This is a genomic window from Acetobacteroides hydrogenigenes, assembly GCF_004340205.1.
Classification (GTDB): Bacteria; Bacteroidota; Bacteroidia; order Bacteroidales; family ZOR0009; genus Acetobacteroides; species Acetobacteroides hydrogenigenes.
In genome coordinates, this window is sequence record NZ_SLWB01000003.1 from 115,344 (window position 1) to 229,441 (window position 114,098).

At 44.4% G+C, this 114,098-nt stretch carries 110 protein-coding genes and 4 tRNA genes (1 of these 114 only partly in view); 53 read left to right on the top strand and 61 right to left on the bottom strand.

Going from position 1 to position 114,098, the window contains the following annotated elements; all coding sequences use genetic code 11:
• Positions 1-415: 415 nt before the first annotated feature.
• From CLV25_RS04530 to CLV25_RS04545, 4 genes are all read right to left on the bottom strand, one after another.
• Entirely contained in the window at positions 416-2,158 is a 1,743-nt protein-coding gene (locus tag CLV25_RS04530; protein WP_131838447.1) for a phospho-sugar mutase, read from the bottom strand.
• 2 nt (positions 2,159-2,160) lie between these two features.
• Entirely contained in the window at positions 2,161-3,036 is an 876-nt protein-coding gene (rfbD, locus tag CLV25_RS04535; RefSeq protein WP_131838448.1) for a dTDP-4-dehydrorhamnose reductase, read from the bottom strand.
• A 63-nt stretch (positions 3,037-3,099) separates the two neighbouring features.
• On the bottom strand, positions 3,100-4,041 hold the full coding sequence (locus tag CLV25_RS04540) for a UDP-glucuronic acid decarboxylase family protein (RefSeq protein WP_131838449.1): 942 nt from the start codon (positions 4,039-4,041) through the stop codon (positions 3,100-3,102).
• A gap of 6 nt (positions 4,042-4,047) precedes the next feature.
• Positions 4,048-5,373 carry a UDP-glucose dehydrogenase family protein gene (locus CLV25_RS04545; protein WP_131838450.1) on the bottom strand — a complete coding sequence of 442 codons (1,326 nt, stop codon included), beginning with the start codon at positions 5,371-5,373 and terminating at the stop codon, positions 4,048-4,050.
• Between the two features lie 384 nt (positions 5,374-5,757).
• On the opposite strand from CLV25_RS04545, the gene rpsA reads away from it, so the two are divergent.
• From rpsA to CLV25_RS04570, 5 genes are all read left to right on the top strand, one after another.
• A complete protein-coding gene (gene rpsA / locus CLV25_RS04550; protein ID WP_131838451.1) occupies positions 5,758-7,599 on the top strand; it encodes a 30S ribosomal protein S1 in 1,842 nt (613 codons plus the stop codon).
• A gap of 18 nt (positions 7,600-7,617) precedes the next feature.
• On the top strand, positions 7,618-7,968 hold the full coding sequence (locus CLV25_RS04555) for an STAS domain-containing protein (RefSeq protein ID WP_131838452.1): 351 nt from the start codon (positions 7,618-7,620) through the stop codon (positions 7,966-7,968).
• On the top strand, positions 7,968-8,900 hold the full coding sequence (locus CLV25_RS04560) for a ribonuclease Z (RefSeq protein ID WP_131838453.1): 933 nt from the start codon (positions 7,968-7,970) through the stop codon (positions 8,898-8,900). The genes CLV25_RS04555 and CLV25_RS04560 overlap by 1 nt, the downstream gene beginning before the upstream one ends.
• Positions 8,901-8,914: 14 nt before the next feature.
• Positions 8,915-10,444, top strand: a complete 1,530-nt coding sequence (gene guaA, locus CLV25_RS04565; protein ID WP_131838454.1) for a glutamine-hydrolyzing GMP synthase — start codon at positions 8,915-8,917, stop codon at positions 10,442-10,444.
• Positions 10,445-10,751: 307 nt separating this feature from the next.
• Complete coding sequence (locus CLV25_RS04570) at positions 10,752-12,167, top strand: inorganic phosphate transporter (protein ID WP_131838455.1); 1,416 nt, start codon at positions 10,752-10,754, stop codon at positions 12,165-12,167.
• 282 nt (positions 12,168-12,449) lie between these two features.
• Here the strand turns inward: CLV25_RS04570 and CLV25_RS04575 are convergent, their stop codons facing one another.
• Positions 12,450-12,890: an OsmC family protein gene (locus CLV25_RS04575; RefSeq protein ID WP_131838456.1), complete on the bottom strand. Its 441-nt coding sequence runs from the start codon at positions 12,888-12,890 to the stop codon at positions 12,450-12,452.
• A 142-nt stretch (positions 12,891-13,032) separates the two neighbouring features.
• On the opposite strand from CLV25_RS04575, the gene CLV25_RS04580 reads away from it, so the two are divergent.
• The 8 genes from CLV25_RS04580 (at position 13,033) to CLV25_RS04615 (ending at position 21,736) form a co-directional block, all read left to right on the top strand.
• Positions 13,033-13,698 carry a Crp/Fnr family transcriptional regulator gene (locus CLV25_RS04580; RefSeq protein WP_131838457.1) on the top strand — a complete coding sequence of 222 codons (666 nt, stop codon included), beginning with the start codon at positions 13,033-13,035 and terminating at the stop codon, positions 13,696-13,698.
• An 811-nt stretch (positions 13,699-14,509) separates the two neighbouring features.
• Positions 14,510-15,199 carry an aquaporin Z gene (aqpZ, locus tag CLV25_RS04585; RefSeq protein ID WP_262709459.1) on the top strand — a complete coding sequence of 230 codons (690 nt, stop codon included), beginning with the start codon at positions 14,510-14,512 and terminating at the stop codon, positions 15,197-15,199.
• Between the two features lie 159 nt (positions 15,200-15,358).
• Positions 15,359-16,030: a YggS family pyridoxal phosphate-dependent enzyme gene (locus CLV25_RS04590; protein WP_131838459.1), complete on the top strand. Its 672-nt coding sequence runs from the start codon at positions 15,359-15,361 to the stop codon at positions 16,028-16,030.
• A gap of 536 nt (positions 16,031-16,566) precedes the next feature.
• Positions 16,567-17,544, top strand: a complete 978-nt coding sequence (locus tag CLV25_RS04595; RefSeq protein ID WP_131838460.1) for a dihydroorotate dehydrogenase-like protein — start codon at positions 16,567-16,569, stop codon at positions 17,542-17,544.
• 424 nt (positions 17,545-17,968) lie between these two features.
• Positions 17,969-18,412, top strand: coding sequence for a hypothetical protein (locus CLV25_RS04600; protein WP_131838461.1), 444 nt, complete (start codon positions 17,969-17,971; stop codon positions 18,410-18,412).
• A 14-nt stretch (positions 18,413-18,426) separates the two neighbouring features.
• The gene (gene proC, locus CLV25_RS04605; RefSeq protein ID WP_131838462.1) at positions 18,427-19,227 is read left to right on the top strand and encodes a pyrroline-5-carboxylate reductase; all 801 of its coding nucleotides are present in this window, start codon (positions 18,427-18,429) and stop codon (positions 19,225-19,227) included.
• Position 19,228: 1 nt separating this feature from the next.
• The gene (gene proB / locus CLV25_RS04610; protein ID WP_131838463.1) at positions 19,229-20,317 is read left to right on the top strand and encodes a glutamate 5-kinase; all 1,089 of its coding nucleotides are present in this window, start codon (positions 19,229-19,231) and stop codon (positions 20,315-20,317) included.
• A 168-nt stretch (positions 20,318-20,485) separates the two neighbouring features.
• The gene (locus CLV25_RS04615; protein WP_131838464.1) at positions 20,486-21,736 is read left to right on the top strand and encodes a glutamate-5-semialdehyde dehydrogenase; all 1,251 of its coding nucleotides are present in this window, start codon (positions 20,486-20,488) and stop codon (positions 21,734-21,736) included.
• Positions 21,737-21,811: 75 nt separating this feature from the next.
• Here CLV25_RS04615 and CLV25_RS04620 read toward each other — a convergent pair whose 3' ends face one another.
• Both CLV25_RS04620 and CLV25_RS04625 read right to left on the bottom strand, forming a co-directional pair.
• Positions 21,812-22,288 (bottom strand): DUF6252 family protein, encoded by a 477-nt coding sequence (locus CLV25_RS04620; protein ID WP_131838465.1) that lies wholly within the window; start codon positions 22,286-22,288, stop codon positions 21,812-21,814.
• Between the two features lie 419 nt (positions 22,289-22,707).
• Positions 22,708-23,445 (bottom strand): hypothetical protein, encoded by a 738-nt coding sequence (locus tag CLV25_RS04625; RefSeq protein ID WP_131838466.1) that lies wholly within the window; start codon positions 23,443-23,445, stop codon positions 22,708-22,710.
• A 178-nt stretch (positions 23,446-23,623) separates the two neighbouring features.
• Here CLV25_RS04625 and CLV25_RS04630 point away from each other — a divergent pair, with 178 nt between their 5' ends.
• The 6 genes from CLV25_RS04630 (at position 23,624) to CLV25_RS04655 (ending at position 27,387) form a co-directional block, all read left to right on the top strand.
• Positions 23,624-23,848, top strand: a complete 225-nt coding sequence (locus tag CLV25_RS04630) for a YtxH domain-containing protein (protein WP_131838467.1) — start codon at positions 23,624-23,626, stop codon at positions 23,846-23,848.
• Between the two features lie 85 nt (positions 23,849-23,933).
• Positions 23,934-24,287 carry a phage holin family protein gene (locus CLV25_RS04635; RefSeq protein ID WP_131838468.1) on the top strand — a complete coding sequence of 118 codons (354 nt, stop codon included), beginning with the start codon at positions 23,934-23,936 and terminating at the stop codon, positions 24,285-24,287.
• Positions 24,284-24,709 (top strand): hypothetical protein, encoded by a 426-nt coding sequence (locus CLV25_RS04640; protein ID WP_131838469.1) that lies wholly within the window; start codon positions 24,284-24,286, stop codon positions 24,707-24,709. The genes CLV25_RS04635 and CLV25_RS04640 overlap by 4 nt, the downstream gene beginning before the upstream one ends.
• Before the next feature lie 42 nt (positions 24,710-24,751).
• Positions 24,752-25,546, top strand: coding sequence for a hypothetical protein (locus tag CLV25_RS04645; protein WP_131838470.1), 795 nt, complete (start codon positions 24,752-24,754; stop codon positions 25,544-25,546).
• A 593-nt stretch (positions 25,547-26,139) separates the two neighbouring features.
• On the top strand, positions 26,140-26,499 hold the full coding sequence (locus CLV25_RS04650; protein ID WP_131838471.1) for a VOC family protein: 360 nt from the start codon (positions 26,140-26,142) through the stop codon (positions 26,497-26,499).
• Between the two features lie 78 nt (positions 26,500-26,577).
• Positions 26,578-27,387, top strand: a complete 810-nt coding sequence (locus CLV25_RS04655) for an AraC family transcriptional regulator (RefSeq protein WP_131838472.1) — start codon at positions 26,578-26,580, stop codon at positions 27,385-27,387.
• Positions 27,388-27,396: 9 nt separating this feature from the next.
• Here CLV25_RS04655 and CLV25_RS04660 read toward each other — a convergent pair whose 3' ends face one another.
• The 3 genes from CLV25_RS04660 to msrA form a co-directional block, all read right to left on the bottom strand.
• Positions 27,397-28,083 carry a 7-carboxy-7-deazaguanine synthase QueE gene (locus CLV25_RS04660; RefSeq protein ID WP_131838473.1) on the bottom strand — a complete coding sequence of 229 codons (687 nt, stop codon included), beginning with the start codon at positions 28,081-28,083 and terminating at the stop codon, positions 27,397-27,399.
• Positions 28,067-28,507 (bottom strand): 6-pyruvoyl trahydropterin synthase family protein, encoded by a 441-nt coding sequence (locus CLV25_RS04665; protein ID WP_131838474.1) that lies wholly within the window; start codon positions 28,505-28,507, stop codon positions 28,067-28,069. Before CLV25_RS04665 ends, CLV25_RS04660 begins: the two co-directional genes overlap by 17 nt.
• Before the next feature lie 166 nt (positions 28,508-28,673).
• A complete protein-coding gene (gene msrA / locus CLV25_RS04670; protein WP_207895587.1) occupies positions 28,674-29,228 on the bottom strand; it encodes a peptide-methionine (S)-S-oxide reductase MsrA in 555 nt (184 codons plus the stop codon).
• Positions 29,229-29,463: 235 nt separating this feature from the next.
• On the opposite strand from msrA, the gene feoB reads away from it, so the two are divergent.
• Both feoB and CLV25_RS04680 read left to right on the top strand, forming a co-directional pair.
• Complete coding sequence (feoB, locus tag CLV25_RS04675; protein WP_131838476.1) at positions 29,464-31,983, top strand: ferrous iron transport protein B; 2,520 nt, start codon at positions 29,464-29,466, stop codon at positions 31,981-31,983.
• A 63-nt stretch (positions 31,984-32,046) separates the two neighbouring features.
• Positions 32,047-32,238 carry a hypothetical protein gene (locus CLV25_RS04680; RefSeq protein WP_131838477.1) on the top strand — a complete coding sequence of 64 codons (192 nt, stop codon included), beginning with the start codon at positions 32,047-32,049 and terminating at the stop codon, positions 32,236-32,238.
• Between the two features lie 84 nt (positions 32,239-32,322).
• Here the strand turns inward: CLV25_RS04680 and CLV25_RS04685 are convergent, their stop codons facing one another.
• The 3 genes from CLV25_RS04685 to CLV25_RS04695 all read right to left on the bottom strand — a co-directional run bounded on the left by CLV25_RS04685 (position 32,323) and on the right by CLV25_RS04695 (position 34,444).
• Positions 32,323-33,108 (bottom strand): tetratricopeptide repeat protein, encoded by a 786-nt coding sequence (locus CLV25_RS04685; RefSeq protein ID WP_131838478.1) that lies wholly within the window; start codon positions 33,106-33,108, stop codon positions 32,323-32,325.
• Between the two features lie 13 nt (positions 33,109-33,121).
• Positions 33,122-33,772: a carotenoid biosynthesis protein gene (locus CLV25_RS04690; RefSeq protein WP_131838479.1), complete on the bottom strand. Its 651-nt coding sequence runs from the start codon at positions 33,770-33,772 to the stop codon at positions 33,122-33,124.
• 111 nt (positions 33,773-33,883) lie between these two features.
• A complete protein-coding gene (locus tag CLV25_RS04695) occupies positions 33,884-34,444 on the bottom strand; it encodes a hypothetical protein (protein ID WP_131838480.1) in 561 nt (186 codons plus the stop codon).
• A gap of 277 nt (positions 34,445-34,721) precedes the next feature.
• Here CLV25_RS04695 and CLV25_RS04700 point away from each other — a divergent pair, with 277 nt between their 5' ends.
• Positions 34,722-36,785 carry a S9 family peptidase gene (locus tag CLV25_RS04700; RefSeq protein WP_131838481.1) on the top strand — a complete coding sequence of 688 codons (2,064 nt, stop codon included), beginning with the start codon at positions 34,722-34,724 and terminating at the stop codon, positions 36,783-36,785.
• A gap of 88 nt (positions 36,786-36,873) precedes the next feature.
• Here the strand turns inward: CLV25_RS04700 and CLV25_RS04705 are convergent, their stop codons facing one another.
• The 5 genes from CLV25_RS04705 to CLV25_RS04725 all read right to left on the bottom strand — a co-directional run bounded on the left by CLV25_RS04705 (position 36,874) and on the right by CLV25_RS04725 (position 41,793).
• Complete coding sequence (locus CLV25_RS04705) at positions 36,874-37,269, bottom strand: hypothetical protein (RefSeq protein WP_131838482.1); 396 nt, start codon at positions 37,267-37,269, stop codon at positions 36,874-36,876.
• Positions 37,270-37,430: 161 nt separating this feature from the next.
• Complete coding sequence (locus tag CLV25_RS04710) at positions 37,431-39,146, bottom strand: PNGase F N-terminal domain-containing protein (protein ID WP_131838483.1); 1,716 nt, start codon at positions 39,144-39,146, stop codon at positions 37,431-37,433.
• A gap of 459 nt (positions 39,147-39,605) precedes the next feature.
• Entirely contained in the window at positions 39,606-40,652 is a 1,047-nt protein-coding gene (locus tag CLV25_RS04715; RefSeq protein ID WP_131838484.1) for a nucleoid-associated protein, read from the bottom strand.
• 51 nt (positions 40,653-40,703) lie between these two features.
• Complete coding sequence (locus CLV25_RS04720; RefSeq protein WP_131838485.1) at positions 40,704-41,186, bottom strand: hypothetical protein; 483 nt, start codon at positions 41,184-41,186, stop codon at positions 40,704-40,706.
• On the bottom strand, positions 41,176-41,793 hold the full coding sequence (locus CLV25_RS04725; protein WP_131838486.1) for an RNA polymerase sigma factor: 618 nt from the start codon (positions 41,791-41,793) through the stop codon (positions 41,176-41,178). Before CLV25_RS04725 ends, CLV25_RS04720 begins: the two co-directional genes overlap by 11 nt.
• Before the next feature lie 129 nt (positions 41,794-41,922).
• On the opposite strand from CLV25_RS04725, the gene CLV25_RS04730 reads away from it, so the two are divergent.
• Complete coding sequence (locus CLV25_RS04730; protein ID WP_131838487.1) at positions 41,923-42,618, top strand: energy transducer TonB; 696 nt, start codon at positions 41,923-41,925, stop codon at positions 42,616-42,618.
• A 279-nt stretch (positions 42,619-42,897) separates the two neighbouring features.
• Here CLV25_RS04730 and CLV25_RS04735 read toward each other — a convergent pair whose 3' ends face one another.
• On the bottom strand, positions 42,898-43,869 hold the full coding sequence (locus CLV25_RS04735; RefSeq protein ID WP_131838488.1) for a hypothetical protein: 972 nt from the start codon (positions 43,867-43,869) through the stop codon (positions 42,898-42,900).
• Positions 43,870-44,067: 198 nt separating this feature from the next.
• Here CLV25_RS04735 and clpB point away from each other — a divergent pair, with 198 nt between their 5' ends.
• Positions 44,068-46,665: an ATP-dependent chaperone ClpB gene (gene clpB, locus CLV25_RS04740; RefSeq protein ID WP_131838489.1), complete on the top strand. Its 2,598-nt coding sequence runs from the start codon at positions 44,068-44,070 to the stop codon at positions 46,663-46,665.
• A gap of 322 nt (positions 46,666-46,987) precedes the next feature.
• Here the strand turns inward: clpB and CLV25_RS04745 are convergent, their stop codons facing one another.
• The 6 genes from CLV25_RS04745 to gcvT form a co-directional block, all read right to left on the bottom strand.
• Positions 46,988-48,229: a DUF1015 domain-containing protein gene (locus CLV25_RS04745; protein ID WP_131838490.1), complete on the bottom strand. Its 1,242-nt coding sequence runs from the start codon at positions 48,227-48,229 to the stop codon at positions 46,988-46,990.
• 58 nt (positions 48,230-48,287) lie between these two features.
• Positions 48,288-49,211, bottom strand: a complete 924-nt coding sequence (locus tag CLV25_RS04750; protein WP_131838491.1) for a 3-phosphoglycerate dehydrogenase — start codon at positions 49,209-49,211, stop codon at positions 48,288-48,290.
• Between the two features lie 79 nt (positions 49,212-49,290).
• A complete protein-coding gene (gene serC, locus CLV25_RS04755) occupies positions 49,291-50,361 on the bottom strand; it encodes a 3-phosphoserine/phosphohydroxythreonine transaminase (protein ID WP_131838492.1) in 1,071 nt (356 codons plus the stop codon).
• A 162-nt stretch (positions 50,362-50,523) separates the two neighbouring features.
• Complete coding sequence (locus CLV25_RS04760; RefSeq protein WP_131838493.1) at positions 50,524-51,240, bottom strand: 2-phosphosulfolactate phosphatase; 717 nt, start codon at positions 51,238-51,240, stop codon at positions 50,524-50,526.
• 4 nt (positions 51,241-51,244) lie between these two features.
• Positions 51,245-52,018, bottom strand: coding sequence for an MBL fold metallo-hydrolase (locus CLV25_RS04765; RefSeq protein ID WP_131838494.1), 774 nt, complete (start codon positions 52,016-52,018; stop codon positions 51,245-51,247).
• 87 nt (positions 52,019-52,105) lie between these two features.
• On the bottom strand, positions 52,106-53,209 hold the full coding sequence (gcvT, locus tag CLV25_RS04770) for a glycine cleavage system aminomethyltransferase GcvT (protein ID WP_131838495.1): 1,104 nt from the start codon (positions 53,207-53,209) through the stop codon (positions 52,106-52,108).
• A 240-nt stretch (positions 53,210-53,449) separates the two neighbouring features.
• On the opposite strand from gcvT, the gene CLV25_RS04775 reads away from it, so the two are divergent.
• On the top strand, positions 53,450-55,015 hold the full coding sequence (locus tag CLV25_RS04775; RefSeq protein WP_131838496.1) for a fused response regulator/phosphatase: 1,566 nt from the start codon (positions 53,450-53,452) through the stop codon (positions 55,013-55,015).
• A 754-nt stretch (positions 55,016-55,769) separates the two neighbouring features.
• Here the strand turns inward: CLV25_RS04775 and phoU are convergent.
• From phoU to CLV25_RS04830, 11 genes are all read right to left on the bottom strand, one after another.
• Positions 55,770-56,432 (bottom strand): phosphate signaling complex protein PhoU, encoded by a 663-nt coding sequence (gene phoU, locus CLV25_RS04780; protein WP_131838497.1) that lies wholly within the window; start codon positions 56,430-56,432, stop codon positions 55,770-55,772.
• Positions 56,433-56,628: 196 nt separating this feature from the next.
• Positions 56,629-57,381 (bottom strand): phosphate ABC transporter ATP-binding protein PstB, encoded by a 753-nt coding sequence (gene pstB / locus CLV25_RS04785; RefSeq protein WP_131838498.1) that lies wholly within the window; start codon positions 57,379-57,381, stop codon positions 56,629-56,631.
• A gap of 1 nt (position 57,382) precedes the next feature.
• A complete protein-coding gene (pstA, locus tag CLV25_RS04790) occupies positions 57,383-58,261 on the bottom strand; it encodes a phosphate ABC transporter permease PstA (protein ID WP_131838499.1) in 879 nt (292 codons plus the stop codon).
• Positions 58,262-58,273: 12 nt separating this feature from the next.
• On the bottom strand, positions 58,274-59,482 hold the full coding sequence (gene pstC / locus CLV25_RS04795; RefSeq protein ID WP_243649597.1) for a phosphate ABC transporter permease subunit PstC: 1,209 nt from the start codon (positions 59,480-59,482) through the stop codon (positions 58,274-58,276).
• A gap of 59 nt (positions 59,483-59,541) precedes the next feature.
• Complete coding sequence (locus CLV25_RS04800; protein ID WP_131838500.1) at positions 59,542-60,360, bottom strand: phosphate ABC transporter substrate-binding protein; 819 nt, start codon at positions 60,358-60,360, stop codon at positions 59,542-59,544.
• A 425-nt stretch (positions 60,361-60,785) separates the two neighbouring features.
• Positions 60,786-61,406 carry a TetR/AcrR family transcriptional regulator gene (locus CLV25_RS04805; RefSeq protein WP_207895588.1) on the bottom strand — a complete coding sequence of 207 codons (621 nt, stop codon included), beginning with the start codon at positions 61,404-61,406 and terminating at the stop codon, positions 60,786-60,788.
• Positions 61,407-61,593: 187 nt separating this feature from the next.
• The gene (locus CLV25_RS04810; protein WP_131838502.1) at positions 61,594-64,734 is read right to left on the bottom strand and encodes an efflux RND transporter permease subunit; all 3,141 of its coding nucleotides are present in this window, start codon (positions 64,732-64,734) and stop codon (positions 61,594-61,596) included.
• Positions 64,735-64,758: 24 nt separating this feature from the next.
• Positions 64,759-65,823 carry an efflux RND transporter periplasmic adaptor subunit gene (locus tag CLV25_RS04815; protein WP_131838503.1) on the bottom strand — a complete coding sequence of 355 codons (1,065 nt, stop codon included), beginning with the start codon at positions 65,821-65,823 and terminating at the stop codon, positions 64,759-64,761.
• 19 nt (positions 65,824-65,842) lie between these two features.
• Positions 65,843-67,192: a TolC family protein gene (locus CLV25_RS04820; protein ID WP_165876985.1), complete on the bottom strand. Its 1,350-nt coding sequence runs from the start codon at positions 67,190-67,192 to the stop codon at positions 65,843-65,845.
• Positions 67,193-67,255: 63 nt separating this feature from the next.
• The gene (locus CLV25_RS04825; protein WP_131838505.1) at positions 67,256-67,843 is read right to left on the bottom strand and encodes a TetR/AcrR family transcriptional regulator; all 588 of its coding nucleotides are present in this window, start codon (positions 67,841-67,843) and stop codon (positions 67,256-67,258) included.
• Positions 67,844-68,082: 239 nt separating this feature from the next.
• Positions 68,083-68,156, bottom strand: a tRNA-Pro gene (locus CLV25_RS04830).
• 173 nt (positions 68,157-68,329) lie between these two features.
• Here CLV25_RS04830 and trxB point away from each other — a divergent pair.
• Positions 68,330-69,277 (top strand): thioredoxin-disulfide reductase, encoded by a 948-nt coding sequence (gene trxB, locus CLV25_RS04835; RefSeq protein WP_131838506.1) that lies wholly within the window; start codon positions 68,330-68,332, stop codon positions 69,275-69,277.
• Between the two features lie 72 nt (positions 69,278-69,349).
• Here the strand turns inward: trxB and CLV25_RS04840 are convergent, their stop codons facing one another.
• Entirely contained in the window at positions 69,350-70,573 is a 1,224-nt protein-coding gene (locus CLV25_RS04840) for a BT_3928 family protein (protein ID WP_131838507.1), read from the bottom strand.
• 3 nt (positions 70,574-70,576) lie between these two features.
• Positions 70,577-71,257 carry a dTMP kinase gene (gene tmk / locus CLV25_RS04845; RefSeq protein WP_131838508.1) on the bottom strand — a complete coding sequence of 227 codons (681 nt, stop codon included), beginning with the start codon at positions 71,255-71,257 and terminating at the stop codon, positions 70,577-70,579.
• Between the two features lie 97 nt (positions 71,258-71,354).
• Between tmk and folP the strand changes: the two genes are divergently transcribed.
• The 5 genes from folP to CLV25_RS04870 all read left to right on the top strand — a co-directional run bounded on the left by folP (position 71,355) and on the right by CLV25_RS04870 (position 75,120).
• Positions 71,355-72,227, top strand: a complete 873-nt coding sequence (gene folP, locus CLV25_RS04850) for a dihydropteroate synthase (RefSeq protein WP_131838509.1) — start codon at positions 71,355-71,357, stop codon at positions 72,225-72,227.
• 6 nt (positions 72,228-72,233) lie between these two features.
• Positions 72,234-73,013 (top strand): diadenylate cyclase CdaA, encoded by a 780-nt coding sequence (gene cdaA, locus CLV25_RS04855; protein WP_131838510.1) that lies wholly within the window; start codon positions 72,234-72,236, stop codon positions 73,011-73,013.
• A 149-nt stretch (positions 73,014-73,162) separates the two neighbouring features.
• Positions 73,163-73,606, top strand: a complete 444-nt coding sequence (locus CLV25_RS04860) for a hypothetical protein (RefSeq protein WP_131838511.1) — start codon at positions 73,163-73,165, stop codon at positions 73,604-73,606.
• A 64-nt stretch (positions 73,607-73,670) separates the two neighbouring features.
• Positions 73,671-74,399, top strand: a complete 729-nt coding sequence (locus CLV25_RS04865) for a pirin family protein (protein ID WP_131838512.1) — start codon at positions 73,671-73,673, stop codon at positions 74,397-74,399.
• 127 nt (positions 74,400-74,526) lie between these two features.
• On the top strand, positions 74,527-75,120 hold the full coding sequence (locus CLV25_RS04870; protein WP_131838513.1) for a YqgE/AlgH family protein: 594 nt from the start codon (positions 74,527-74,529) through the stop codon (positions 75,118-75,120).
• A gap of 23 nt (positions 75,121-75,143) precedes the next feature.
• Here the strand turns inward: CLV25_RS04870 and CLV25_RS04875 are convergent, their stop codons facing one another.
• From CLV25_RS04875 to CLV25_RS04890, 4 genes are read right to left on the bottom strand one after another with little or no spacing between them, the layout of a single operon-like run.
• Positions 75,144-75,989 (bottom strand): aminotransferase class IV, encoded by an 846-nt coding sequence (locus CLV25_RS04875; RefSeq protein ID WP_131838514.1) that lies wholly within the window; start codon positions 75,987-75,989, stop codon positions 75,144-75,146.
• Positions 75,990-76,002: 13 nt separating this feature from the next.
• Positions 76,003-76,629 (bottom strand): rhomboid family intramembrane serine protease, encoded by a 627-nt coding sequence (locus CLV25_RS04880; protein WP_131838515.1) that lies wholly within the window; start codon positions 76,627-76,629, stop codon positions 76,003-76,005.
• 10 nt (positions 76,630-76,639) lie between these two features.
• On the bottom strand, positions 76,640-77,704 hold the full coding sequence (holA, locus tag CLV25_RS04885) for a DNA polymerase III subunit delta (protein WP_131838516.1): 1,065 nt from the start codon (positions 77,702-77,704) through the stop codon (positions 76,640-76,642).
• A 1-nt stretch (position 77,705) separates the two neighbouring features.
• Complete coding sequence (locus CLV25_RS04890; RefSeq protein ID WP_131838517.1) at positions 77,706-78,476, bottom strand: AMP nucleosidase; 771 nt, start codon at positions 78,474-78,476, stop codon at positions 77,706-77,708.
• Between the two features lie 151 nt (positions 78,477-78,627).
• Between CLV25_RS04890 and CLV25_RS04895 the strand changes: the two genes are divergently transcribed.
• Positions 78,628-79,077 carry a type I restriction enzyme HsdR N-terminal domain-containing protein gene (locus tag CLV25_RS04895; protein WP_131838518.1) on the top strand — a complete coding sequence of 150 codons (450 nt, stop codon included), beginning with the start codon at positions 78,628-78,630 and terminating at the stop codon, positions 79,075-79,077.
• On the opposite strand, the gene CLV25_RS04900 is transcribed toward CLV25_RS04895, so the two are convergent.
• From CLV25_RS04900 to CLV25_RS04920, 5 genes are all read right to left on the bottom strand, one after another.
• Positions 79,074-79,634, bottom strand: a complete 561-nt coding sequence (locus tag CLV25_RS04900; RefSeq protein ID WP_131838519.1) for a GNAT family N-acetyltransferase — start codon at positions 79,632-79,634, stop codon at positions 79,074-79,076. The genes CLV25_RS04895 and CLV25_RS04900 overlap by 4 nt on opposite strands.
• A gap of 177 nt (positions 79,635-79,811) precedes the next feature.
• The gene (locus tag CLV25_RS04905; protein WP_131838520.1) at positions 79,812-81,044 is read right to left on the bottom strand and encodes an aminotransferase-like domain-containing protein; all 1,233 of its coding nucleotides are present in this window, start codon (positions 81,042-81,044) and stop codon (positions 79,812-79,814) included.
• 270 nt (positions 81,045-81,314) lie between these two features.
• Positions 81,315-82,043, bottom strand: a complete 729-nt coding sequence (locus CLV25_RS04910) for a tetratricopeptide repeat protein (protein ID WP_131838521.1) — start codon at positions 82,041-82,043, stop codon at positions 81,315-81,317.
• Between the two features lie 178 nt (positions 82,044-82,221).
• Positions 82,222-82,854, bottom strand: a complete 633-nt coding sequence (gene recR, locus CLV25_RS04915; RefSeq protein WP_131838522.1) for a recombination mediator RecR — start codon at positions 82,852-82,854, stop codon at positions 82,222-82,224.
• An 87-nt stretch (positions 82,855-82,941) separates the two neighbouring features.
• Complete coding sequence (locus CLV25_RS04920) at positions 82,942-84,012, bottom strand: SEL1-like repeat protein (protein WP_165876986.1); 1,071 nt, start codon at positions 84,010-84,012, stop codon at positions 82,942-82,944.
• A 207-nt stretch (positions 84,013-84,219) separates the two neighbouring features.
• On the opposite strand from CLV25_RS04920, the gene CLV25_RS04925 reads away from it, so the two are divergent.
• The 4 genes from CLV25_RS04925 to CLV25_RS04940 all read left to right on the top strand — a co-directional run bounded on the left by CLV25_RS04925 (position 84,220) and on the right by CLV25_RS04940 (position 87,609).
• Positions 84,220-85,677, top strand: coding sequence for a sodium:solute symporter (locus CLV25_RS04925; protein WP_131838524.1), 1,458 nt, complete (start codon positions 84,220-84,222; stop codon positions 85,675-85,677).
• 499 nt (positions 85,678-86,176) lie between these two features.
• Entirely contained in the window at positions 86,177-86,935 is a 759-nt protein-coding gene (locus CLV25_RS04930; protein ID WP_131838525.1) for a DUF6261 family protein, read from the top strand.
• Between the two features lie 26 nt (positions 86,936-86,961).
• Positions 86,962-87,252, top strand: coding sequence for a DUF2752 domain-containing protein (locus CLV25_RS04935; protein WP_131838526.1), 291 nt, complete (start codon positions 86,962-86,964; stop codon positions 87,250-87,252).
• 15 nt (positions 87,253-87,267) lie between these two features.
• Positions 87,268-87,609: a CCC motif membrane protein gene (locus CLV25_RS04940; RefSeq protein ID WP_131838527.1), complete on the top strand. Its 342-nt coding sequence runs from the start codon at positions 87,268-87,270 to the stop codon at positions 87,607-87,609.
• Positions 87,610-87,662: 53 nt separating this feature from the next.
• On the opposite strand, the gene CLV25_RS04945 is transcribed toward CLV25_RS04940, so the two are convergent.
• Positions 87,663-88,136, bottom strand: a complete 474-nt coding sequence (locus tag CLV25_RS04945) for a cytidine deaminase (RefSeq protein WP_131838528.1) — start codon at positions 88,134-88,136, stop codon at positions 87,663-87,665.
• Between the two features lie 102 nt (positions 88,137-88,238).
• Between CLV25_RS04945 and CLV25_RS04950 the strand changes: the two genes are divergently transcribed.
• Both CLV25_RS04950 and CLV25_RS04955 read left to right on the top strand, forming a co-directional pair.
• Positions 88,239-89,231 (top strand): glucosaminidase domain-containing protein, encoded by a 993-nt coding sequence (locus CLV25_RS04950; protein WP_131838529.1) that lies wholly within the window; start codon positions 88,239-88,241, stop codon positions 89,229-89,231.
• Positions 89,232-89,345: 114 nt separating this feature from the next.
• Positions 89,346-89,672: a DUF202 domain-containing protein gene (locus CLV25_RS04955; RefSeq protein ID WP_131838530.1), complete on the top strand. Its 327-nt coding sequence runs from the start codon at positions 89,346-89,348 to the stop codon at positions 89,670-89,672.
• 67 nt (positions 89,673-89,739) lie between these two features.
• Here CLV25_RS04955 and CLV25_RS04960 read toward each other — a convergent pair whose 3' ends face one another.
• On the bottom strand, positions 89,740-90,831 hold the full coding sequence (locus CLV25_RS04960) for a DUF4831 family protein (protein ID WP_131838531.1): 1,092 nt from the start codon (positions 90,829-90,831) through the stop codon (positions 89,740-89,742).
• Positions 90,832-90,905: 74 nt separating this feature from the next.
• The gene (locus CLV25_RS04965; RefSeq protein WP_165876987.1) at positions 90,906-92,435 is read right to left on the bottom strand and encodes an NAD(P)H-hydrate dehydratase; all 1,530 of its coding nucleotides are present in this window, start codon (positions 92,433-92,435) and stop codon (positions 90,906-90,908) included.
• 355 nt (positions 92,436-92,790) lie between these two features.
• On the opposite strand from CLV25_RS04965, the gene CLV25_RS04970 reads away from it, so the two are divergent.
• The gene (locus CLV25_RS04970) at positions 92,791-94,365 is read left to right on the top strand and encodes a peptide MFS transporter (RefSeq protein ID WP_131838533.1); all 1,575 of its coding nucleotides are present in this window, start codon (positions 92,791-92,793) and stop codon (positions 94,363-94,365) included.
• 67 nt (positions 94,366-94,432) lie between these two features.
• Positions 94,433-94,648: an RNA-binding S4 domain-containing protein gene (locus tag CLV25_RS04975; RefSeq protein WP_131838534.1), complete on the top strand. Its 216-nt coding sequence runs from the start codon at positions 94,433-94,435 to the stop codon at positions 94,646-94,648.
• Positions 94,649-94,777: 129 nt separating this feature from the next.
• On the opposite strand, the gene CLV25_RS04980 is transcribed toward CLV25_RS04975, so the two are convergent.
• Together CLV25_RS04980 and CLV25_RS04985 are read right to left on the bottom strand one after the other, a co-directional pair.
• Positions 94,778-96,079: a nucleoside permease gene (locus CLV25_RS04980; protein WP_131838535.1), complete on the bottom strand. Its 1,302-nt coding sequence runs from the start codon at positions 96,077-96,079 to the stop codon at positions 94,778-94,780.
• A gap of 252 nt (positions 96,080-96,331) precedes the next feature.
• A tRNA-Met gene (locus tag CLV25_RS04985) sits at positions 96,332-96,405 on the bottom strand.
• A 272-nt stretch (positions 96,406-96,677) separates the two neighbouring features.
• Between CLV25_RS04985 and CLV25_RS04990 the strand changes: the two genes are divergently transcribed.
• The 3 genes from CLV25_RS04990 to fmt all read left to right on the top strand — a co-directional run bounded on the left by CLV25_RS04990 (position 96,678) and on the right by fmt (position 100,555).
• The gene (locus CLV25_RS04990) at positions 96,678-98,198 is read left to right on the top strand and encodes an LptF/LptG family permease (protein WP_131838536.1); all 1,521 of its coding nucleotides are present in this window, start codon (positions 96,678-96,680) and stop codon (positions 98,196-98,198) included.
• 108 nt (positions 98,199-98,306) lie between these two features.
• Positions 98,307-99,587 carry a bifunctional 3,4-dihydroxy-2-butanone-4-phosphate synthase/GTP cyclohydrolase II gene (locus CLV25_RS04995; protein WP_243649599.1) on the top strand — a complete coding sequence of 427 codons (1,281 nt, stop codon included), beginning with the start codon at positions 98,307-98,309 and terminating at the stop codon, positions 99,585-99,587.
• Positions 99,588-99,592: 5 nt separating this feature from the next.
• Positions 99,593-100,555: a methionyl-tRNA formyltransferase gene (fmt, locus tag CLV25_RS05000; RefSeq protein ID WP_131838537.1), complete on the top strand. Its 963-nt coding sequence runs from the start codon at positions 99,593-99,595 to the stop codon at positions 100,553-100,555.
• 21 nt (positions 100,556-100,576) lie between these two features.
• On the opposite strand, the gene CLV25_RS05005 is transcribed toward fmt, so the two are convergent.
• From CLV25_RS05005 to CLV25_RS05020, 4 genes are read right to left on the bottom strand one after another with little or no spacing between them, the layout of a single operon-like run.
• Positions 100,577-101,317 (bottom strand): tRNA threonylcarbamoyladenosine dehydratase, encoded by a 741-nt coding sequence (locus CLV25_RS05005; protein ID WP_131838538.1) that lies wholly within the window; start codon positions 101,315-101,317, stop codon positions 100,577-100,579.
• A complete protein-coding gene (locus tag CLV25_RS05010; protein ID WP_131838539.1) occupies positions 101,317-101,952 on the bottom strand; it encodes a TatD family hydrolase in 636 nt (211 codons plus the stop codon). The genes CLV25_RS05005 and CLV25_RS05010 overlap by 1 nt, the downstream gene beginning before the upstream one ends.
• 2 nt (positions 101,953-101,954) lie before the next feature.
• On the bottom strand, positions 101,955-102,338 hold the full coding sequence (locus tag CLV25_RS05015) for a co-chaperone GroES (RefSeq protein WP_131838540.1): 384 nt from the start codon (positions 102,336-102,338) through the stop codon (positions 101,955-101,957).
• 47 nt (positions 102,339-102,385) lie between these two features.
• Complete coding sequence (locus CLV25_RS05020; protein WP_131838541.1) at positions 102,386-102,568, bottom strand: MarR family transcriptional regulator; 183 nt, start codon at positions 102,566-102,568, stop codon at positions 102,386-102,388.
• A gap of 380 nt (positions 102,569-102,948) precedes the next feature.
• On the opposite strand from CLV25_RS05020, the gene CLV25_RS05025 reads away from it, so the two are divergent.
• The 4 genes from CLV25_RS05025 (at position 102,949) to CLV25_RS05040 (ending at position 105,084) form a co-directional block, all read left to right on the top strand.
• A tRNA-Glu gene (locus tag CLV25_RS05025) sits at positions 102,949-103,020 on the top strand.
• A gap of 150 nt (positions 103,021-103,170) precedes the next feature.
• Positions 103,171-103,242 (top strand) — tRNA-Glu (locus CLV25_RS05030).
• Between the two features lie 97 nt (positions 103,243-103,339).
• Positions 103,340-104,212: a nucleoside phosphorylase gene (locus CLV25_RS05035; protein WP_131838542.1), complete on the top strand. Its 873-nt coding sequence runs from the start codon at positions 103,340-103,342 to the stop codon at positions 104,210-104,212.
• 8 nt (positions 104,213-104,220) lie between these two features.
• Positions 104,221-105,084 (top strand): transglutaminase-like domain-containing protein, encoded by an 864-nt coding sequence (locus tag CLV25_RS05040; protein ID WP_165876989.1) that lies wholly within the window; start codon positions 104,221-104,223, stop codon positions 105,082-105,084.
• Here CLV25_RS05040 and CLV25_RS16160 read toward each other — a convergent pair.
• Positions 105,081-105,287 (bottom strand): (2Fe-2S)-binding protein, encoded by a 207-nt coding sequence (locus CLV25_RS16160; RefSeq protein ID WP_131838544.1) that lies wholly within the window; start codon positions 105,285-105,287, stop codon positions 105,081-105,083. The two genes, CLV25_RS05040 and CLV25_RS16160, sit on opposite strands and share 4 nt — an antisense overlap.
• Positions 105,288-105,381: 94 nt before the next feature.
• On the opposite strand from CLV25_RS16160, the gene rpsF reads away from it, so the two are divergent.
• The 4 genes from rpsF to CLV25_RS05065 all read left to right on the top strand — a co-directional run bounded on the left by rpsF (position 105,382) and on the right by CLV25_RS05065 (position 109,103).
• Positions 105,382-105,735, top strand: a complete 354-nt coding sequence (rpsF, locus tag CLV25_RS05050) for a 30S ribosomal protein S6 (RefSeq protein ID WP_131838545.1) — start codon at positions 105,382-105,384, stop codon at positions 105,733-105,735.
• A 3-nt stretch (positions 105,736-105,738) separates the two neighbouring features.
• Entirely contained in the window at positions 105,739-106,008 is a 270-nt protein-coding gene (gene rpsR / locus CLV25_RS05055; protein WP_131838546.1) for a 30S ribosomal protein S18, read from the top strand.
• Positions 106,009-106,029: 21 nt separating this feature from the next.
• Positions 106,030-106,470, top strand: coding sequence for a 50S ribosomal protein L9 (gene rplI, locus CLV25_RS05060; protein ID WP_131838547.1), 441 nt, complete (start codon positions 106,030-106,032; stop codon positions 106,468-106,470).
• Positions 106,471-106,589: 119 nt separating this feature from the next.
• Positions 106,590-109,103, top strand: a complete 2,514-nt coding sequence (locus CLV25_RS05065) for a helix-turn-helix domain-containing protein (RefSeq protein WP_131838548.1) — start codon at positions 106,590-106,592, stop codon at positions 109,101-109,103.
• Positions 109,104-109,152: 49 nt separating this feature from the next.
• On the opposite strand, the gene CLV25_RS05070 is transcribed toward CLV25_RS05065, so the two are convergent.
• Positions 109,153-109,656, bottom strand: coding sequence for a C40 family peptidase (locus CLV25_RS05070; protein WP_165876990.1), 504 nt, complete (start codon positions 109,654-109,656; stop codon positions 109,153-109,155).
• Between the two features lie 241 nt (positions 109,657-109,897).
• Between CLV25_RS05070 and CLV25_RS05075 the strand changes: the two genes are divergently transcribed.
• Positions 109,898-110,380, top strand: coding sequence for a GAF domain-containing protein (locus CLV25_RS05075; RefSeq protein WP_131838550.1), 483 nt, complete (start codon positions 109,898-109,900; stop codon positions 110,378-110,380).
• A 10-nt stretch (positions 110,381-110,390) separates the two neighbouring features.
• Here the strand turns inward: CLV25_RS05075 and CLV25_RS05080 are convergent, their stop codons facing one another.
• From CLV25_RS05080 to CLV25_RS05090, 3 genes are all read right to left on the bottom strand, one after another.
• Positions 110,391-111,008, bottom strand: a complete 618-nt coding sequence (locus CLV25_RS05080) for a hypothetical protein (protein ID WP_131838551.1) — start codon at positions 111,006-111,008, stop codon at positions 110,391-110,393.
• 74 nt (positions 111,009-111,082) lie between these two features.
• The gene (locus CLV25_RS05085) at positions 111,083-111,577 is read right to left on the bottom strand and encodes a DUF4251 domain-containing protein (protein WP_131838552.1); all 495 of its coding nucleotides are present in this window, start codon (positions 111,575-111,577) and stop codon (positions 111,083-111,085) included.
• Positions 111,578-111,666: 89 nt separating this feature from the next.
• A complete protein-coding gene (locus tag CLV25_RS05090; protein ID WP_131838553.1) occupies positions 111,667-112,935 on the bottom strand; it encodes a type IX secretion system plug protein in 1,269 nt (422 codons plus the stop codon).
• 234 nt (positions 112,936-113,169) lie between these two features.
• Between CLV25_RS05090 and CLV25_RS05095 the strand changes: the two genes are divergently transcribed.
• Positions 113,170-114,098, top strand: partial view of a Na(+)-translocating NADH-quinone reductase subunit A gene (locus CLV25_RS05095; RefSeq protein ID WP_131838554.1) — the 5' portion only. 424 nt of this gene lie beyond the right edge of the window; the window shows 929 of its 1,353 coding nt (coding positions 1-929); its start codon is at positions 113,170-113,172; its stop codon lies off the right edge, out of view.

The window sequence follows — 114,098 nt, forward strand, 5'->3', positions numbered from 1 at the left end:
CTATGGGGATTTGCCTGCCGCAGGTTTGCAGCGGCCTTATCCCTATGGGTATTTGCCTGGCGCAGCGTTGCGGCAGCCTTATCCCTATGGGGATTTGCTTGTGGCAGGTATGGGGCTGCCCTTTATGCGTACATATTTACCTGCCGCAGATTTGCAGCACCCCAATCTGCATACATAATTGCCTGCCGCAGTTTTGCAGCGACCCATTATGCATGCATTTTTGCCTGGCGCAGATTTGCGGCAGACCGTTATGCATGCATTTTTTGTCGCCGCAGCGTTGCGGCTGCCTTTTATGCATGCCGATTGGCCTTGTGGGTATCTGTAGCGCCAAGGTATGCGCTGGATCATCAATGTAGAAAAACGAAACAGCCCCACCGCGCTAGGCTGTGGGGCTGTTCTATGTAGGATTTGCTGGTTACTTCAGCTTTAGGTCTGCAACGATCTGCTCGATCTTGGCGTCGAGCTCGGCGTTGGCCTTGCCGTAGTCGGCAACGCTGGCCAGGCTGCCCTTAACGCCAAAGTAGAACTTAATCTTGGGCTCGGTGCCCGATGGGCGCACCGATACGATGGTGCCATCCTGGGTGATGAACTGGAGCACATCCGACTTGGGTAGCGCAATCTCGTAGCGCAGCTCGCTAAGGGTATCGAACGTTTCGCCGGTTTTGTAGTCGTGGATCAGCATCACCTTCGATCCAGCGATGGTTTGCGGTGGGGTGCTGCGGAAGTCGGCCATCATCTTCTTGATCTCCTCCTGCCCGCTGATGCCCTTCTTGGTAACCGACAGCAGGCTCTCCTTAAAGAAGCCGAACTTCACGTAGATCTCCTTCAGCAGCTGGTCGAGGGTCTTGCCCTGCTCCTTGGCCCAGGCGGCGGTTTCGGCGATCAGGGCGCAGGCAATCACGGCATCCTTGTCGCGCACGAACTCGCCGGCCAGGTAGCCGTAGCTCTCCTCGCCGCCCACGATGAACCTCTTCTTGCCCTCGTTTTTCCCGATGATGTCGGCGATGTACTTAAAGCCGGTAAGCACGTTGTACACCTCCACGCCGAAGCTTTGGGCGATTTCGGACAGCAGGTCGGTGGTCACGATCGTCTTAACGATGTACTCCTTGCCCTTTAGCAGCCCGTTCTCCTTCCATCGGTTCAGCACGTAGAAGAAGAGGAGCGAGGCGGTTTGGTTGCCGTTGAGGAGCTCGAAGCTGCCATCGGCGGTTTTTACGGCCACGCCCACGCGGTCGGCATCGGGGTCGGTAGCCAGCACGATGTCGGCATCCTCGGCCTTTGCCTTGGCGATGGCCATCTCCAGGGTGCTGTTCTCCTCGGGGTTGGGCGACTTAACGGTGGGGAAGTTGCCATCAATGATATCCTGCTCGGGTATGCGGATGATGTTCCTAAACCCAAAGCGCTCCAGCGTTCGAGGAACGAGCATAAGGCCGGTTCCGTGGATGGGGGTATAGACGATCTTCAGGTCGGCATGCTTGGCGATGATCTCGGGCGATAGCGATAGCGTTGCCAGCTTGTCGATGTACCTGCGGTCGATCTCCTCGCCGATGATCTCGATACGGCCGTTGCCGCCTTCGAACTTCACCTCGTCCACGCCGCTAATCTTGTTCACCTCGGCGATGATGTTCTTGTCGTGTGGGGCGATGATCTGTGCGCCGTCGCTCCAGTACACCTTGTAGCCGTTGTACTCCTTGGGGTTGTGCGATGCGGTAACCACCACGCCCGCCTTGCAGCCCAGCTCGCGGATGGTAAAGCTCAGCTCGGGTGTAGGGCGTAGGCTCTCGAACAGGTATGCGGTAAGGCCGTTTGCGGCGAAGATCTTGGCGGTAGTTTCGGCAAACAGGCGGCTGTTGTTGCGGCTATCATGCGCGATGGCAACTTTCAGCTCGGCCTCGCTGCCAAACTGCGCCTTTATGTAGTTGGCCAACCCTTGGGTGGCCATGCCAACGGTGTAGATGTTCATGCGGTTGGTACCAACGCCCATGATGCCACGGAGTCCACCCGTTCCAAATTCCAGGTTTTGGTAGAACGATTCCTTTAGCTCCTGAGGATCTTCGTCCATCAGGCGCTTAACCTCTTTCTTGGTGGCCTTGTCGTAGTTGCCGTTTATCCAAACCATTGCCCTTTCGGCAATTTGTGGCTCAATTGCATTGCTCATCGTTACTTACTATTTAGTTTATTCAAACACTCTATTAAGCTATGCTTCCAGTGAGGGATTTCGATACCGAAGGTGGCCTTTATCTTTTTCTTGTTGAAAACGCTGAAGTGGGGGCGCTTGGCAGGGGTGGGGTAGTCCTTCGTTTCGATGGGCGAGAGCTTGCACGCAATTCGTTCGATGTCGAAGATCTCGCGGGTAAAGTCGTACCAGCTGCAAACGCCCTCGTTGCTGTAGTGGTAGATGCCGGCAAGGGTGGTGTCGTTGGTGGCGGTTGCCTTTTCGGCAGCAGCAAGAATGGCCTTGGCCAAGTCGCGCGCATAGGTTGGCGTTCCAACCTGATCGAATACCACGTTAAGGCTCTCGCGCTCGTTACCCAGGCGCAGCATCGTCTTCACGAAGTTGTTGCCGTAGGTGGAGTAAAGCCACGCGGTACGTATTACGATACCTTTACTATATGATGTGGCGTACACCTCGCCCTGTAGCTTCGTTGCCCCATAAACCGATTGCGGATTGGTGGCATCGGTCTCTGCGTAAGGGCGGCACGCGGTACCATCGAACACGTAGTCGGTTGATACGTGGATAAGCCAAGCATCAATCGCTTTGGCCACATCCGCAAGGTTTTTTACGCCGATACCGTTTACGGCAAGCGCTGCATCCTTCTCGGTTTCGGCTTTATCTACTGCCGTATATGCTGCACAGTTGATGATTGCTCCGGGAGCATCCTTCCGTAGGATTTCCAGCAGCTCATCCTTCTTGGTTATGTCGATTTCGGGATAGTCGTAGAACTTGAAATCAATCGGCAGGTTGGCGGAAAGCTCCTTTAGCTCGCTTCCCAGCTGCCCGTTGCATCCTATAACGGCATAGGTTTCTCTATTCATATTGGCTGTTTTGCGGTACAAAAATGACCATTAAATATATGCTATACAATAAGACCAGTAGGCTTATAGCGTGCTTTTAAAGTAGTCGATGGTTTTTCGTAGGCCATCCTCTAGCTGAATTTGAGGCTCCCAACCGGCTAGTAGCGCTTTTGCCCTATCGATGTTGGGCTGTCGCTGGATAGGATCATCGGAAGGAAGCGGCTCAAAAACGATTTTCGACTTGGAGCTGGTTAGCTCGATAACCTTTTGGGCTAGCTCTAGGATGGAGAACTCCGTAGGGTTGCCAAGGTTGATTGGGCCCGTTAGGCTATCGTCGGTAGCCATCATGCGGATCAAACCCTCCACCAAATCGTCGACGTACTGAAAGCTGCGGGTCTGCAGCCCATCGCCGTAAACGGCGATATCCTCGTTGCGCAGCGCCTGAATGATGAAGTTTGATACCACCCTTCCGTCGGCCTCCTTCATTCGCGGACCATAGGTGTTGAATATGCGAACGATCTTAATGCGAACGTCGTTTTGGTAGTGGTAGTTCATGAAGAGGGTTTCGGCGCAGCGCTTTCCCTCGTCGTAGCACGAGCGTTTTCCAATAGGGTTTACGTTACCCCAGTACTCCTCGGGCTGCGGGTGTACGAGCGGATCGCCGTATACCTCGCTGGTAGATGCCTGCAGAATCTTTGCCTTTACCCTTTTTGCCAGTCCCAGCATGTTGATGGCTCCCATTACCGATGTCTTTACCGTTTTAATAGGGTTATACTGGTAGTGGATGGGCGATGCCGGGCAGGCAAGGTTGTAGATCTCGTCTACCTCGGCATAGTAGGGGGCAATAACATCGTGGCGAACCAGCTCGAAAAAGGGGTTATTCAGGAGATGAACCACATTTCCCTTAGTGCCTGTAAAAAAGTTGTCCAGACAGATGACATCGTGCCCGTCGTTTAGCAGGCGCTCGCAAAGGTGCGAGCCTAGAAATCCTGCACCTCCCGTAACTAATACCCTCTTCTTGCTCATCGTGTCCTATTTTATCGGTTTTCTTCCGATGCTGTAGTATACGTATCCTCTTTCGCGCATTTCTTCGGGGTCGTAGATGTTTCGTCCGTCGAAGATTAACTTCTGGTTCATATTCTTCTCCAGTTCCTCGAAGTTGATGATTCTAAACTCCGACCATTCGGTAATCAGGATTAGCGCATCGGCATTCTTGGTTGCCTCGTAGGGTGTAGCGGCGTACTGGATAGCGTCGCCCAAAATTCGTTTTGCCTCATGCATGGCTACGGGGTCGTATGCCGAAACCGTAGCGCCATCCTTTAGCAGGTTTTCGATGATTACCAACGAGGGTGCTTCGCGCATATCGTCGGTGTTTGGCTTAAACGAAAGTCCCCAAAGTGCAATTTTCTTACCTTGCAGATTGCCGTTAAAGAAGTCCTTTACTCTTTGGTAAACAACCTTCTTTTGTCGCTCGTTCACGCTCTCTACCGATTGTAGAATTTCGAGCGTATGGTTATGTTCTTGCGCTGTTTTGATTAGCGCCTTAACGTCCTTTGGGAAGCAGCTTCCTCCATATCCGGCACCTGCGTAAATAAACTTATTCCCGATGCGCGAATCAGAGCCAATACCCTTACGAACAAGGTTTACATCGGCACCTACAATCTCGCATAGGTTGGCGATATCGTTAATGAAGCTGATTTTGGTAGCCAGCATGGCGTTTGCGGCATACTTGGTTAGCTCCGACGAAAGCAGATCCATGAATACAATCGGATGACCGTTTAGCAAGAATGGCTTGTAGAGCTTGCTCATCAGCTTTTGTGCCTCTTCACTTTCTGTTCCAACAACAATTCTGTCGGGTCTTAAGAAATCCTCAATGGCATTTCCTTCTTTCAGGAACTCAGGATTTGATGCTATGTCAAAAGGAACTTCTACGCCTCGCTTTTCGAGTTCTTGCTTAATTGCATTTTTCACCTTTTGCGCGGTACCAACCGGTACGGTGCTCTTGTTTACAACAACAGTGTAGCCTTGAAGATTCCTGCCAATTTCTGAAGCAACGGCAAGTACATGCTTAAGGTCGGCGCTGCCGTCCTCGTCGGGTGGAGTTCCAACGGCAATAAAGATTGCCTCGGCACCAACCATGGCTTCTTTAAGGCTGGTGGTAAAGAATAGGCGCTGTTTTTCAACGTTTCTCTTCACCATATCCTCAAGTCCAGGTTCGTAGATTGGAATAATGCCATTGTTGAGCTGCGAAATTTTCTCCTCGTTGACGTCAACACAGGTAACAATGGTTCCGGTTTCTGCAAAGCAAGTTCCGCTTACCAAGCCAACGTATCCGGTTCCTACAACTGCTATTTTCATTTAGCGTAAATTTGTTTCTTCGATTCGGTTAACAGCCCAAGGTTTTAATATGGTAGTATCTTCAAAGAAACCTTTTTATTTTTAAAAGAAGAGGGTTCTTTACTTCTACTAAACACCTGTAAGCCGTTTAAAAGATTTCAAAATTACAAAAAACAGCGTTCTTAAAGCGTCTGATGAGGCAGTTTTTAAAAAATGGGATGGATGTTTTGTATTCTTGACCGTTTGGTTGATGTATCTTTCGGGTTGAACCCAATAAAGAGTGCTATAATTGCTTAAAAAAATACTGATAATCTATTCCTTGTATGAAAAGAAAGAGTACCTTTGCGGGCTGAGAGTTTTCTATAAATAATGTCTAACCCATTAGTTGCTTTAAAATTAATTTAAATGGCAAACAATGAAGAAATCCTTCGCGAAGAAGGTAATGCAAAGCAATTTGCAACAAAGAACGCTTCTATTCCTGTAGATCAATTCGATTGGGATGCGTTCGAATCAGAAAAAGGTTTGTACGATGACACCAAGGAAAATATCCTAGGTAAGTACGACCAAACTTTATCTAACGTTGCTGTTAACGAGGTTGTTGATGGTACCGTTATCTCTATGAACAAGCGCGAAGTTGTAGTTAACATTGGCTACAAGTCGGATGGCGTTGTATCGCTAAACGAATTCCGCTACAACCCAGAGCTTAAAGTTGGCGATATCGTAGAAGTTTACGTAGAAAGCCAAGAAGACAAGAAGGGTCAGCTAAACCTTTCGCACAAGAAAGCAAGAGTTCTTCGCTCTTGGGATCGTGTTAACGAGGCTCTTGACAAAGACGAAGTTATCAAGGGTTACATTAAGTGCCGCACCCGTGGTGGTATGATCGTTGACGTATTTGGTATTGAGGCATTCCTTCCAGGTTCTCAAATCGATGTTAAGCCAATCCGCGACTACGATGTTTACGTTGGTAAGACTATGGAATTCAAGGTTGTTAAGATCAACCACGAGTTCAAGAACGTAGTTGTTTCTCACAAGGCTCTTATCGAGGAAGAACTTGAACAACAAAAGAAAGACATCATCGCTAAGCTTGAAAAGGGTCAAGTACTTGAAGGAACCGTTAAGAACATTACTTCTTACGGTGTATTCATCGACCTTGGTGGCGTAGATGGTCTTATCCATATTACCGACCTTTCTTGGGGTCGTGTTAATCACCCAGAAGAAGTTGTTGAGCTAGATCAAAAGCTTAACGTTGTTATCCTTGACTTTGATGACGCTAAGAAGCGTATCGCCCTAGGTCTTAAGCAGCTTACTGCTCACCCATGGGATTCACTTGATGCTAACCTTAAGGTTGGTGACAAGGTTAAGGGTAAAGTTGTGGTTATGGCTGACTACGGTGCATTTGTTGAAATTGCAACCGGCGTTGAAGGTCTTATCCACGTATCTGAAATGTCTTGGTCTCAGCACCTACGTAGCGCTCAAGAATTCCTTAAGGTGGGCGACGAAGTTGAGGCTGTTATCCTTACCCTCGATCGCGAAGAGCGCAAGATGTCGCTTGGTATCAAGCAGCTTCGCCAAGATCCATGGGAAAACATCGAAGAGAAGTACGCTGTTAACTCTAAGCATACCGCTCGCGTTCGCAACTTCACCAACTTTGGTGTATTCGTTGAAATCGAAGAGGGCGTAGATGGCTTAATCCATATCTCTGACCTTTCTTGGACTAAGAAGGTTAAGCACCCATCTGAGTTCACCTCAATTGGCGCTGAAATCGAAGTTGTAGTTCTAGAAATCGACAAGGAAAACCGTCGTTTGAGCCTTGGCCACAAGCAGCTTGAAGAAAACCCATGGGATGTATTCGAAACTGTATTTACCGTTGATTCTATCCACGAAGGTACTATCGTTGAGCTAGAAGATAAGGGTGCTCGTATTGCACTTCCTTACGGTGTTGATGGTTTCGCTACTCCTAAGCACCTTGTAAAGGAAGATGGAAGCCAAGCTAAGCTTGAAGAGAAGCTTGATTTCAAGGTAATCGAGTTCAACAAGGGCGCTAAGAGAATCATCGTTTCTCACAGCCGCACTTTCGAAGATGCAAAGAAATCGGAAGCCGCTGCTGAGAAGAAGGCTAAGACTGCAGCTACTCAAAAGGCTGTAAAGAAGGTTAAGACTAGCATCGAAAAGACCACCCTTGGTGATATCGACGCTCTTGCCGCTCTTAAGTCTGAGATGGAAGGTAAAGCTAATACTGAGGAGTAATCCTTTAATGCTTGTACGATGAATTTGAATATTGAAAAATTGCCTGAATATACCCTTATTAAAGTGGTAGATTCTAAGCTCGATACCAACATAGCGCCTGATTTAAAGTCGGAGCTGGTTGTTATTGCAGGCAGTGGAGAATCTAATCTAGTTCTCGATCTAAGCAATTGCCAGTATTGCGATTCGTCGGGGTTAAGCGCTATTCTCGTTGCTAACCGTTTGTGCAAAAACGCAAATGGAACCTTCGTTTTGACAGGATTAACCGAAACGGTAGATCAGCTTGTAAAGCTATCGCAGCTCGATACTGTACTTAATATTGCTGCAACTCCCGAAGAGGTTAAGTCGTTCTTTCAAAACCCAGCAGTTTAGTGGAGTTTAGCGTCACTATCCTTGGAACAAGTTCGGCTCTGCCGACTTTAGACCGATATCCAACCGCTCATGCGCTCAATGTGCATGAGCGGTTTTTTTTAATCGATTGCGGAGAGGGAACTCAGGCTCAGCTACGTCGCAACCATTTTAAGATGGTGCGGATAAATCACATATTTATCACCCATCTACATGGCGACCATGTTTTTGGCATCTTCGGGTTGCTATCGACCATGAACCTGCTCGGGCGCAAGTCCAATTTGCACATCTACGGGCATCGCCTACTAAAGAGTATTCTTGATGATCACCTGAAGTACTTCGGACAGGATTTTCAGTATAAGATAGAATTCCACGAGGTAGCGGTGAAATCAAAGGAGATCATTTATGAGGATGATTCGTTGCTGGTAGAGGCTTTTCCTCTAAAGCACCGGGTGTCGTGCTTTGGATACCTGTTTAGGGAGAGGGCTCCGCACCGTAACATCCACAAGTGGATGATCGAGAAGTATAAGCTTTCGTTGGCCGAGGTGGTGCGAATAAGGAATGGCGCCGATCTTACGCTCGAGGATGGTGAGGTGATACCCAACGAGGTGCTAACCTACATCCCTTACGAACCCCGTTCGTACGCTTTCTGCTCGGATACTGCCTATTCGAACAGGATACACGAGTACGTAAAGGATGTGGATTTGCTCTACCACGAGGCAACCTTCACCGAGGAACTTAAGAAGATGGCTGCCCAAACCGGACATTCTACGGCAAAGCAGGCGGGTAAGATTGCCCGACTGGCAAATGCTAAAAAGCTCATAGTTGGCCATTTCTCTTCCAGATATAAGGATTATTCGGTATTTTTGCGCGAGGCTAAAGAAGAGTTCGATAATGTCGAACTGGCAAAGGAAGGCTCAACCTTTTCTATTGAACTGAAACGATTTAAGGATTAAGCATCCACACTAATATGCAAGAGAAAATTTTAATTCTTGATTTTGGATCGCAGTACACCCAGCTTATTGCACGTCGCGTGCGCGAGCTCAACGTTTACTGCGAAATCCATCCTTACAACCACTTTCCTGCGCTCGATTCGTCGGTAAAGGGGGTGATTCTGTCGGGAAGCCCATTCTCGGTGCGCGATAAAGATGCGCCAGTGCCCGATTTGGAAACCATAAAAGGTAAGGTGCCGCTTCTGGGCGTTTGCTACGGAGCGCAGTTCCTATCGCACTACTACGGTGGCGAGGTTAAGGCTTCGAACAGCCGCGAGTATGGACGTGCTAAGCTTACCCATGTGGTTGATGACGATCCTCTTTTCCATACCATCAGCCACCAATCGCAGGTGTGGATGTCGCATGGCGATACCATCGTATCGATACCTGATAGCTACAGCATTGTTGCCAGCACTCACGATGTGAAGGTTGCTGGGTACAAGATTGCTGATGAGCAAACTTGGGGTATCCAGTTCCACCCCGAGGTGTACCATAGCACCGAAGGCTTACAGCTACTCAAGAACTTTGTGGCTGGTATCTGCGGCTGCTCTATGGATTGGACTCCTGCTTCGTACGTTGAAACAACGGTAAACTCGCTTCGCGAGCAGCTGGGTAACGATAAGGTTATCCTTGCGCTTTCGGGTGGGGTAGATTCTACCGTTGCCGGCGTTCTTCTTCAAAAGGCTATTGGCGATAACCTCACCTGTATCTTTGTTGATAACGGTTTGCTCCGTAAGGATGAGTTTAATAACGTAATGGAGGCCTACAAGATTCTTGGGCTTAACGTTATTGGTGTTGATGCTCGCCACAAGTTCTGGAACGACCTTAAGGGCGAAACCGATCCCGAAGGAAAGCGTAAGATTATTGGTCGCGACTTCATCGAGGTGTTCGATGTAGAGGCGCACAAAATACAAGATGTAAAGTGGCTGGCTCAGGGCACCATCTACCCCGACGTTATCGAGTCGGTGTCGGTAAATGGCCCATCGGCTACCATTAAGTCGCACCACAACGTGGGTGGACTACCCGAGAAGATGAACCTTAAGGTGGTTGAGCCGCTTCGCCTTCTATTTAAGGACGAGGTTCGCCGCGTAGGCCGTCAGCTGGAGATTCCTGCCATGTTCCTCGATCGCCATCCTTTTCCAGGTCCAGGCCTTGGAATTCGTATTCTTGGCGAAGTTACCGAAGAGAAGGTTGCCCTACTTCAGGAGGCTGACCACATCTTTATCCAAGGATTGCGCGACGCCGATCTTTACAAGGATGTTTGGCAGGCTGGCGTAATGCTGCTTCCCGTTCAATCGGTAGGGGTAATGGGCGACGAGCGTACCTACGAGTACGTGGTAGCGCTTCGTGCGGTAACATCAACCGACGGTATGACTGCCGACTGGGCTCACCTTCCATACGAGTTCCTTGCCAAGGTATCCAACGATATCATCAACAAGGTGCGTGGGATTAACCGCGTAGTGTACGATATCAGCTCGAAACCACCAGCAACTATCGAGTGGGAGTAAGGAAAAGATATTAGACGCTAGATGTTAGATTTTAGATTCTGGCGTTAGAACAAATAGAAAGGTCGCCTCGGTTTCGGGGTGACCTTTTATTTTTGCTGTCTTGTTTGACGAAGGCAAATGCTTGCCTGTTATTTCTGTTATTTCCCATTTTGCGGCACCTGCCTATCGGTGATTGACAGTATCAATTTTTGTGCGCTCTAAGACTCTAGGTGCTTCTTAAACTTAACGTTATCTTAATATACTGAAAAAGCTGCCTTAACTTTCCTCATCTCCGATTTGGTACCTTTGCAACCTAAAATTTAAAATTATGTTTGGACTGAGTGATGGCATGACCGTCCTGCTTGTAGTAAGCATTATAGCAGCTTTGGCCTTTGAGTTCATCAACGGCTTTCACGATACCGCTAATGCGGTGGCTACGGTTATTTACACCAAATCGTTGAAGCCTCGTACTGCCGTTATTTGGTCGGGGATTTGGAATTTCTTAGGCGTATACTTTGGCGGCCTAGCGGTGGCCATGGCTATCATTAACCTGCTCCCCCTCGAGATGCTCGTGGATCAAAACTTGGCCCATAATATGGCGATGGTCTTTGCGCTTATACTGACCGCCATATTTTGGAATCTCGGAACTTGGTATTTTGGTATCCCCTGCTCGAGCTCGCACACGCTGCTCGGATCTATCTTTGGGGTGGGCATCGCCTTTATGTTCATCAACGTAGATGGCAATGTGGCCCTTAACTGGAAGAAGGTGGTTGATGCTGGTCTTGCGTTGCTGATCTCACCTTTGCTGGGTTTCGGGTTGGCCATGCTTATGATGTTTATCTTTAAAAAAGTAGTTAAGAAAAAACGATTTTTTAGAGAGCCTGATCCTAATAAGAAACCTCCGTTCTGGATTCGTAGCATCCTGGTTCTTACCTGCACCAGCGTAAGCTACTTCCACGGCTCGAACGATGGACAGAAGGGTGTAGGGCTTATCATGATAATCCTTATCAGCTTGGCGCCAGCATATTTTGCCCTCGATAAATCCAAGAGCATAAGTAATATGTACGGTAACATCCATGCCATTGAGTCGTACACCAACAAGATGAATGTTAACGCTCTTAGCGCTGAGCATCAGAAGAAGCTAGCAGCTATTAAGCTTGAGGTGGCCGAAATTAAAGCTGAGATCGAAAAATCGGAGGTGAAGGATGAGATTAAGGCGGAAAACCGTTTAAAGGTTCGCAACGACATCGTGCTAATGAGCAAATCGTACGAAACCATCCTTAAGGCCAATAAGGATAATGCCGCAATTGGTTTAACGGAGCGCGAATATAAGGGGTTAACCAAGAATATAAAGGCGTTGAAGGAGTTTACCGAGTACGCCCCTTGGCCGGTAATACTAATGGTGTCGATGGCGCTAGGTTTGGGTACGATGATCGGGTGGAAGCGTATTGTGGTGACCATCGGGGAGAAGATTGGCAAATCGCACCTTTCCTATGCTCAGGGTGCTAGTGCCGAGATCGTGGCATCCAGTACTATTGGCCTATCCTCTGTGTTAGGGCTTCCGGTAAGTACCACCCATGTCCTCTCTTCGGGTATTGCGGGTACTATGGTTTCGCAGGGAGGCTTAAAGAATCTACAGCAAAAAACCATAAAGAACATCCTTATTGCTTGGGTGATAACCATCCCGGTTACCGTAATCCTTTCGTGTGGGATATTCTTAGGGCTGTACTACCTGTTGGGCTAGGTAGAATGTGATGTTAGACGCTGGAAGTAAGACGCTAGACGTTAGATTTTAGATGTTAGACTTTGGCGTTAGAAAAATAGCAAGGTCGCCTCGGTTTTGGGGCGACCTTGCTATTGTGCGTAAAGGCTATCTAAAAAGGGTATTACGTATTACGATATGCGTATCACGACAGGTTAGACCACATTGCAGTAGGCTTTGGTACCATTTCGTGATACGTTTTAGACATCCTATTATTCTAGGTCACATTTCACCGTGCCTAAATGAAATCCGAAACGCGGCATACTAGCATTTCCCAAGCGCTAGCTTAACGTGCGTAGGGTTCTTCAGGTTGTCGCAAACAGGGCAGCGTTCGCCAATGGCCTCTAGCCATTTCTGAAGGGTTTCGGCATCGGCATCGCAGTCGGGGCGCATTTTTACGGTAATCTCCTTATATCCCGCACGGTCTTCGGTGGGCTGTCCAAAAAGCTTTTCAGGATTTAGCGTTCCGGCAATATCGATGCTTACGCTGCGAAGCGTAAAGTTGAGCTCGCGGGCAACCACGTGCGCCATCACGTTAAGGCATCCGGCGAAAGCCGCCAGCACGTATTCTACCGGATTGGCCGCAGAGTCGGAGCCTCCAAGGTCTTCTGGCTCGTCGATGGTGATCTGAAAGTTGCGAGCCTTTACAACGGTCTTGGTTGGTGTTTCGCTATTCGCGCTTATTCTAAATCGTAAATCTGCCATAACTTTTAGGTTTTGTTATACCGACAAACCTACATCCTTACCCGTAATCGTAAAAGAAAACAACGAACCAGTTTTAAGCCGCCCGTGGTGTACTATTACAACGTTAAAGATGTAATTTTACGCTATTCCTAAAATCAGATATATGAACCCATGCAAGTGCGATGCCCAATACTGCTTCGATGCCCTTAGCGATAGGGAGCGCGATGTGCTATTCTCGAGCATCACCACCGTAAAGTACAAGAAGGGCGAGACCATCGTTAAGCAGGGCTTTGCCATGTCGAGCATCCTATTTCTCGAAAAGGGTATCGTAAAGCTAGACGTTGCTGCCGACAACCAGAATACTACCATCAGCATCGTATCCGCCAAGGCGTTTGTGGGGCTGATGTGCTCGTTTGTCGATCGTCAGGTGGATTTTTCGGTGGTTGCGCTGGTGGATTCGGAGGTTAGCCTTATCGATAAGAATATTGTGGATGGGCTAATCCGTACCAATGGCGAGTTTGCCAGCCGAATGGTGCACCTAATGTCGCTAATGACCAAGGATATGGTGGGCGAGCTCTCGCGAAAGAACACCAAGAACTCGTTGGGCGCCATTGCGCTTACCCTGCTGGAGCTGATGAAGCACTTCGGAAGCACCCGGTATACCCTTCCGTTTACCAGAACCGAGCTGGCCGAGGTGGTGGGATTCTCGAAGGAGAGCGTAAACCTGTCGTTGGCATCGCTGAGCAAGGATGAGCTGATTGCCCTATCGGGTAAGCACGTCGAAATTGTGGACGAGGCGCGCTTGCGTACTATCGCGCAGCGGGGGTAGAACACCGTAGAATTGCATAGGTAGAGCCGCAATTAATAGCGGCTCTACGACAAACCAAAAAGGTCGCCTCAGCTTCGGGGCGACCTTTGGTGCTTGTAGACCTGACAGGTTTTTAAAACCTGTCAGGTCTGGTTTGCGCAAAACGTTCTATTGCGGTTTAAAACGCGCCGAACTTTATGCTTTGATTTAGACTACGGAAAACTAGGGGTGTTTTTCCTCCCTGCTCAGTTTTGCGCTTAACTGCATTGAAGTTTTTCACCCGGCGACCCGGTTATGCTCTCCGAAGCCTTCGTTTTGCTCCCAGCTTGGTTTTGGGCTTAACTGCATTGCGGTTTTCCTCCCAGCGGTTCTGTGGGCTTAACTCCGTCGTCGTTTTCTCCACAGCTCGGTTTTGGGCTTAACGCCGTCGTCGTTTTACTCCCAGCTCAGTTTTGGGCTTAACGCCGTCGTCGTTTTACTCCCAGCTTGGTTTTGCGTTAAACTTCGTCGTCGTTTTCCTCCCAGCGGTTCTGTGGGCTTAACTCCGTCGTCGTTTTCCTCCCAGCGGTTCTGTGGGCTAAACTCCGTTGAATTTTTTCTCCCGACATGGCTTTTATGAATAGCCTCGCCCTCGACTTCGCTCGGGCTGCAGCCGGTCTTCGAGCGGAGCCGAGAAGAACGGCAAAAGAGAGTAGAGCGCTCTTCGAGCGAGAGTCGGGAATACCTATTGGGGTGGTTCGTGTAGGCGTATCCTTTTCCTCTGTTAAACTTTAGGCTATTGCCTTGATATGTACGCATAAAGTTCAGTAAATTGGCGTATACTCAACACGTGATGGCTATGAATAAGTATTTTGCAGAGTTTATTGGAACCTTTGTTCTCGTTCTTATTGGCTGCGGTAGTGCTGTCGTTGCAGGCTCGCAGATTGGGTTCTTGGGTATCTCTATGGCATTTGGGCTTGCCGTTTTGGTGATGGTGTACGCTATCGGTAACATCTCGGGTTGCCACATTAACCCAGCCATAACTATTTCGATGCTGGTAGCCGGTAAGATCTCGGGGAAGGATACTGTAGGCTACCTTATAGCCCAATTTCTAGGAGGTATCGTAGGTGCGCTTATCCTATACTTAATAGCATCGGGCAAGGCCGACTACTCGTTGGCGGCAAACGGTCTGGGGCAAAATGGCTACGGCGAGCTATCGCCCATGAAGTATGGCATAGGGGCAGCGTTCCTAGCCGAGGTGGTGCTTACCTTTATTTTCCTTATCGTGATTTTTGGTGCTACTAGTCCCAAAGCACCCTCCGGGTTTGCAGGCATAGCCATTGGGTGGTCGCTGGCCATAATTCACATGGTAGGCATTCCTATTACAGGAACATCGGTGAATCCTGCGCGTAGCTTTGGCCCTGCATTAATTGTAGGTGGAGAGGCGCTTAGCCAGGTATGGTTATTCCTTCTGGCTCCAATTATTGGCGGTATAGTTGCAGCATTGGTATGGAACTACATTATAAAACCCAAAGAAACGTAGCAATTGGGCTTTACGATACAAGGGCAGCTGTAGCTGCCCTTTTTTGAGCGAGGTTGTGCGTGCTCGGGTTTATACAAAAGCTCCGTCTCAAATTTCGCCTGATACAATTTCGCTTTTTTAGATGGCTTTGATACCTTTGGATTCAGAAAATGTAGAGTGATGAGTATTGTAGAAAATTTACGCTTGGTACAAAACGAGATCCCAAGCCATGTAAAGCTGATTGCCGTATCGAAGACCAAGCCCAACGAGGCTATCATGGAGTGCTACGAGGCCGGACAGCGCGTTTTTGGCGAGAATAAGCCGCAGGAGCTAACCCAGAAGTGGAACGACCTGCCCAAGGATATCGAGTGGCACATGATTGGCCACCTGCAAACCAACAAGGTGAAGTACATCGCGCCGTTTGTGTCGCTAATTCACTCGGTCGATTCGCCCAAGCTGCTGGCGGTAATCGACAAGGAGGCCGCCAAGAACAATCGCGTAATCGACTGCCTCTTCCAGATGCACATTGCCCAGGAGGAGACCAAGTTCGGCTTCGACTACGCCGAGCTGGCGGAGTTCCTCGATTCGGGCGCCATCGACGAATTCAAGAACGTTTGCATGGTGGGCGTTATGGGCATGGCCACCTTTACCGACGATGTGGAGCAGGTGCGCGGCGAGTTTCACGACCTAAAGGAAATCTTTATAAAGATAAAGCAGAAGTACTACGCCAGCGAGCCCTCGTTTAAGGAGGTGTCGATGGGCATGTCGGACGATTTCCGCATCGCCATCGAGGAGGGGAGCACTATGGTGCGCGTAGGCTCGGCAATCTTTGGCGAGAGGGTGTATTTATAGATGAATAAAATTGGAAATTAAAATTGAAGAACAACGAATAGTCGGTATAGATTGGTGAAAAGAGTTGTAAGGTTATTCCGTAAACACCATGGCGAAGCCATACCAAACAGGCACGAAATCTGTCCGAGTGAGCGGAGCATCTACAATTTTGATTAGCCGAAAAACCATCAACTAGCTGCAACGCACAAAATAGGGGTAGCGTTAAGCAGCGACCGAACGAGTTATTTCGTGCAGGATTTTTCTTTGTTTCGTTTCTTTTCATCCCTGAAAAGAAATGAAAATTGGAATTTACCACTTTCCAATTATTAGTCCTGACAGAAAATGGGTTAGGGGTGGGTAATATGTCTTAACCCACCCCTAACCCCTCCCAAGGAGGGGAAAAACAGTTTCAATCTTGCGCTGGTGTTTACTCTCAATCTTCTTTCAAAAATCATATTGGTTTACGGACTTTGGGTATAATGCTCCACCTTTAGGTGTATTCTTCCAAATGATTTTATATATTGGCTAATGTTTCAACATAACTAAAATAACCTACCATGAAATCGTTGGAAGTAAAATATCTTGGACTAACCCTCAAAAATCCGGTAGTGGTAAGCAGCTCGGGTTTAACGTCGACGGTCGACAATATTAAAAAGATGGAGGCCGCCGGAGCTGGAGCCGTTGTGCTAAAGTCGCTCTTCCAGGAGCAGATTACGCACGAAGCTCAGGCATACGAGCACGAGGGCGACTACCCCGAGGCGCACGACTACATTATGAGCTACGCCGTGAACAACTCGGTGGAGGAGTACCTTAAGCTTATCCGCGAGGCCAAGCAGGCGGTGTCTATTCCGATTATTGCCAGCATCAACTGCACCTCGGTTGGTGAGTGGGTAAGCTTTGCCAAGCGCATAGAGGCCGCTGGTGCCGATGCGCTGGAGCTGAACATCTACTTTTTGGCATCGAATAAGGATATGAACGCTGCAGCATGCGAGGCGCAGTACCTCGGAATTGCTGCTAAGCTGCGAAGCATTGTAACCATACCGATATCCGTAAAGATGCCCAAAACCTTTACCAATATCCCCCATATGGTCGATCAGCTCTACTACCGTAAGATCAACGGCGTGGTGCTCTTCAACCGCTTCTACGAGCCCGACATCAACGTTGAGACGATGAAGGTAGAGTCGGCTAGCGTGTTCAGCTCGCCATCCGATATCCGTGAGTCGCTGCGCTGGGTAGGCATCGTTTCGGCTGCCGTTCCTTTAGTAGATGTTGCCGCATCTACCGGCATCCATAGCGGCGAGGCGGCCATCAAGCAGCTGCTGGCCGGGGCTGCCGTAGTGGAGGTGTGCTCGGTGCTCTACAAGAAGGGGCCTAAGGCCATCAACGAAATCCTAGAGTTTATTAACGGGTGGATGGGCAAGCATCACTACAAGTCGATCGAAGAATTTAGAGGAAAGATGAACCCTAAGAATCTGGGCTCGCTCGACGTTTACGAGCGCTCGCAGTTTATGCGCTACTACAGCAGCCACGAGTAGGGAGTCGGGCCCCAATCGCACATCACACATCGAATATCGCATATCCTGCTTTCTTATCGAAACGGTATCGAACTTACATATTGAAACCTGAAAGATTTACTTCTTTCAGGTTTTTTATTTTAAAAGGGGTGTTTAATTAGGGAGTGTTGCTGAAATGAATTGAGTTTTTTATTTGGAATGCCCCTTTAAGTTGAGGGGTGTTGTTAAAGAATAGTAATAAAAATATAGGTGCGGTATCAATTGTAGAATTAGTTTCTATATTGCCCTCGAATCGTGTAGCAATCTTCATGTATGATTAACCATTGTCATCAATATTACCCGGAAAGATTTACACGGCGCTTTTGGCAAAAAGTGCGGTAGCAACCGCACGTACCTACCTCCCCCTAGGTAAATAGACTTTTCATCCTTTATTATTTTTTTCGTTATGGAACTTTGCATTAACCAATCGCTAAGGCGTATTGTGGATTTTGCTGAGATGGGGTCGGTACACACCTCTAAGGCGATATCCAAGGAGCAGAAGGTAAAAGCTCAAGCAGTATCAATAGGAGCCTACTTTGGCATCTTTAACCGCAAGTATAAGATTGAGAGGGTTGGTCTTCCCGAATCGGCTACGCTTAGCCACGAGCAGGCGGGCTCGTTGGCCAATGCGCTAGAGAATGCCTTTAATGCGTTGGGCAAAATTGTGGCGTTTCCTGCAAATTTGCCGTTGCATATGCGCTACACCTTTCTTCGCGATTTGTGGCTCGACGATTCGAAGGCGCTGTACTATTCGCCTAGGATTATTGAACCCTGTACTACCCACGAGCTGGCTTGCCCTTACAAGGGAATTTGCGATCTTTGCCGAAAGTACGATCAAGAGATAGACTAACAAAAATGCGGACTATGAACGAAAAAAAAGTTGCCATTATTGGCGGGGGGAATTTGGGTACGGCTCTTGTTGAGGGGATTCTTCATACTCAAACAATGGCTGCCGAGAACGTGTACATCACTCGGCGGAGAACCCATCTGCTCGACCATCTAAAGGAGAAAAAGGTAAATGTGCTATCGAGCAATGTCGAAGCGGTAGAAGCTTGCGATATCGTTATCCTTGCCATAAAGCCCTACCAGGTGATTGATATTTTGGCTGAGGTAAAAGGCGCTCTTAATCCAGATAAAATTGTGGTGTCGTTTGTTGCCGGAGTAAATATTGCCGAGCTTCAGAAAGCCGCAGGTGCTGATATCCCTGTTTTCAGGGCCATGCCCAACACCGCTATCGCCCTTGGCGAGTCGATGACCTGTATTGCCTTCGATAAGAGATGGAGCGATAAGCAGGATCTTGTTGAGTCGCTGTTTAAAGGTTTAGGTTCTACGGCAATTATTAACGAGGAGCTGATGGCGGCGGCTACGGTGCTGGGATCGTGCGGTATTGCCTATGCGCTTCGCTTTATGCGCGCTGCTACGCAGGGTGGTATCGAGATTGGCTTTAGCGCCGAGATGGCACAGTTTATCACCGCTCAAACCATGAAGGGAGCAAGCGAGCTTATCCTTCGATCGGGGCACCATCCCGAGAGGGAGATCGATAAGGTAACCACACCAATGGGTATTACCATATCGGGACTCAACGAGATGGAGCATCAGGGGTTCAGCTCGTCGCTTATTCAAGGACTTGTTGCATCGTATAAAAAAATAGAGAAAAAGAAGTAGTATGAACGCACGCTATAAACGGGTGGCCGTAAAGGTTGGTAGCAACGTGCTAACGCGAGCCGATAAGATGCTCGATGTGGCACGTATGGCTGCTCTGGTCGACCAGATATCGAGGCTGAAAAAGGAGGGGGTAGAGGTAGTGCTAATTTCGTCGGGGGCTGTAGCGGCAGGCCGCAGCGAGCTGCAACCGGCACGTAAGCTCGACGACGTCTCCTCGCGTCAGCTGTGGTCGGCTATTGGGCAGGTGCGCCTCATCAACCGTTACTACGACCTGTTTCGCGAGTGCGGCATCACCTGTGCGCAGGTGCTTACTACTAAGGAAAACTTTAAGGATCGCAGGCACTACCTCAACATGAAGAACTGCCTGACGACGCTGCTGGAGAACGGTGTCATTCCTATTATCAACGAGAACGACACCATCTCCATTACCGAGCTGATGTTTACCGATAACGATGAGCTTTCGGGGCTTATCGCCTCTATGATGGGGTTCGAAGCACTTGTTATCCTTAGCAACGTCGATGGCATCTACACGGGGCATCCCAGCGAGGCTGGCTCTACGCTTATTCGCGAGGTAAAGGATAACGCCAAAGGGCTGTCGGACTACATCAGCGAAACCAAATCGGAGTTTGGTCGTGGCGGCATGATTACCAAGGCCAGCATTGCCCGCAAGATTGCCAAGCAGGGTATCAACGTGCATATCGCCAACGGCAAGCGCGAGAATGTGCTGGTGGATTTGCTCGATTGCCATAAGGATGTACCGAATACGCACTTTGTTCCCTCTGCTAAGCCATCATCAACCATTAAGAAGTGGCTTGCTCACTCCGAGAGCTTTGCCAAGGGGGCCGTGGTGGTGAACGATGGCGCAAAAGAGGTGCTGCTTTCCGATAAGGCCACCAGCTTGCTGCTTATCGGCATCGATTCGGTGGAGGGGTACTTCAAAAAGGGCGATCTAGTCTCTATTTACGACACTAAGGGCAATCAGCTAGGCGTTGGCAAGGCTCAGTACGACTCGGCCAAAACGCAGGCGCTACTGGGCAGCAAAAAGGCTAAGCCGTTTATCCACTACGACTATCTCTACCTTCCTGAGTAAATAAAATACAGCTGGTAGAGACGCAATTTGCATCTCTTGTTGTTTAACTAAGTAAAAGGGTTGATGCTATGAGCAATTGTTCGTCAGGGGCATTCCCTTCCCAATTTAAGGAGGGGCGTTGCATGAGCTTATAGTTACGATCGGGCCAAGTTATTTTAATCAATCAAAATGAGCAGCATTAAATCGATACTGGAAAATACGAAACGGGCATCGAGAAAGGTGGGCTTTCTTGACGATGCTCTTGTTGGCAGCATCCTGAATGCTGTTGCCGATAGGGCAATTACCCACGCTGATGATATTCTTAAGGCAAACGCCAAAGATGCTTCGGCAATGAGCCCCAACGATCCTAAGTACGACCGTCTGCTGCTTAGCAGGCAGCGCATCGAGGCTATTGCCAATGACCTGAGGAATGTCGCGAACCTACCATCTCCCTTAAATCGTATTCGCGTGCAACGAACGCTTGCCAATGGGCTAAAGCTAACCAAGGTATCGGTGCCGCTAGGGGTTATCGGTGTAATTTTCGAAGCCCGCCCAAATGTTACGTTTGATGTGTTTGCGCTTTGCCTTAAGTCGGGTAACGCTACCGTCCTGAAAGGTGGCTCGGATGCCCATCATTCGAATGCTGCCATTGTGGCTTTGGTAAAGAGTGTTCTTTCAGATTTTGGCGTTGATACGAACATCGTAAACCTGCTACCAATTGATAGGGTTGCTGCTGCCGAGCTGCTTTCTGCAAATGGCTTGGTGGATGTTATTATTCCTCGAGGAAGCCAGACCCTCATCAATTTTGTACGAAAGCACTCGTCAATTCCTATTATCGAAACAGGAGCAGGCATTTGTCACACCTACTTCGAGCGCTCGGGCGATACCACAAGGGGACAAGCCATCATCACCAACGCCAAAACCCGTAGGGTGAGCGTTTGTAATGCGCTCGACTGCCTGATAATTGACAGGGAACGGCTTCCTGATCTGCCAACTCTTTGTGCTAAGCTTGCTGAGAAAAGGGTAACCATATACGCCGATGCCAGAGCCTATGTTGCTCTAGAAGAGAGCTACCCCTCAGAATTACTTCAGCATGCTACCGAGGAGCATTATGGAACGGAGTTTCTGGACTACAAAATGGCCATAAAAACGGTGAATTCGTTCGATGAGGCGCTTGACCATATTGACACCTACAGCTCTAAGCATAGCGAGGCTATCATCTCGGAGAATAAGGATCGAGTAGATCAATTCTTAAAGATGGTGGATGCAGCTGCTGTTTACGCCAACTCATCGACAGCCTTTACCGATGGAGCCCAGTTTGGTCTCGGTGCCGAGATTGGCATCAGCACGCAGAAGCTACATGCCCGAGGCCCTATGGGGTTGGATGAGCTAACCTCGTACAAGTGGATGGTTGAAGGTAGCGGACAGGTGAGAGATTAGTTTGGAAGAAAATAGGATATAAAAAATCGCCGTAATGATTAGTGCATTACGGCGATTTTACTATTTAGTGTATGACTACTGTACGGTAGAGTACGATACGTCGCTAAAGGTTCCTTTGGTTATTTGCCCTATTGCAGCGGCTGAGTTGGTTAGGTTAAACTCAAAAGTTCCTGAAACCCTCTTTTTGTTGGTGTCGAACTTGGTAATAATAACTTTTCCGTTGGAGCTTATAAGGCTTGCCTCCTCGCTGTTCAAAAGAGATGGCTTGTAGACTGCGCCACATTGAGTTTTTAGTAGAAGCGGATTAAGCTCGTAGGTACCTTCCTTATCACCATTTACGGTGATGGTAACTGCTTTACCATCGAGCGATGTGCTGGCAATGGTTAGAACTCCGCCGGTTAGAATACCCTTTGGGGCAATACCAACCCACTCTTGGCTGTCGATGGTAGCGCTTATTGTCGGAATAATTGGAGTTCCATCTTCATTCTTGTCGCAGGAAGTGGCAAAAACTCCAATACAGGCCACAGCAATGGCAAAAAATAGCTTTCTCATAGCATTGTTATTTTTAAAAGTAATAGAATATCAGCCTTAAATAATTCGAAGAATTGCATCCTGTTCCCTTTCAGGATGATTTTGGCCGTTTTACTAGGGTGAAGATAGCAAAAACGAAGAAGCCAGCAGTGGATACTTGTAGATGCTGCAAACCGTAACGGTTAAGCCGTAGGTCTTTTTGTGCGAGCTTAAGTGCTGACGCTAAGTAAAGTTGCTACGGTTTAGATTGAGATGTGGATTGATGATTTTTAGCAATTAAAAGGTTTAATGCAGCAGGCTTGATGATGATAAGAAAATAAATAGGGCTGTTGCACTACTGACAACAGCCCTATTCTAATATTTTTGAAGCATCACTTAAGTTGTTTTGTAGGACATGGTTGTGATACTTGCGTCTTGGTACTTGATTCTTCAGTACAATGCTAGAATGGACAAATACCAACAATAAAGTAGATATTTCCTCTGGCAGGATTTACTACGATAGACCCGTTTACAGGCAGCGTATAGCTGCTGATTTTTACGTCTTGCGATACCTTAAAGCCGAGATTTACCACGTTGGCGTTGTTGTAGTACATGCTCTTATGTGGTGTTCCGCCTACAAAGTAGCTTATGGTTTGTCCGCTGCTAAGCGTGTGCTCGTAGCTAGCCTCGAAGTAGGTTGAGTACTTATTAGAGCCGCTATCGTTAAGATCGGCACCGTACACGATGGTGCTGGCCATAAGCTTTAGAGGAATACTCCCAAACGTGTAGTCGATTGTAGCATCAATAAGGTGCCCTGTTACATTTTTGTCGAAGTTGAAGAAGTGGTGGTTGGCACCATTTTCGGAGGGCATTGGGTTAAAGTAGTCGTATAGGGTGATGCCAAAGTTGCCTAAGCTGTAGCTGGCGTAAAGGTCTACCTCGGCATATTCGTTGTTTATGGTGTAGCATCCCCAAGCTCCCAACGTTAGGTTTTTGATTCCCGAGTATTCGATGGTTGGCTGCATGTTCCAGCTGCGGGTGGTAAGGCCTCCACGCCATGCGTGGCGCGACTTAATTTCGAGTGATAGCGATAGATCTTTCGATTGAGCCTTCGATGTGTCTGCTTCCTCGGCCGGGTTCGCAACCGCAACCTGTGCTGAAAGAGCGGCAAATAAGGCTAATACTTTAATACTTTTCATTTTAAAAAATTTTGCAGCGAATATATATAAAAAAGGGAGCATCGCAAATTCTCGTTCTGCTGTAAATGTACGGCTGGGTGCTTCTGTTATTTAACACATTTATACCAAATATTTTTTTCTAAAACCATCAACCAGCTGTTACTCCTATGTAAAGTTTAATCTTTAAAATCAGTACGATATGACCACAGGAAAAGTTGTACTAGGCGTATTGGCAGGCGTTGCTGTTGGTGCGCTCATCGGCGTATTGTTTGCGCCCGATAAGGGGTGCGAAACCCGCAGGAAGATATCCAAGCGAAGCCACGATTTGGCTGAGGATTTGAAGGAAAGCTTTTCGAGAGTTGTTGACGACATTGCCGGACGACGCGAAAAGGCTAGCAGCGAAGGTGAGGGAGAAACGGCCTAGCGATGGCTAAGCACAACGAACACCTTCGGTTTTTGATGATTTTTGATTACAGGGTAAGCTAAGAGCTTCAATAAAAAGATAGCGTATGGAGGATAAAACAGTACAGGTAGAGTCGCTTATAGAGAAAGCACAGCGGTATGGCCAAACTAGCATTGAGCTGCTTAGGCTTAAGGCTGTGGATAAATCTTCTGAAGCAGTTTCAACGATAGCGAGCGTGTGGGCGGTTGTTGTACCTGTTGTTTTCTCCTCCATACTGCTAAGTATAGGGCTATCCATATGGATTGGAGAGGCCATGGGGAAGTTGTACCTCGGTTTTTTTGTGGTGGCAGGCTTCTTCTTGACAATTGCGCTAACCATTTTTTTATGCCGGATGCGCTGGATTAAACGACCGCTCAAGAACTTTATCATTAGGCAACTTCTTAAAAAATCATCGTCATGAGCAAGGCCGATGCTGCAACACTACTCAAAGACCAGATTTCGAAGCTGGAGGAAAAGCGGGCGGCAGAGCTGGTAGCGCTTAAGGAGGAGTTCTTCCTTACCTACGAAAGCTTAAAGCCGGTAAACATCATACGGAAATCGCTTCGCGATATTCTAGCCTCACAGGAGCTACAGCAGGATGCCTCGGAGGCGCTGCTGATTGTCGTTTCGCGCTTTGTATCCGCAAAAATAGAGGAGGCTACCTCTGCACCACCAAAAACCTTGCTCAAGCAGCTTCTTGGAGCTGCGCTTCAGATGGCGTTTACATCTCTAGTCGCAAAATATTCCGAACACTTGAAAGGCTTGGTTGTTAATCTGCTATCTTTGCTGTCGGGCAAGGAAACCGATTCGAAGGCGAAGAAAGACGATGGCGCGGAAGGCTAGCAAGGGTGCGGCCTTCTATTGTTGAACTAAAACAAATGCAACATGTTTGACGATAGCGAAGATGAGGAAGAGGAATACGAAAGAACCGAATTCGAGGACTGGTTCGATACCTACTTTATGTACTTTCCCGTTGAGCTAAGGGCTACCGGCTACGACGACTTGGAGGTACAGTGCTTCTATACGAACGTATTCTGCAGGATAATGCGGGAGCTTACGCCTCCGATCCGAAAGCTGATGGACAAGCAGTACCCGATCTTCAAAAAGGAAACGAGGAAAACGGTACTGGACGAACTCGACCGGATTGCCGGCTTGGTGGGGCCCTACTTTCTGGTTCGCCTCTACGCGCTGATGTGCGACGACAAGGCGGGGGTGAACCATAGGGAACAATTCACCGATTTCGAGAACCTGATCGACTTCTACGCGCGACCCGATAAGCCGCGAATGCTCGAGGAATCGTTCTTTGACCAGTTCCCCTGGCTAACCGAGGAGCAGAAGCAGCAGATGATCGAGGAGGATCGGCAGGAGGCTCAGGAGGCGTTCGACTGGAAGGAGGGGCGCAAGCGCGATTTCTACGACATCGTTCAGCCCCTAATCTTTAAGTACTACAAGGAAATATTCGACCTAAGCCCTGATGGGCTGATTGTGTACGCGATCCATATTCGCGAGGACTACCAGGACTACATGATGCGGTGCGACCATATTGCCACCTTCATTCAATTCGAGTTTCCCGAAGAAGATCTGCATTTGCCCTACAAGGAGTTTTCCGAAAAGCTGCAGGAGATTTGGGAGAAGCGCCCCGATTTGCGCAACCGGATCTTCGACGATGAGGACGCGTAGCGCTTTGCGATAGCGCATATTTTAGCCCGCTAAAACAAGTCGATGCCCGTAGGTACGCGAACATAGCTAGCGTAAGGGTACACGATTGGAGCGTAGGTTTGCTGCTGCGGGTGTGGAATGGCTAGGTTTACCTAGCTCAAGCATCGGCTAAGGGTGTACCTGTTGGGATTGGGCCTCTTTTCTTGTGCCATTGGGGTTGTGCTCGTAAAGCGGAATCGGAGTAGGGTTGCCGCCAAGAATACGCGGCACGACTAGCAACGGCGGCGGCGTGTTCTGAATTGACATTTTTTGTTCCCTTATAGTCATAAAATAGTTGGAGTATTTTTTTAATACTTAGTTCTCATAATGATGTTTAGTTATAGGGTTGTATGCTGAAATCACTTTATAGTGAGGGGATATATCGGATGAATCGTTGACTGTACTTATAGTTTTTAGTTATCATAGTAATAGCAGCATCTGCAGGATAATCCTTCGAAATAAATCCAATAGCTACAATGCCGTGGTTGCAACATGTCGCAATTTTACAATTTTGCTCGTTTACCCTGGCCTACTTTTGCACCGTAATCGATGTTTAATCTTAAAAAGAAAGAGCAATGGAAAAGCTAGTGACGTGGGTAGACATCCCCGCAGCCGATTTTAAGAGGGCCGTGAAGTTCTACAATGCCGTACTGGGCGTGGAGCTGAAGGTGTTTGAGTGCGGAACCGAGAAGATGGCGTGCTTCCCCTCGGGCGATGGGTCTATTGCGTATGCTCCCGATTTTAATCCATCAAAGGATGGAACTTTGGTAAGCCTTAATACCGGCAACGATTTGGATGGTGCCATCCGGCGAGTGGAGGAGTGCGGTGGCCAGGTTGTTCAGCCTAAAACCAAGATTGAGGTTGAGGGGCGCGGCTACTTTGCTATTTTCATCGATAGCGAAGGAAACCGGGTTGGCCTGTACGGCGATAATTAATTGGCAAAAGGATTACGAGTCGGTTTTGGCTCGTAATCCCATTCAAAAGGTTTAACTTTATCCTCAAACAGCGCTGCGGTGAGCTACTACTTTGCAAAACCATCATATCCGTTATCCCTTTGGGTAAAGCAGTACTGGGCTATTGACGATTGCTTAGCCCAAGGGCAGGTGCATGTTCAGCGCATAGTGCCCAACGGGCTAATGGAGCTGATGTTCTACTTGGGGAATCGGCCGGTAGCGTTGGATCGAAGAAAGCAGCTGTGCGATTGCTCGGTTTTGAGCGGACAGCAAAAAGGGTACTACGACCTTCTGGTATCGGGTCGGGTTTCCATCTTTTCTATCGAATTCCATCCTCACGGGGTAAGCTCGTTTTTTGATATTCCTGCAAGTGAATTTTTTGATCAGAATGTTTCGTTACGGGATCTGGTTAAGGTTGGGGTCGGAGAGCTGGAGTTCGCTTTATATGAGGCTCGCACTTTCGATGAAAAAATTGGTATTGTAGAGCAATTCCTTTTACAGCGGTTGAAGCGGAGCGGTAAGGAGTACGAAACAAAGCGTATGGCCCATTGTATTGCGTTAATTAATCGCGAAAAAGGGCTTGTTGCTATTGATGAGCTATCGTCGATGGCGTGCTTAAGCCGTAAGCAGCTCGAACGAGCATTCTCGGCGTTCATCGGCTCGTCGCCCAAGCAATTTTTGCGAACGGTGCGGTTTCAGAATACCTTGCATCAGAAGCACCAGCATGCAGACCTGTCGCTAACCGAATTGGCCTACAAGTGCGGATATTACGATCAATCGCACATGATAAACGATTACAAGCTGCTATCGGGAAAGACACCTACCCAGTACTTCTCTGAATGTGATCCCTATTCCGACTACTTTTTGTAGGATTTTTATCTACCCAACCACAGGCATACTGTTTGGGTCCAATGCATCGCAGCTGTAGATCTTATGCAGCTGCACCCCGGCGCGGTAGCGCGTAGGGTAGCTCTTTACGGCATTGGTTATGGCATCGTGAATGGCTGTTCCAACCTGATTGGCCTCGGGCTGTAGCCAAATGTCTGGTGCACCCATTCGGAAATCGTTGGTGGTGCAGTGCGAACCTATTTGTTCCCACCAATCCTCGATGGCGGTTGGGCCATCTACCACAATCTTTATTTCGTGGGCCTTTTGTATGTTTTGACGAAGAGGCGGAAGGTTCCACTTGGGGCTAACGGTGATCCAGTCGAACGAGCCGCGGATGTCGAAGGCGCCGCAGGTTTCGAGGTGGGTACGGATGCCAGCCTGCTGTAGGGCTTGAGTTAGCGGAGCTAGGTCGTATATGGTGGGTTCGCCTCCGGTAATAACGGCAAGCGGAGCGCCGCTCTCCTGTACGCGACCAACAAGCTCGTCAACCGTTAGGCGCTGTATGCTTTCGGGCTGATGATCCTTGTGCCAAGTGCCGGGCGAGTCGCACCAGCTGCAGCGTACGGGACAGCCTATGGTGCGGATAAAGAAGGCTGCACGTCCAATATGCGAGCCTTCGCCCTGAAAGGCGTAGAAGGCTTCGTAGATGGGAAGGGTACCGCTAGATGCTTGGCTCATAGGTGGCGCAGTTCTTAGAATCCTCGTAAACGGTAACCTTCGAGCACCAAACGCGCTGGTTGGTTGCTTCGCGAATGAAATCGTTTGCCATGCTGAATACCATTTCGGATATACCCTCGGCTCCGGCAGAGGGCATGAAGCGTACATCGGCCATTCCCTTGGCGTGCATCTCCTCGAAGAAAGATCGTTGAGGGTCGTCGCTATCGATGAGCAGCGTATGGTCGAATAGGTCTTCAATCTGCTGGCGTAGCGGACGAAGGGCTCCAAAATCGAACACAAAGTGTTGCTCGTCGAGTTCCCTTGCGGTAAAGGAGATGTCTATGCGCCAGTTTTCGCCGTGTACGTAGGCGCATCGACCTGCATGGCGCCACTGGCGGTGGGCTGCTTTTAGGTTTTTGTACGTTTTGGTGATGGTATGGCTCATCGTATCAAGTTACACCTCCTGTAGGAGGTTGATTTGGGGGCAAATATAGCGATTAAACTGGGATCGAAAAGTTTGGTTACGTTAAGGAGTTGATTGTAGAAATGCGATGTGCGATTTGCGAAATTGCAATGTGATGATTTAGCCTAATTCATTAACTACTTAAAGGCTATTTCTTCAGCTTTGCCTTAAACACCTTCTCAAACTTTTCGATCTTGGGCACAATTACATACTGACAGTACGCTTGGCTGGGGTTGTTGGCAAAGTACTCCTGATGGTAATCTTCCGCTTTGTAGAACTTGGTAGTTGGCGAGATTTCGGTAACAATGGGGTTGTTCCAAATTTTCTCGGCATCTAGCTTTTGCTTGTAAGCTTCAGCAAGACGCTTTTGCTCTTGGTTATGGAAGAAGATTACCGAACGGTACTGCGTCCCTACATCATTTCCCTGACGGTTTAGGGTGGTAGGATCGTGAGTTTTCCAGAACACCTCTAGCAGCTCGTCGTAGCTGATTAGGGTAGGGTCAAACGTAATTTGTACAACCTCGGCATGTCCTGTTTGGCCGGAGCAAACCTCCTTGTAGGTAGGATTTGTTGTTTTACCTCCCGAGTAGCCACTCTCTACTTTTGTAACACCTTTAAGCTGCGCGAAAATTGCTTCGGCGCACCAAAAACAGCCCTGCCCGAATGTGGCGAACTCGTATTTGTTGGCATCGTTGTCTTTCATAGTAGCGTTATTTGTTGCTGGTGTGCTGCATCCGAGCAGCAGGACTAGCGGGATGAACAGGTTTTGCATATTTTTTTTATCACATAACATATTTCGCTCAGCTTTGTTTGAGAGAAGAAAGTTGAGGACGTTTACAAATTTTGGGTACTGAATCTATTATTGCAAATACCTAAAAGTGGGTATAGGTAAACGCCCTAATGTGGGTACCTTTGTAGTGCAAAATATTATACCGTAAATGAAGTTAAGCGAGCTAAGCACTGGAGAATCGGGTGTAATTACGAAGGTTTCGGGACGAGGAGCCTTCCGTAAGCGCATTACCGAAATGGGGTTTGTGAAGGGGAAAACCGTTAACGTGGTAAAGAATGCACCGCTGCTCGATCCTGTAGAGTATAACATCATGGGGTATGAGGTTTCCCTTCGAAGGAATGAGGCCGCCCTCATTGATGTTATTACCGTAGAAGAGGCAAAGCATACCGTTCTAGACAGCTTTAAGGGCGTTATTACCGAAGATATTCTAAGAGAGAACGCAAATAAGCTGGGGAAGACCATAAACGTAGCGCTGGTAGGTAATCCAAATGCAGGAAAAACATCGGTCTTTAACTTTGCATCGGGTTCGCACGAGCATGTGGGCAACTACTCGGGCGTAACGGTGGAGTATAAGGAGGCGCAGTTTAAGTATAAGGGCTACACCTTCAACATCACCGATTTGCCGGGCACCTATTCGCTATCGGCTTATACGCCCGAAGAGGTGTACGTAAGAAACTACATTGTCGAGAATAATCCTGATGTGATCGTAAACGTAGTGGATGCCTCGAACCTAGAGCGTAACCTGTACCTTACTACTCAGCTTATCGACATGGACCTTAAGGTGGTTGTGGACCTAAACATGTACGATGAACTGGAGCGCAATGGCGATCGTTTCGACTATAAAGCCTTAGGCGAGATGATCGGTATTCCGTTTGTGCCAACCGTAGGCTCGAAGGGGAGGGGTTTAACCCAACTTTACGATACTATCATCAATGTATATACCGACCACGATAAAACCTCTCGACATATACACATAAACTATGGGCACGACGTTGAGGCTGCCATTTGTACCCTGCAGCAGCAGCTCCGACTTCCAGAGAATAGGCATCAGCTTGTTCGCTACTCTACCCGTTTTATTGCCATAAAACTCTTGGATAAGGATAGGGAGGCCCGAAAACTTGTGGCAACATTGTCTAACGGTAGCGAGATAATTGCAATGGCCGATGGGGAGATCAAGAAGTTGGAGAAGCACCTTAACGATGATAGCGAAACCATTATAACCGATGCTAAGTATGCTTTTGTAGCAGGTGCCCTTAAGGAAACCTTTAAGGAGGGGGGACGCCGCAAACGTAAATCAACCGAGGCTATAGATGCCTTTATGACCCACAAGTTTTTTGGGTTTCCAATTTTCTTCTTCTTTATTTGGCTCACCTTTTACGCAACTTTCGCGTTGGGCGAATACCCCAAAGGTTTACTGGAACTGGGCATCGATAAGCTGATGATCCTACTGAACACCTCGATGGCCGAGGGCCCATTTAAGGATTTGCTGGTTAACGGTATAATAAATGGGGTTGGCAACGTAATTGTTTTTCTACCCAATATCCTTATTCTGTTCTTCTTTATTTCGTTGCTCGAGGATACAGGTTACATGGCGCGTGCCGCTTTCATTATGGATAAGCTAATGCATAAGATTGGGCTGCACGGCAAATCGTTTATACCTCTAATCATGGGATTTGGGTGCAACGTGCCTGCAATTATGGCTACTCGTACAATTGAGAGCCGTAGCAACAGGCTGCTTACAATGCTGATATCTCCCCTGATGTCGTGCAGCGCACGCCTTCCTGTTTATATCCTGGTGCTTGGAGCTTTCTTCCCCAACAATGCAGGTACAATGCTTTTTGGCATCTACCTATTAGGCATTGTGCTGGCCATTATCATGGCGCTAATCTTCAAGAAAACGATGTTTAGGCATAAGGACGTACCTTTTGTAATGGAACTGCCTCCCTACCGAATCCCAACGCTTAGGGCAACAACGCGCCATATGTGGTTTAAGGGGTCGCAGTATCTCAAAAAAATGGGAGGTATTATTCTTGTTGCTGTAATTTTTATTTGGGTGCTATCGTACTATCCCCGTGATGTAAGGTATACGAAGGACTATGAGAAGAATATGGTGCTCGTTGAGCAGCAGTTTAAGCAGCAAACGGCATTGCTTGATCCTAATGCAAAGGATTATGTGCTGCTCGCTTCGCAGCGCGATACCCTAATTCGCCATATTGATGCTGAGATGCAGTCGGAAAGGCAGAAGAACTCCTACTTAGGGCGTATTGGAGTTGCCATAGAGCCCGTTATGCGTCCGCTGGGATTTGATTGGAAGATGAGTATTGCACTGCTATCGGCACTTCCTGCCAAGGAAATTGTGGTGAGCACTATGGGGGTAATTTACCAAGTGGAAAATTCGGACGATGGCAATACTTCGTCGCTAATTAGAAAGTTGCAGGACGACCAGTACACAATTGGTCCTCGCAAGGGCGAACGTGTATTCTCGCAACCTGTAGCGCTATCATTCCTTGTGTTTGTGCTCATCTACTTCCCCTGTGTGGCTGTGGTGGCAGCGCTAAAAAAGGAGTCGGGAAGCTGGCGATGGGCTCTATTCACGATATTTTACACAACTGCGCTGGCATGGGTGGTGTCATTCATTGTGTACAACGTGGCTAAGATGGTTTTATAAGACGCAAGATGAAAGAGTCAAGATTATTGGGGCTCTCAAATAAGAAGTTAAAATCTAAAAAGCATGAACGAGCAAATCCAAATCATACTCACGTGGCTAACAGTTTTAGGTGCTGCTGCTTATACGGTAGTGGTGCTGGTTCGTCTCTTTACCAAAAAGCCTCAGGATGGCTGTACCAGCCATGGATGCCCCAGCTGCGGCATCAAGAATGAGCTTAAAGAAAGTTACGCTCGAAAGATTAAGACAGAGAAATAGATGAGGACGAATTCTGATGGCTCAATATGCTAAGTGATTCCAATTTCTTATCTTTTTCTACCATCGTGTAATCAAAGAACTATCTTAATGGGGGCGTGCTTCTTCAATTTTCTTTTGGAGCTTAGGCATTAACTCTTGTTTGATCCACTTAAAGTTTGGGGCAATGGTTAGGATCTTGTTGTAGGTTTGTTGGGCTGCGGTATACTGCTTAATATTAATTTGGCAGTAGGCTAGGTTGATGTAGGCGTTTAGGTAGTTCCACGAGCAGCTGTTGTTGCCTCGTTTTTCGAGAAGCGCAATTGCTTTAAGGTAGGTGCGAAGAGCAAGATTTGGATCGCCACCAAAGAGTTTAGGGGTGTAGAGCAGCGCGTTGGCCTGATCGAGTAGAACCCAAGGATTATTAGGGGCAAGCCTTACTGCTTGCTGTATTAACTGCTGACATTTTACGCCTAAAGTGACCGCCTTAATGGGATGTATGGCCATTCTATATCCTAAAAATGAGGAGTGTATGGAGATTGCTTCAGCGTCTTTGGGGTGGCGGTTACGGTAGCTGTTTAGGTAGAGAAAAGCCCTATCGAGCATTGCTGTTGCTTGATCATTTTGCTCCTTGTTCAGCGCGTAGGGAATGTATCCGTAGTAGCTACGAATAATTTCAATCAGTAGTTCATCTGCTTTGTTTTTAGCGTAGTGGTTTTCCATTACCTCTAATGTTGAGTACCACTTATGCATTGCTCCCTCTACGTAGCTGTGGTAGATTTTGCAGCGGTATTCGTCAACAGAAAGGGGAACTTGTGCCTTTGCCGAACTGCAATGCGCCAATATTACTGTTGAGATTAGAATTACTGCATGGCTGAACCTTTTTCTGCCCATGTTTATCATTCTCTTATGCCCTAATGGCGATAAAAATGATGTTGAGCAGCAAGAAAAAGACCATCTGCATAACAAAAAGAGGAACTGCGACGCTATTGGTAATACTAGAACGGGTGCGACGTATTAGCTGCAAAAAGAGCATTCCTAGCAGAAACCATACAACATAGTTCTGAAAAGGAACATCGTTATTCTTAAATTGCCATAGGCCTAAGCGTGATGCCGAGGGTTCGAGCATGATGTCGAAAAGAACCATTAGTCCTGCAGATGCTGTAAGACGGCGGTTGTTGAGAGGCAGCATGCTGGTTGCTAGAAAAGCCATGTAGGCAACCATTGCCCATCCAACTGAAACTAACAACGGAACACCAAATATTTTTGGACCTAATCTTTCTCCAAAGGTGTAGTAGCCAAAGATGGAGCCTGAGTTAACCCCAATTGCCTCCACTACCCATCCCATAATGCCGACTATAGTAAGGGCTAAAATTATACGTTTACGGTTACCCTTGTGGTAGAGTACTAGCAGTAAGGCACAAATTAGTAAAATTAGGATTGGAAACCAGCCGAATGAAACCTTACTGTGGAGAAGAGGAATGGCAACAAGGCCTCCTGTAAGGGTTAACGCTACAAGGACAAGTAGGGGGATGCGGAGTTTGTCGAGGTTATGCATCGGCTTTTTAATGTTAGTTTCGTACAAGTATGAATACTAATTCATATTTGAATTAAAAGTCGGCGCAAGGTACTAAAAAGTGCTTAAAAGAATAATATGCTGCAAATCCCTTCAAAAATTAACTCCACTTTTTTTAGAAAGAAAGATATTGCTGGCAATTTGCCATTTGTAGCTGCTTCCCGGATTAAAATGAAATGCTGTTTTCTTTAACCTTGGGTATACTCTTAGGGCGTATAATGAGCATGGGAATCCTTTTTTGAGTAGGATATTGCTTCGTTTTAGTATGTCAACCGTGTATATCAGATTGATGTATGGAGGTTCGGCAGTCTTAATTACATCTCTAAATTCGTAGAAAATTTTTTCGTATACCAGACAAACATCATCCCGTTCGAGCAGCTTAATCATTATACCTTCAAACGTTTTTAGCATGTTAAAGTTAATGCTGTTGTTGAGGTATAGCTTGCTAACCATATTGAGGTAACTTAAGGCTTCGATTATTGTATCCCTATCTATTTGGATGGAATTTACAAAGTCTACCTCGTTAAGGATATGATGTTTCTGTATGCCCATCATGTTGATAAGAGAAGCACTACTAGCCTGTATCCAGTATATGCGTAGGAACAAGTAGATGGATAAAATCGTTATTAATGTCTGAATTGTGGATATACTCATCGTTTGGACTGATATAATTGTGAATTAAAATAGTGCATCAACAATTCGAACAGCAAGTGGACGGTGTTAAATAGAACTGTGCACTTGCATCTTTATGCATAAAGCAAAAACAGATCAAAGCAGCGGAGGTCCTATACTGTACTATTGAAGCCATAAAATCAGTCTAAGCAGGCTGCTTTTTCATTGTACATCTCGTATTATTTTTTTAAGTAATTGCTGGTAAACCTGCTATTCTAATCGTTATCTTCACCCCATCAAACCATAAAAAACGTAGCTGATGAAGCTTTTTAGTACAACGCTCTGCCTGATGATGGCTTTTACTGCTCTAATGGGGCAGGAGAGATCCAACGTAATAGGGCCTAAGGATGTTAAGTTCTCCAGCGACCGCCTCACTCCCGAAGTGCTTTGGTCGTTGGGTCGCTTAGGCGAATACACGGTATCGCCCGATGGGAAAAAGATAGCCTACACCGTTTCGTACTACGATGTGGCGCAGAACAAGGGTAATGCCGATATCTACATAATGGATATCGAAGGGAAGAATCAGCACCGCCTAACTCAAACTCCACAAGGAGAAAATAGCCTTGCTTGGAAGGCCGATGGTGCTAAACTTGCCTTCCTTCGTGGAGGTAGGCTTTATGAGATGGACGTAAATTCGATGGCAGAGGCGCCTGTAACGGATGAGGGAACGGATATCTCGGGCTACATCTATTCGCCAAAGGGCAATAAAATACTCTTTGCAATAGAAACCAAAGTGGATAAAACGACGCAGGAGGTTTACACAGACCTTCCAAAAGCCGATGCAATGATCTTTGACCAGCTGATGTACCGTCACTGGGATACCTGGGAGGATGGGCTATACAGCCATATTTATGTTGCCGATTACAACAACGGTAAGGCGTCGAACCTAAAGGATATTATGCTTGGCGAGCGTTGGGATAGCCCTCTTAAGCCTTTTGGTGGGATGGAAGAAGTTACATGGAATGCTGATGGTACCGCTATAGCCTACACCTGCGTGAAGAAGGTGGGCAAGGAGCGCTCGTTAACTACCAATTCCGATATTTACTTGTATAATGTGGCTAGCGGCATTACTACCAACCTAACCGAGGGTATGATGGGCTACGATAAGAGTCCACGCTTTTCGCCCGATGGCAAGAAGGTGGCTTGGCTGAGCATGGAGCGCGATGGATTCGAGGCCGACCAGAATCGCATTATGGTGATGGACTTGGCTTCGGGTAAAAAGACCAACATGTTTGAGAATTGGACCTACAGCGCCGAAAATCTGCAATGGGATAAAACCTCAAAGAGCATCTTCTTTACCGCTTACGTGCAGGCCACTTCGCAGGTGCATAAGCTCGATGTGGAGAAAGTTTCGATTGCGGCAATCACCTCTGGCGACTACGACTATCACGGTTGTGCTCTAGGTAACGGTGTGGTGGTCACAGACCGCACCCAGCTTATTGCTCCTGCCGATATCTACTCGGTGAACCTAAAAAGCGGCGCAGTAACGCAGCTTACCGCTATTAATAAGGGGATTCTCGATCAGCTTACCCTTCCAACCTTCGAAAAGCGTTGGATTAATACGACTGATGGTAAAAAGATGCTTACCTGGGTGGTGTTGCCTCCAAAGTTCGATGGTTCTAAGTCGTATCCCGGAATACTTTACTGTCAAGGAGGACCTCAGTCGCCCGTTAGCCAAAACTTCAGCTACCGATGGAACTTTGCGCTAATGGCTTCGCAGGGCTACGTAGTTATCCTTCCTAACCGTCGTGGTACTACCGGAATGGGACAGGAGTGGACCAATCAAATTAGTCACGATCATGGTGGACAGGAAATGCGCGATCTTTTTGCTGCCGTTGATTCGGTAAAGAAGGAGCCTTGGCTCGACGAGAACCGTATCGGATGCGTTGGCCCAAGTTACGGAGGATACACTACCTACTGGATGGCCGGTAACCACAACAAGCGCTTTAAGGCTTTCGTTGCGCACTGCGGTGTGTTCAACTCTGAGATGGAGTACATTACCACCGACGAACTTTTCTTCGATAACTGGGAGATGGGAGGCCCATCGTGGGAGGTTAACAATGCAGTTGCGCAGAAGAGCTACGCACAGTCACCTCATCGTTTTGTGCAAAATTGGGATACGCCAATCCTAATTTTCCACGGGGGACGCGATTTCCGTATTCCGTATACTCAGGGTATGGCTGCTTTTAATGCTGCTCAGCTCATGAATGTGCCATCTAAGCTGGTGCTTCTTCCTAACGAGAACCACTGGGTGCTAAAACCTCAGAATGGCATTTTTTGGCAGCGCGAATTCTACGGATGGCTGGATAAGTGGCTTAAGTAGAATTCATCTGTTAGGCCTTAGGCTAACGTCAGGAAACGAAAAAAGTGCGGGCAAGGCTCGCGCTTTTTTTCGTTTGGTCGTTATCGTTCTATTTGGTAAGGATAAAGGTTCTGCTTACCTGATAGTTTCCATCTTTGTGAAAATGGTCGATTATTAGCTCGTTGTTGCTGGAGTAGCGGATGGTGTAAGGAAGTATCAGCCCGGTGCCTTCTTCGTTAAACGTAATGATTTCGTCCTTTTGGGTGTACGTGTACTGGTAGACCGTGTTCATCATATTTAGGGTTGCTGTTCTGTCACTACGGATGGTAAGATGTCCGGCATCCCAGTAATCGGGGCATCGCTGAAGTTCATCTCCGTTCTTCTCTGTTTGAGTGAACCGTTGGATGTTCCAATCGCCTACAATGTTTGGGGTGAAGTTTTCTTTGCTGCATCCGAGAAGTGAAACGGATAGGATTAGGAAAAGAATTCGTAAAGTTGATTTCATATAAGAAAGGTTTGTTTTAAGCGTGCAAAGATATGCGTGATATTTGATTTGTGGACAAATAGTGGAACCTTGTCATCTTATTAGTGGCAATAGCGCATTTTGCAATAAAAGCGGCCTGAAGAATCTACTTCTTCAGGCCGCTTTGTTTATTCTTGTTTCAGCTACTCCATTTCTCCAATTAGAATACCCGAAATGCACCATGAACTGGAACTGGTTCCCTCGTTTGGCCCAAGAGGAATGTAAACCGATATCTCGTTTGTGCCTTCCTTTAGGTTGCCAACCGGAATGAATACCGGATTGGTGAGCGTTCCTGGGCACCATCCCGAGCGGCTTAGGTCGGATGACGAGAGTCCATTCCAGAAGTTTCCGGAGGCAGGGTTAAACGAGCGGTGGGTTCCGCAATCAGTTCTCCATGGGGTAAATCGGTAGAGAGACTGTCCGTTCAGGAAGATCTCGTTTTGTTTCATCACGAACTCGTCGCCGTTTCCCCATCCTCCATGACCTGTGGTGATGTAGCGAAGGGTAACATTCTTTACGCCCTTAGGCGCGTTAAAGCGGACGCTAAGCGTATCCTTGTCGAACATTCTTCCATAGTTTTGCCCGCCCATTTCCATTACGTTAATGGTGGCAAATAGCGGGTAGATCCATACCTTGCTGGCCGTTTCGGGCTTCTTTTCCTTTTCGTTTAGATGGTATTTTAGGCGAAGCGAGAGTTTGTGGCCTCCTGCATCGTAGTTGCCTATAAAGGCGCCAATCCATACTTCACCATCTAGCTTAGGAAGGAGTTCAGTGATATCCTGCTTGTAGTGTGCCGAATCTTGCCAAACGGTGCCTTCTACCTGGCGGAAGGTGTTGAAATGGCCAACACCAAATGGGGTAAAGAAGCGTACCAACTCGATAATGGGCGAGTACTCTTCGGTGGCAACCACGCCTTGAAACTTAACGCCGTGCTTATCGGTGTAAACAGGAATGGTGTTGATGCCTTTTTGAATACCATCTAGGAACGACTGCTTCTTGTCCTGTGGGATGATGAAGATTGATCCGGTACGGTCGTAGGCGTCACCGTTAGAGCGCTGGGAGACTTCGGCAAACACGTTTGCATCGGCCGGAACCTTAGGCAGTTTTACTTTACGGATGATGAGCGTTCCGCCTGCATAGCGGTAGGTGTGGTCGAGAAGGTTGCTGTTTTCTGGATTCTTAATGCCATCCTTAAAGCAGATCTGCTCGTCGCGGAATACCTCAACCGTTTTCACGAAGCTTCCGGCAACCATTGCGCTGTACTTCTTGTCGGTTACTTCAGTGCCAAGCGTTGCTGGTATTATAGCTGTAGGGGCATCCTTTTTCTTTAGAATTTCAATTCGATCGGCAACGGTAATAGCATTGCCATTGCGTACAATCTTTAGTACGAGGCCATCAACATAAAGGCCTGGTTGTGGAGTTCCCTTTAGCTCGGTGTTGTCGGCAATAAAAATTTCGATGGTGTTCGAAAAGACGCTGGCCTTGTACTTCTTGCAGGTATACCCCAGAATTTTTTCGGTAGCGCCTGTTGGCTCGAACTTGGGCAGGCCTTCAAAACTTCTTGCGGTGTAGATCTGCTCTCCGGTGTAAAGGTTTGCAACTCTAATAATCCGCTTCCCGTTGTAGTCGATGTAGGTTGCCTCGTCGGGTACCTCCTTTATCTGTTCTTGGGCAGGCTTTTGTCCTTTAATCAGCACCTCATTGTTGGAGATGATTACCTCGGTAAACGGCCCTTTTTGTTCTTGACCATTGTAGATGGCCTTGTAGTAAACCTTTACCGCCTTTGCAGGAGCGGTATCCTTGGCATGCGCGGAGCCCAACAGTAGGACGGCGGCGCATAGGGTGATTAGCTTCTTCATGAGTTTGAATAATAATAGTGCCCAAAGATAAAGATTGCCCTGAACTATTCCATATCCCGAAACTTAATGTTGTTCGGATAGGTACTTCGTTTTATGGGGGATGTTCTACCAGTTTTGTTCTAGAGCAATAAGGAGGTTCGAAAAACGGAAACTTATATCGATTTCGTTAAGGGTTATATCGATTAGGTCGTAGCTTATATCGATTTCATTAAAGGCTATGCTGATTTCCCCGTGGCTTTTATCCTTTATGCTAAGGCGTATGTAGATTTCCTTACGATCTATATCGATTTAGCCGTAGCGTATTCCCTTTTCCTTACACCTTATGCCTGCAACCATTAAGCAAAACGTCATGTGGCTGATGGTTGTACTCATCTTCCCGATGACGTTTGTATGATGCTATCCTTGGCTCCGCTCGGCAACCAAGAGGAACTGAAATCCGGTGCCCGAACGAAGTTGTGGCTAATTCTCGTCGTTGTAGAAGAGCTTGTAGAACTTCATTCCCTTCTCGTCGTCGTAGCCCTTGTCTACCAGCTCGCGGTCGCCGTGGATGTATATGTGGAAGTTCTTGTCGAGCTTAATTACGCTCTTAAAGTTCTTTTGCATCTTCTTGGCCACATCGGAGGCAATGCTAAACTCCTCCTTAAAAGCCACCTGGTTCATGGTTTCGTACTTATCCTTATATTCCCTGAACGCCTCGATGATCTCGGGCTGCTGCATCACCTCGGCCTCAAACACCTCCTCCTTAAACACCTCGTTGGTCTTAAAGAACTCGGCCGTTTTGTTGAGCATTACCACCTGGTCGGCGCGGTCAACCTCATTTTCCGTGTTGAAAACCTCTTTCACGAAGCCCTTGCACACCTCCATGTAGCCGCGCGTTTGGTAGTAGCTGTCTTCGCGCGGTTTGATGCGCAGGAAGGCTTCCTTCCAGTACACCGCCTCGCTGTTGCGGTTGGTATTGTCGATGGCGCACACCTTAAAGCCATCCTCGCGCTCGGTGTTGAATATCAGGCAGCCCTTATCGAGCTTGTTGATGTTGATTCCATTCTCGCTGCCGAGGTCGAGCCCATCGGCGCCCTGGTTTACCTTCAGGAAGGTCTCCTTGTTCTCCGACTTAAAGATGCCGATGGCGTCGCACACCTCCGACTCGACGATGATATCCTTAACCAGCGCCACATACAGTTCTCCTTCTTTAATATTAGGGTGGTCCGACATCTCGTAGAGGTGCTTGGCAATGGCCTCGCTCATGGCAAAGAACTGCTTCTCGTCGTCGAAGATGTTGGCGCAGTAGGTGTACACCTCGTTGAGGTTGACATCGGTGGGGTGGGTGAAGTTGAAGAAGGCATCACCCTTAAACGGGGAGAAGAAGAAGTGCATCAGCATGCCACTTAGCGCCTCGTCAAAGTTTTCTATCTCCTTTTGCGATAGTACAAGCGTCATATCCGACACCTTGTTGCCTACCCTGTGAACGATCAGCCGTTGCAGGGTCGATTCTGCGATTTGTATCATTGCGTAACCATTTTTGCTTTAAAGAAGAGATGTTGCATTCCCCTGAACTTTCTACTTTGTTCCCTGCTCTTTTGACGATTCATAGGAGGATTGTTCTTTTTTTTCCAAACGAGCGGGGAGGGTGTCTTTTCGCTCGAGTCGGAATGGGGCTATAGCATCTTCCTCGATTATTGTAGGAGTTGGCTTTATGCCCCTCTCAATAAAAAAGAAAGGGATAGAAAGGAGCGCTACAATTGTTAATAGGGTAATTATACGTATTCTAATTTTATGCTTTAGGCCTCTTTTCTCTGGCATAAAATCTAATGGACGAACGACCTGTAGGTTGCGCTTTACCTCTTCGAGGTCGCTGTTCAACTTGGTTAGATCTACTTCAACAAGGCCCTCGTAGGCAATGGAGCAGAGAGGACAACCTGCGATATGCTCTTTTAAAAGCATTTGTTCATCTACCGATAGCAATCCTTTCCTCAGCAGCTCAAACGCTTCCGAAGTAAGGCATCCCGATGCCGAAAAGAGGTTGTGGTGGTTATTCTTCATCGTTTTCTATGAGTAGTTTGCGGAGATTTCGTTTCCCATTTTGGATGTGGCTCTTCACCTCGTTGAGCGAGAATCCGGTAATGTCTGCAATTTCTTTGTATGATTTATCGTCGAGATACATCAGGTTTATGCAGATGCTTTGCTGGCTTGACAGCTTGTCAATGCATCGGAGTAGTTCCGATACATGATTTTCCATTTCATCGTTTTCGTTCTTTTGCCCAATCTCTTCTTCGTAAAGTTTCAGTAGAACATATGAGCTGTTTTCTGCAGTAAGTTCCTTGGTCTCTACCTGTTTTTTTCGGATTTGCATTAGGCAGTAGTTCTTAGCAACAACAAAGAGCCACGACTTTAGATTTCGTACGCTGTGGTTGCCTAAGTCTGTAAAGATCTTTTCGAAGATTGACTGTACGGCATCTTTGCTCTCTTCTGTGTTCTTGAGGTACTTATAGCATAAACCGTAAAGGATGTAGGAGTAGCGATTGAAGATCTCGTTAATAATTTCGTTATACGTTTGATCGTTTAGCAGGGCAATAAGTTCCTCGTCAGATAGTTGTGATAGGCTCTGACGTTTGGTTTCGGAGTGCTTATATGCTTTTCGTAGGAACAATCGAAATTATTTTAAGGCAAAGCTAAAAAAAATATGAATTGTTGTGTGTAATTGAAGGTGCTAATGCATCTTTATAGTAACGGGTACCCATTAAAATAAATATTGTTGAACGCTTAAAACATTGCAGCTATGTTGGCAAAAAAAGCATTTAGCGCAGATTTGGAGCATCGTAAGGTATTTTTTATGGAATTAGGATTGTGCGTTGCTCTTTTCGTATCGATTGTAGCATTCGAGTGGAACTTTAAAGAACCAGAGGCAGGCATCAGCTTTGCAAGCGGAAAGGTTGCTGAGGACGTTACGGAGTTAATCCCAATAGTGGAAGAGCCTCAAAAAGTTCCTGAGGTTGTTCAGCCTTCCATCGTTTCCGATGAGTTTCGTATTGTTCCTAACAATGTTTCTCTTAACAACAATGTTGATTTCTTTGATTCTGAACCAACTGCTGATCCTGTAACTGTAGTTTCTATAAGTGTTGGCACTAAGGCGGTTGAAGATGTCAAAGAAGACGACCTACCTTTTATTGTTGTAGAGGATATGCCAACTTTCCAAAATAGTGGAATAGAGGGGTTTCAAAAGTATGTAATGAAAAATGTGGTTTACAACGAAGCAGCCCGCGATGCCGGTACGGTTGGAACGGTTATCGTAGAGTTTGTTATTGGTAAGACCGGGAAAATTGAGGATATTAAGATCCTTAGGGGAGTAGATCCCGTGCTAGACAACGAGGTAGTGCGCGTGCTAAAGAATGCACCCGGTTGGAAACCTGGCTACCAGCGCGGTAATCCTGTTAAGGTAAAGTTTACGCTTCCCGTCAAGTTCGCGTTACAGTAGTTTCTGTATTGTATTAGAAGAGGCAATGCCGGGCTAGTCCCGGCATTTTTTTTGAGTTTGATTGCTAAGGTAATCAGCTTCTTACTAGTTGTATCCTTTTTATTTTGAAAAAAAAGATGAGTTGTCGTGTGGAATTTCGTCACCTTCTGCATCTCTATGTTTTAAGAAGCATGATCATTCTGTATTTGTCCGTTTGTGTTGTCAGGACAAAGAAAATCGAATATATGTCGTCTAGATTAGTTTAGAAGGGGAGTTGTGGTTAGCTCCTCTTTTTTTATGCTAGTCGCTTATCGGGAGCTGCATGGTAGCAGTACCCTTTCTTAAGTTTACGAAGATAAGCGGATAGCCATCGGCAACAAGCCCCATTTCTTTTGCTGTGCTTGCCAGCAAGCTGTACACATCTTCCAGATTCGTTTCTTTGATGTTAAAGGTAGCTTCTAACGTTTCAACGCGCGAAAAGAGCGCCAGCGAGCTGTTAGGAAACCGGTTAATCTCTTCGTTTCTTACGGGTACACCGGTGATGATAATTAGCGTATCGTTGAAAGGGCTATTGGCGTATTGGATAAAGGGATGCCCAACAATGGTGGGCTTTGGAATTGACGCATAAATTCTGCGCAGCTCGTCTATAGCGGTATTGTTTTTTCGACGAGTGAGGTACGATTTGCGGATCAGGGCTTTGAAATCGCGAACGATTCCCTTTTTGACCGTAATGTTAAGCGGTTTGCTATTCATCATGCAATCCATAGCCAACGAGTTAAGCTCGTTGCGGAGATTTCGCTTTACCGAAAAATATAGAAGGTAGACCTTCACCTTCTTCCATATAGAGTTGGGGAGTTCTACTTCTAAGCTTGCCTCCACTGTGGTGATCCTCTTTTGGTACGAAAGGTTTAAGATTAGTTCCCCATCTGATTCTTGCTCGTAGTTCACTTGGTAAATGATGCTTTCGTATCGTCTAGACTCTTTTTGTTGTACGAACCCAGCTGTTCCATTCTTGTTCTTCCATTGGTAGATGTAAGGCTTTCCCTTTGCGGAGGAGTCTATTTGAAAACGATCGAACTTGTTGTAAAAGAATTTGCTTCGGCTGATCCAGTAGTTAGGGTCGGCTAATTTTTGGAATACAAGGCGAGGTGGACACTTTATGCCGATGGATTCTTGCACCGAAAGGTTTGATGGCATGAATACATAGATGATGATAGAAAAGAGCGCAAATAGTATAAGCAGGCGCATTATGATTCTAAACCATCTTCTCATACATCACTTGTTTAATTGCTAATTTACGGAGTTCGATAGGTTAAAATCAAGGTGAATTTTGTGCAGATAGCTACGCTGATTATACTTTTTACGTGTGAAATATTGTCAGATTTGTTCGAATGATCTGAAAAAATGTCGTAGATTTTGGGAATGGCAAGTATGTTGATTGGGTATTAAGCACAAAAAAGGAGACGCAAAATGAACTTTAATAACTTTACCATAAAGGCACAGGAGGTGGTTCAGCATGCCATTGAGGTGGCTACCGCGAACCATAACCAGATTATTGAACCTGGACATTTACTCCAAGGGTTGTTCTCGCAGAGCGAGAATGTGGTGGGATTTCTGCTGCGAAAGTTGGGTGTTAACGTTACAACCATAGAGCGAAACCTTCAGCAGATTATCGATAAGTATCCGAAGGTGACGGGCGGCGAGCCCTCGTTGAGCAACTACTCCAACCGAGCGCTGCAAAAGGCTATCGACTACTCGAAGAAGCTGGGCGACCAGTACGTGTCGGTAGAGAACATCCTTCTTGGTATTCTTGATGTGGGCGATAGCGTTGCAAAGCTGCTTAAGGATAATGGCGTTAACGAAAAGGATCTGATTGCCGCCATCAAGGAGCTGCGCAAGGGGGCTACGGTTGATAACCAGTCGGCTGAGGAGACCTTTAATGCGCTCGAACGGTTTGCCATCAACCTAAACGACCAAGCCCGTTCGGGTAAGCTCGATCCCGTGATTGGTCGAGATGACGAGATTCGCCGTGTGCTGCAAATCCTATCGCGTCGTACAAAGAATAACCCCATTCTGGTGGGCGAACCCGGTGTGGGGAAGACTGCCATTGCCGAGGGCATTGCCCATCGTATCGTAAATGGTGATGTACCCGAAAACCTGAAGTCGAAGCAGATATACTCGCTGGATATGGGTGCGCTGATTGCCGGTGCAAAGTACAAGGGCGAGTTTGAGGAGCGCCTGAAGGGGGTGGTTAAGGATGTAACCTCATCCGAAGGCGAGATCATCCTCTTCATCGACGAGATACATACGCTGGTTGGTGCCGGAAAGAGCGAGGGGGCGATGGATGCGGCAAACATTCTAAAGCCTGCGCTATCGCGTGGCGAGCTGCGCTCGATTGGGGCAACCACGCTCGACGAGTACCAGAAGTTCTTCGAAAAGGATAAGGCGCTGGAGCGCCGCTTCCAGATGGTTATGGTGGATGAGCCTATGCCGGTTGATGCCATATCCATACTTCGAGGGCTAAAGGAGCGCTACGAGAACCACCACCAGGTGCGCATTAAGGACGAGGCTATTATTGCCGCCGTGGAGCTGTCTGATCGATATATCACTAATAGGTTCCTACCCGATAAGGCCATCGACCTTATTGATGAGGCAGCATCGAAGCTAAGGCTGGAGATGAACTCGGTACCCGAGAATATCGACGAGCTCGACCGTAGGATTCGCCAGCTGGAAATTGAGCGCGAGGCCATAAAGCGCGAGGGCGACAGGCGAAAGATTGATGAGCTGAACACCGAAATTGCCAACCTCTCGGAGCAGCGTACCGAACTGCGCTCGAAGTGGGAGGAGGAGAAGGGGCTCATCAACCAAATCCAGCAGAAAAAGGTGGAGCTCGAGGAGCTGGGCTTCCAGGCGCAGGAGGCCGAGCGCCAGGGCGACTACGCTAAGGTGGCCGAGATTCGCTACGGAAAGGTGAAGGAGGTGCAGGATGCGATTGAGCGCACCAAGGCCATACTGAAGGAGCGCCAGAGCAACGAGGCGCTGATTAAGGAGGAGGTAGACGCCGAGGACATCGCCGAGGTGGTGTCGAAGTGGACGGGCATTCCGGTGTCGAAGATGGTGCAGAGCGAGCGCGACAAGTTGCTACACATGGAGGAAGAACTGCATAAACGTTTGATAGGGCAGGATGAAGCTATTGCTGCAGTTTCGGATGCCGTTCGCCGCAGCCGTGCCGGGCTACAGGATGCCAAGCGGCCTATCGGGTCGTTCATCTTCCTGGGAACAACGGGCGTGGGTAAAACCGAGCTGGCCAAGGCGCTGGCCGACTTCCTCTTCAACGACGAGAATATGATCACCCGCATCGACATGACCGAGTACATGGAGAAGCATTCGGTGTCGAGGCTCATCGGGGCGCCTCCCGGATACGTGGGCTACGACGAGGGTGGCCAGCTTACCGAGGCGGTTCGACGTAAGCCCTACTCGGTGGTGCTTTTCGACGAGATCGAGAAGGCGCATCCCGATGTGTTCAACATCCTTTTACAGGTGATGGACGATGGGCGGTTGACCGACAATAAAGGGCGCGTGGTAAACTTTAAGAATACCATTATTATTATGACTTCGAACATCGGCTCGCAGCTGATACAGGAGCGCTTTGCCGCTTCTTCGGATGCCAATAGGAGCGAGGTGGCCGAAAAGACCAAGGATATGCTCGTCGATCTGCTGAAGCAGACCATACGCCCGGAGTTCATCAACCGTATCGACGATATCATCATGTTTACCCCGCTTAACCACGAGGAGATACGGCAAATTGTGCTGCTGCAGCTCGAGGTGGTGAAGCGTATGCTGGCCGAGAACAGCATCAGCATAGAGTTTGAGGATAGCGCCATCAACTTTATAACCGAGGTGGGCTTCGATCCAATGTTCGGGGCTCGGCCCATCAAGCGGGCCATTCAGAAGTACATCGTCAACGAGCTATCGAAGCAAATTCTTAGCGGCGCCGTAAGTGCCGACGATAGCATAGTGGTAAGCTATAAGGATGATGCCATCGCATTCGTAAATAGGAACCGATAGGGCATTGGATATTGAACAAGAAGGCCATCCGGGCAGAATACCGCTGTTTCGGATGGCCTTCTTTTTACGCTACTACGTGCGAATTTTAACTTTAATAAAAGTAACAGACGGGAAGCGATAGGCATTATTTTGTCCTTATAGGAACTATTCTAGTTTAGGATACCTTGCTCTATTACAGTTCACAGTCTATTGAAACGATCTTTTGCATGACGATTAATGGATGAAAGCTTCACCGATCGAAGAATTCCCAAAGTTGTAGGGACATTACCAAGTAAGAACCCCTCCTAAAACAAAAAAGGCTCCGAAGAGCCTTTCTATATGGTTAGTCCAACTTGTGGATTACGATACCCGAGCGGAGCTTAGGCTCGAACCAAGTTGTTTTTGGAGGCATGATGTTGCCGGTGTCCGAAATGTTGATGAGCTGCTGCATGGTTACAGGGTAAAGAGCAAAAGCCACCTTCATCTCGCCGTTATCCACTCTGCGCTTAAGCTCGCCAAGACCACGGATACCACCAACGAAGTCGATACGCTTGTCGGTTCTGAGGTCCTTAATGCCAAGCACCTTGTCTAGAACTAGGTTCGAAAGAACGGTAACATCTAGGATTCCGATTGGGTCGTTATCGTCGTAGGTGCCAGCCTTAGCGGTTAGTGAGTACCACTTGCCATCGATGTACATCGAGAAGTTGTGAAGAGCGTTAGGTGTGTAGATATCTGCACCCATCTCCTTAATATCGAAATCTTCCGATAGCTTAGCAATAAGCTGCTCGGTGGTTAGACCATTAAGATCCTTAACAACGCGGTTGTAGTCGATAATCTTCAGCTGGTTGTCTGGGAAGATAACCGCTAGGAAGAAGTTGTACTCCTCGTCGCCGGTGTGGTTAGGGTTAGCCTTCTTCTTCTCCTCGCCTACTAGCGCAGCAGCAGCGGTACGGTGGTGACCATCGGCAACGTAAAGCGCAGGAATTTCGGCAAAGATTTCGGTGATGCGCTTGTTAACGGCATCGTCCTCGATAACCCAGAACTTGTGACCAAAGCCATCGGCAGCAACGAAGTCGTACTCAGGAGCACTTGCAGCAACCACCTTAGCAATGATGCTGTCCATTTCGGCAACCGCTGGATAGGCAAAGAATACAGGCTCTACGTTGGCGTTTTGGATGCGAACGTGAATCATGCGATCCTCTTCCTTATCCTTACGTGTAAGCTCGTGCTTCTTGATCTTGCCGGTCATGTAGTCCTCGCAGTGACAAGCAGCAACCAATCCGTACTGGGTGCGGCCGTCCATGGTTTGAGCGTACACGTAGTACTTTTCGGTAGGATCTTGCTTAAGCCAGCCATTAGCCTGCCACTTCTTGAAGTTCTCAACAGCCTTGTCGTACACCTCTTGAGAGTGCTCGTCGGCGATTGGATCGAAGTCGATTTCTGGCTTGATGATGTGAAGCAGCGACTTTTCGCCAGCCTCAGCCTTAGCCTCAGCCGAGTTAAGCACGTCGTAAGGACGCGATGCTACTTCAGCAACAATATCTTTTGGGGGACGAACGCCCTTGAAAGGTTTAATTTTTACCATAGGAACAATAAATTTTAGGGAAGGAAGCGGCCTAAGAAGCTTAGACCGCTATAAAATACTACTTATTTACTTGGAAAGTTTTGTCGCCGTTCTTGATTAGGCCTACCACCTGACGGGCAGCAGCAAGACCAGCATTAACGTTTGCCTCGGCAGTTTCAGCACCCATTTTCTTTGGGGTGAAGAATACGCGGTTGCCAAATTTTTCCTTAAGCTCAGCAGCAATTGCTGGTTCGATATCCGAAACGTACTTAAAGTCGGGACGCTCGGTCATCATCTTAACCATATCTGCTTCGTGAATAACCTCCTTACGAGCGGTGTTAACTAGCACGCCACCCTTAGGCATCTTCGAAAGAAGATCGAAGTTGATCGAGTTCTTTGTTTTATCGTTAGCAGGAATATGCAGCGAAACGTAGTTGCAGGTAGCGTAAAGCTCCTCTACGGTAGAGCAAACCTTAACGCCTTCGGCAGCCATAGCCTCAGCAGTAACGAATGGGTCGAACGCGTAAACCTCCATTCCAAAGCCCTTTGCAATGGTTGCCACGCAGCGGCCAACGTTTCCGTAGGCATGAATACCGATCTTTTTACCCTTCAGCTCGGCACCAGTTCCAGGTTGGAACGAGTTACGGGCAATATAGAGCATCATGCCAAAGGCAAGCTCGGCAACCGCATTCGAGTTCTGTCCTGGGGTGTTCATAGCCACAATACCCTTTTCGGTGCAAGCAGCAAGATCAAGGTTGTCGTAACCGGCACCAGCACGTACCACTACCTTAAGGTTCTTAGCAGCTTCAACCACCTCACGGGTTACCTTGTCGCTACGAACAATAAGTCCGTCAACATCGGCAACTGCCTTTAGAAAATCGTCGTTCGAAGTATACTTTTCGAGAAGGGCCAATTCGAATCCAGCCGCTTCAACTATCTTTCTGATACCATCAACAGCTTCCTTAGCAAAGGGTTTCTCTGTTGCAACGAGTACTTTAGCCATAGTATAAAGTTCTATTCGGTTAGTTATGTAAAAAAGGTTGACCGTACAGAAACAGCCAACCTTTATATGTTATTTATGACTACGCGTTTTTCTTTTCGAACTCGCGCATGCAATCAATCAAAGCCTTAACGCTTTCGATAGGAAGAGCGTTGTAGGTAGAAGCACGGAAACCACCAACCAAACGGTGACCCTTAAGACCTTCCATTCCTTGGCTCTTAGCGAACTCTAGGAATTCGGCTTCCTTCTCCTTGTACTCAGGAGCCATAACGAAGCAGATGTTCATTAGCGAACGGCTTTCCTTCTCGGCAGTTCCCATGAACATTGGGTTGCGGTCGATTTCATCGTAAAGAAGCTGCGCCTTAGCCTTGTTAAGCTCGTACATCTTCTCAACGCCACCCATTTGCTTCATCCACTTAAGGGTTTCGTTTACGGCGTAAATTGCAAATACGGGAGGGGTATTGAACATAGAACCTTCCTTGATGTGGGTTCTATAGTCAAGCATCGTTGGGATTTGACGGCTAACCTTGCCAAGGATGTCCTCGCGGATAAGCACGAAGGTAACACCAGCAGGTCCAAGGTTCTTTTGAGCACCACCGTAAATCATGCCATACTTAGTTACATCAACAGGACGGCTCATGATATCAGAAGACATGTCAGCAACTAGGGTTACAGGACAGTCAATATCGTGATGAATTTCGGTACCGTAAATGGTGTTGTTAGTAGTGATGTGTACGTAGTCTAGATCCGAAGGAATGTTGATATTCTTAGGGAAGTAGCTGAAGTTGCTATCAGCCGATGAAGCAAGAACTTCAACCTCGCCGAAAAGCTTGGCTTCCTTGATGGCCTTCTTAGCCCAAACACCAGTTTCGATGTAACCAGCCTTCTTTTCCATAAGGTTGAAAGGCACCATCGCAAACTGAAGGCTAGCACCACCGCCTAGGAAAAGAACGTGGTAGTTATCAGGAGCACCAATTAGCTCCTTGAAGTTCTTTTGAGCCTCTTCCATAATGGGCTCAAAGTACTTGGTACGGTGAGATATTTCGATTAGAGAAAGACCTATACCGTTTAGGTCGCGTACTGCATTTGCAGTATTCTCAATAACCTGTGGGGCCAAGATACATGGACCAGCGCTGAAGTTATGTTTTTTCATTGCTACGTATATGTTAAATTCGACTGATTTCAGAGTTAGGTAAAAATGCGAAAAAAATATTTATAGCACAACCATATTGATTATGGTATATAATACTTTTTCCTTGCCAAAATTACAGTTTAAAACCAAATCTTAAATATCACGAACAATTTTTAGCTATATCTAAGACTCGGCTACCAATTTCCCTGATTTTAGTACAGGTATAATTTTTGCTAAATCGAGAGTATGGCACAGCTTAATGCTTGAGTCCATCTTGTAGTTTCTCAAACGACCTCGTTGTGAAGCTTTTTCAATGTAACCGAGCAGGTCATTCTCGGCCATTGCCCACAAATCAAGCGAGGCTAGTGCAGAATCGCATTTTGCTGTAAAACGATCGGTACGCAGCAGCTGCTCAACTAAGGCTCCTGCAAATACAGAATCTTCGAGGCAGAAGCGGTTTTTCCAGCCCGAACAAAGAATTATTACATCGCTATCCTGCCGAACAAGCCAATTAGCCAAGGCCGTTAAGTTAAGATACGAGCCAATGACAACCCTCTTGCACAATGCCGCTTTCTGAATAGTTTTAGTTCCATTGGCCGTACTATAAATAAGCGTTTTACCTAGAACTACATCGGGGGTGAAATTTTCGGGTCCAATGTCAAAATCGGCAAAATCGGCCTTAATACCTTTTCGTTCGCATGCAACAAGGTAGCCATCCTCCTTGTACCTGCGTGCTTCTTCGACATCTTCTATCGGGATTATTTCTTGTACGCCATTGGCAAACGCATAGCATATTGCCGAAGATGCTCGAAAAATGTCTACCACAACCACAACCTGATCGTCACGATGCTGCGTGCCGAATATTGCGGGAGAGAAGCAAACCTCTACCTTTCTTTTCATTCTTCTATATTGCAAAAAGTTCGGTTACCGTATCCTGATATGCAACCTCAACTTCTAGTTTAATTCCTTTTGATTCCAATTCGGTCCTAACGGTTGCCAAGGCAAGATCGTAGGTATTGCTATTCTTGCTAACGTGGGCCAAAAACACCTTTTTAAGATTCGGATGATAGCAGCTACAGATTAGCCGTCCCGAATCCTCGTTCGAAAGGTGCCCCTGCTCACTATGAATACGCTGCTTCAGGTAGTAAGGATAACCGCAGCTTTGAAGCATATCAAAGTTGTAGTTGGCCTCCAGAACCATTATGTCGACATTGGTAAAATGGGTAAGTATCTCCTCGGTGTAGCAGCCTATATCCGTCGAAATGGCCATCCGTTTTCCGTTAGATCCTTCAACCCGAAATCCTATCGTTCGGACGGCATCATGGCTTACATTAAAGGGGATAAACCGAACGCCTTCGATATCAAATTCGCCTTCGATAAAACGCAAATTCTCTGGGGCAATTTTCCCGAGACACGATGCCGATACCCTGTAGCTTTCTGGCGTAATGTAAATGGGCAGGTTAAGCTTGCGTGAAAGGATACCCACTCCCCTTATATGATCGTTATGCTCGTGCGTTACCAAAATTGCCTTAAGCATAGATGGATTGAGACCGAGGTTATGCATTCGACCGATAAGCGTCTTTGCGCTAAACCCAGCATCTATAAGAAAAGGTATTCCGCAAACGTCCAAATAGGTCGAATTCCCTTCACTTCCACTCCCAAGAACTGAAATTTTCATCGCTATTATCCCAACTGCATATTAGCATTGTAGTAACAGAAAAGGCGTAGGCAATGCCCACGCCTTTTTATATGATTGCTACTAAACCTATCCTTTATAGAAAGGAAGCTTAGCAACCTTTGCCTTAAGCAGCTTACCACGAACGCTTAAGCAGATTTCGGTTCCAACCTTTGCGAACTCTGGCTTCACGTATCCCATACCAATACCAATCTTAAGCATTGGCGACATGGTTCCAGAGGTTACCTCGCCGATTACGTTACCCTCTGCATCGCAAAGATCGTAGTGCTGGCGTGGAATTCCACGGTCGATCATTTCGAAACCAACAAGCTTACGGCTTACGCCTTCCTTCTTTTGCTTCAAAAGAAGCTCCTTGTCGATGAAGTTCTTCTCGTCGGTAAACTTGGTAATCCAACCCAAACCAGCCTCGATTGGCGAGGTAGTATCGTTGATGTCGTTTCCGTATAGGCAGAAGCCCATTTCGAGACGGAGGGTATCACGAGCTCCTAGGCCGATTGCACGGATGCCTTCTTCCTTACCTGCTTCGAAGATTGCCTTCCAAAGCTTTTCACCATCCTCATTAGCTACGTAGATTTCGCAACCACCAGCACCGGTATATCCTGTTGTAGAAAGAATAGCATTCTTAATGCCGGCAACATTTACCTTACGGAAGGTGTAGTACTCCATATCGGTAATAGTTTCCTCGGTAATCTTTTGAACAACCTGCATGGCCAATGGTCCTTGGATAGCAAGCTGGCAGATTTCATCTGAAGCGTTATAGATCTCCTTACCTGGAGTAAAACCGAACGCCTTGCCCTGCTCTACAATCCAGTTCCAATCCTTTTCGATATTGGCCGCATTGATTACTAGAAGATAGGTTTCGGCATCGATACGGTAAACCAGAAGGTCGTCTACAATACCGCCCTTACCGTTAGGAAAGCAAGAGTATTGAACCTTACCATCGAATAGAGCAGCAACATCGTTAGAGGTGATGTACTGTACAAAGTCGAAAGCCTTTGGCCCTTTTACCCAAACTTCGCCCATGTGGCTAACGTCGAATACGCCTACCTTCTCGCGAACGGTAGCGTGCTCTTCGTTAATACCAAAGTACTCAACAGGCATGTTATACCCTGCAAAAGGAACCATTCGAGCACCTAGCTCTATGTGAAAATTTGTAAAAGCTGTAGTTTTCATAGTGCGTTAAGCAATTTTGTGTCTAAGGCAAAGGTAGCGTTTTTCGGGAAGGGCCAAATGTTTTTTGACATATAAGGCCCGTTTTTATAAAAATTGAAAAAAAACGCGAACGATAGTTGAAAAAGTGAAAGCAATCGCCGTAATATTGCTAATTCAAAACCAAACAACAAATTCAGCATTCGCTACATGTAAGGTTGTTTTGATTGATTTACTGGCAAATAACGAAATAGAGGGGATATTGTGACACCAATTATAAAAAGCAAGCCCAAGATACTTCTTGTTGATAGCGACATCAACCTACTCAATAAGCTCGCCCAGCTCTTGGAGCACATCGACTGCGACATATACAAGGTTACCAATGGAATGGAAGCTTTTGAGCTGGCCCTTCGAATTAACTTTGACCTTATCATTTCGGAGCTTTTCCTTCCAGAATTAGACGGTAACGAGCTCGTAAAAAGGATTCGTCAGCTTAGCAACGGTAAAGAATGCGTTTTCGTATTCCTTACCAGCGCCATTAGCGAGGATATGCAGGTAAAGTGCATATCCGATGGAGCCGACAACGTCATCGTAAAACCTATAAGGGAAAAGATATTCCAAACTAAGGTAGAGGGCTACATTTCAAGAATCATCGAAACCAAGTACATCCAAAAAAGACGCTTTAGGCACAACCTTAGCGCAGACTTGGGCGAAATCCTACTTTGTAAGACGGCAGGCTCGCGCACTAAAATAGCCAACGTAGACTTAAAGGTAAACGAGGTAACCTCCTACTGCGAGTTCGAAAATGTTTTTGCCGCTAAAAACGTTTGGATGATCTTTATTGACGACAAGGCCACCTGGGCCATCAACCTAATCTACCGAATGGCCCGGCATGTTGGAGCGAGCATTCCCATTTGGCTTATCGCCTGTCGAAAAGCATCCGAATTGCAGCAGCTCAACTTTATAGAAAACGGAGGATTTGGGGTGCTTATAAAGTACAAGAACCCCGAAATTCTTTCGCATCAGATAAAAGTTCTAATCGATCGCGAAATCAACATAAAGAACCAGTACGTAAGCTCCATAAAGCAGGCTGTGCTGACCTCTCCGGTTCACTTTGCCCCAATGTACGAAGAGGATTTCCCGTCGTTCAGGCTACAGGTAAAGTACGAGCCGTATACGAAACCAGCTGGGGGCGACTTCTACGAAATCGTTAAGCTAGACAACGGCAACACCCTTATCCTACTAGGCGATGTTATGGGTAAAAAGTGGGGCGCATGGTTCTTTGCCAATGCGTACTTGGCCTACATCCGGGCTAGCCTCAAAGTTTTCCCCACCCAAAAGCAGCTTGAGGTTGGCAACAACCTGGGACTTCTGCTAAGCGAGATCAACCAGTTTTTGTACAAAGACATCCAGCTATCGGATGCGTTTACTACGCTTACGGCTATGCTGATAGCTCCGGATCAACAACAGGTTAAGCTAGCTTCGGCAGGTGCCATCTACCCCATTTTCTACTCTAAAAAGGATAGGGCAGCCTCTGTTGTAACCATAAAAGGGAAAATCCTCGGAATCGTTGAAGAAGAAAAGTATACGGTTGAAGCATTAACCGTTGCGCCTGGCGACAAGGTAGTTCTGGTAACCGATGGCTATACCGAAGCCTACGATACAACAAAGGAGAAGCTAATTGGGATCGCCAAAATTGCCGCGACGCTAGAAATGCCCCTCAACAAGGGTATTACCAATCTCGACAAACTGGAGCAATCGATCATGGCCAACAACAGCATCGATTCGTTTAACGACGACCGCACCATGCTGCTCGTGGAGTTTAAGTAGCACACCACTCCAAGGACATTATTTATGCCGTAGCTTAAGCTCTTTTTGGAGTGGGCCTTCTGCTAAGCCTGCTTCCCATTAAGTTTGAGGCTAGGGTAAAGGTCCCCTCTGAATGATTTATCCCTGCAAAGATAGGATCAGTCCGATAGCCCACCCTTGAAGGGCTTGTTGACCAACCCTATTGTGCAGGCGTAAGCCCTTAGATGGGAAGGATAATAAGGTTCGGCACAGTTTTATGAATATTCTTCAGAGTATCTAAGCTGGAATTGCGCCATCGGCCCTTCCGACCCTCCAAATCTAGCTTAGATTTCCTCCATCCGACCCTCCGATCTGGCAAATCTAGCTTAGATTTTCTTCCTCCGACCCTCCGACCTGGCAAATCTAACTTAGATTTCCTCCATCCGACCCTCCAACCTGCCATGTCTAATTTAGATTTTTTTCCTTCAGTCCTCCGATCTGTTAATTCTAAGATAGAAATCCATCGTCCGAACCTACGATGTGGCAATTCTAGGCTTCGAAAAGTTCAGCCGACAGCCCTCCCGTTTATTCCATAAAAGCAGAAGGCTTGGGAAGAATAGAGGAGCGTACCGTTGGCCGATACGCTCCTCTATACTCATTTTGTTCTATGGGGCTCCAGCTGTTTAGAACTAGGCCTGAGGTCTCGGGTAATGGAGTCCTTGGGCCTCGATTCCGCTTGACCTCCGAATATCATCGGATGCCATAAAATACCTTTGGTAGCCGAGCAGAGCCGAGGCTACTTCTTATCCTTATGCTTAATCACCTTTGCCTCGATGTAGAAGATGATTTCCTCGGCAATGTTGCTGCAGTGGTCGCCAATGCGCTCAATCTTGCGGATGATCGAGATCATGTCTAGCGCTTGGCGAATATTGTCGGGATGCGCCTTGATGTACTCCTCGATGATGGTGTTGGCCTTGCGGTTTACCTCGTCGAGGATGTCGTCCTTCGAAAGGATGGATGCGGCCAGCTGCGGGTTCTCCTTGTCGAAGGCGATCTTAGCTTCGGAGAGCATCTCTATGGCATTCTTAAAAATGATCTCGAGGCTGGCCACCTGTGCAAGCTCCTTGTCGAAGCCGCTGGGGTGGTCGAGCGCAATCCGAGCCAATCCTTCGGCAAAGTCGCCAATGCGCTCAATGTCGGAGTTAATCTTTAGGGTCGATAGCACCATTCTGAGGTCGATGGCTACCGGGTTGAAGAGCGCGATGATGTTCTCGCAGTCGCTGTCGATCTTCAGCTCGTAGGCGTTTACCCGTTTCTCGCGGGCTACCACCTCGTGGGCAAGGTCGATATTCCCGTTGATGCAGGCCTCCTGGGCCTTCTCGAGCTGGAAGAGCACCGTATGGAGCATGTTTCCCATCTCGGTCTTAAGCATATGGAGCTCGTTATCTAAGTGCGTCATGGCGTTGTGTTTTTACAAAGTTACTAAAGTTGGTTGTTATGGGGCGGAACTTATGGTTGTCAAATTAATAAGTCAAGGCTAGTTTCAAACGCTCAAATGCGTAATTGTTGCAGTTTATCCCCTCCTTGGAGGGAATAAACTATTTCAACTATGCGTTTGAGCCTATCATCAATCCCTATCTTTCAAAAGTATTCCACTAACCAAACCTACCCGTAATGTAGTTCTGGGTTTGGATATGGTCGGGGTTGGTGAACACCTTTTTGGTATCGCCGTACTCTATAAGCTCGCCCATGTAGAAGAAGGCGGTATGGTCGCTTACGCGGCCAGCCTGCTGCATGTTGTGCGTCACGATTACGATGGTGTAGTTCGACTTGAGCTCGTAGATCAGCTCCTCGATCTTGGCGGTGGATATGGGGTCGAGCGCCGATGCGGGCTCGTCCATTAGCAGCACCGATGGCGATATGGCCAGCGCCCTAGCAATGCAAAGGCGCTGCTGCTGTCCGCCCGATAGCTCGAAGGCCGATTTCTTGAGCTTATCCTTAACCTCTTCCCAAAGGGCTGCCTGTACCAGCGATTCCTTTACCTTATCCTCTATGAAGCCTCTATTATTTTCCCCGTTTACGCGCAGGCCGTAGGCCACGTTCTCGAATATCGACTTTGGGAAAGGGTTGGGCTTCTGGAATACCATTCCCACATGCTTGCGCAGCTCGTCGATGTTTATGCCCTTGCGGTAGATGTCTTCACCATCAACGGCAATTAGGCCCGATATCTTTACCGAATCAATGAGGTCGTTCATGCGGTTGATGCAGCGCAGGAAGGTCGATTTTCCGCAGCCCGATGGCCCGATGAGGGCGGTAACGGTGTTGGGCTTCATCTTCATGTTGATGCCCTTTAGCGCGTGGAAGTCGCCGTAGTGTAGGTTTACGTCTTTTGCCTCTATTTTATACATGCTAGTTCATTTTTACTTTTTTGCTGAAATACTTGCGCAGCGCGTTGGCAATCAGGTTTACGAATAGAACCATGATAACCAGCACCAGGGCTGTTCCGTAGGCCATGGTACGCGATGCCTCTAGGTCGGTGCCGCTGGTCGAGAGCACGTACAGGTGGTATGGCAGCGCCATTACCGGGTCGGTGATGCTCGATGGCAGCTTGGGCAGGAAGTAGGCCGCTGCGGTAAATAGGATAGGGGCTGTTTCGCCCGATACCCTACCGACTGAGAGCACCAGCCCTGTTACAATATTGGGGAAGGCCATGGGGAGCGTAACCCTGCGTATGGTTTCCAGCTTAGAGGCCCCAAGGGCGTAGCTGCCGTGGCGGAACGAGTTGTCGATGGATTTGAGCGCCTCCTCGGTGGTGCGGATCACAATGGGTAGCACCATGAGCCCGAGCGTTAGCGAGCCTGCAATGATGGAGGTGCCAAACTTGAGGTAGTTTACGAAGAGCGCCATTCCAAACATTCCGAATACGATGGATGGAATACCCGAAAGGTTGTTGGTCATCATGCGTACAAAGCGGATGAACCAGCCATTTTTAGCGTACTCGTTTACGTAAATCCCCGATAGCACCCCAATAGGGAAGGCAAAGATGATGCTTCCAGCAACTAGGCATAGCGTTCCAACAATGGCAGGGAAAATGCCTCCTTTGGTCATGCCATCCTTGGGCATCTTGGTGATGAAATCCCAGCTAATGGCTCCTGCTCCTTTGTAGATGATAAAGGAGAGGATGGTTACCAGTATGGCCACAACCAGGAAACTGAAAAAGCGGAATATCCAAAAGGCTACGCTTTGGCTCGCTCGTTTAGAGTTGTATATCGTATTTTTATCCTTCATAGTCTGTTGTCGTTATCGCTTAGAAATCTTCTTCTTGTTCGAGATGTAGTCTACCACAATGTTGATGATAAGCGTCATGATGAAAAGGATGGCTCCTAGGGCAAACAGCGCTTCGAAGTGGATACCTCCCTGTGGCGCCTCGCCCATTTCGGCGGCAATGGTGGCCGGAATGGTACGCACAGGCTCGAGCAGCGTTGTCGGAATGATTGCTGCGTTACCCGTAACCATTAGCACAGCCATGGTTTCGCCAATAGCACGACCAATACCAAGTATGGCTGCTGCTGCAATACCCGAGCTGGAGTAGGGGATAATGACCTTGTAGATGGTTTGCCAGTGGGTGGCTCCAAGGGCAAGGCTGGCCTCCTTCATTGCTCGTGGTGTGGTGCGTATGGCATCTTCCGATATGGTAATAATGGTAGGTAGTGCCATGATGGCAAGGATAAGGCTTCCTGCAAGGGCCGTCTCGCCAACGGGTAGGTTAAACAATTTCTGGATAAGTGGCACAATCACTATCAGCCCGAAGAAGCCGTAAACTACCGAAGGAATGCCTGCGAGTAGCTCTATTACGGGTTTTAGCCAGTTGCGAACTTTTGGGTTGGCAATCTCAGCCATGTAGATGGCTACCGATAGGCCTAGCGGTAGCGATATGAGTATGGCCCAAAGGCTAACCCATAGCGTTCCGGTAATTAGCGAAAATGCGCCAAACTGAGCCGATGGTTGTGCCGTTGGAAACCATTCCTTTCCAAAGAAAAACTCCTTTAGCGTAAGCTTTTTCTCGGGAAGTATGCGTCCCTTGAAGCTCTTGTTGAGGTACATTTCCGGAACAAATGCTACGATGTTGGGAATGCTATCTACCACATTGCTGAGCAGCACGGGCAGGTTCTCGAAGTTGGCTCCAATTTGCTCTTCGGTGTAGTAGTTTACAATGTCTTCCACGCGGAAGAGCTTAATCTCTTCATCTTTACCTCCAACTTGCTTCCATCGGGTAATCTTTCCGTCGAAGATCTCCTTTATTTCGAACGAGCTGAGCTGCAATACCGGGTTACTCTTGTTTACGGCAAGCACAAACCCTTTTTCCATGGTGCTTTTATTAAACAGCCCGGAACCTTCTCTGAAAAGGAATAGCACGATAAGCAAAACCGTAATGGTGGTAATGGTTCCGCTTAAGAAGAGTATCCCTTCCACGAATCTTTCTACAAATCTTTTAAAGATGTTTTTCACTGTTTGCTGTTTTCAATTTATCTCACTTTAAACCGATCGCTTGTAGCTGCTCTATGCTGCTACTTAACGGGTATGTAACCATCTTCCTTTACTATTTGCTGTCCCTTAGGCGAGAGTATGAAGTTGATAAACGGATTCACCAACTTTTCGCGCTTTTGGTTGTAGAAGTAGTAAAGTGGACGGGTAATAGGATATTGTCCGGTTTGTGCATTTTGTAGAGTTGGCTCAACGTAGCCTTTCCCCTCGTATGATACGGATATAGGCTTAACCTTTTTGTTGAGGTAGGCAAGTCCTACATATCCAATTGCTCCCTTTGTTTGGCTGATGGATTGAATAACGGCACCTGTAGCAGCAAGGCTGAGGGCTGTTCTTGCAAAGTTCTTTTTGTTCATTACATGATCTTTAAAGAACTCGTAAGTACCCGAACTGGTTTCACGGGTGTACACGATGATGCGCATATCGGCACCACCTACCTGTTTCCAGTTGGTAATTTTTCCTGTAAAAATATCTTCGAGCTGCTGGCGGGTGAGCCTTGATATCTTATTGGATGGGTGTACAATTACCGATAGGACATCTTTTGCAATTTCTACCTGCTTATAGGTGATTTTTGCCGTTTGGATTTTTAGTTTCTCGTAGAACTTTAGAGGGCGCGACGACATGGCAATGTCGGTAGTTCCCTCAATTAGGGCTGCTATTCCAACTCCACTTCCACCTCCGGTAACCGCAATCGAAGTGCCTTTACTGGTTTTGTTGAATACTTCCGCTTCCTTTTGGGTAAGAGGGAGCGTGGTGTCGCTTCCCATAATCCTTACCGTTTGGCCGAAAGCTGCTGCCGAAATTAGCAATGTTGCTGCTGTTAGGATTAGCCAATTTCTCATATGCGCCATATTAGAATTCTGTTTCTTTGTTAAAAGGACTCCTGTTGGCTGTTTTAGTAACAGCTAGCAGTTTGAGTAAGTTCTAATCGTAAGCCGATAATCCAGTAGAACTTGCTATTGGTAGCATTACGTTTACATCTCCTTAATCTTACTGCCTTTTAAGGTTTCTTAGGTTAAGAGGATTAATTCTTTTCCTCTTGATAACAAAGAAACAGTACGTTCGTTACTGCTGGTTTAATGGCGCTTGAATAAATTGTTAAGAATGTCGCCAGTAGGTAAATTGAAAGCTACGAGGAGGTAATGTAAAATTAACATAGCATATAAAACAGCTATGGCAGCAGCTTATACCCAGATTTGTATTTATATTATGTATTTAACTTATAGAAGGCTAACGCTGAAAGATATAAGATAACAAAACATGCTTGCTAGTCTACTATAACCTTAATATCGACTTTTTCTCTAAGAACGCTTAATCCTATGCGTGTGCAGTTACCCTTAAGCATATAGTAAAGCACTTGGCTTATTTGATGGCTTGAAATTTTTTTTGAGCACAGTAGCCCATTGGGACGATATAGCGTTTCAATTCCTGATAGGTATACTTGGCAAGCAATTTCTATATCGATATCCGACTCAAAGAGTTCTTCTCGTATCCCTTTGATGAATATTCGTTTTACTATATCGACTAGGTCTTGTCGACGTTGAAAAAAGATATTTAGCATGGGATTAGTTTTAACTACACCTATTTTCTGCTCGTAAAGCGGTGTGCAATCCCGAAAAACTGGGCCAATGCTGTGGCCTATGTAGATTAACGAGGAAATGGGGTTTGAATAATGGTTTAGGTTCTCTTTTGTTTCCTCTATCTTACTTTTGAGATAGGAGTCTAGCACGCATTCGAATAGCTGCTGCTTGCTATCGAAGTAGTTGTAGATGGTTTTTTTTGTTATACCTAATCTGGTTGCAATTTCGTCAACCTTCATTTTGGGGTTGTTTGTTTCTATTAATAGGTTTGTAATTCTTGATATATAGTGCAGTCTTCTAGATTTCATGTTAAGAGTATTTTTGGTGTCAACAAATAGGAACAACCACACGGTTGCTATCAACATTATCTTTTAGCTAGTTGAGGCTCCATATTGTCCCTTTCATGGTTTGCATAGCTTGCCCGAAGCGCATAATACGGAGCCGTCAATTAGCTTTGAAAGACCTTTAAGGTCGTAAAGTTAGTCTATAATTCCATTAGTTTTTTACCTCTTCGAATTGTCCTTTTGATACGATTTCCGTAGGAATAAGATCATTAGACTTTTTGCTCTTTTTTACCATTTTATCGAGGATAACGTAAAGCACAGGAACAATAATGTATGAGAGAATCATCGAACTAGAAAGACCTCCTACAAGCACCCATCCAAGTCCACTTTTCCATTCGGCACCAGCGCCCGCTGCTAGGGCAATAGGTAGCAAGCCTACGATTAGGGCAAGGTTGGTCATAAGAATAGGGCGGAAGCGGACTGCAGTAGCGTCAAGAACTGCCTTTACAGGATTTTCTCCTTTTTCCTGTAATCCATTGGCAAAGTCAACCACCAGAATCGCATTCTTAGCCACAAGTCCCATAAGCATAATGATACCCATGATTGAGAATAGGCTTAAGCTTTTACCTGCTAAGGCTAGTGCTAGTAGCGCTCCAATAATTGAAAGCGGTAACGATAGCATCACTACCATTGGATAAACGAAGCTGTCGTAAAGAGCAACCATGATAAGATACATAAATATTATGGAGGCAGCAAGAGCAATAAGCAAGCTGGCAAACGATTCGCCCTGTCGCTCCATATCTCCGGCATAAATTACGTTGACACCGGCTGGCATGTTGGTTTTTGCCAATTTTGCCTTAATTTCTTCACCTACAGTACCGATTGTTTTCCCGATTAGGTTGCCAGAAATTCTAACCGATGGCATTCTATTATATCGGTTTAATGTCGAAGGACTTTCGCTTTCGCAGATGTCTGCAACTTGGGACAACTTCACCAGTTGCCCCGATCGGTTTACAAAAGAGATGTTTTCTACGTCGCTTTTGCTTTTGCGGTCAAATTCGTCTAGTGCAATTAGTAGGTCGTACTCGTTATTCCCATCGCGATATTTTAAATCGCGGTTGCCCTCGTACGACATGTACATTTGTGCCCCTATTTCTCCAATGGTAAGTCCTAGCCTTGCAAGTTTTTCACGATCGAATTTTACCACTACCTCTTTATCTCCGTTTTCAATAGAAGACTCCACATCGCTTGTGCCTTGTATGGAACGGAGTTCCTTGGTTACAACCTCGCTGTACTCCTTTACTTTGTCGAAGTTGCTACCTTGCACGTAGATCTCTATTGGAGTAGCGGTATTCCCCATCATAGAAATCTCCTCTACCTTAAATTTAGGGCCAGGGAAGGTGCTGTTCAACTCGTTTTGTAGCTTTTTAGCGAATAGTTTTGCGGATAGTTTTCGCTTGTCTTTGGGAACCATTTTGACGATAAACTCTGCGCAGTATGGAGTTTCGAGAATAGAGATGCTACCTCCCTTGGATCCAACTTTGGTGTATATGTGCTTAATCTCAGGATGCTCAAGCATCTTTTTTTCAATAACAAGACAAGTATTGTTAGTTTGTTCAAGGGTAGAGCTACGGTCTAGCTCCATTGCCATGATAAACTCGCCTTGATCGCCGGTATCCATAAATTCGGTTTGGATAAAACCCTTTGAAACAAGTGCAAACGAGCCGAAAAGCATTGCAGTTGCAATTCCAATGATAGCGATCTTGTGCTTTAATGACCATTGTGTTGCAGAAATGATAAGATCTTTGGCTTTTTCAATCAAGCGCTCGAACGAAAGCAAAAATCTATCGAATATTTTGGCCCGGTTAAATTCCTTAAGCTTCCCAAAACGAGAGGTGAGAAGAGGAACCAACGTAAATGAAACTAAAAGACTAAGCAGTATGGAGATAACAATAACGAGCGAGAATGAGCGCAGCAGTTGTCCTGTAACACCTCCTGTAAGCCCTATAGGTAAGAATACCGCTATGAGAACGATGGTTATTGATGTTACGGTAAGTCCCAATTCTTTTGCGGCATCAAGCGATGCTCTCCATCGAGTTTTCCCCATCTCTAGGTGTCGGTAAATGTTCTCGAGGATAACAATAGCATCGTCTACAATGGCCCCTACAACAATCGATAGGGCTAGTAGTGTTAGCAGGTTAAGAGAGAATCCGAACAGATGGAAAAATATGAATGTGGAGATGATTGATGTTGGAATTGATATGAATATAAATATCAGGTTACGGAATGTATGCAAAAAGAGCAGCATGGTAACTGACACTAGAATAATAGCGAATAAGAGATCGAACATTACTCCGTCTACAGCCTCTTTGGTAAAGTCTGAGGTGTCGCTGGCTATAATGAACTTCAATCCTTTTGCGCTGTACTCATTCTCAAATTTGGTCAACTCTTCCTTAACTTCCTTGCTGATATTTACAGCATTGCCATCAGGTTGTTTTTGAATGCTGAGGCCAAGAGCTGGCTGCCCGTTAATACGGGTGTTTTTTGTGGCCTTTTTTATGCCATCTACCACATTGGCTACATCGCTAATCTTAACTACCGATCCTGTAGGGGTGGTTTTAATTACAAGATTGCGGATTTGGTCGAGATTGGTAAATTTGCCGGCAAGCCTTACAATTAGCTTGTTATTTTCATCTTTAACTTTCCCCGTTGGAAAGTCGACATTGGCAGTTTCAATGGTTTGTTTAATCTGTAAAAGAGAAATTCCATATTGCTCAAGTTTCTGAACATTTGCCTTTACCTCAATTTCTCGTTGGTTACCGCCTATGATGTCAACCTGAGCGACACCTTTAATTTGCTGAAGCCTTGGCTTAATTTCTTTGTCTACAAGGTCGTAAAACTCTTTATCTGGGATGTTCGATTTTGAGGCAATACTCATAATCGGGAACATGTTGAGGTCGAATTTCATGAACTCAGGCTCTTCGCTATTCTCTGGTAGATCGTTCTTGATGGCGTTAACCTTTCGTTCGCATTCCTGCAGCGACAGATCGGCATTAACACCATCTTTATACTCAATCAACACCATCGAAACGCTTTCGAACGAGTAGGATTTGATTTTATCGATACCTTCGATTGCTGATACGGCATCTTCAACTTTTTTGGTTACCGAGTTTTCAACTTCCGATGGAGCTGCTCCAGGGTAAACGGTCATCACAGCATTAACAGGGATATCCATGCTGGGAAATAGTTCCTTGTTCAGCATGGTGTAGCCAAATAGGCCTGCCAGTGCCAGAATGGTAAAGATAACGATAGGTATCGTCAAGCGTTTTACCGATAATTCTGTTATATTCATCGTTTTACTCTTTGTTATTTCCTGTTATTTAACGATGTTGATATCATCTCCATCTTTCAGATTGAGTTGCCCACTTACAATAACTTGCTCGTTTGCAGAAAGTCCGCTAAGGACCTCAACCTGCTTATCGTTGCTTTGTCCGATAATTAAAGTGCGCTTGATTGCTTTCCCGTTTTGTGCAATAAAAACAACAGGGCTTTCCATGCTTCCTACAATGCTGGCTTTGGGGATGATTACCTTGCTTTGATTCTTAACAGGGAAGTCTACTTCTGCATACAATCCGCTACGTAAGTGCGTTTTGCTATTGTTCAAAAGCGTAATTTCTACGTTAAATTTCATTGAGGCATCGGCTTTTTCGGCAATGGCGGTTATGCGACCACTGAACTTTTTCTCTGGAAATACTGAAAGACGAACACCAACAATCTGACCTTCTTTAATTTTGTAAACTTCAGCTTCTGAAATCTTAACGTTAAGATTGAGCACGCTATTGTTTACAATTTCGCAAACCGGGGAGCCCCCCGCCAAGAATTGACCGACGGTAAGACTACTGTTGTTTATGAATCCATTGATTGGCGATTTGATGCTGGTGTTGCTTAATGCTTTTTTTGCAGTAATGAGGTCGGCTTTAGCTTTCTTCATGCCAATGGTTGCTTGCTCCAGGTCACGCTTGGTAACAGCATTCTCGTTGGCCAAGCGGGTAAGCCTCTCAACATCTTTCTGATACTGCATGTAGTTTGCTTCTGCTGTAAGAACATTTGCTGAAATAACCTCGTCATCAACCTTGACAATAGCATCGCCTTGGGATACTCTATCGCCTTTTTGCTTGTATATTTTTACGATTTTACCTTGGGTTTCAGACACCAGCGTTAACGATTCGGAAGGCTCCAGGGTACCTGTGGCAACTACGTTTTCGGATAGTACTCCATCAGTGGCAGTCTCTACAATTACTGGGATTTTATCTACTTTACGTTGGGAGTAGGCAATGTTGTCCTGCATTTCTTGCTTATTGCTTTTAAGCTTGAAAACAACGAATAGCGAGGCTGCAAGAAAAACGATAGTTGTGATTAAGAGCTTTCTGCGGTTTTTCATAACAAAGTGTTGTATGTTTTTATTGTTTTTGACTTACAAGTCTTTTTAGATTTCCAGAGGCTTTTAGCATTTGGATCTCTGATGTTTTACACTTAAGAACTTGCTGATTATACGAATTATCTGCCTGCAAGAAATCGGAATTAACGTTTAGCAAGTCGGCCATAGATGCCATCCCTTCTTGGTACTGCAATAAAGTTTGCTGGTAAACCTTTTGGGCTAGTTCTCTATTATCTTTTTGAACTATGAGCTGCTCTTGAGCTGTTTGGTAGGCAGATTGTGCATTGTCGAATGCAATCTTTAGCAGCTCTTTGCTTTTGGCAATATCTTCATTTATCTGAAAATGTTGCAGCTGTGAACGTCTGACCTTCGATCGCGTAACGCCTGATTTGAAAATAGGAATAGATAGATTCAGGCCTATAGTTGACATTTTGTTCCAAGAATCGAGGTTGAAGCTGGTGCCTCCAGATGTAAATGAGTATTTCCCAAATGCGGCTAGTGTTGGGTAGTATTCGGCTTTAGAAAGCTTTGTTTGTTGTTCGTATACCTCAGCCTGCTTGGTTAGGGCTTGGTAAGAGGGAACGTCTTCAATCTTAAAGTTGGCTTTAGATGTTCTTATGTCAAAATTATTAACAAGGGATTCTGCATCAATGCTTATTGTGGAGTCGCTTGGAATGCCAGCCAACGCTTTTAGGTAGTTCATTTGAATGTAAATCCCATTTTGAAGCGTCTTTTGAGTTGTTTCAAGGTTGGTAATGGTCACCTTTAATCGGTTAACATCAGACTCCTTAATGAAGTCGTTCTTATAGTTGAGGTCTGCGATTCTAAATATTTCCTTAAGGTTTTTAATGGACTTGTTAATGGTTTGCACCTGTAATATCAGCGATCCTGCTTGGTAGTAACCATCTGCAACTTCGGCAATGATCTCTTCTTCGCTTTTTGTCTTTAAAATGGAGTATAATTCTCTCGTTTTTTTTGCTGCATTAAGTCCAATCCAATACGACTGACTGTAAATCAGTTGGGTTACTTGAACTGCTGCCGATGTTGAGTAGAACTTGTCGATGCTACTAAGTTTATCTAGAATTGGCGAATATTCTGCAGGTATCATTGAGTAGGCAGATGCAGGTATTTCGATATTCTTAAACATCATTTTGCTGCTGCTGGCAGAGCCTTCAACTTGAGGTAAACCATGGCCTCTTGCCTCCTTTACCATATAAGAGGACTCCTGAAGTTGGTATTCAGCCTTTTTTACATCATGGCTATGTTCAAGTGCATAACCAATTAAATTTTTAAGTTCTGTTTGACCGCTTGCCTGCTGACTGATGAAAACTGAAAAGGACAGCAATAAGGGGACTAGTAACTTTTCTTTCATGCGCATATTGTTAAACTTGTTTTAAACCGGACGGTTGGTATGTTTTTATTTCTAAAAAAGGCTTTACTTTTTTATAGCCTTGTACAACTCATTTATCTGCTTTTCGAACATATCTAAGGCGTATTCAACGGATTCGCTCAGCATCATGTTGGAAACAATGCCCATCCCTATTGTCATGAAGTTTTCAGTCATGATGTCTGTGTCTACATTAGATCGTATTTCACCGTTTTTAATGGACTTATCAAGAACCTTCTTCCATTTATTCTTTTCTTTTTGGAATGAAGCCCAGCCTTTTTGGGCATACCCAGGGTAATGCCGATAGGCTTCTATGCTGAACGTTATGATCTGTAATGGAAGGGTATTAGGATGTGTGGCTAATGCATTGCTAACATCCTTTTTTACTTTTTTTACTGTATACTCAACAAGTTCGCTTAAACTCATATCTGTGAAGTCATCATCACTTCTGCTTTCAATTAAGTATTTGTCTACAACGGCTTTGAATAGTTCTTCTTTGCTGGAAAAATGGTGGTAAATAGCGCCTTTAGTTAGCCCTGTAGACTTGCTTAATGCGCTAAACGTAACCGTTTCATAGTTGCTATACAAGAACATGTTGTATGCAGCTTGCAGTATAAACTCTTTTGTGTCTTTCATTTGCTATGAAATAAAAAAAATACCGACCGTATGGTTTGCAAATATATTTACATACAAGATGTGTTGTTCTGGATTAACAAAAAATAGTAGTATTATTTGGGGAGGTAGGTTGATCTCATTTGATTAGAGACTATAACTATGATATTAGAAAAGTTAAAGCGGCTAGCGCTGTGATTTTTGCGGGTGTTTAAAAACAAAAGCCGTTTACATTGAAAATGTAAACGGCCTACTTTCAGTTGTCGGGGTGAGACGACTCGAACGTCCGACCTCTCGCCCCCCAGACGAGAACTCTAACCAACTGAGCTACACCCCGTGCTTTTGCGGATGCAAAGGTAGTAATTTTATACGCGCTTGCAAGTATAAGGCTTGTAAAAAAATCATTTTTTGATTCATGCCAATTATAAGGCTGTTCCATATCATTGCTTGTGGATTGGGCAAATGGGAGGGAAAGTCTATATTTGTGAAAAGCAAAATCTCATATTGAAGATGGACAATGTAAAGAATGAGCATGTTAAATGCTTAATATTAGGAAGTGGGCCTGCAGGATACACGGCTGCTATTTACGCCGCAAGGGCAAATATGTCGCCTGTGGTATACGAAGGAATGGAACCAGGTGGCCAGTTAACTACCACTACCGAAGTTGACAACTTTCCTGGATACCCTCAAGGAATAACTGGTCCAAAGCTAATGGAGGATCTACGAAATCAAGCACTTCGTTTTGATGCTGATATTCGTTTTGGTTATGCAACTTCTGCTGATTTGTCTCAACGACCATTTAAGGTGACAATAGATGAGTCGAAGGTTGTTGATGCTGATACGCTAATTATTGCTACTGGTGCTACTGCAAAATATTTGGGACTGAATTCGGAGCAAAAGTTCCGTGGTCAAGGCGTTTCTGCTTGTGCAACCTGTGACGGATTCTTCTATCGTGGTCAAGATGTTGCTGTGGTGGGAGGTGGTGATACCGCTGCTGAAGAGGCAACCTACCTGGCAACTATTTGTCGTAAAGTTTACCTCATTGTACGTAGGCATGAACTTAGGGCATCGAAGGCTATGCAGGAAAAGGTTTTCAATACGGCTAATATAGAAGTACTTTGGGGACATCAAACGAAGGAAATACTTGGTGATATGTCCGGTGTAAATGGTGCCCTCTTGGTAAGCGACAAGGGAGAGGAAACGAAAATTGATATTACCGGATTCTTTGTTGCTATTGGTCACCAGCCTAATACGGCTTTCCTTGGCGGACAGTTAGATTTAGATGAGGTAGGCTATATTAAGACAGAAGGAGGAACATCGAAGACAAATATCCCAGGCGTTTTTGCGGCAGGAGATGTTAAGGATCCGCATTACCGTCAGGCAATTACTGCTGCTGGTTCAGGATGTGTTGCAGCTCTTGATGCTGAACGTTTTTACAATATGAATGTAACGAAGTAAATGAATGTTTTTTATACAAAGGCCCCTTAGCATCTGCTTAAGGGGCTTTTGTATTAGAAAATCCAATTTCATCTAGCTTCTTCTTAACAGTAGCAATGAAAATCCAAATAAAAGTATTGCTCCAATAAGAACGCTTACGAGCAACTCACTTTTAGTATTTTCTAGTGCTAAAAGTTGTTTCCCTGAAATGTTGCCTTTAAAGAACTCAGGGGCTGGAATATCGTAGCCGCTCCAAATGCCAGTTATTGTTCCATCTTGAAGCATTATTAGCCCAAGGTTAGAGCGCATTGCTGTTTTTAAAGTTGTTTCGTCGGTTGCATAAATAGGATATAGGGCCCCAGTCTTAGATTTAAATAACTCCACTTGTTTTCCTGTAGATGAACTTAAACAAATAAAAGGAATATTCCTGCTATTGCATATGCTGTATATCTCGTTTGCTTTCTTAGCATTCTCAATATTGGCATCGGCTAGATTTGGTGCTATTAGTAGGAATACAATACCTCGCTTTTTTAGAATCCTTTCAGTAATATCCCCATCGGTAGGGGCGAGAATTGAAAAATCGTGAATAGGAGTGACGTATCCCTTTTTTACTAATGTAGTTTTTTGTTCAACAAACGTCCATGTAGTATCTTGCCAAGGATAGTTTTGTTCGGTAAACTCTTTTTTAACCCCATTTTTCTGGTAAACGAGCTTAATGTCGTACACGTCAGCGGGTGCATTAGGTGGGGTTTGCATTCCCGACCAAATATTTTGGCCTATTTTATATGGACGGTAGTTGATAAGCGGAAGGTGTCGTAAACTATAGAGATTCAACAGTACTGGGGCTATAAGAATTAGTGAGAAGGCAACCCAAGAAGTAAGAATGGAAACTTCTTCTTTATACCTTTTCCGTTGCCAAAATACCAGTATGGCAAAAGGCAAAATCACCAAGTTCTTATAGAATGTTTGCCAATTAGTTAACTTAAAAGCATCTCCAAAGCAACCGCAATCAGCTACTTTGTCGGTAAGTGCTAATACAAGCGTTATTATGGTGAAGAATACCATAAATGCAAGCGATAGCCACGAAACAAATTTTACTTTAATATTAAGGAAAAGCGCTAGCCCAATAAAGAGTTCGGCTGCGCATAGGGCAACCGCAAGGATAATTGCTATATTTTCAGGTATAGCAGCTCCTCCTGCTTTAAAGTAATCGAACAGCTTATAGCTGGTACCTAGTGGGTCTATTGATTTTACAAATCCCGAAAAGATAAAGAGAGCTCCAAGGAGTAGCCTACAAATGTGGTTAATGGCGTACATAGCTTAAATATGATTGTTGACAACTTCAATTACTTTTCTGTTAATGGCCTCTGGCGATAGCATTTGTCTTGATTCCGATTCACATTCTATTCTGGCTATGCTGCTATCTACTTCACATTGCCAAAGATACACCTCTCGTACCCGTTCCTGCAAGGTTAAGTCATTTTCATGTATGTCGCTTTTCCCTTGAAGGTAATCTCTGTCGTCGCCGTCGCGTTGTTCCGTAAGCTTCTTTTTTGTGAAGCTAAAAGGAACATCAAGAAAAAGGTTGATGCTAGGCTTGGGAAGCTGGTAATATTCAAATTCGAGGTTGATGATCCAATCTCTTAGAGCCTTCCGTTGCTCTATGTTTTCAATCTTTGCGCATTGGAATGCAATGTTCGAAGATACATATCTATCGGCGATAACAACAATTTCGTCATCGAGCCATTCCTTGATGGCGTTTTTTGCATCATTTCGGTCGCAAGCATATATGAGCGCTACCAGGTAAGGGTCTACAGAATCTACTGCACCTAAGTCGCCACGTAAAAATTTTGCGATTAGATCCCCAAAAATACTGTTGTCTGTTCTTGGGAAATGGAGGAATTGGGTCCGTTTCCCTTGCTTCTCAAAATGTTCCTGTAACATTTTGACTTGTGTGGACTTACCTGCTCCGTCTAGGCCTTCAAGGACTATGAAACTCATTCGTTTTTTTATTACGTAATTTACAATTGTCAATTTTAGTTGAGCTTACCAACTATTGTTAGTAAATTTGCTTTTAAAGCAATGCAATTTATAAAAAATGGAGAAGGGAATAAGCTTTTTAGCGCAAAAGAGAACCATTTGTTTGGAGGGTAACCTGATAAATCTCAGCACGCCAGTGGTTATGGGGATTGCAAATGTTACTCCGGATTCGTTTTATGCTCCCAGTAGGCTAAGCGGAAGTGATGCAATACTTGCAAGAACTGAAGAGATTATTTCTCAAGGAGGTGCAATAATTGATATAGGTGGATATTCGTCACGTCCTAATGCTCCCGAAGTTCCTGTTAAAGAGGAAATTCGCAGGGTTTGCGATGCTGTATGCCTGGTGAAAAAGAAATTTCCATTGCTGCCTGTTTCTGTAGACACCTTTCGTTCGGATGTTGTAAGTGCTGTTGTTCGCAATTGTGGTGCTATTATTGTGAATGATATTTCGGCGGGCGAAATGGACGAAAAGATGTTTAAGACAGTGGCCCAACTAAAAGTGCCTTACATTGCTATGCATATGAAAGGGACACCTACTGATATGCAGCAAAATCCAAGCTATCACGACATCAGAAACGAAATATTTCTTTACTTCTCTAAAAAATTGCAGCAACTGAGGCTTTTGGGTGTAGAAGAAGTTATTATTGATCCCGGTTTTGGTTTTGGTAAAACCGTAGATCATAATTACCAAATATTAAGCATGCTCGATGATTTCAAAATTTTTGGGCTTCCAATACTTGTAGGTTTTTCTCGCAAGTCTATGATATATAGATATTTAGGAGTAGATTCGGAAGAGTCGCTTAATGGAACATCAGTACTTAATACGGTTGCTCTTCTAAGAGGAGCATCAATACTCAGGGTGCATGATGTGAAACCTGCAGTTGAAGCAATATCATTAGTCGAAAAGGTAAACTCATCAAATATAGCCTAGGTTTTCATGTTCAGTTTCATTCATATTACCCTGGTAGATGTTTTTGACATCTTCCTGGTAGCCCTTCTCTTTTATCAAATATATATGATGATACGGGGGACGGCTGCAATAAATATCTTTATTGGGATATTTTTACTTTACGTTATATGGCTGGTAGTTAGAGCTTTAAACATGGAAATGCTAAGCACCATTTTAGGCCAAATAATAGGGGTTGGTGCGCTTGCTTTAATTATTGTGTTTCAGCAGGAGGTCAGGAAGTTTCTTCTTTATATTGGAACTAGGTATCTTTCCAATAAGAATTTCTCAATAGATCGTTTTTTTTCATCCAAAACTGGGAATAAAGCCCTACTTGTTGGGATTGATGCTTTAGTTAGAGCATGTCGCAATATGGCTGATGCCAAAACAGGAGCTCTTATAGTGCTAGGTCGTCGCTCTAGCCTGCAGCTTTATGTGGATACAGGCGACTACATTGATGCAACTATAGATAGTCGTCTGATAGAGACCATTTTCTTTAAGAATACGCCAATGCACGATGGAGCAATGATAATTGTAAATGGACGTATTGTTGCTGCACGTTGCGTTCTTCCAACAACCGAAAAACTCGAAGTTCCTGCTCATTTTGGGATGAGGCATAGAGCCGCAATGGGGATTACAGAGCATACCGACTCTGTGGTTATAATAGTATCGGAAGAAACGGGTAGGATTTCAGTTGCCGAGCATGGCGAGATTAAATCAGGGTTGTCTGCGATAGAGTTAAGGCAAACGCTTGAACTTCTTTTTATATGATTCATCTGAGAGATCGATTGTTCAAAATAGCAAAACGGCATATTTTTTGTTTCGCAGACTTTGTCAGCAGGAGTTGATGACAGATGATAAAAGTTTTGTTTAAAGGAAATTGATGCCTAAATTGCCTGCTGTTTATCATTTATTTAGCTATGAAAAAATTAGTGGCTTTTTGGGGGATTCTAATCGCATCTACGATTGCTCTTTATGCTCAGGATGGGATGAGTGTAAGTTACGATACTTTTAAGTCGTGGATGAAGCATTCGGTAGTAAGTGGATTCAATTTTGTTGAGTCCGATCAGGAAAATGATGGATATACCGCATCTTTTATGCAGCTTAATAAGATGGTAGGCGTTAAAATGCTGCCATCTGCAAGATTCGAGATCTACAAAGAGGCAAAAGGATACGATGGTGCTGCTCCATACGAATTTAAGGGTGCAAAACTGGTTTATGTGAATGGGACTTCTTCTTCTTCGCTTTTCATTCTGTCGCCTAAGGTTGGTGCTACCGTTGTTATTACAACTTCATATTTTAAGTACGATAAGAATGCCCTCGAAAAAGTGGCCGTAGAGGTTGGTCTTGGATCTAAATTTTAGTATTGCTTGTTAATAGTCTTGTAAACTAATAAGGTCATGGGCTGTTTTAAAAATAAAAAAGCCAATGGCCAATCTTTTTTACTTTCCAGCAGGAGATCGAGGTCATGCCAATCAGGGATGGCTCGATACTTATCACTCGTTTAGTTTTGCCAACTACTACAATCCCCAAAGGATGGGTTTTGGAACTCTCCGTGTCCTAAATGATGATTATATACAACCATCGATGGGGTTTGGTATGCACTCTCATCTCAATATGGAGATAATTACTATACCGTTATTGGGACAACTTGAGCATCGAGATAATTTAGGGCATACGCAAATTATTCGTGCGAATGAAGTTCAGGTAATGAGCGCTGGAACTGGAATTTTTCATAGCGAGTATAATTATAGTTCCAAAGAACTTGTCAATATTTTACAGCTTTGGATTTATCCACGTGCGAATGATTTAGAGCCTCGATATGGGATTCAGGAGTTTGATCCATCTCAACGAATGAACTGTTTTCAGCAAATAGTAGGGCCTGATAGGAAAAAGTTTAATACATGGATCAATCAAGACGCCTGGCTTTACCTGCTGGATTTGTCGTCGAACAATTCTGTAGTTTATAAGCTGAATAAACCCCATAAGAATGGTGTGTTCCTATTTCTTATTGAAGGGAGCGCTAATGTTGAAAAGCAAGAGATGTTGAGACGTGATGGTATGGGCTTGATAGAGAGAGAATTGGTAGACATTCGTGCAAATCAGGATTCTAAATTTTTACTGGTTGAAATGCCAATGTCTAGTTCTAACTTATAATTTCGATTGTGTTTTATTGTCAAGTGTTTGTGAGTTAAATGTTTGTGCTTTAATGGGTGTTGTTGCCTGTTTGAACTTTTTTTTAGACCAATAATTGGTTATCTTAGGGGTAGATAATGATGTAATTATGACTAGTAATAGCTACAACTTTTTGGGCGCTGAGTTTAAGAATAAGGATGTAAAGGCAGGAAACGTGCTCATATCTGAACCTTTTCTTAATGATAGCAACTTCAGCCGAACGGTTGTGCTTATAACTGAGCATAACGAAAAAGGATCATTTGGTTTGATTCTGAATAGACCGCTTAACAAGAATCTTGCAGACATCGTTAGTGGATTTGATAATGTGCTGATACCTCTTTTTACGGGAGGTCCTGTTGACCTTAATACTCTTCATGTTATCCATTCAATAGGACTTGAAGTTCCTGGAACTATACAGGTAAGCGAAAACCTATTTTGGGGAGGTGACTTTGACTATTTAAGGACTTTGGCAGAAAGCCATAGTCTTGATCCTCAAACGGTGAAGTTTTTTATAGGCTATTCTGGATGGATGGCCAATCAGCTTAATGCTGAAATTAAGGCAAAATCGTGGGTGGTTACTAATCTTAAACCCGAGAGAATATTTAATTTACCTCCCGAAGATATGTGGAATCTCTGCCTCGAAAGTTTAGGCGGAAAATTTAGGGAATGGCTAAATTTTCCTGTGGATCCTATTTTAAATTAGCTATTTATGGGGCTTATTCTGTTTTAAAACATTAATTTTTCTAGTTGTTGCTGTAAGCCTCTATACTTTGTGCTGTAAAAACGTTTAGTGCCAATACCTACAATGTTTCGTATTCCAGAGACGGCATTGGTCGCAAAAGCTTCCTCAAAATCTACAAAATCTTTTTGGGTAATTGGTTTTAATTCAACGTTGTATCCTGTTTTCGGGGCAAGTTGGTGAATGATGAAATTTCTCATAATGCCTGCAACGCACCCTTCTTGTAAAGGTGGCGTTATTAGCGTATTCTCTTTTATTCCAAAAATATTTGATGAGGATAGTTCTACGAATCGGCCGTGTTGATTGATTATAATGCTGTCGTGAAGCCTGTTGAGTTTTGCGTAGCGAGCCGCCATTACATATAAGAGCGCATTGCCTGTTTTAAAAGGCGATAGCTCTCCTGCGCATTTTATCTGGTTCGGAAAAATATCAACAATCATGCTGGATTGCTTATGCGCTAGCTTGTCGAAATCGAGTGTAGATGTTTGAATGAGATAGCTTGCCGAATTGTTTGTGGGAAGGTATAGCCCTCCAGAATTTCGGAATACCGTTAGCCTTACTCTTGTGCTTTTAAACTGCTTGTTTCTGTTGAGGAGGCGTGTTATTATTGCTGCAACAGAACTTGATGTGAATGTGGTAGGCTGCTCATAGCCTAAAACCTCCATCCCTTGAAGAAGCCTGTCGAAGTGAAGTTTGAAAAGAGGTATAAATGTTGAATATGCGTGCATGCTTTCAAATAGAGAATCTCCGAAATAAAAAGCTCGGTTATTTCCTGGTATCGAAAATTCTTGTTCTTTAATGAATTCTCCGTTAAAGCATAGGTAGTGATCCATTTCCTCTTTTTTGTTACTTGTTGAATGATATTAGCTGGTTTATGAAGTGCAATACCAAACTTGGGTCTATAAGAATTGGATAAATAAAGCCGAATACGGCTCCGTAGAAGTGTGCATCGTGATTTATGTTATCGCCACCTTTCTTGCTCATATAGTTGGAATATAGTAAGTAGGCTGCTCCAAATATGATTCCTGGGATGGGGATAATTGCAAAAAGGTAAAGCGATTGCCATGGTTCAAAAAATATGGTGGCAAATACTATTGCTGAAACGGCTCCAGATGCACCTACCGACGAATAGTAGTAGTTGTTCCTATTCTTAACAATGGAACTTAGAGAGGAAATAATGATCCCACCAATATAAATTGTTAGAAAATGTTGAGTGGGTGATGCTATATATCCATTGTATAACAATTGGTTGAACCATCCTTGTAGCCCCATTCCAAAAGACCAAAGTACGAACATGTTAACCAAAAGATGTACCCAATCGGCATGCAAAAAACCGTGACTAAGAATACGATAGTATTCCTTTTTGTGCATTACTTTATAGGGGGAAAGCAGTAGCTTTTCGAATAGTTGACCGTTGTTGAAGGCAATTATGGATATTGCACAGGTTATGGCTATTACAATTAGGGTAATCATGGCTGATTGATTAGTGCATTATTTTAAAAATGAGTTCCTTAAGAAGGTCATCGTCGCCAAGTGTTACATTGCCGATTCCTTTGCTTTTAAGGTCATATTCACGGAGATACTCAATGGCTTTTACGGATTGTCCTGGGGTGTAACGTTTTGCGGTATCTTCGTAATCCCTTAATATAAAGGATGAATTTATACCTGTTGTCGAAAGTTTTTCGGCTTCCGATGGGACTTTCCCGCTTTGCTTTTTGCTGTTGAATACGAGCATTTGCAGCTTCAGTACTTTTGCAAAGTAGGTGTAAAGCTGACCTACGGTAACTACAAAAGGATGATCTTTGGGCGATTTGGCAAAGTAATCGGCTATCTTATACGATTTGGCAAAATCGCGTTTCCCGATAGCATTGCAGAGTTCAAATACGTTGTAGTCCTTGCTGATGCCGACATTCCTCTCAATGTCGTCAACTGTAATTTGCTTTCGATCGGGAGGGAGTACGGTTTTTAGCTTTTCGATTTCATGGCTGATTTTACTAAGGTCATTTCCTAAAAAATCGGTTAGTAGAATAGCTGCCTTCTCGTTTATGGTAATTCCTTTCGATTTGGCCTCAAGGTTAATCCATTCAGGTATCTCGTTGTCGTAAAACGTGTATGTTTCAAAAACTTCGGCATGCTTTGCTGCTTCTTTGTAGGCAATGGAACGTTTATCCATTGTTTTTCCTTTCATGCAGATAACCAAAATGGTAGATTTTAGGGGAGACTTAAAGTAAACCTCCATTTGGTTGATGTTTGCCAAGTCTTGCGCCTCGCGGATGATGATAACCTGATAATCAGACATCATAGGGAAGCGGCGACAGGCAGTAATGGCTGAATCTACTTTGGTATCTTTGCCGTATAGCAACGTAAGATTAAATGCTTTTTCAGACTCTGATAGTACATCGTTTGCTAGTGCGTTGGAAATCTTATCAATGAACAAGGGTTCGTCGCCCATAAGTAGGTATATAGGCTTAAACTTGCGATTTTTTATGTCTGATAAGATACGCTGGTAGTCAGCAATGATATCTTTTGCCTTTGGTTTCTTTGCCATTTTAGAATCTTAAGTGCTTTACTGATTTGCCTCCAACAATTAATTCCCTTAGCGATTCGATTCCAATTATTACATGTTCGTTCACAAATTTCTCTGTAACCAATCGGTCGCTTTGCTTTGTTTTTACCCCACTCGAAATCATTGGCTGATCAGAAACTAAGAGTAGCGCACCTGTGGAAATCTCGTTAGCAAATCCTACGGTAAAGATAGTAGCTGTTTCCATATCTATTGCCATAGCACGTGTTTTTGCAAGGTAATCCTTAAATTCTTCGTCGTGCTCCCATACTCTTCGGTTGGTTGTATACACGGTTCCTGTCCAGTAATCTTTTTGATGATTGCGGATGACTGACGATACCGATCGTTGGAGATTGAATGCGGGGAGTGCCGGTATTTCTGGAGGCATATACGAATCAGAGGTTCCATCGTTGCGGATGGCTGCAATAGGAAGAATGAGGTCTCCTAGTTCGTTTTTTTTCTTTAGACCTCCGCATTTGCCCAGAAAAAGTACGGCCTGAGGATGAATGGCGCTCAGCAGATCCATTATTAGTGCAGCATTTGGGCTTCCCATACCAAAGTTGATGATGGTTATACCTTCGGCAGTTGCTGTGAGCATATTTGCAGATGGATCAATGATTTGTGTGTTCATTATCTCGCAAAAAATGCGTACATATCGATTAAAGTTGGTAAGAAGAATGTACTTCCCAAAGTCTTCATTTTTTTGTCCCGTATAGCGTTCAAGCCAGTCGCTTACAATTTCATGTTTGCTAATCATTGTTGTAGTATTATGTGTTTAAGTTTCAAACAACAAATATGAGGTCTATATAGACCTATTTAGCACGTTAAAATACAAATAGTTTTTTGTTAATAAACATTGACAAACTAATAAGTCTGATTTATCTTGCACGAAAGAAGAAAGGAATACCATGGACGTGTTAAATTTGCCAACTTGCGACATTAAAGTTCGGCGCAACGGCGTAAAGAAGGAAATATTTGATCCTGTTCGTAAGCGTTTTGTGGCACTGACTCCAGAAGAGTGGGTACGGCAGCATTTCGTACAATTCTTGATGAATGAACGTCACGTTCCTGCTATGCTTATAGGGGTAGAGGTTTCTCTGAAATATAATGGGCTTTCTAAACGAAGCGATATTGTTGTATTCGACCGTATGGGGCAACCTTCTTTGGCGGTAGAATGTAAAGCGAGTAATGTAAAAATTGATCAGAAGGTTTTTGACCAACTTGCCCGTTACAATATGGTGCTAAATGTTCGTTATTTGGTTGTTACCAATGGCTTAGCGCATTACTGCTGCCAAATAGATAAAGAAAAGGGAACCTACACCTTCTTGCAGGATATCCCTCCCTTTGAAATGCTTTAGCATTTTGAAATCAACGCTAGAGGGTTGATCCTTTGAAGTGTATATTCTCCTAGCCAACCATTTTTGGTTCTGATCCAGTCTTTTTTTAGTCCTACAATTTCAAAATCCTGATTTGTGAAAAGTTTCAGGCTGGGTTCGTTGTTGCTTGCAATATTGCAGTAGAGTTGGTGCAGGTGCAGGTATTCAAACGCATATGCGGTTAGTAGTTTTAATGCTTCGGTAGCATAGCCTCTACCTCGATGTTCGGTATTATGGATCAGAATTCCTACGCCGGCTCGTTGGTGAAATGGATCATAGTCAAATAGATCGATAATTCCGACAGGGTAGTTCATTAACGATGATTGGTCTTTTGCTTCAACCATCAGGCGTAGCTGTTTGGTCTGAAAAATATCGAGTTTGTAGTTTTCTATGTACTTAATGAGCGCGTGCTTTGAGAAGGGGGATATGGTGTTGCTTACTCGCCATATCTCCATGTTATTTTCCCATGCATAAAGAAGATCAACGTCTGATAGTTCGGGAGCACGGAGTTTTACAATTTCATTCTCAAGCTTAATCATACAACAATACTATTGGGGTGGATAATCACACCAAAAATAAACAATTATGCATAACATAAGGGATTTTGAGGTGGCTGTTGATCGACAAAACTAAAAGGAGGAGCTTTTTTGGAAACTCCCCCTTTCGATTTGCGTGTAGTAGTCTATATAGTGATAAAATGTCCGAAGAAATGTGGTTTAGAAAGTCGGGGTGGTCTTTTTTGCTGTTATTTCTAAGGCAATTGCCTTGGCTAGTCGCTTGATTCCTTCTTCGTTCTTTTCAAGGTTCATAAACGAGAAGTTAAGGCGCATGGTGTTTTTCCCTTCTCCATTGCAGTAGAAAGATGTGCCCGGGACGAAGGCTACCTTTTGCTCTATGGCTGTTTGGAAGAATTCGGAGGCATCGATGTATTCGGGCAGGGTTAGGAATAGGAAAAGCCCTCCGTCAGGGGTTGTCCATGTAACATCCTTGGGCATATATTCCTGTAGGCATTTGATGAAATGCTCTTGCTTTTGCTTGTAAGCACTGGTAACTACAGCAATGTTCTTGTCTAGATATCCTTTCTCGATAAATCGGGCGGATATTCGTTGAACAAAGGCTGGTGTACAGAGGTCGGTTGCTTGCTTGGCAACTACAAACTTGTCTATGATTTCTTCGTTTGCGACAACCCAGCCAATACGGAATCCAGGAACGAATACCTTCGAGAATGTTCCTAGTTGGATTACTCTTCCTGAACGATCAAGCTCCAGCATTGTTTTTTGAGGAATGCCTGCAAATCGAACCTCGCGGTAGGGGGCGTCTTCCAAAATAATGATGTTGTACTTTTCGGCAATGGCAATAATTTCTATTCTACGCCATTCGGGCATAGAAATGCCGGTTGGGTTTTGGAAATCGGGAATGGTGTAGATAAACTTTGGATGGATTCCCTTTTCTCTCAACTCCAATATTTTTGCTTCCAACAAATCGCTGCGCATCCCATGTTCGTCGAGGGAAACACCTTCGATGTTGGCTCCATAAGAAACGAAGGCGCTTAAAGCTCCAAGGTACGAAGGTAGCCCGCAAATTACGGTGTCGTTAGGGTTGATGAAGATTTTTGCGGAGAGATCAAGCCCTTGTTGAGAAGCCGTTGTAATAATTAAGTTCTTCTCTTGAATGTTGACACCTTGCTTTTGGTAGCGCTCAACGAGTAGCTTACGAAGGAGCGGGTCGCCCTCGGTTGTGCCGTACTGTAGGGCAAGGGTACCTTCATTTTTTAGTACTTCAGCAGTTACTTCTGCCAACTCTGTTGTAGGGAATAGAGTTGGATCGGGGAGCCCTCCCGCAAAAGATATGATTTCGGGGCGTTGGGTTAACTTGAGAATTTCCCTTATCGCCGAACGCTTCATTCCTTTAATATTGTGAGAAAAGAAGCTTTCCAGTTCGTTTACCATAATCGCTGTATTTTGATCCTCAACAATCGAACTCTACTTTTTAAACGAGATAGATGGCTGAAGTGTTATTGTATAACTAAAATCAATCGCAATATTAAAAAACGTAATCTGAAAAGCAATAAGATTGATAAATTATTTTTAAAATTATTTATTTGCATTAAAAGTGTAATAATGGAATAGGTGAGTGCTATTACGGTGTAAGTAATGATTCTATAAATAAAAAGGAGTGGTTTCCCACTCCTTTTTTATTTATAGGCGTTACATTTTATTCTACTTAGCACATTCTACTCCATACTGTATGCAACCATTTCTGTTGCCCAACTTGCAGGCTCGCTGAAAATCGGCGCATCCATTACGCTTGTCTTTTGCCTTAAGGTAGGCCATTCCTCGACTGAAGTATGATTCCGGATTAGATGAGTTTATGGTAATTGCCATTGAGTAGCTATCAAGGGCATCGCTGTATTCCCTGAGCTGGTATTGGGCATAGCCTAGGTTTATATAGGCGCTTTCATTCTTATCGTTTAGCGAGATCGCTTTTCGTGCATCTGCTTTAGCATTCTCTAAATCGTCAAGTTGGTTTCTCATCGAAGAGATGTTGCTATAAATTGCCGATTTTAATGAATCGGAGGCCAGAGGTAGCGCTTTTTCGAATTCTTTAATGGCCAAGTCGTATTGGTATCGTAATCCGCACACTTTGCCACTTATGACTAGCAGGTTCGGATTTTTGGGATCTGTCTTGATTGCATTGTCAACTAAAGCCTGTACTTCTTTAAGCCTGTCGAGATGTGTATAGGCAACAACAACTCCCGAAAGCGCATCTTCGTTTGCTGGGGATGTTGAAAGAATTCCCGAAAAGGATTTTAGCGCATCGGTGTACTGCTTAGCGTTTAGCTGTTTATTCCCAATTTCTAGCATTGCTTTTATATCCGTAGGCTGTTGGCCAAATGCGGCTATTGCTACGAATATGAAAAACGAAATTGTAGCTAGGAGCTGTTTCATATTTCCGTTTTTAAGTGGAGTTGCTGTGTTATTACTTCTAATTATCAGATGATAGCTGCCTTTAGTAGGCTGAAATTCTATCTCTAAGGTTCGACTAATATAGCTAAAATAGCGATTCCTACTAATGATTGATAGAGCATGCTAAGATTTGTGCCGAGCATTAACTTCTATTTGAGGATTAATGGTTATCGCCAAAGGTTTTCTCGAAGGGCATTCTATTTTTAATGGAACGGCCAAGCGTTATCTCGTCGGTGTATTCGAGCTCATCGCCAAAGCCAACTCCCCTGGCAATAGTAGATATGCTTATTGGGAAATCTTTTATTTTTCGGTAGATGTAAAAGTTGGTTGTTTCGCCTTCCATGTTGGTGCTAAGGGCGAGTATGACCTCCTTGATTTCGCCTGAGCCAATGCGCTCAATTAGGCTGGAGATGGTTAAATCGGCAGGACCAATGCCATCCATTGGCGAAATAAGCCCTCCAAGAACATGGTATAGCCCGTTGAACTGATGCGTGTGCTCGATCGACATCACATCGCGAATGTTCTCAACGACGCAGATTATTCCGTTGTCTCTCGATGTATTCGAGCAAATGTCGCAGGTTTCGTTATCCGAAATGTTGTGGCATACCTTGCACCTTTTTACCTCGTTCTTTAGGGTGATAAAGGAGGTTCCGAATTGCTCGACCTCCTCGTTCGACCATTTAATCATGTGAAGCACCAGGCGTAGGGCCGTCTTTTTGCCGATGCCGGGCAGCTTGGCTAGCTCGTTTATTGCGTTTTCTAGTAGTCTAGAAGGGTATTCTTGGCTATTCATGCATTCATTTTATAGAGCAAATGTACATTTTTATGCTATAACGATTGATGCTGCTGCTCGTATAAAATGCGTCCTTATTCTCAACGGCTATTTTTTCGCCGTATCTTTTAGGGCATCAATAGCGGGTTGATAGCCATTGCCGGCAGCTTTTTCGAGCCAGCTTTTCCCCTTTTCGGTGTTGGATTCTACCCCTTTCCCGTTCAGTAGAAGCATGCCAAGGCTGTACTGGGCTCCTACATGACCATGTTCGGCGGCTCTGGTGTACCAATCCTCGGCTTGACGTATGTCTTTGGGGAATACAGATCCTTTTTCGAGCAGCTGTCCGATATAGAATTCAGCCTCGGGGTAGCTGTTGGCTCCAGCCTTTAGCAGCCAGGTCGTTCCTGTGCGGTTGTCCTTTACTTCGTTAAGGTATTGCAGGGCAAGCTCGAACTGCGCTTTGGGATAGTCGAGGTTGGCTGCCATGGTAAGGTAGTCGATTGCCATTTTCTTATCCTTCGCTACGCCATCTCCTTTTTGGTACATTTGGCTAAGCCAAAGGTATGCCTCAGGATTCTTGCTATTCCCAGCGCTGGTAAATAGCTCTAGGGCCTTAAGGTTGTCCGGAGTGACGCCTAGTCCTTTAAGGTAAAGTTCTCCGAGGGCAACCTGCGCATCGGAGTTGCCGCCCCCAACCGATAGCTGCAGGTATTCGGCTGCCTTGGCGTAATCTTTTGCCACTCCATCGCCATTCTTAAGCATGCAGCCGTACAAGTACTGCGCATCGGTGTTGCCTTGCTGGGCAGAGCGAAGTATCCATTCTGAAGCTTTCTCTGCACTCTTCTTCACCACTATTCCTTCGTAGTACATGAGCCCAACCTGAAGCTGCCCTTGGCTGTTGAAGCGGCTTGCCGCCTGCATGTACCATTCGAACGCCTTGTTGTAGTCTTTGGCGACGCCGTAGCCGTTGAAGTACATGGTGCCTAAGTACAGGTCGCCGTTCGACTCGCCATCGTCCGAGGCTCTTTTAAAGTACTCGAAGGCGGTGGTGTAGTCCTTTTTTACGTACTTCCGGAGGCCTTCGCGGAAGTTCAGCGTGGCGTTGCTTGGTTTTTGGGCGAAGAGGGACAGTGAAGCGGCTATAAATGCCAGCAGTATGGTGGCGCTTTTGATTTTCATTCTACCTTTTGTTAGCTGTTTTGGATATAACGTCAAAAGTAGTAAAATGATTGTGGGCAATTTCTCAGGCCTCGGCATTTCGTATTCTTTAGGGGAATCCTTAATGGATAGCTAAGGGTGGGGGCTTGCGCCTAGCCATTATGGGCGGGTGTTTGCTTGGTTGTTGTTCTTTCTTTTGTTAAACTTGTTGCCCTAAATTCAGATAAAATGTCACCACTGTTTATTGCGCTAATTATTGCTATCTACTTTGCAGGGCTGGTGCTGATTTCGTACCTCACAACGCGTAAAGTTGACTCGCTAAGCTTTTTCAACGGAAACCGAAAATCGCCTTGGTATATTGTTGCCATAGGGATGATCGGTACATCTATCTCGGGGGTAACCTTTATTTCGGTGCCCGGTTGGGTAATGACCAGCCAGTTCTCCTACCTTCAAATGGTGCTGGGGTATCTGCTGGGCTACTTTGTGATTGCCAATGTGCTACTGCCGCTCTACTACCGGCTCAACCTTACCTCCATATACACCTACCTGCAGCAGCGGTTTGGCTTTTGGTCGTACAAAACGGGGGCTTCTTTCTTCTTGCTCAGCAAGCTGCTGGGGGCTTCGGTTCGTCTCTTCCTTGTGTCGATGGTGCTGCAAACGCTGGTTTTCGACCCTCTTGGCGTTCCGTTTTGGGCCACCGTTGCCGGAACCATTGGGCTGATTTACATCTACACGTTTAAGGGCGGCATTAAAACGATCATTTGGACAGATTTGGCGCAAACCGTGGCCATGATTTCGGGGATGGTGCTTGCGCTGTTCCTTATTAAGGATGCGATGAGTTTCTCGTTTTCCGAGATGGTGTCGACCGTTGCCAACAGCAAGCTCTCGCGCGTGTGGTTTTTCGACGATCCCAACTCGGAGCTCTACTTCTGGAAGCAGTTTCTTGGTGGCGCATTTACCACCATCGTTATGACGGGGCTCGACCAGGACATGATGCAGAAGAACCTCTCGTGCCGCAGCCTGAAGGATGCCAAGAAGAATATGTACACCTACGGCTTCATGTTCCTTCCGATAAACCTGCTCTTCCTTTCGTTGGGCGCGCTTTTAGGAATTTTTGCCATGACGCATGGCGTTGCCATACCCGACAAAACCGATACGCTTTTCCCCATGCTGGCAACCGGAGGCTACTTCCACGCCTCGCTCGGCATTGTGTTTATTATTGGGATTATTGCGGCCGCCTACTCGAGCGCCGACTCGGCCCTTGCCGCGCTCACCACCTCGTTTACGCTGGACATCCTCGAATCGAACCGCCACAGCGCCGAACGGATGAAGCGAACCCGATCGATCGTGCACCTCTGCATGTCGGTTGCGGTTATCGTCGTGATTTTGCTCTTTAAGATGCTCAACAACGACGCGGTGGTTAAGGCGGTATTCGTTATCGCCGGATACACCTACGGTCCGCTGCTGGGGCTTTACGCCTTTGGGCTCTTTACCAAGTACCCGGTTCGCGATCGAATCGTTCCCTATATTGCCGTCGCCGCACCCGTTATCTGCTATATCCTTAGCGCCAACTCTACGGTTTGGTTCAACGGCTACAAGTTCGGCTTCGAGCTGCTGATTATTAACGGGGCGATTGTCTTCGTCGGGTTGCTGGTTACCAGCATCGGGCTTACCAAGCGCGGATAAACGACGCTGCGGCACGATCGTTTCCTCCGATGTCGCCGCCCAATAGGGCAACCTCAAGCTGAGGTTGCCCTATTTTTTTTAGGGAGCGTCTTCCCTCAAGCTGAGGTTCTATGGTTTCTCATCATCAGCCTAAAACCTCAAGTTGAGGGTAAACGATTTTTCATCATCAGCCCAAAACCTCAAGCTGAGGGTAGGTGATTTTCCATCATCAGCCTAAAACCTCAAGTTGAGGGTAGATGTTTTTCCGTCATCAACCCAAAACCTCAAGCTGAGGGTGAACGATTTTTCGTCATCAGCCTAAAACCTCAAGCTGAGGGTGAACGATTTTTCGTCATCAGCCTAAAACCTCAAGCTGAGGGTAGATGATTTTTCATCATCAACCTAAAACCTCAAGCTGAGGGTAGACGCCCGTTTCTAGCTTATTTAGCTTCACCTCTTGCAAACGTTAATGTTTTTGATTTTATTTAACAAATAAATCCTTTCAAGCCACGATGTACGCATGAAAACGAAATCAATCCATTTTGCGGCCCTTCAAGTTGGAGAGGTATTCAGCTTCATCCTGCAGGTTGTCGCCATTTTTCGCTCGAGCGATAGCCTTAACGCTAGGCTGCACGAGCGGGTAGAGGGGCTTTCGAAGACCATTGTTGAGATGGAGGGGGTTATTTCGAGGGCCTCCTTTGCCGTCGAAGGTAAGAAAAGGAAGGCGACGGATTCGAAGCGCGATAGCGAATACCTCTGCTTTAAAAGCTTTATAGAGGCGTTTATCCATAGCACCAACCCGGCCATCAACGAGGCGGCCAACCTCATCTTTGCAACGCTTAAGGAAGCCGGAAGCGTGCAGCGCTTGAAGCTCGACAAGGAAACCTCGGCGATATACGGGCTGAATAGCCTATTCTCCACCAACGAGCGGTACATCGCAGCGCTGAAAACGCTCAACGGCCGCTCGCAGTGGGATGTGGTAATGGCCGCACAGCTGGAGTTCGAGGAGGAGTCTAAAATGCTAGGTGCGGTAAAGGTTAAGGAGGCGGAGCCGCTTTCGGCCTACAAGCTATCGGTGGTGGCCCGCAGGCAGTGCGCCGACATCCTGGAGATGCTCAACGCGCTCAACCTGGTAGATCCACGTCCCGAATACGACGAGCTGGTTGCCAGGGTAAACCTCGAGATTGATACCGTGATGCAGCAGGTGCGCACGCGCAAGACCCTTGCGGCTAAGGCCAAGAAGAAAGCGGAGGGCGATGCCGAAGAAAAGGAGAGCTAATTTAAGGTTGTAAAAAAACGTCGGTCATGCTACTACGTCTTGCAAGCTGGCTTCAGCAGCATCTATTCCCCTGCGTCTTTAAGCAGTGCTTTGGCGTCGATTGCCCAACCTGCGGCATGCAGCGGGCTTTTATAGAGTTGCTGAAGGGGGATATGTCGGCCAGCCTTGGCTACCATTGGGCCTTAATCCCAACGCTTTTGCTCTTCGCATTCCTAGTTCTGCACCTAATCTTTCCGCTAAAATATGGAACGGTGGTCATCAAGGCCCTATTTGCGATTGATGTTGCCACCATCGTACTGAACTATATCTTCAACTAAAATTTGCAATAACCTATGGAAGAGATTCGCTTTCAACAACCGCTCCCAAACGCCAACCTGGTGCTTACGCTTGCGGTTCTATCGCTGGTAACCTGCTGCTGTTTTGGGCTTACCGGTTTTGTTCTTGCCGCCATAGCCCTTGTGCTGGCCAATAAGGATCTTAGGCTGTACACCGAGAATCCCGGCAACTATTTTGCCAGCTCCTACAGCAACCTGTCAACCGGGCGCGTATTGGCGGTGATTTCCCTTATTCTGAACTCGGGCGTGATCGTGATGATGATCCTAAAGATTTTCTTTGCAATACTGTTCCCGTTTGGATTCCTAAACGGCTGGTTCGATCAGATAGGCTGCTGGTAGAGGTGATCGTATAAAATGGGAGCCTAGCGGTTTTCCGGCTAGGCTCCTATGCCTTATTTTTCGAAGATGAAGTGGAGTGGGAGTAGGCTTGCGGTTGATGGAACCTCCACAATTTGGCTGGCGCCGTAGCATATAACCCTTATCGGTTTACCGTTGCGCTGTTCGCTCTCGAGCAGCACCTGTCGGCACGAGCCGCATGGGAATACTGGCTTACGGTTAGGCACTTTGGCCGTGGCCGAGGTGATTGCAATAGCCGCGATCGCTTTGTCAGGATAGTTCGCTTGGGCGTAGAACATTGCGGTACGCTCGGCGCATAAGCCCGATGGGTAGGCCGCATTTTCCTGGTTGTTTCCGCTAATCATTGTTCCATCTTCAAAAAGGATTGCCGCTCCAACCTGAAAGTTTGAGTATGCCGCGTAGGCCTTTCCTTGGGCTTCGAGAGCACAGTATACCAGCTTTTTGTCGGTTTCAGGTAAATCATCTAGCGATGAATACTCCTTATAGGTAAAGGTGTACGTTTTTTCCATTTGGACTATTTATAGTTGGTTTAATTTTGCATTCCGATTTGTAAAAGTAACCCTTTGAAATTACTTTAGCACCAACAAACCCCATTTTTTATAATGACAAGTATGCGACCATTAGCGTTTGGAGCTATTTTCCTCTTGCTAACTACCGTTGGCTTTGCCCAGCGAATAACTAAAGAACAGTATATAGAAAAGTATAAGGGTATAGCCATCGAGCAAATGAAGAAGAATGGCGTTCCGGCGTCAATCATTATGGCTCAGGCTCTCATCGAATCGGCCAACGGGAATGGTCGCCTTGCCGTAGAGGCAAACAACCATTTCGGGATAAAGTGCCACAAGGACTGGAAAGGCCCAACCATTCATCACGACGACGATGCTCCGCAGGAATGCTTCAGAAAGTACGATGATGTACGCCAGTCGTTCGAAGATCATTCAACGTACCTGCTCTCCAATAAGCGCTATGCATTTCTTTTCGAGCTCTCGGCTACCGACTACAAGTCGTGGGCATACGGGCTAAAAAAGGCTGGCTATGCTACCAATCCTCGCTATGCCGAAATCCTAATAAAGCAAATAGAGGATAATCAGCTGTACTTGCTAGACCAAGGCGTTGATATCACCTTCGCAAGCAAGCCTAGCGTTACTACAAATTCTAAGAAGAGGGGCGGCTCTAAGGCTTCTCGCGATGAGGGGTTTGTTGTAGATATCTACAACAGGCATAGCACATCGGAGTGTAATGGCGTTAAGTTTGTGGTTGCAAAAGATGGCGATTCTATTGATAAGCTGGCCGACCAGTATGGGCTAATGCGCTGGCAGCTCTATAAGTATAACGAGCTAACAGCAGATTCGGTAATTCGTTCGGGACAGCGCGTTTACGTTCAACCAAAAAGGAATAGGGCCTCCAAAGGCAACGAATTCTATACGGTTAAGGAAGGCGATACCATGTATCAAATTGCACAGAGCTACGGTATAAAGCTTAAGGCTCTTTACAAAAAGAATGAGATGAAGCCGGGCGAAGAGCCTGCTGTGGGCCAAAAGATTTACCTGCGCAGCTTTAAATCGGGCAAAAGTTGGCTCGAACGCCTTTTTAGTGGCAACTAGCCACCCCAAATAGCACATGAATCCTTGTGGAGCATCTTTCTCTACAAGGATTTTTTTGTTGAAAAAACAATTGATGCCCTTAGGCGTTTTTATTGTATTCAAAAAAGGAAGCCAATGAGGATAAAGATAGAAGAGGATGTTCTAGAGGAGCTGAACCTAAATGATGCGTTAGCCGTTGAGCGGACTAACTTGGCTGTTGAAAGAACTTTTTTGGCCTATTTCCGTACTTCTGTCGTATTCGCCAGTGCTGGTTTTACCATTATTAGGGTTGCTGCACTTGAGCAGATAGAGGAACTAGGGTTGCTGCTTCTTTGGGTTGCCCCGTTAATCTTAGTGGTTGGCATTTGGCGCTATATAGCTGTTTACCGAAAGGTTCGAAAGCAATATTTTCGATTGGTGGAGAGGATCCGAAAGGCAAAGCACAAGGGGGGAAATCTGTAAATCGTAAGAAAAGGCCTGACTCCAATAAAGTCAGGCCTTTCTTCTTTATGCTATAGCTACGTATTCCTTACTTTTTTCCTGTTTGAGGGAATAGTATTGGCATACGAACAACCTTGCCTGCTTGCGATACGGCGGCTTTCGATGAAAATAGGGTCTCCTTCCCATCAATAACTTTTACGGAACAAACTTCGGGATAGCGAGCCATTATTACGGCTTCTTTGCCCTTGTCATTTACATTGCTAGGTAGCTGCTGAATGGCGTTTAGAGGGGTAACCTCTACCATTACAGGCTTGCCCGATAGGTCGTTGTCGGCAACAACCCCTTTACTCTCAGAAAAACGGAATAGGATGGCCGATGATTTGCTGCTTCCGTTTTTAGGCGTATAGTCGAAGGTGTAGGATAACGAGTCTACGTAGGTTTTACCGATAAACAGCGATAAGTACTCCTTTTCGAGGCGGTTAATCTCGTTGAGGGCAACCTTTAACGCTTCGCCATTATTAAATACGTTGTCGATATCCCCTGATATTAGATCGACTCTGCGCTTGCGTAGGTTAAAGATGAAGTTTGCCGCATCCGAAGCTCTTGTTTCTGGGCTTTTCTCGACCAGCATGCTTTTTTGTACGGGAACCTTTACGAATGCGGTGTCCATTTTTACATCCGAAAAGAAGGTTGCCTTTTCCTTGTATATCGAGGGATCGGAACCTAAATCGGTAAACGGAGGCGCAATTTTAATCTCTTTCGAAGGAATTGGCTGTGCAGGTGTTTGGGCTACAAACGCTGTTGGGATAATTAGCCCTTGGTTGGTAAGCTCAAGAAACGACATGTCGGTGCCTGGTGCTACCTCTGCAACGTATAGGTTTTGTGAGTCGGCTTCTTCTCTGGTTTCGCCGCTGATGCTTAGTAGGCGGTAGTACTCCTTATCCGACTGCTCGGCATCGGTAATCCCCAAGTACTTTTGAGCAAACTGTGCGTACGGACCGCTTTTGAAGGATAGATGGGCAGCCTTCACCTTAAAGTTAAGCGTTGTGATTGGCAGCGAATATACGTAGCTGCCGGCTTTAATTCCATCCGATATTGGGTATGAATTCACGATTTTCTGCCCCATTCCTATTGTCGCTCCCAATAGTAAGGCTGTTGTTAAGCAATATCTTTTCGTCATAACGCTTTGTTTTAAATGATCGACAGTCCCATTGCTGTTATGCTAGGACTTTCGTTGAGTTTGGCTTTACAAACTTACAAATTTCTGATTTCCCAAAGGAATTTAAATGCTCTTCCAATACTGTCTACAATACTAGAAGCAATAAGAGCCTCTTGGCTTTCTTCTTTTGCGGCTATATCGCCTGCTAATCCGTGAAGATGTACTCCAAGAATGGATGCTTCTTCTGGAGAATACCCTTGTCCAAGTAAGCTTAGGATGATTCCCGTAAGAACGTCGCCGCTTCCTGCTGTTGCCATTCCTGGGTTACCAACAGAGGCAAACCAAAGGCGACCATCTGGCGATGCTACTATAGTGTGAGCCCCTTTAAGTACAATGTAGGCACTATGCTCTTTGGCAAACTGGTATAGCCGCTCTATTTTCTCAATGTCGTTATTCCAACTCCCCGCGAGGCGCTCAAATTCCTTAGGATGAGGGGTAAGGATGGCAAACTTAGGAAGAGTCTTAAGCAACTCCTTGTTGTAGGCTAAGATGTTCAGCCCATCAGCATCTATAACCATTGGCATTCTACGCGCGTCGGTGAGCAGCTGAGCCAACGTGGCTATAGTTGTTGTGTTGGTTCCTAAGCCAGGTCCAACCCCTATTGCATCATAATTTGTAATGCTGGAGTATTGTGTGAAACACTCAGTGTTGCTGTCCTGATCTATCATAACTTCAGGAACAGCAATATTTAAAGCAGTTTGTAGCCCAGCTGGAATATGCGTCGTAAGCAGTCCTGCTCCAGTTTTCATGCACGCTTTTGATGATAGGATAGCGGCTCCAAGCATCTTTTGAGATCCTGCAATTAGGTAACAGTGCCCGAAGGTTCCTTTATGGGCAAACTTGCGCCTTTTGTAGAGCATCTTAGATGCCATTTCGTTTGTTATAAAGTGCATGTTACTGGGAAATCCTTCAAGAGCTTTTGGGTGAAGGCCTATGGGGACAATGCTTAGCTCTCCAACGTATTGCTCATTTTCAGGAAGAAGAAGGGCTAGTTTGGGGAGTTCTAAGGTTATCGTGTAATCAGCTCGGATGATAGCGTCGGGATCATTCGTCGAGTTATCTTCGGCCATAAGTCCAGATGGCAGATCTACCGATATAATTGTACAGCCACTATCGTTAATATACTCAACCATGTGCTTGTTAAAAGCATCAAGTGGTCGATTGACTCCCGAACCAAATAGGGTATCAATAATTACCGTTTCTGGAGTAACGTATGGTATAACAGCCTCCGGTTTCAGAGTCTCGATGGTAAGGTTTTCAGATGGAACAATACGCCCAAGATTAATGGCCGTATCGGAAGTAGTGCTTGGAGTAGTCTGAATGAAATAGATTTGGGTGCGGTATCCTTGTTGCGAAAGCATTCGAGCGATGGCCAACCCGTCGCCCCCGTTGTTGCCCGAACCTGCAAAAATGGAGAATTCTTGGTTAGACTCAGGGTATAGTTCCATAACCTTAGACGTAACGGCCATTGATGCTCTCTCCATTAAGTCTATGGATGCTATAGGTTCATTGGCAATAGTATACTGATCAATGGCCTTAACTAGTTCTGCAGGAAATATCTTCATAGTTATGGATTTTTGGCGTTGTTTTCTTGTGGAAGCAAAGATAGGTAACAGAAGGGAGTCTGGAAGCCGTTCGCAAAACGATTTGCTGCAATTTTTTACAGTTTGAGTGAACTTTGGGGTGGCAGATATTGGCGGTTTCGGGGGCATTCAATCCTAATGTCAGCTACGAAATGTAATGTTTTGTTGTGATTTAATGTTGGTTGTGTTTAAAACATCTAGAATCTACTTTGGAAATGAAATTATAGGATGAATAATTGTTTATAAATGGAAGCAGCTTACTTGTAAAAATAGGGTTTATTAATATCTTTGTCCAAGCTCATGTTAAAGTTAACACTAATTAAAAACAACAACCGATATGTTTAAAGGTCAACCGAAAGGGCTTATTGCAGCAGCCTTAGCCAACATGGGGGAGCGTTTTGGCTTCTACATCATGATGGCGATACTTACGCTGTTTATTTCCGCTAAGTTTGGCTTAGCAGAAACCACAACCGGATATATTTATTCGGCATTCTACGCTTCAATTTATTTGCTGGCTTTAGTTGGCGGTGTTATTGCCGACAAAACTAAAAACTACAAAGGCACAATTCTATTTGGGCTTATTCTAATGGCTGTCGGATATCTTTTAATTTCGATACCAACACCTACACCTGTTCCAAATTTTGGGTTATACCTAACCCTAACCTGTTTGGGACTTCTTGTTATTGCTTTAGGTAATGGCCTTTTCAAGGGAAATCTTCAAGCTCTTGTTGGTCAGATGTACGACAACAAAGAGTATAGCGATAAGAGAGACTTTGGCTTTCAGATTTTCTACATGTTCATCAACATCGGAGGTTTCTTTGCTCCATTTATTGCAATTGGTGTAAGAAACTGGTGGTTGAAGGTTAATAACTTTGACTACAATGCTAGCCTTCCAGAACTTTGCCATAAGTATCTTGCCGAAGGTAGCAACATGAACACTGAATCGCTTGCTCGCCTTCAGGATTATGCCAATGCTGCAGTTCTTGATAAAACTCCAGTAGCCGATCTTTCTGTTTTTGTTAACAGTTACCTTGATGTTTTCAACCGTGGTTTCCAGTATGCTTTCATGGCTGCTATCGTAGCAATGGTTATTTCGCTGGTAGTTTTCTTGGTGAATAAGAATAAATTCCCTGATCCTGCAAAGAAAGCTGTTGTGAAAGGTGGTGAGCATAAGATTACCAAAGAAGAGGTTCAAATGAGCGCGCATGAGATTAAACAGCGCATTTACGCTCTATTTGCCGTTTTCGGTGTGGTAATTTTCTTTTGGCTTTCGTTCCATCAAAATGGGTACTCGCTAACCTATTTTGCCCGCGACTATGTAGATTTGAGCGTTATCAATATTAACTTAGGATTTACAAGCATCAAAGGTGCAGAAATTTTCCAAAGCGTTAACCCATTCTTTGTGGTTACCCTGACCCCATTTATTATGTGGTTCTTCGGTACGTTGAAACGTAAGCGTATTGAGCCATCAACCCCAATGAAGATTGCTATCGGTATGGGTATTGCTGCTTTGGCATACATTTTCCTAATGATATTCTCGTTTGTACTACCTTCTAAAGAGGCTCTTAGCACTATGTCTGAGACTCAGATTAGTGCAATCCGAGTTACTCCTTGGATTATGGTTATCCTTTACTTTATCCTAACTGTAGCCGAACTATTTATTTCTCCACTTGGACTTTCTTTCGTTTCGAAGGTTGCTCCTCCACATCTTCAAGGTTTGATGCAGGGTGCTTGGTTGGCTGCTACAGCAGTAGGTAACTCTCTACTATTTATAGGAGGTATTCTTTACACATCCGTGCCTATTTGGGCTTGCTGGTTGGTATTTGTTGGGGCAACTGCTGCTTCGATGATTGTAATGCTTTCGATGGTAAAGTGGCTTGAGAGGGTTACTTTAAACTCATCAAAAGCGTAATCGAGTTACGGCTTATACTACAAAAAGGCTACCTTTGGGTGGCCTTTTCTTTTTATCTCGATTGAACATGAAGAAAATTGAATTTGCTCTCACCAAGGGCGATTACATACAGCTCAGCCAACTGATAAAGGCTGTAAATATTGCAGCAAATGGTGCCGAAGCCGGCGTTATGGTGGACGATGGTATTGTGAAACTGAACGGTGCTGTAGAAAGCCGTAAGCGCGCTAAAATTCGCGTCGGAGATGTGGTGGAGATATTAGATTATACTATTTACGTGGAGTAGGTATTGACTTTTTTGCTAGAAATACCTATCTATATTTATAGTCTATAAGATTTTGTCTGCATTGCATCGTTATGTTGAGAAATAAAAAAGGAGGCGAACAGCCTCCTTTTTTATTTTCATCAACGAAACCTAAATTTTAGATGCCGATGCTTGCATTTCTTTCTCAGATTCCATATTTGTCGAATTAGATTGCTCTGAAACGTTTGGGTTGTGCTTATGCTTAAAGAAAAAGGCAAATAGAATTGCAACTGTTAACGCATAGATAGCAAATATTAGCCAGATCCCGTTCCAATCTTTAATGCCGTTATGTGTAAAGTATTTGTCGATAATAATTCCGCTTGATAGGCTTCCCATTACAGCGCCAAATCCGTTCGTCATCATCATGAACAACCCTTGAGCACTAGAACGAATTTTTGCATCGGTTGTAGTTTCAACAAACAGTGAGCCTGAAATGTTAAAGAAATCGAATGCCATGCCGTATACGATACACGAAAGAATGATCATCCAAAGGCCTTCTTGAGGATCGCCAAACGCAAACAGCCCAAATCTAAGTACCCAAGCAAGCATACTAATGAGCATTACATTTTTAATTCCAAATCGTTTCAAGAAAAATGGAATGGCTAGAATAAATAGCGTTTCGGATATCTGAGATATGGACATGATGATAGTAGAATACTTTACCACAAATGAATCTGCATATTCTGGGATATTCTTAAAATCATCTAAGAAAGTGTCTCCGTAGGCGTTAGTTAGTTGTAGCGCTGCTCCAAGGAACATAGAGAAAATAAAGAAGAGCGCCATTTTGTAGTTGGCAAATAGTTTAAATGCATTGAGACCAAAGCTCTCCACCCATGATTTACCGGCTGCTGAGCCCTTTTGTGGAGGACATTTAGGGAGGGTAAACGAGAAAAGGAATAGAATTACCGAAGCTGTTGCTGAAATGTAGAATTGAAACTCTGTTGCTTTGTTTCCTGAAAGATTGGTAACCCACATTGCAACAATAAAACCTACGGTTCCCCAAACGCGGATTGGAGGAAATGATTTAATTACATCGTATCCGTTGCTTTTAAGCGCATTGTATGCTATAGAGTTTGATAGCGCAATGGTTGGCATGTAAAAGAACATTGCTAAGAGCATTATAATGAAGAAATGCTCTGGGTTTCCTGCAAGTGTTAAGCAAAAAATGAAGCCTCCACTAAGTAGATGAATTGCTCCATATAGTTTTTCTGCATTAATCCAGCGATCGGCAATGATACCAATTAGAGCAGGCATGAAAATAGAGGAAATGCCCATTGTAGAAAATATAGCCCCAAATTCGGAGCCACTCCATTGCTTTGTTGCAAACCAGTAGTTGCCAATAGTTATAAGCCAAGCTCCCCACACAAAGAACTGTAAGAAACTCATTAGCGTAAGACGATTCTTTATTCCCATATTGTGTCTGTTAACGGTTGATTTGTAATTAAGGTAAAAGGGTGATGAATTTAGCAAAAAATAGTATACGCAAACCGTTTCGAGAATATTTTCTGTTTAAAAAGTAAAAAAGAGGGAAATTTTCGATTAGTTCAACAAAATTGGAAGTGAGGAATGGCATAACAAAAAAAGGCACTCCGTAAAGAAGTACCTTTTTCCCCAAAACTAACTATTAACTAATAACTAAAAGAAACCCTGCCGTGACAGGAGTCGTAGCGAGAGACGGGCTTGAACCGTCGACCTCATGATTATGAATCATGCGCTCTAACCAGCTGAGCTACCTCGCCATCTTTTCTGAGGTGTTACCCTCTCGATTGCGGATGCAAAGGTAGGTATATTTTCTATTCTTGCAAGAGTTGTAATGAAAAAAAAGCACGATGAATACTGAACAAAGGAAGTCGTATAGGTGCATTTGAAAGGTTATGAATACTTTAGTTTGTTCATTTTTTTTGCGAAAAGTATCTATGGATTTTAGGATTCTATGATTCTTGTTTTTGCGAAATGCCTTTTCGATAGTTTTATCCCTGTTATCATTAAATAGGATTAAAGGCAGTGAGGCTTGGAAAAATCGTTTAACTTTGCGCATAAATCCATCTTTGGTAAAAATTACGAGATAACATACCATTCGTCGATGAAGGCATTAGATAGGTTTGTCCTAAAACATTTTTTTGGTCCATTTACGCTTAGCTTTGTGCTGGTGATGTTTGTGCTGCTTATGCAATTCTTGTGGAAGTGGGTAGACGAACTGGTAGGAAAGGGGCTAGATTGGACTGTTTTCGTGGAGCTTATGACCTATATAGGTATAAGCTTAATGCCGCTGGCATTGCCCCTAGCCATGCTGCTTTCCACACTTATGGCCATGGGGAATATGGGCGAGAATAACGAAACGTTAGCCCTTAAAGCAGCAGGTGTTTCTTTAGCACGTATTATGAGTCCACTCTTTTTTACGGTGGCGATTTTTACTGTTGGTGCGTTTTTTCTATCCAACAACGTAGTACCATACATAAATTTAAAAGCATTCTCGTTACTCTACGATGTACAGCAGAAGCGACCAGAGTTGCAAATACGCGAAGGTGTATTTTACAATGGAATCCCTAATATAAGCCTTAAGATTGGGGCGAAAGACGAGAAAACCAACCTTTTAAAACGAATTCTTATTTATAACCATAAGCAAGCAAATGGAAACGTTGATGTTACATATGCCGATTCTGGTTACATGAAGATTACGGATGATCAGCGTTACCTCGTAGTAACCCTCTATAATGGGAATACCTATCAAGATGAGCAAGGATCTGCTACTCCAGATGCTTATGAGAAGAAGCCTTTTCGTCACACATATTTTGGGAAGCAGCAAATTATTGTAGAAATTAATAACTACAAGTTTGATAGGACCAATGAGAACCTATTTAAGGATAGTGAGCGCATGCAGAATATCGATCAACTCGCTAAAAGTCGTGACTCGCTCGATAAGCAACGTCAGTATAAGGTGAGCATGTATCTGAGTGGATTCCTTCATACGGGCTATTTTAGGAAGGCGAATGAGATTGATACAACTCTTAAAACAAAAGCGCTTGAAAAACTAGAGACTTTTAAATTCGATTCGACCTATAAGTCGCTTGACAACCGAATGAAGATGCAAGTTGTGGATAATGCTCTTTCGAGTGCTCAGTCTGCCCAACAATATATTACGTCTAACAGTTGGGATTTGCAGTTAAATACGGAGCAGATAAATAGAATGGGCGTGGAAATGAATAAGAAGTTTACCCTCTCGTTAGCGGCACTGCTCTTCTTCTTTATTGGTGCTCCTCTCGGGGCTATTATCCGTAAAGGGGGCTTCGGAATGCCAATTGTTGTTTCAGTCCTATTCTTCATTGCTTACTACATAATTTCAATAACAGGGGAGAAGTTTGCACGCGAAGGCGTATGGTCTATTTTTGCAGGAACTTGGTTCTCATCATTTATATTACTGGCTATAGGTATATTCTTGTCATATAAGTCGATGAACGAATCGCAGATGTTTAACACTGACGCGTACGTGCAATTCTTTAAGCGGATTGTTCGCTTTAAGCAAAGAAAGTAAAACTTCAAAAGTTGCCTGAAAGGCAACTTTTGAAGTTTTTATAGTTCTAATTACTTTATTTCAAGCAGGAAAAAGAGTTAATTTTGCCTTGATAATCATTAATTCAGCATGAAAAATTCAGAAAAGATGTCTGAAGTTCAAGATAACCCAAATCGTTTTAAATTGAATACCATTGCAGAAGCATTGGTTGAACTAAAGAGTGGACGACCTATTATTGTGGTCGATAACGAAGATCGGGAGAACGAAGGCGATTTTGTGGTCGCTGCCGAAACAATTACCCCCGAACTTGTAAACTTTATGGCAACACATGGGCGTGGGCTTATTTGTGCTGCGCTTACCGAGCAGCGTTGCGAAGAATTGGAGCTGGAAATGATGGTAGGCCGTAATTCTTCTCTTCACGAAACGGCGTTTACTGTTTCGGTTGATTTACTTGGAAATGGCTGTACAACAGGTATCTCGGCAAGCGATAGAGCAAAGACCATTAAAGCATTAGTAGATCGAAATACGAAGCCAGAGGATTTAGGACGTCCGGGGCACATCTTTCCTTTAAAGGCAAAGGAGAAAGGCGTCCTTCGTCGTCCAGGTCATACCGAAGCTGTTGTTGACCTTACCCGAATGGCAGGTTTATACCCTGGAGGTGCGCTTGTCGAGATTATGAATGAAGATGGAACAATGGCTCGTCTACCCGAACTGGTTGAAATAGCAAAGAAATTTGATCTAAAAATTGTTTCCATAGCCGATCTCATAAAACTTCGTCTAGAGCAAGAAAGTCTTATAGAGAAGGGTGAAAAGGTTATGATGCCAACAGAATTTGGTACTTTTTCGCTTATCCCATTCCGACAAAAAAGTAATGGATTGGAGCACGTCGCTCTTATTAAAGGAGAATGGACTGAAGATGAGGCTGTACTTGTACGTGTTCACTCATCCTGTGTAACTGGTGATATCTTTGGCTCGTATCGTTGCGATTGTGGACCTCAGCTGCACGAAGCGCTTCGTATGGTTGATAAGGAAGGCAAAGGAGCCGTTGTTTACATGAACCAGGAAGGACGAGGAATTGGGCTATTCAATAAGATTCATGCCTATAAGCTTCAGGAAGAGGGGTACGATACCGTAGAGGCAAACCTTATGCTAGGCTTTGGCTCCGACGAGCGCGATTATGGTGTTGGTGCTGCAATTCTTCGTGAACTTGGCATTAAAAAAATGCGCCTTATGACCAATAACCCAACGAAGAGAGTCGGTCTTGAAGGATACGGTTTGGAGATAGTAGAGAATGTTGCAATTGTTATAGAGCCTAACGAGCATAACGAGTTTTACCTTAAGACTAAGGAAGAAAAGATGGGACACTGGTTAGGACTCTTTAAAACAAAAGCCGAGCATAATAATAAGTAGTACAGATGAAGAGGCTACGCATTGTATTTATGGGGACTCCTGAGTTTGCAGTGGCATCGCTCAATGCGCTGCTCAATAGCCAACACGAGGTGGTTGCGGTGGTAACGGTTCCGGATAAACCCGCTGGTCGTGGGCAAAAACTACACCAGTCAGATGTAAAGCAGTTTGCTGTAAGCAAAGGACTTCCAGTTCTTCAGCCCGAGAAATTGCGTGATGAAGCCTTTTTGGAAGAACTTAGAGGGTATGCCGCAGATTTGTTTGTAGTGGTTGCCTTTAGAATGCTTCCTGAGGTAGTTTGGCAAATGCCTCCTATTGGGACGTTTAATTTGCACGGTTCTCTGCTCCCTCGTTACCGTGGTGCTGCTCCAATTAATTGGGCCATTATTAATGGCGATAGCAAGTCCGGTGTTACTACATTCTTCCTTAAACACGAAATAGATACAGGAAATATTCTTTTTCAGGAAGAGGTTGAGATAGGCTCTGAAGATAATGCCGGTGTCCTACATGATAATCTGATGGAGGTCGGGGCTAAACTTGTTGTAAAAACAGCGAATGCAATTGCCAACGGTGATGCGAAGTTCATTGATCAGGAAGAGCTTATTAAGCGCGGTAATGAACCTGTTCATGCCCCTAAAATATTTAAGGAAGATTGCCGTATTGTATGGTCGAATGGGGTAGATGCGATACATAACCGCATTCGAGGTTTGTCTCCATATCCTGCTGCTTGGTTCGAAATGGTTAAGGAAGAACATTCTGTAAATGTAAAAGTATATAAGTCGCAAAAGGAGAAAATTTTGCATAGTCATTCAATTGGAACGATTGTTTCTGATGGGAAAAACTTTGTAAAGGTAGCCTGTGCCGATGGCTATATTTCTATAGCAGAGTTGCAGCTTGCAGGCAAGAAGCGAATGCCTGTAAAAGATTTTCTTCTAGGCTTTAAAGATATCACGAACTATACTGCACAATAAACATAATAAGAAAGGAGGGCGTTAGTCCTCCTTTCTTATTTCTATCTCGCCAAGGAGCCCTCTAATAACAACTGAAGCACAGTGGCATCCAAATAGCGGTGGCATGTAAGAGATGGTTCCAACCGTTGATTTTTTATTCTGTTCGTTTTCTACTAGGATTACTGCTTCTGGGCGTGCTAGTTCAGAAGAGAATACCACTTGGAATCCTTTTTTTATGCCTAGTTTCCCTAGTCGTTTGCGAAGCATATGGGCAAGAGGACAATGGTGCGATTTGGAAATATCTTTTATTTCAATTTTGGTAGGATCAGTTTTTGCTCCTGCCCCCATGCTGCTTACGAGCGGTATCTTGCGATCTAACGTTTTCTTAATAAGGTTAACCTTGGGTGCAAGTGTGTCAATGCAGTCAACAACGAAATCGAATTTTGCAGAATCAAGCAGAATGTCTGTTTCTTCGTCCTTAATATATTTGGCGATTACGTTTAGCTTAATCTTTGGGTTGATGTCCAATAATCGGGATTGCATAACATCCGATTTTAGCAATCCATGGGTTGATTCCAATGCCGGCAGCTGCCTGTTTCGGTTTGAAGGTGAAATCACGTCGGCATCAACAATAGTCATCTCTCCAACTCCTGCGCGGCAGATCATTTCGGCAGCATATGCACCAACACCTCCCAACCCAACTACTAATACGTGTGCCTTTTCTAGTTTTTTATAGTTCTCTTCTCCAATAAGAAGGAGTGTTCGCTCGTTCCAGTTGCTCATTAAAATAAGTTTGTGTAGTTATTGTAGAGTTGCTCTCTTAATACTTTAATATCTATGCTTATAGCCTTAGATGCCAAAGTGTAGACATCTTCAATTTCAGTGCCGCTTTCGTCTGTTTCTAAGAAAAGCCTATTAGCGGGTATGCTTCTAATAAGAGTAGTACCTTTGGAACGCTGAAGTTCCCTTATTCCCATAGAAAAGAAGGTGTTATAAGGTAGTAAACATCGAAGGATTTGTTGGCTAGCATAAAACCCATGGAAAATATAGGTTATCTTTTTATATTTCGGAATGATTGCAAGCATGTCTGAATATGCCTTAACGCAGTGAATCATAACTGGTAGACTATGCTTTTTAGCGATGTCCAGCTGTGCTAAAAAAATTTTAGTTTGTTTGCTGATAGGAATTTTAATTGCTCTATCTAATCCAATTTCACCCAGTGCAACAATTTCATCTAGGTAGGGACTAAATTTGAGTTCTAAATTGCTGGTTGAAATGTCTGAATGCCATGGATGTATCCCTATACTAAAAGGCTTTTGTATCTCCGCTATATTTTCACCTAAAAAGGCCGAAGTAACTGTGATATTACTACTTCGGCACTTGTTATGCGAGTGGATGTCTACAAAGGGTACTTCCATTGCTATTGGAAGAGATCTTGATTGCTAATAATGAGCAGAATGGAGTTGTGAGGTACAATAAAAAATTTTTCTCCATTCAGTTCAACTTCCCAAGCGCTGCTTTGCAGATAAACAACCAAATCTCCTTCAAGAGGTTGAAGGGGGACGTATTTTACTTGCTCCTTGTTATCTTTCCATGGCTCATCCGGATCGGTAATAGCAGGAATAGGATAGCCTGGGCCTACTGTAACAACGTAGCCTGCTTGGATGTACTCCTTTTCTTGTACGCCAGGAGGAAGAAATAGACCCGTCTTGGTTCTATCCTGTTCGCTTTTAGGTTTAACAAGTACGCGATCGCCAACTAAAGCTATATTCGAAAAGTTGACATTGTCGATTGAAAGAGGCATTAAATGGATTCTTAAAAGTTCTGACAATTAAATTGGAGGAAATGTTTTTAAGAATGCTTTAGCTCGTAGTAGCATCGTTTAGGCGATACGAGCGCACCTTCTTTTACCATTTCCTTGATAATCTTGTCGGTTTCTTTTTTATCAACATTAGCCAGTTCTGCTGCTTCTCCTGACTTTAATGGTTTGCCAGCTTGGGTAAAGGCCTGAACAATTTTTTCTTTGTTTTCCATAACTTGTCCTTTTTAAAATTGCAAAATTGCGAGTTTTACGGATGTATTCAAATAGTTAAAGGTATTAATTAATGCATATGCTTTGCAATAAATATACTAGAATGCTAACTTTTTGTGGTTATTTGGAGAGTTCTATAATTATACTAGAGAATAAACACCGCATGTTATTTTTTTTCTGTTTGATGTTTTTAACGGGTGAGATGCGGTGTTTTTAACGTGTTGTTTGTCAGTTTTTAATTAGAGGTGTTTGTTGCTTGTAACCTTTAAATCGATTCGTTTCGATTACACTTCGTGATGTTTTTTATAGTTAGGTCTTGTAAGTATGAAAATTTGAACTACCTTTGCACTCGCAATCAGGATAAGGGGTTGTACCGCAAAATGGTCCATTCGTCTAGGGGTTAGGACGCAAGATTTTCATTCTTGTAACAGGGGTTCGATTCCCCTATGGACTACAAAGACTACTGAGAAGTAGCCTTTTTTATTTAGTGAAATTAGATGTTAATTTTATTAAGTAAAGTGCGCAGAATTAATTGCGAAAAGTTGTTTTTGCAAATGTATGATCTTTGCACTTGCAATCCGAATAGTTGATTGCACCACAAGATGGTCCATTCGTCTAGGGGTTAGGACGCAAGATTTTCATTCTTGTAACAGGGGTTCGATTCCCCTATGGACTACAAAGGCTACCAAGCGGTAGCCTTTTTTATTTTCAATTTGTTTGGTAAAAATTGAAAGTTTACTAACTTTAATTTCTAACCTAAAAAAGTAAGTAATATGCGGGTAATTGAACCTTCAGAACTATTGATTAAAGATGATGGAAGTATTTACCATTTACACCTCCGTCCAGAACAACTTGCCGATGTTGTTATACTAGTAGGCGATCCTGGCCGAGTTGAGACTGTAGCCTCGTTTTTTGGTGAGATTGAATGTAAAGTCTCAAATAGAGAGTTTTATACCATTACAGGTAAGTACAATAACAAGAGAGTATCTGTAGTATCAACAGGTATTGGTACGGATAATATTGATATTGTAGTTAATGAACTTGATGCGCTGGTAAACATAGACTTCGCAACACGTACCATTAAACCAGAACATAAAAAGTTGACCTTGGTGAGACTAGGTACTTCGGGAGCTATTCAAGGGGATATTCCGTTGGGAGCCCATTTGTTATCGGCTATTTCTGTTGGTTTTGATGGGCTTTTGAACTTTTATGGCAATCGAGATTCGGTTTGTGAACTGGAACTTGAAGATGAATTTAAGCACCATGTTGGCTGGAACCCTAAACTTACAAGTCCCTATTTTGTTTCGTCTTCTAAAGAACTTTTAGACCTCTTTGCTGGTTTTACCATAGCAGGAACAACCATTTCGGCTCCTGGATTTTATGGTCCTCAAGGAAGGGTGCTTCGTTTGCCTCTTGCTGATCCGAATATCAACGAAAAAATAGAATCTTTCGAGCATAACGGAGTCAAAATAACAAATTTCGAAATGGAAAGCTCTGCGCTTGCAGGATTGGCTAAGTTGTTGGGACATGATGCTACTACAATTTGTACTATCATTGCCAATAGAGTAAATAAAACAGCTCTTGCCAATTATTCTCAGGCCGTAAACGAGATGATTGAAAAAACTCTTAAGTGCTTGCTACCGTAAAATTTATGGTGAACGAGGAAGTAAAAGCGTTAATTGCTCTTATAGATGATCCCTCTCCGGATGTTTTCGAAGCGGTATCCCAGCGCTTGTTCGAATTGGGTCGAGATGCAATCCCTAGTCTCGAAGAATTCTGGGCGCATTCGGCTACAGAACGGCAACAACGGCTTATCGAAAACGTACTTCAGCGCATAAACGACAATTTGATGGGCGATGAGGTACAACGATGGGTTGATAGTAGATGCTCAAACATTATAGAGGGGGCTCATTTGGTCGCTCTGCTGCTTTTCCCTGAACTGCAGTTGGCTGACTTGAAGGATCAGGTTGAACAAATGTCGAAAGAGGTTTGGCTTGGGATTAGCAGCAATCTTACGGCTTTCGAAAAGGTGAAGGTTATCAACCATGTACTTTACGAGAAATATCATTTTTCGCCAGATCCATTAAATCTTTTTGCGCCACACTACTTTGCTTTAAACCATGTTATTCTTACCCAGAAGGGCAATCCACTAAGTTTGTCGCTGCTGTATATGGCTGTAGGACAACAACTGGGAATGCCTATTTACGGGATAAGCTTACCTCGTAACTTTATTTTGGCGTATAAAGACCCTTATCATGGAGATGATGAGGGTCTTCCTGTTTCTCAACGAGTGCTCTTTTACATAAACCCGTTTAATAGAGGGAGCGTTCTAAGCAAAAAGGAAATAGACTACTATTTGAATCAGATTAAGGAGGCACCTCAAGAATCATATTACTTGCCCTGCGACAATAGAACATCTATAGTTAAAATTCTAGAGAATTTGAAGCTGGTTTATGAACAAGCGAAAAATGATGTGCAGGTGCATCGAATTGAGATGATACTTAATAAGCTTGCTTAATCAAATTTGATTCTTAGTTGAGAGTTTTTATTGAATATTTTGGTTTGCTCTTTTTCTAGCATGCTAATAATTACATTTTTACATCTACCGCAACCCGTGGATGCCTTGGTTTTAATTTGAATGTCAGTAATTGATTGGGCTCCATTTTTAATGGCGGAAAGAATCTCTTTTTTTGTTACTCCTTTACAGCTGCAAATAATCATAGAATAAAGTTAACTGAAGGTGAAATAATTTGCGAATTAAGTAAAAAGGCGTAACTTTGCGACCTATTTTAACAAAACAATAAAACAACGTCGTATGTTAAATCAGTACGAAACCGTTTTCATCCTAACTCCCGTTTTATCTGACACCCAGGTAAAGGAAACGGTAACCAAGTTTAAAAACGTGATCGCTGAAAATGGTGGCGAGATCGTTTACGAAGAAGATTGGGGCCTTAAGAAATTAGCTTACCCTATCAACAAGAAAACTACAGGTTTTTACTACCTTATTGAGTTTAAGGCCAATGGCGAAACCATTGATAAGTTAGAAACTCAGTATCGTCGTGACGAGCGCGTAATTCGCTTCTTAACTTTCAAATTGGATAAGTTTGCTGCTGAATACGCTATTAAGAGAAGAAGTAATAAATCTGTAGAAAAAAAAGTGGAGGAATAAGCCATGGCTCAAGGACAAAGCGAAATCAGATATCTTAACCCACCTACAGTAGACGTTAAGAAGAAGAAGTACTGCCGTTTCAAAAAGAATGGCATTAAGTATGTAGACTATAAGGATCCAGAATTCCTTAAGAAATTCTTGAACGAGCAAGGTCGAATTCTTCCTCGCCGTATCACTGGAACTTCTCTTAAATTCCAACGTAGAGTTGCTCAAGCAGTTAAAAGAGCACGTCATCTTGCGCTGCTTCCATTTGTAACCGACATGTTGAAGTAAAAACCAGGAGGATTAGAAGAAATGGAAATCATACTAAAGCAAGATGTAGAGAACCTTGGTCACAAGGATGATGTAGTAGTGGTTCGTGATGGTTATGCTAATAACTTCCTTATTCCTACTGGTCAAGCAATCGTTGCCACTCCTTCTGCAAAGAAGATGCACGCTGAAAACCTTAAGCAACGTGCTCACAAAGAGGCTAAGATTAAGAACGATGCTATTGAATTAGGTAAGAAAATCGAGGAGCTAACCCTTACTATTGGCGCTAAGGTTTCTAATACTGGTAAGATCTTTGGATCTGTTAATAACATACAGATTGCAGAAGCTCTTGAAGCCGAAGGTTTCAGCATCGATCGTAAGATGATTGCTGTTAGCGATGTTAAGGAGGTTGGCACTTATACTGCTGATGTTAAGCTTCATCGCGAAGTGAAAGTTAAAGTAAACTTTACTGTTGTTGCTGAATAAGCAAAACGTGAAAATATGGAAAGGCCACCGCATTGCGGTGGCCTTTTTTATTTTTGTTCTAGCCAATAACCTATTTATTCGGTAAATTTATAGGCTATGATATCTATTTGTAAGTTTGTATGAAAGAAGAAGTAAATCAGCCGCTTAATTTAGCATTCGAGTACGTTAACTTCACAAGTAAAAATATTTTCCTGACAGGTAAGGCTGGTACAGGTAAAACAACTTTTCTTCATGACTTGAAAAAAGAATCTGTGAAGCGCATGATTGTGGTTGCACCTACGGGCGTTGCGGCAATAAACGCTGGTGGAGTTACAATTCATTCTTTCTTTCAATTGGCATTTGGTCCTCATATTCCAAAAGATTCAGAGGTTGATAGAGGAATTGAAATACCTGTTCTGGCTGATAATTTACCTTCATATCAAAAATTTAGCAAGGAGAAGATCAACATCATTCGTAGCCTTGATTTGCTGGTTATTGATGAAATAAGCATGGTTCGATCAGATTTGCTGGATGGAATTGATGAGGTTTTACGTCGCTACCGAAACCGCTACAAGCCGTTTGGAGGTGTACAACTTTTAATGATTGGTGATCTGCAGCAGCTCTCTCCTGTGGTAAAAGAAGATGAATGGTCGTTGCTTAATAAGTACTACGAGACGCCATTCTTTTTTAGTAGTCGTGCGCTTAGGCAAACAGAGCTTGTCTCGATAGAACTAAAGCACATTTATAGGCAGAGTGATGCTATATTTATTGATATTCTTAATAAGGTACGCGAGAACCATATTGATGAAGCAGCTCTTACCGAACTGAATAAACGATATATCCCGAACTTGGAAAGGAGAGATGGCGATGACTACATAACACTTACAACTCATAATAGTCAAGCTCATTCCATCAATGATGCTCAGCTGTCTAAAATTGGAAAGGAGAGTTTTAAGTATAGGGCTACGATAACAGGTAATTTCCCGGAATATTCCTATCCTACAGAGCAGGAACTTGAACTTAAAGTTGGTGCTCAGGTAATGTTTGTAAAGAACGACTCCTCGCCAGAAAAACTATTTTATAATGGTAAAATTGGGGTTGTTTCTGATATTGATGATGATGGAATTTGGGTGCAATGCTCAGATGATGATAGTCCTATAAACGTATTACTTGCCCGTTGGGATAATACGAAGTATTGTCTAGATCCGGCAACAGATGCGATAGTAGAAGAGGTTGTGGGTAGTTTCGAGCAGTATCCGTTGAAACTTGCATGGGCAATTACTATCCATAAAAGCCAAGGCTTGACTTTTGAAAAGGTTGTCGTTGATGCAAAGGCGGCATTTGCCAGTGGACAGGTGTACGTTGCTCTTAGCCGCTGTAAAACGTTGGAAGGTTTGGTACTTAGTTCTCCAATTTCATCTAATAACATTAAAACCGACTCTGTTGTTAAGTCTTTCTCCCAAAAGGTGGAAAAGAATGTACCAACGCTTCTGCATCTTGAGCAGGGTAAACGAGACTATCAAAAACAGCTGCTGCTAGAGTTATTTATGTTTGATTCCATTATTCGTTCGCTAAACTATTGTCGAAAGTTGTCAACTGAGCATTCCGATGCAATAAATGAAGTGCTTAGGACATCGATTCTTGGTATTATTAGTAGGTTTAAAGGTGAGGTGCTAGATGTATCTGATAAATTTAGAAATCAGCTGGTCTCTTTAGTTGCGCAAAATGAGGGTGATGTAGAAAATAATGATGTAATTAAGGAAAGAGTAAATAAGGGGTGTGCTTACTTTGCTGAAAAGATAAATGAAATTGCTTTAAAAGGAATCGAAAGTTTGTCTATTGATATCGACAATAAGGCGGTGAATAAGTCCTTTACCGATTCGATACGTAGGGTAGAGGATGAAATAAGAATAAAGTTGCAATGTTTAGGGGCTTTACAATCGGGGTTTAAAGTAAAAATCTACTTAGAGTCTCGTGCAAAGGCGTCAATAGATAAAGGAGTCGGAAAGGTTGAACGAAAAAAGACAGAATCGAAATTGCTTGCGAATGTTGTCAATCCGGAACTTTATCTTGCACTTAAATCGTGGCGCGAAAGTAAAGCAGAGGAACTCGATGTGCCTATTTATATGGTTTTTCCGCAAAAGACCCTTTACGACCTGCTTCTTAAGTTGCCGACAAAAATGGCTGATCTAAAAAGCATAAAGGGATTTGGAGATAAAAGACTTAAGCAATTTGGGCCTGAAATAATTGATATCATTGCCGACTATTGTGAGGATAATGGGTTGGCATACGAGAAATCGTATCAAATTGAATATTCAGAAAGGAAGGAGAAAAAGCAAAAAACTGCTGAAAAGGTCGATACAAAGAAGGTTTCTCTTGACCTTTTTAAGGAAGGCTTGACAATAGAGCGGATTGCGAGTGAAAGAGGTTTGGCTGTGTCAACAGTAGAAGGGCATCTCTCTCATTTTTTAGTTGCTGGAGAATTAGATATTTATCAAATTATAAACTCTAACAAAGTAGATAAGATTGTTGACTACTTTGAAAACCAAGCAGATCAAGGTCTCTTAGATGCAAAGATTGCGCTAGGGGATGATTGCTCTTATGGCGAGATACGAATGGTAAAAGCGTACCTTAGAAGTAAATATAATCTGTAGTAAAATAAAAAAGGCGCAAAAAGCGCCTTTTACTATAATTTTAGTTTTCTTAATTCTTTGAGGTTGAGGGATCAGGCATTACTCGCTTTGCTTTAATAAAGCGCTTTTTAAAGTAAGCAGACTTCGTAATATCTTCAACTACTACACCTCGAGAAGTAGAGGAATGGACCATAAGCACGCTACTGTCATTGGCTTGAACCACCATTCCAACATGTCCAACACCGCTTCTTCTTCCTCTGCCCTTAAAGAAAACAAGATCGCCTGGTTTTAAGGAACCTTTTTCTACTGATTCTCCAACTTTTGCCATCGCAGAACTACTTCGAGGAAGTTCTAACCCTTTTGATTTAAAAAGATGGCCTACGAATCCAGAACAATCAAATCCGGAAGAGGTTGATCCGCTATAGCGGTAAGGCGTTCCTAGGTACTGTTTAGAAAACGAAATAAGCCCTTCGACAACTGTGTCTGCAACATTAGTTAGCGCCTTTTCAAGGATGAACTTTTCCTTCTTTATAGCAGTAGAGTCGGCCTTACGAACTACATGTCGCTTATGCACACGTCTTGCTGAAGAATCAATAGATAGCAACAGCAAAAAAGCAACAGTCAGCGTTATTATAGTTGTTTTCGACATAAAACTAATTACTCTCGTTTTCTGCAAAAATAGAAGATTATTTTAGATAATCTAATTTTATCGAATATTTGCGATGCTACCATTTCAAATATGATTGCTACATTTGATGGCTCAAATGCTGAGATTAAGGCGTTTATACGAGGTGTTAATAAAATGTTAAACGTTTATGGCAGAGGATATTTTGATATCAGATAATGCAACAAAAGAGGAGAGCTACAAGGAACTTTTACCTCAAATAGAGGCTCTTGTTAGTTATGAGCAGGATCTTACAGCAAATCTTGCAAATATTGCCGCAGCCCTTAAGTTTGGCCTTAACTTTTTTTGGGTGGGGTTTTACAGGGTTGCTGATGGAGAACTTGTTTTAGGCCCTTTTCAGGGACCTGTTGCTTGTACTCGCATTGCTTATAATAAGGGCGTTTGCGGAGTTGCTTATGCGCAAAAGAAGACGATAGTGGTAGAGGATGTAGACAAATTTCCTGGACATATAGCTTGTAGCTCGCTATCTAAATCGGAAATTGTAGTGCCAATAATTAAAGGTGGGGAGGTGGCTCTTATTCTCGATATTGACAGTGAGTATCTTTCATCGTTCGATGAGATTGATGAAAGATACCTTAATGAGTTGGCCAAAATTATCAAGGAAAAGCTGTAGGCCTTGCCTGTTAGGAAATATTTATACTGTAATCGGAGTTATTCTCTTTAAACCCCATTTTTAAAAGGTATTTTTTGTGGGCAGAGGTGTGAGCTTTTGCCCATACTTTTTCGATGCCAAGGTCTTTAAGCGTTGATGATTTTGTAAACAGAAATTTTCCTGGCTTGTAATCTCTATTTTGAGGAGACGTATAGTCTACAATAATCTCAAGTTCGTTATCTTTTTTGTTGCCTGCAACCACTCCAATTACCTCCATATTCCGCACTTGTAGCGCTACAATATTGCAGTTTTCTAGCATGTTATTGTATTTCGGGAAAATAGAGGCAATATCTTTAGAGTGTTTTGATAGAAAAAGATCTAGAATTTTCTCTTTTGAATCGACAAGAAGAACCTTAAAAGCACTGGAAGATTTATAGATATGGATAAGATAGTAAGCATCAATAATGATGATTAAACTGTTGAAAAAGCCAACAGGAAGGGCTCCAATTAGGAAGCCGTATGCGGCAAAAAGAGTAGATCCAGCCAGATTAAGCCATCGGAGTTTTAGTGGTGCGCTCATTAGGAGTGATGTGGCAGTAACGAGTGATGCCAAATAGCCGAGCCATGTTAGTAATTCTATATTCTGCATGTTTTAAAAATTTTAAAAAGGCAACAAATATAGATATTATACCTAACTATTGCGGCATTTGTTGTTTTTTTCTTTTAGGGCTGTTTGATTTCTCCCATGAAGGTTATGCTCTCTCGGTCTATAGACACAACATTCAGAGAGGCATAGCCATTTTTTGAAATGGAAAGATATAACTCAAATCTCGATTTAGTATCTTTGGTTTTGATTGTAATTAACCAACCTCCATGTTTTGTCTGCTTTTTAGTGTAGCTAAATTGTGTGCTTGTAAACATTATTCCTGCTTCTTCAGAAGATAATGGAGCCGTATATGCTCTGCCAAAAAATGGAAGGTAGGCAATGATCGTGTCTTTGGTTACTTTAAGATCGTAGTTAGGGGTAAGATTGCGAACCTGCCCTCTTGTGGGCGAAACAATATTAGCAATAAATGTAAAGCGAGGTGCTTCTATTGCTGTTTCTAGCGAATCGGTTTTTTGTATGCTAGTAAATAGAGTATTCTTGTTACTATTACTTGCTGCAACTAGTAGAGTAGATGCTAGCACTAAATTGAAAATAAATACACCTTTTTTCATGGCTGTGCATGTTGATAAGAAACGTTTTATGTAAATATCAACCCATTATACACCAAATTTTGTGCCAGGAGGTTATTTATTCTTTAGCATTATTTCGATGCTTTTTTATTTTGTTCGATAGTTGTAGTTGATATAAGACGTGTGTAGGTGTCTCGGATTCCTTTGTAGTAGGTACAAATTTGATATGAATTTTCAGTTTGGCTGAAGTTTCCTTCTGGTGAAAGTTGCATTAAAGCGTCTCCATTATGATTTCTCACAACATACACGTAACTGTAAAAACCTTGTTTGAGAAGAAGCGGAATTTCATAGCAGTTGGTGGTGTTGTTATACAGCATTTTAGCGTGGTTAGAAGGTCCCCATCCCGTAAGTTCTCCTTCTAGGTAAACATCAAAAGAATCTCCCAAGTAGGGTGTACTTAACGAGAACATTACGCTATAATAGTCGCAGTCTGTGTTGGGATTGTTAACGTTTAATCCCGCAATAACCATTTTACCATTATAGTCGAAAGTGTAAGCGTATGGGGAATCGTCACGCGATTTATCTGGGCGAAGAAGAATGTAGTACAGATCTTGTCCTTGTTTAATTGAACTTACATTGGTTGATGTATAGTGTACATCTCGTATATCTATTGTTCGAAATTCATTACCAGCAGGATATATGTTTTTATCTGTACGGCTGTAAAAAATCGAGTTTAATCCTGTATTTACGGATTGTGGCTGAAGGGAGTCCGGAAGTTCAACGTAATTTTGATATACTTTAGTTTTTACATCACGGGTCGGGTTTGTTACGTTTAGTTCTTGAAGTAAAACGGTTAGATTAAGCTGATGCGAGGTCTGATAGCTGCTGTTGGTTGGGATTGCAATAGAGGCAATATGGGAGGCTCGCTTTTCTACAACCATAAAACCGGCTTTGAGTAGCGGTTGTTGCGTGTCCGTATCTGAAATAATAATCATGTAGTTGCCAGATATTTTCGGCTTTACATCGTTGTTTGGAAAGTTAATAGAGTAGTGCACATATCGGGTTAATGTATTGTTCGAAAAACCGCTATTGTACAAAGGCTGCTCCTGAAACCCATCGAGAAAGGTTGCTTGAAACAGGTTTTCGTCTGTCCAATTCTCATCGCAGTGCACTATTTTATACGTCAAATTTCGAGGTGCATTAGGGTGGAGGTCGTCGAAGGTAATGGATATTACCTCGTTACTGTTTAAATTGATGCTAGGAAAGGTGCTGATATTCTGATTCGCAAATATCTGTAGGCTTTTAATCTCCGTATCAATAATTTTAATACGATGCTGAGCTTGGCTTGGCTCAAAACAGAGCAAGAAAAGCAGACCAGCTATAAACTTGTGATAGGTCATTTGGGATAGAACATTTTATAGTTGACAATGATAAACGACAAACTTTGTTGCAGCAAGGTTTTAATTAAAATTAGTAAAGTTCTTCTTAATATATGTCCTAAAATATAGATTCGTAGCCTTAAATTAATAAACTATTTCTTTCCTTTGTGTTTGCGTTTTCACAGAAAAGGGAAGCCTATATTTGTGAACAACGCAATAGCATGTAAAGTTAGTCTATAATACAAATACACAAGCATGTCAAACGTTTATAAGATAACTAAAGGCTTAGACATCCGAATGGTTGGAAAAGCTGAAACAGTTGTCACAAAAGCCCCGTTAGCAGTCGCTTATGCGATTAAGCCTGCTGATTTTCAGGGACTAGTTCCCAAGTTGCTTGTAAAGGTAGGAGACAAGGTTAAGGCTGGTACTGCCGTTATGTTCGACAAGTACAACCATAACATTGTTTTTGCATCTCCTGTTAGCGGCGAGGTTACTGCAATAAATCGAGGAGAAAGAAGGCTTCTTTTAGAGGTTGTGATTACTCCTGATGCAGAGCAGCAGTACGAGTCGTTCGAGGTAGGTGACCTTTTATCGATAACCCGAGAGCAGGTAGTTGAAAAGCTGCTAGTTTCAGGTTGTTGGCCTTTTATTAAGCAGCGACCTTATGGCATTATAGCCAATCCAAACACCACACCTAAAGGTATTTTTATCTCTTGCTTCGACTCTTCGCCGTTAGCACCAGATTACGATATTCTTTTAAGGGGAGAAGAGGAGCATTTCTATAAGGGAATAGAGGTGCTAAAAAAGCTTACCGATGGTAAGGTTCATTTGGGGGTTAATGCTAAATATTCTTCCCCTGTTTTTGAAAAGTGTACAGGTGTCGAAATCAATAAATTTCAGGGACCACACCCAGCTGGTAATGTAGGGACTCAAATAAGCCGCATTTCACCTATAAACAAGGGGGAGATTGTTTGGACTATCGACCCCCAACATGTTGCCGCAATTGGACGACTTGCTGCCACTGGCCGATATGATGTACAAAAGACCGTAGCTGCTGTGGGTTCTGAAGTTAAAAAGCCTCGTTACTACAAGGTTATTCAAGGTGCATCTATTAAGAACTTGCTAGAAGGAGGGGTTTCGTCTGATAAAAATGTTCGTTTTGTGAGCGGAAGCGTTTTGTCGGG

Coding starts and splice junctions, on each gene's coding strand:
- CLV25_RS05085 (WP_131838552.1), bottom strand. CDS start 111,577: ATGAAAAAAGGTGTATTTATTTTCAATTTAGTGCTAGCATCTACTCTA.
- CLV25_RS04925 (WP_131838524.1), top strand. CDS start 84,220: ATGTCACCACTGTTTATTGCGCTAATTATTGCTATCTACTTTGCAGGG.
- CLV25_RS04960 (WP_131838531.1), bottom strand. CDS start 90,831: ATGACGAAAAGATATTGCTTAACAACAGCCTTACTATTGGGAGCGACA.
- CLV25_RS05035 (WP_131838542.1), top strand. CDS start 103,340: ATGCGGGTAATTGAACCTTCAGAACTATTGATTAAAGATGATGGAAGT.
- CLV25_RS04760 (WP_131838493.1), bottom strand. CDS start 51,240: ATGAAAAGAAAGGTAGAGGTTTGCTTCTCTCCCGCAATATTCGGCACG.
- CLV25_RS04865 (WP_131838512.1), top strand. CDS start 73,671: ATGGCCAATCTTTTTTACTTTCCAGCAGGAGATCGAGGTCATGCCAAT.
- serC (WP_131838492.1), bottom strand. CDS start 50,361: ATGAAAAAACATAACTTCAGCGCTGGTCCATGTATCTTGGCCCCACAG.
- CLV25_RS04720 (WP_131838485.1), bottom strand. CDS start 41,186: ATGAAGAATAACCACCACAACCTCTTTTCGGCATCGGGATGCCTTACT.
- CLV25_RS04630 (WP_131838467.1), top strand. CDS start 23,624: ATGACCACAGGAAAAGTTGTACTAGGCGTATTGGCAGGCGTTGCTGTT.
- CLV25_RS04680 (WP_131838477.1), top strand. CDS start 32,047: ATGAACGAGCAAATCCAAATCATACTCACGTGGCTAACAGTTTTAGGT.
- clpB (WP_131838489.1), top strand. CDS start 44,068: ATGAACTTTAATAACTTTACCATAAAGGCACAGGAGGTGGTTCAGCAT.
- CLV25_RS04860 (WP_131838511.1), top strand. CDS start 73,163: ATGAAAAAATTAGTGGCTTTTTGGGGGATTCTAATCGCATCTACGATT.
- gcvT (WP_131838495.1), bottom strand. CDS start 53,209: ATGAAAACTACAGCTTTTACAAATTTTCACATAGAGCTAGGTGCTCGA.
- CLV25_RS04555 (WP_131838452.1), top strand. CDS start 7,618: ATGAATTTGAATATTGAAAAATTGCCTGAATATACCCTTATTAAAGTG.
- CLV25_RS05020 (WP_131838541.1), bottom strand. CDS start 102,568: ATGGAAAACAAAGAAAAAATTGTTCAGGCCTTTACCCAAGCTGGCAAA.
- rfbD (WP_131838448.1), bottom strand. CDS start 3,036: ATGAATAGAGAAACCTATGCCGTTATAGGATGCAACGGGCAGCTGGGA.
- CLV25_RS04980 (WP_131838535.1), bottom strand. CDS start 96,079: ATGGGAATAAAGAATCGTCTTACGCTAATGAGTTTCTTACAGTTCTTT.
- CLV25_RS04690 (WP_131838479.1), bottom strand. CDS start 33,772: ATGCATAACCTCGACAAACTCCGCATCCCCCTACTTGTCCTTGTAGCG.
- CLV25_RS04765 (WP_131838494.1), bottom strand. CDS start 52,018: ATGAAAATTTCAGTTCTTGGGAGTGGAAGTGAAGGGAATTCGACCTAT.
- CLV25_RS04905 (WP_131838520.1), bottom strand. CDS start 81,044: ATGGTAAACGAACTGGAAAGCTTCTTTTCTCACAATATTAAAGGAATG.
- CLV25_RS04685 (WP_131838478.1), bottom strand. CDS start 33,108: ATGGGCAGAAAAAGGTTCAGCCATGCAGTAATTCTAATCTCAACAGTA.
- CLV25_RS04910 (WP_131838521.1), bottom strand. CDS start 82,043: ATGAAACAGCTCCTAGCTACAATTTCGTTTTTCATATTCGTAGCAATA.
- CLV25_RS04625 (WP_131838466.1), bottom strand. CDS start 23,445: ATGAAAAGTATTAAAGTATTAGCCTTATTTGCCGCTCTTTCAGCACAG.
- CLV25_RS05065 (WP_131838548.1), top strand. CDS start 106,590: ATGAAAGAAGAAGTAAATCAGCCGCTTAATTTAGCATTCGAGTACGTT.
- CLV25_RS04575 (WP_131838456.1), bottom strand. CDS start 12,890: ATGGCAGATTTACGATTTAGAATAAGCGCGAATAGCGAAACACCAACC.
- CLV25_RS04570 (WP_131838455.1), top strand. CDS start 10,752: ATGTTTGGACTGAGTGATGGCATGACCGTCCTGCTTGTAGTAAGCATT.
- CLV25_RS04660 (WP_131838473.1), bottom strand. CDS start 28,083: ATGAGCCAAGCATCTAGCGGTACCCTTCCCATCTACGAAGCCTTCTAC.
- msrA (WP_207895587.1), bottom strand. CDS start 29,228: ATGAAAGACAACGATGCCAACAAATACGAGTTCGCCACATTCGGGCAG.
- CLV25_RS04895 (WP_131838518.1), top strand. CDS start 78,628: ATGGACGTGTTAAATTTGCCAACTTGCGACATTAAAGTTCGGCGCAAC.
- CLV25_RS05005 (WP_131838538.1), bottom strand. CDS start 101,317: ATGAGCAACTGGAACGAGCGAACACTCCTTCTTATTGGAGAAGAGAAC.
- CLV25_RS04920 (WP_165876986.1), bottom strand. CDS start 84,012: ATGAAAATCAAAAGCGCCACCATACTGCTGGCATTTATAGCCGCTTCA.
- CLV25_RS04540 (WP_131838449.1), bottom strand. CDS start 4,041: ATGAGCAAGAAGAGGGTATTAGTTACGGGAGGTGCAGGATTTCTAGGC.
- CLV25_RS05075 (WP_131838550.1), top strand. CDS start 109,898: ATGGCAGAGGATATTTTGATATCAGATAATGCAACAAAAGAGGAGAGC.
- cdaA (WP_131838510.1), top strand. CDS start 72,234: ATGTTCAGTTTCATTCATATTACCCTGGTAGATGTTTTTGACATCTTC.
- CLV25_RS04530 (WP_131838447.1), bottom strand. CDS start 2,158: ATGAGCAATGCAATTGAGCCACAAATTGCCGAAAGGGCAATGGTTTGG.
- CLV25_RS04665 (WP_131838474.1), bottom strand. CDS start 28,507: ATGAGCCATACCATCACCAAAACGTACAAAAACCTAAAAGCAGCCCAC.
- CLV25_RS04715 (WP_131838484.1), bottom strand. CDS start 40,652: ATGATACAAATCGCAGAATCGACCCTGCAACGGCTGATCGTTCACAGG.
- CLV25_RS04705 (WP_131838482.1), bottom strand. CDS start 37,269: ATGAAATCAACTTTACGAATTCTTTTCCTAATCCTATCCGTTTCACTT.
- CLV25_RS04635 (WP_131838468.1), top strand. CDS start 23,934: ATGGAGGATAAAACAGTACAGGTAGAGTCGCTTATAGAGAAAGCACAG.
- CLV25_RS04965 (WP_165876987.1), bottom strand. CDS start 92,435: ATGAAGATATTTCCTGCAGAACTAGTTAAGGCCATTGATCAGTATACT.
- CLV25_RS16160 (WP_131838544.1), bottom strand. CDS start 105,287: ATGATTATTTGCAGCTGTAAAGGAGTAACAAAAAAAGAGATTCTTTCC.
- CLV25_RS04945 (WP_131838528.1), bottom strand. CDS start 88,136: ATGGAAAAAACGTACACCTTTACCTATAAGGAGTATTCATCGCTAGAT.
- folP (WP_131838509.1), top strand. CDS start 71,355: ATGGAGAAGGGAATAAGCTTTTTAGCGCAAAAGAGAACCATTTGTTTG.
- CLV25_RS04935 (WP_131838526.1), top strand. CDS start 86,962: ATGCTACTACGTCTTGCAAGCTGGCTTCAGCAGCATCTATTCCCCTGC.
- CLV25_RS04930 (WP_131838525.1), top strand. CDS start 86,177: ATGAAAACGAAATCAATCCATTTTGCGGCCCTTCAAGTTGGAGAGGTA.
- CLV25_RS04640 (WP_131838469.1), top strand. CDS start 24,284: ATGAGCAAGGCCGATGCTGCAACACTACTCAAAGACCAGATTTCGAAG.
- CLV25_RS04800 (WP_131838500.1), bottom strand. CDS start 60,360: ATGAGAAATTGGCTAATCCTAACAGCAGCAACATTGCTAATTTCGGCA.
- CLV25_RS04825 (WP_131838505.1), bottom strand. CDS start 67,843: ATGAAAGACACAAAAGAGTTTATACTGCAAGCTGCATACAACATGTTC.
- CLV25_RS04880 (WP_131838515.1), bottom strand. CDS start 76,629: ATGATTACCCTAATTGTAATAGCCATAACCTGTGCAATATCCATAATT.
- CLV25_RS04700 (WP_131838481.1), top strand. CDS start 34,722: ATGAAGCTTTTTAGTACAACGCTCTGCCTGATGATGGCTTTTACTGCT.
- rpsR (WP_131838546.1), top strand. CDS start 105,739: ATGGCTCAAGGACAAAGCGAAATCAGATATCTTAACCCACCTACAGTA.
- CLV25_RS05080 (WP_131838551.1), bottom strand. CDS start 111,008: ATGCAGAATATAGAATTACTAACATGGCTCGGCTATTTGGCATCACTC.
- guaA (WP_131838454.1), top strand. CDS start 8,915: ATGCAAGAGAAAATTTTAATTCTTGATTTTGGATCGCAGTACACCCAG.
- CLV25_RS04950 (WP_131838529.1), top strand. CDS start 88,239: ATGCGACCATTAGCGTTTGGAGCTATTTTCCTCTTGCTAACTACCGTT.
- CLV25_RS04810 (WP_131838502.1), bottom strand. CDS start 64,734: ATGAATATAACAGAATTATCGGTAAAACGCTTGACGATACCTATCGTT.
- CLV25_RS04695 (WP_131838480.1), bottom strand. CDS start 34,444: ATGAGTATATCCACAATTCAGACATTAATAACGATTTTATCCATCTAC.
- CLV25_RS04840 (WP_131838507.1), bottom strand. CDS start 70,573: ATGTACGCCATTAACCACATTTGTAGGCTACTCCTTGGAGCTCTCTTT.
- CLV25_RS04580 (WP_131838457.1), top strand. CDS start 13,033: ATGAACCCATGCAAGTGCGATGCCCAATACTGCTTCGATGCCCTTAGC.
- CLV25_RS04710 (WP_131838483.1), bottom strand. CDS start 39,146: ATGAAGAAGCTAATCACCCTATGCGCCGCCGTCCTACTGTTGGGCTCC.
- CLV25_RS04620 (WP_131838465.1), bottom strand. CDS start 22,288: ATGAGAAAGCTATTTTTTGCCATTGCTGTGGCCTGTATTGGAGTTTTT.
- CLV25_RS04805 (WP_207895588.1), bottom strand. CDS start 61,406: ATGAAATCTAGAAGACTGCACTATATATCAAGAATTACAAACCTATTA.
- pstA (WP_131838499.1), bottom strand. CDS start 58,261: ATGAAGGATAAAAATACGATATACAACTCTAAACGAGCGAGCCAAAGC.
- CLV25_RS04955 (WP_131838530.1), top strand. CDS start 89,346: ATGAGGATAAAGATAGAAGAGGATGTTCTAGAGGAGCTGAACCTAAAT.
- CLV25_RS05090 (WP_131838553.1), bottom strand. CDS start 112,935: ATGACCTATCACAAGTTTATAGCTGGTCTGCTTTTCTTGCTCTGTTTT.
- CLV25_RS04875 (WP_131838514.1), bottom strand. CDS start 75,989: ATGGATCACTACCTATGCTTTAACGGAGAATTCATTAAAGAACAAGAA.
- CLV25_RS05010 (WP_131838539.1), bottom strand. CDS start 101,952: ATGGAAGTACCCTTTGTAGACATCCACTCGCATAACAAGTGCCGAAGT.
- proC (WP_131838462.1), top strand. CDS start 18,427: ATGAACGAAAAAAAAGTTGCCATTATTGGCGGGGGGAATTTGGGTACG.
- CLV25_RS04650 (WP_131838471.1), top strand. CDS start 26,140: ATGGAAAAGCTAGTGACGTGGGTAGACATCCCCGCAGCCGATTTTAAG.
- CLV25_RS04940 (WP_131838527.1), top strand. CDS start 87,268: ATGGAAGAGATTCGCTTTCAACAACCGCTCCCAAACGCCAACCTGGTG.
- CLV25_RS05015 (WP_131838540.1), bottom strand. CDS start 102,338: ATGCCTCTTTCAATCGACAATGTCAACTTTTCGAATATAGCTTTAGTT.
- CLV25_RS04545 (WP_131838450.1), bottom strand. CDS start 5,373: ATGAAAATAGCAGTTGTAGGAACCGGATACGTTGGCTTGGTAAGCGGA.
- CLV25_RS04735 (WP_131838488.1), bottom strand. CDS start 43,869: ATGAGAAGATGGTTTAGAATCATAATGCGCCTGCTTATACTATTTGCG.
- CLV25_RS04750 (WP_131838491.1), bottom strand. CDS start 49,211: ATGGCTAAAGTACTCGTTGCAACAGAGAAACCCTTTGCTAAGGAAGCT.
- fmt (WP_131838537.1), top strand. CDS start 99,593: ATGAAGAGGCTACGCATTGTATTTATGGGGACTCCTGAGTTTGCAGTG.
- CLV25_RS04595 (WP_131838460.1), top strand. CDS start 16,567: ATGAAATCGTTGGAAGTAAAATATCTTGGACTAACCCTCAAAAATCCG.
- pstB (WP_131838498.1), bottom strand. CDS start 57,381: ATGTATAAAATAGAGGCAAAAGACGTAAACCTACACTACGGCGACTTC.
- holA (WP_131838516.1), bottom strand. CDS start 77,704: ATGGCAAAGAAACCAAAGGCAAAAGATATCATTGCTGACTACCAGCGT.
- CLV25_RS04600 (WP_131838461.1), top strand. CDS start 17,969: ATGGAACTTTGCATTAACCAATCGCTAAGGCGTATTGTGGATTTTGCT.
- CLV25_RS04645 (WP_131838470.1), top strand. CDS start 24,752: ATGTTTGACGATAGCGAAGATGAGGAAGAGGAATACGAAAGAACCGAA.
- CLV25_RS04975 (WP_131838534.1), top strand. CDS start 94,433: ATGAAGAAAATTGAATTTGCTCTCACCAAGGGCGATTACATACAGCTC.
- rpsF (WP_131838545.1), top strand. CDS start 105,382: ATGTTAAATCAGTACGAAACCGTTTTCATCCTAACTCCCGTTTTATCT.
- CLV25_RS04745 (WP_131838490.1), bottom strand. CDS start 48,229: ATGGTAAAAATTAAACCTTTCAAGGGCGTTCGTCCCCCAAAAGATATT.
- CLV25_RS04820 (WP_165876985.1), bottom strand. CDS start 67,192: ATGAAAGAAAAGTTACTAGTCCCCTTATTGCTGTCCTTTTCAGTTTTC.
- aqpZ (WP_262709459.1), top strand. CDS start 14,510: ATGGCTATGAATAAGTATTTTGCAGAGTTTATTGGAACCTTTGTTCTC.
- CLV25_RS04730 (WP_131838487.1), top strand. CDS start 41,923: ATGTTGGCAAAAAAAGCATTTAGCGCAGATTTGGAGCATCGTAAGGTA.
- tmk (WP_131838508.1), bottom strand. CDS start 71,257: ATGAGTTTCATAGTCCTTGAAGGCCTAGACGGAGCAGGTAAGTCCACA.
- CLV25_RS04590 (WP_131838459.1), top strand. CDS start 15,359: ATGAGTATTGTAGAAAATTTACGCTTGGTACAAAACGAGATCCCAAGC.
- CLV25_RS04970 (WP_131838533.1), top strand. CDS start 92,791: ATGTTTAAAGGTCAACCGAAAGGGCTTATTGCAGCAGCCTTAGCCAAC.
- recR (WP_131838522.1), bottom strand. CDS start 82,854: ATGAATAGCCAAGAATACCCTTCTAGACTACTAGAAAACGCAATAAAC.
- feoB (WP_131838476.1), top strand. CDS start 29,464: ATGAAGTTAAGCGAGCTAAGCACTGGAGAATCGGGTGTAATTACGAAG.
- CLV25_RS04900 (WP_131838519.1), bottom strand. CDS start 79,634: ATGATTAAGCTTGAGAATGAAATTGTAAAACTCCGTGCTCCCGAACTA.
- rplI (WP_131838547.1), top strand. CDS start 106,030: ATGGAAATCATACTAAAGCAAGATGTAGAGAACCTTGGTCACAAGGAT.
- rpsA (WP_131838451.1), top strand. CDS start 5,758: ATGGCAAACAATGAAGAAATCCTTCGCGAAGAAGGTAATGCAAAGCAA.
- trxB (WP_131838506.1), top strand. CDS start 68,330: ATGGACAATGTAAAGAATGAGCATGTTAAATGCTTAATATTAGGAAGT.
- phoU (WP_131838497.1), bottom strand. CDS start 56,432: ATGACGCACTTAGATAACGAGCTCCATATGCTTAAGACCGAGATGGGA.
- CLV25_RS04995 (WP_243649599.1), top strand. CDS start 98,307: ATGAAAAATTCAGAAAAGATGTCTGAAGTTCAAGATAACCCAAATCGT.
- proB (WP_131838463.1), top strand. CDS start 19,229: ATGAACGCACGCTATAAACGGGTGGCCGTAAAGGTTGGTAGCAACGTG.
- CLV25_RS04815 (WP_131838503.1), bottom strand. CDS start 65,823: ATGAAAAACCGCAGAAAGCTCTTAATCACAACTATCGTTTTTCTTGCA.
- CLV25_RS04890 (WP_131838517.1), bottom strand. CDS start 78,476: ATGATTAGCAAACATGAAATTGTAAGCGACTGGCTTGAACGCTATACG.
- CLV25_RS04615 (WP_131838464.1), top strand. CDS start 20,486: ATGAGCAGCATTAAATCGATACTGGAAAATACGAAACGGGCATCGAGA.
- CLV25_RS04870 (WP_131838513.1), top strand. CDS start 74,527: ATGACTAGTAATAGCTACAACTTTTTGGGCGCTGAGTTTAAGAATAAG.